Here is an 81,597-nt window from a genome sequence, read left to right as displayed (position 1 = left end):
CAGGTCCCATACTGATCGCCTGCGCGCTGCGTACCAAAACGCTGCGCAGCCACGTCAGTGAACACCTCGATGTTTTTGAGTGTGATGGGGAGGAGGTCAATCGAGCGCCGAAGCAGGCGCTTCGAGATAGTCTTGTCGCGAATGACGAAGCTGTAAATCCTCTCTCGAAGCTGGCTCCATGTCGCGTCGCCATCTTTCTTGTTCTTCACTTCCCCGCGCAAAGTCAGCACCGCCAGGCGGTCGATATCGGCCTTATTCTTGGTCGCGACCTGAATCGACGCCAAGCAGAACATACTGCGGATGTTGAAGCGCATCCCCTTGCCATCGGAGGTGCCCAGAAATGTGATCGCTCCCGACTCCGAAGACGCCTGACGGATCAGCGACAGAAGCTTCTGTATGCGCTGAACGTCGTATTCCTCCTTGGATTCCGACTCATCCATCAACACGGGCCTGGCGTCGCCCCCTAGCGCTTGGCGGATACCCGGCTCAGAGGAGTTACCTTGGGCATACACAGCGGTCTCGAAAAGCAGCCGGTTGGCGATGTTCGCCAGCGTCGTCTTGCCGGGCCCCGCGGAGCCGGTGATCCAGATGTGCGGCCGCCACGGCAATGCACCGCACACCGTCGCCAGGGCAAGCCAGCCGCCGAATAGCAGTGCCGATCCCGGCATGCCCCATCGAAACTGCTGCAGTAGCTCTAGCAACTCGGCGCCTTCGGCAGCACTCAACCCGGTCTCATGCGGCTCTGGCAGTGAATGCGCCCGCTCGTAAACGTAGCGAGACGAAATTTGGGTGACGTCGAGTCGGGTGCTGTCAACGGTCAGGTAGGCGCCGTGATGGAAGACGACGCGGCCATCGTCGACCCAGGCACCGCGGCCGCGCACCTTATTGGGGTCATAGATGCCGCGCCTTTCGGCCGTGCGAATGAGGAACTCAGCGGCGGCTTGCTTGTCGATACCAAGATTCCTTCTGTGGGGAAAGTTCGTTTCCCACCAGTTCAGCGGCGCCAGCTCGATCAATCCAGCATCTGACATGTCGGACTTGGTGATGTCCGACACCTGCCCGGTGTTGTGTAGGAAGAGGTAGTACGTGCCGCGGTTGTGGCCCAAGATCGTGAAGTAGTTATTGCGTGCGAGTCCGGCATCGCCATGGTCACCGGTACGCACACTTACCGTGCTGTCGCATTCGACCGCGCCCGCCAGCTGGCCGTTTTTCGCCCGAGCCATCGTTTGGCCGACGAGTTCGCGTGTGCTTGGATCTTCGCCCGCAACAGCGTCGATGTAGTCGAACATCATGTCAAGAAAATGCTCGCCCCAGCCGCGCCAATCATCAGCACTTGACGGCATCTCTGCACTGGCGCCGTACATAGCAGCCACGCGCTGCACCTCAGCATCTTGACTTGGTGCGGCCATGATGTTGATCACCGCCTCCGGATAGGCACAGCGCGCTATCGCTGCGACGTGTTCCAAGCTGTCATCGGCGGCCAGAACAATCGTGTCGTTCTCTATAAGTGGAGCACCGCCAAGGCCCGCGACTGTTTTCGACAGCCGCACAAGACACTCATGTGCATACGCTACGCCCTCTGCTTCGAATTCGGTCGGCACCACTACTACGCGTGCTGGGCGAGCGCCATCTTCAAGCGCAGCCTCAATGACATCGCGTACGACGTTGAGACTGAATAGCTGATGAAGGTCATTGAAGTCTGTTGGACCGCTGAGCTTGCCGGTGCTGCCTGGCTTACCTTCGCTGCGCGCAAACGGAGGAGTGACGACCAGGCCGCCAACGGCCTCGGCCGCTTTATGCGCCTTTGTCAGGCCTGGATTCTTGGGCACGTGCGGGTTCTCGTGCGTCGGCCCTGTCCATTGGTCGTTGTCGGCCAGCAGCACGAACAGGGCGTCGGGGAACTTCTTGTGCAGGGCCTTGGCCACCGGCACCAGGTTCCCGGCGTCGAACGCCACGATGCCGGCGTGGCCCGTCGCCTCGTGCGCGCTCGCCACGGTGGCGTAGCCCTCGCCGATCATGATCACCATGCGCTGCCGGCCGACATGCTCGACGGTCACAGGCTTGCCCATGGCGAAGAAGCAGCCGTCTTTGACGCCGTCCTTGAGGTAGTCCTTGTCGCGGTCGCCCCAGATCTTGGCCGGGAAGATGGCCTGCATGCTGCGCAGCGCCTTACCGGTGTCTCGAATCGGGATCAGCAGCGCGCGCTCGGCGACCACGTCGACGCTGCCGGTGTCGTGGTCGATTTTCTCCCACGGGCCGACGCGCAGACCATGGGAGCGCACGCCCTTGCGCTTGAGGTACGGATGGTCGTCGCCATCCAGCGGCTGCGCCTGATCCCACATGAACTGAGCGTGCTGGGCCGCGGCTTCCTGCAGACGAAGTTTCTCGGCATCGCGCGCCGCGCGCTGGGCTTCCATTCGCCGGCAGAACGCCAGCCGCTCCTCGGTCGTCAGTGGCTTGATGCCCTTACCGGACCATGTGAACTTTGCCTCGTTGCCGTACCTCTTGTTGCATCCGAACGCGCCGGACGGCAGGCCGTCGAGGTGCAGAACGTACCAGCCGTTGCGCGACAACTTGCGGTCGCCCACCACGTGCATGCGGTGGAACTTGCCGTCAGCGATTAGGGCGTCATCGGTCCTGATGTCGTGTTCCGCCATTGCGCGACGGAATTGATCGATGATTTCTGCCTCGGTCATCGCGGCGTACATGCTTCAACTCCGAGGGCGGCTCGAATGCCAGCCACCGGCCAGCCTAGGCGGCCATTGATCCGAACCGGACGTAGGCCTTCGGGAAAGGTCTCAGCGCAAGCCCAACCGCGTAATGTTTGTGGGCGGCGCATAAGATAGTGCGCAGCCTGTTCAGTCGGTATGGTGGGGCGGGTTACTTTCTCCAGCGGAGGAAACTGCCTTGGATCAGAAACAGCACTCTGGGCTGCGGCGCCTTGGTGTTTTTCATCGCGAACGACTGGCATATCGATTGTTCCCAAGCCTTGCGGCCTCGTTGATATGCATCGATCATCGTGTCACGACCAACCCTCGTGTAAACCATCCCTCGTCCCTCAGCATGAGGGAGGGGTCATTCCTCTTCGTGGACGTACTTGATTTCTCTTCCCTTTCTAAGCCGTTCCCAAGCAAGTTCAAATACTTTCTCGCTTTGGAAAAGATCGTGTCGCTCACCAAGAAGTGCCTTGCGCAAGTCAGCCTTGACTCCCGCATGACCTTTCGGACTTTTCGGCAGGCGAGTTGGGTCTAGTTCACGGGCACTGAGCGCGGCACGAATGGCCGACTCTTGAGCCCTTTGACGGGGCATTGCGACAGGTGCAACGTTAGAGGCCTGATTGTCTGTTTCCTGCTGTGCTGAGGTGACTTGAACGTTATACCCAAGCTCTGCCGCAAATGACCGCAAGTCGCTCAGTGAGACCACGGCCGAGAGTACTTTGACGCTTGGCGCGTCTGGTCTTATCGGTGTTCGGGTTTGGGGATCACGCACACAAAGCCGACCTTGTCGTACCGCTTCCAAGAGTCCGGTTCCAAGTGCGCAATCATGCTGCATGCGCTCGGTCAGACTGTTTTCATCAGGGAACTCAGCCACCGCCAGCAAGAAACCAACCCCTCCATAACCGTCAAACGGCACGAACTCGCAACCGGCTGGCAATCGGATTGATTTCACAGATCCTCCAGAAATCTCTCCCGTGCATCGAGCCCTGGCATGCCAGTGGGAGGCCTGGCTTTTAGCAGGATTTTGGTCCTGTGTATCTGGACAAAAAATTTTCAAGCGTGCCCCGAGCACACCAATGCAAGGAAGGCGGTAGTCTAAAAAAAAGGTCTAGCGGGGTGGGGCGTGAATCTTCTTCACGAACGCCTGCATGGCCAACCTTCTATTGCGATATTCATGCTGCCACAACTTGAAGCTTTTCCGGCTGGGCTCTGGGGTCGAACTTGATGCCTGCCTGCTCCAGAGTCCACGCCTCCAGTCGCTCATGGTGAACGCGAAGCAGGTCCAACGGGCGCACGCGATAGTGTTTCTCGGCGGTCGCGCTGGGTTTGTGGCCCTGAATCTGCGCCACTACGCCCGCTGGCAGTTCCAGCCATTCCGACAGAGTACCGAAGCTGCGACGCAAGCCGTGCAGGGTCAACTCCGCGATGCCAGCTACTGCGCAGGCATCAGCCAATCTACGATGTGGGCGGCTGATAGGCTGGGACTTAGTGTCGCTGGAAAATACCCACTCATTGCGCCGTGGCAGGCTGGCCAGTAGGTACCACACGTAGGGCGTCATGGGAATTCGCCGGGTGCCATCTTGTCCGCCCTTGCTGGCGTCCTTGTCGCGAATGGTGAGTCCCCGCCATTGGGTGTTGACGTCATCCCAGCGCAGCGCCAGTAGTTCGCCTGGGCGTGCGCCCGTCAGTAGCAGCGTTTGCAGGTAGGCAGATACAGCTGGGCTTCGCAGTCCCTGTACGGCGGCAAACCAGGCAGGTAGCTGTTCTTTCAGTAGGGCATCCCGCTTTGCCTTGGGTTTGCCAAGTGCCTCACGGGCTCGACGATTGCGGGCGGGGTTCTTCTCGGGTATCAGGGCGGCATATTCTGGGTGCTCTGTGCACCAACAAAGAAACGCATGAAACAGGTGCAGCCCAAGCCGTGCACGTGTCGGGCGGGAGTGGGCTTCGCGAGCGGCCCATGCCTGCACAGTGTCAGCAGTCAGGTCTACCAAGCGCAGAGAAGCAAAGTGGTGCAGCGGCCCGGGCTCGGTGGTGCCCTTTCCGCGCTTTTTAGGCTCGCCACCAGGAGCCATCATGCTCACGTTATCGCGCAAGTGCAGATCGCCCCAGTGTGAGCGGCGAGCGTCCAGATACACGGCCCATGCCTCGCCCACGGTCGCGGCCTGCGCGATGGTGGCAGCCTTCTCCGCGGCCACTGCGGCCTGCTTTTGGCGCTCGATCTCTCGGGGGTCTTGCCCAGCATCTAGCACCACGGCAAGTCGGCGAGCTTCTGCACGGGCCTGCTCGATTGACCAGGTGCGCACGTCGCCAATGGTGAGCCTGATGGTTCTACTAGCTAACTTACGCTCAAAAACGAAAGACTTGCTCCCAGTGTTGGTCACTCGCACACGCAACCCTGGGGCCTTGGTGTCTCTAAGGAATGCCTGAGCCTTTGTGTCGGAGCGACAGCTTAGTCGCGCTATGGCGCCAGCGGTCAGTTCGATGGCCTGGGCAGTGTCCGGTAAGTCAGTTTTCTTCGGTCTAGCCATGTGTCGGTGCTCCGGTCAAGTGGCTACACGTTTGATCTGTGTAGCCACTGTGTAGCCAAAAAACCCAAATATTGGGAAATTTTGATCAACACAAGGCTCAAGTGATTTACTCAAAAATGAGCATAAGCTGTTGATTTTTATAAATTGTATCTACAGTGATCAACAAGGGCAAATCATTGAAATTAAGGATTGTGATTCCTGTTGTCGTGGGTTCGAGTCCCATCAGCCACCCCAGAAATACATGAACAAAGCCCGGCGTTTGCCGGGCTTTTTCGTTTCTGGCTCCTGGTGGAATCTGCTGGTCAGTTCACCAGCACCAGCTTTCCCTTGACCGAACGCGAACCCATGATGGAGTAGGCCTTGGGCAGGTCCTTCATCGGCAGTGTCTGGTCGATCACCGGCTTGATCTGGCCCTTCATGTACATCGCGGCCAGTGTCTGCATCATCTGGGCGTTGGCCTTGGGTTCGCGTTTGGCAAAGTCGCCCCAGAACACACCCACGATGCTCGCGCCCTTGAGCAGCGACAGGTTCAGCGGCAGGCTGGGGATCGGGCCGCTGGCAAAGCCCACCACCAGATAGCGGCCGCGCCAGGCGATGGAGCGGAAGGCCGGCTCGGCGAAGTCTCCGCCGACGGGGTCGTAGATCACGTCGGGTCCTTTGCCCCCGGTCAGCCGCTTGATTTCGTCGCGCAGCGTGGTCTGCGGTGTATGCACGCTGTAGTTGATGGTTTCGTCGGCACCCAGCTGCCTGCAAAGGGCGCATTTGTCGTCGCTCGAAGCGGCGGCAATCACCCTTGCGCCGGCGGCCTTAGCCAGCTGGATCGCGGCTGTGCCGACGCCACCAGCGGCGCCCAGCACCAGCACGGTTTCACCGGCCTTGAGCTGGGCGCGGTCCACCAGCGCGTGCTGCGAGGTGGCGTAGATCATGATGAAGGCGGCCGCATCCACCGGCGGGAAGCCTGGTGGCAGAGGCATGCACAGCGCTGCGGGCGCTAGCGTGTGGGTGCCGAAACCGCCGGTGCCACTCAGGCAGGCGACGCTCTGGCCCACCTGCAGATGCGTCACGCCTTCACCGACCGCGCGAACCATTCCGGCGTACTCTGACCCAGGCACGAAGGGCAGTGGTGGCTTCATCTGGTACTTGTTCTGCACGATCAGCAGATCAGGAAAATTCAGGCTCGCCGCCTGGATCTCAATCAGCACCTCGCCCGCTCCGGGTTCGGGCGTGGGCAGTTCTTTCCAGGTCAGGGCGTCCACGCCCACGGGGTTTTCGCAAAGCCAGGCTTGCATCGGTCGTCTCCGGTGTTGTCAGGATCGACGCATGATAGGCAGGGCCGCACTCGAGGGGCGTCACCTGTGCGGCCCCATGTCCCGGGCGTGACCCGGGGCGGGCCGCCTAAAATCCTGCCAATGAAAATTCTCATCTCCAACGACGATGGTTACCAGGCGCCCGGCATCGTGGCCCTGTACGAGGCGCTCAAGGGCCTGGCCGACGTGGAGGTGGTGGCGCCCGAGCACAACAACAGTGCCAAGTCCAACGCGCTGACCCTGCACTCGCCGCTGTATGTGCACCGCGCATCCAATGGTTTCCGCTATGTGAACGGCACCCCGGCCGACTGCGTGCACATCGCGCTGACCGGGCTGCTGGGCTACCGGCCCGATCTTGTGGTGTCTGGCATCAACAACGGTGCCAACATGGGGGACGACACCATTTACTCCGGCACCGTCGGAGCGGCCATGGAAGGCTACCTGTTCGGCATCCCTGCCATTGCGTTCTCCCAGACGGAGCGGGGCTGGGCGCACCTGGACGTGGCCGGACAGAAGGCCGCCGAGCTGGTCAGACACCTGCTGCCGACGCTGTCGTCGGGGGACGACGCGGGTCGGCGACCGGCTCCGTGGCTGCTGAACGTCAACATTCCTTGCCGCCCGGCCGAGCAGATCCGGGGCTTCAAGGTGGCCCGCCTCGGGCGCCGCCACGCGGCCGAACAGGTGATCACGCAGACCAATCCCCGCGGTGAAACCATGTACTGGATCGGCAGCGCCGGTCCGGCCAAGGACGATGCTGAAGGCACCGACTTTCATGCCACGGCGCAGGGCTTCGCCAGCATCACGCCGCTGCAGGTGGACCTGACCGACCATGAGCGGCTCGCTTACTGGGTTCCGACGGCCGCCGCCATGGGCGCCGGGACGCCATGAAGCGGACAAACCCCGCTTCGCCACCGGCCAGGAACGCTTCCGCTGCCCCCGCCTCCGGCAAGCCGCGGCCGGCATTCCCGGCCCGCCTGGACACAGGTGCGGCGGCGCCGGTCAACCGGCCTGGCGTCGCACCGGCGGTGCAGGGCCGCAGCACGGCACCCATCGCTGCGAACACAGCCCCTCGCGGGGTCGGCATGGATTCAGTCGCGGTTCGGCATGCCATGGTGCGCAAGCTGCAGGCCCAGGGCGTTTCCCACCCGGGAGTGCTGGCGGCCATGCAGGCGGTGGAGCGGCACCGCTTCGTGGACACCGCGCTGGCCAACCAGGCCTATGAAGACACCAGCCTGCCGATCGGCCTGGGTCAGACCATCTCCAAGCCCAGCGTGGTGGCGCGCATGCTGGAGTTGCTGTGCCAGGGCAGGGAGGGCCGCATTGGCCGGGTGCTGGACATCGGTACCGGGTGTGGCTACCAGGCTGCGGTGCTGAGCCATCTGGTGCAGGAGGTCTACAGCATCGAGCGGCTGCGGGCGCTGCACGAGAAGGCGCGCGACAACCTGCGGGCCTTCCGGCTGGCCAATGTCCACCTCCTGTTTGGCGACGGCATGCCGGGCTATCCGCAAGGCGCGCCTTACGCCGGCATCGTGGCCGCCGCGGGCGGGAACGATGTGCCGCAGGCCTGGATCGAACAGCTTGCGGTGGGAGGGCGCCTGGTGGCTCCGGCAGTGACCGACTCGGGCCAGCAGCACCTGATCGTCATTGAGCGCCATGCTCACGGATTCACACGTTCTGTATTGGAACCGGTGCTCTTCGTGCCCCTAAAATCAGGCGTTTCGTGAAACCTTTCGGCCGACACGTGGCTGGCAAGTGTTTCGTAGAGGCAGTGCCCGGGTGGAAACGGGCCTGACATCAGGCAGGAAACAGGAATGAACAAGCGGGATTTTGATAGACAGCCAGTGCGCACGCGGCGCATCTCATGGCGCGGTGTGGCCCTGTGGACCCTGCTGGGGGGACTGGTGCTGACGGCCGGATGCTCCACACGGCGACTGAGCCAGCCCGCACCGGTCGAAGACCGTTCCGGCGCGGCGCGGCCATCCGACGGCAAGCCTTTGCCCGGAGCGGAGAACGCTGGCAAACCGGGTTACTACACCGTGCGCCCCGGTGACACGCTGTACCGGATCGCGCTGGAGGCCGGCCAGGCACCGCGCGACGTGCAGGCCTGGAATAACCTGACCAACCCCAACCTGATCGAAGTCGGTCAGGTCCTACGGGTGGCGCCGCCCGTATCGGGCACAGCCGCCACAGCGACGGGGGTGACCGCTGCACCGGTGGCCACGCCGGGCGTGGTGGCGCGGCCCCTGAACGCGCCCCCTGCACCGGGCACGCCGGGTGCAACGGTCACGGCGCCAACCGCTGCCACACCTGCGCCTGCCACGGAGCCCGTTTCCGCCGGGGCCGACGACGTGGCATTTGTGTGGCCTGCCCAGGGCGCCGTGGTGGCATCTTTCGATGAAGGCAAGAACAAGGGCGTGTCCATCAGCGGCCGCCTGGGCGATCCGGTGCTCGCCGCCGCCGACGGGCGCGTGGTGTATGCCGGCGCCGGTCTGCGCGGCTATGGCAACCTGATCATCCTCAAGCACAACAACACCTTCCTCACGGCCTACGCCCACAACCAGGCCCTGCTGGTGCGCGAAGACCAGACCGTGAAGCAGGGACAGCGCATCGCCGAGATGGGGAGCAGCGACGCCGACCGAGTCAAGCTGCACTTCGAGGTGCGCCGCAACGGTAAGCCGGTCGATCCGGTGGCCTATCTGCCCAAGCGCTGAACAGGCCGGCGCATGGCCTGGCCGGTGCTGGTTTTTGACATCGAGTCGATTCCGGATGTTGACGGCCTGCGCACGTTGCGGGGTGCGCCCGCCGATGCCACGGATGCCCAGGTCTACGAGGCCTGGCTGAACGAGCGCAAGGACAAGGGCCAGAGCGATTTCGCACCGCTGCACCTGCAGCGTGTGCTGGTCATCAGTGTGGTGTTCCGCAGCGCCGAAGGCCTGCGCGTGCACTCCTTCGTCGACCGCGACGGCCAGAGCGAAGGCCGGGTCATCCAGACCTTCTTCAACAGCATCGAAAAGCACCAGCCGCAGCTGGTGAGCTGGAACGGCGGCGGCTTCGACCTGCCCGTGCTGCACTACCGCGGATTGCGCCACGGCGTCGAAGCAAGCAAGTACTGGGACCTGGGCGAGGACGACCGCGAGTACAAGTGGAACAACTACATCAGCCGCTACCACATGCGCCATCTGGACCTGATGGACCTGCTGGCGATGTACAGCCCCAAGAACAACGCGCCGCTGGACGCGCTGGCCAAGCTGTGCGGCTTTCCCGGCAAGCTGGGCATGGACGGCTCGCAGGTCTATCCGCAGTACCTCGACGGCCGACTGGAGGACATCCGCCGCTACTGCGAGACGGACGTGATGAACACCTATCTGGTGTACTGCCGCTTCCAGAAGATGCGTGGTGGTCTCACAGAGGCCGAGTACGAGCAGGAAATCGCGTTCGTGAAAGAGACGCTGGGTCAGCTGGCGCCCGCTGAGAGTCACTGGCAGGAGTACCTCGCCGCCTGGGCCTGAGACAATTGGGGCATGAGCCAAGACAGCCCCACACAACAAGATCCCCTCACCCCCGCGTCACCTTCCGCCGGCTTGCCTGAAGGCCAGCTGTTTGTCGAATCGCTCGACATCGAGGCGCAGGGCATCGCCCACCGGCCCGATGGCAAGGTCGTGTTCATCGATGGCGCGTTGCCGTTCGAGATCGTCAGCGCCAAGGTCCATCGCAAGAAGAACAACTGGGAAGCCGCGACGCTGACCGAGATCCACCGCGGGTCGCCGCAGCGTGTCACGCCCGGCTGCCCGCACTTCGGACTGCACGAAGGCGCGTGCGGTGGCTGCAAGATGCAGCACCTGCATGCCAGCTCGCAGGTGGCGATCAAGCAGCGCGTGCTGGAGGACAACCTCTGGCATCTGGCCAAGGTCAAGGCCGAGATGCTGCTGCGTCCGATTGAGGGGCCGGCCTGGGGCTACCGCTACCGCGCGCGCCTGTCGGTGCGCTTCGTGCACAAGAAGGGCGTGGTGCTGATCGGCTTTCACGAGCGCAAGAGCCGCTACGTGGCCGACATGCAGGTCTGCCGTGTGCTGCCGCCCCATGTGAGCAACCTGCTCATGCCCTTGCGCGAGCTGATCTACGGCATGGACGCGCGCGAGACCTGCCCGCAGATCGAACTGGCCTGCGGCGACGACGTGACCGCCCTGGTGCTCCGGCATCTGGAGCCCCTGAGTGATGACGATCTGGCCCGGCTGCGCGCTTTCGGTCAGCAGAACGGCGTGCAATGGTGGTTGCAGCCCAAGGGTCCGGACACGGTCCGGCTGCTGGACGAGGGCGGGGCGCAGCTGAGCTACCGCCTGCCCGAGTTCGGCATCACCATGCCCTTCAAGCCGACCGACTTCACGCAGGTCAATCCGCACATCAACCGGGTGCTGGTGGCGCGTGCGCTGCGCCTGCTGGACGCTCAGAAGAGCGAACGGGTGATCGACTGGTTCTGCGGTCTGGGCAACTTCACCCTGCCAATTGCCACGGGCGCCGGCGAGGTGCTGGGTATCGAGGGCAGCGAGTCACTGGTGGCGCGCTCGCGTGAGAACCTCGCGTTCAACCAGCAGGGGCGCCCGTCACCGTTGGCGCCCACGAGCTTCGTGGCGCGCAACCTGTTCGAGATGACGCCCGAGATGCTGGTGGCCGACGGTGTGGCGGACAAATGGCTGGTGGACCCGCCTCGGGAGGGGGCGTTTGCGCTGTCCAAGGCGCTGGCCGACCTGCACCAGCAGCCTGAGCTGCGCGCAGGCTGGACGCCGCCCAGGCGAATTGTCTACGTGAGCTGCAACCCGGCCACGCTGGCGCGCGACGCCGGCCTGCTGGTGCACCAGGCGGGGTACCGCTGCACGGCGGCGGGGGTGGTCAACATGTTCCCGCACACCGCACACGTCGAAAGCATGGCGGTGTTCGAACTGCCCTGAGGCTCAGCCGGCCTCGGTGTGGGCCCGGGGCGTCAGGATCTTTGGGTCTTGGCGTCGCCGGACGACCTGGTGGTCGGGGTCTTGTCGGCTGCCTTCTTCCCGGAGGATGACTTCGCATCACTCGAAGTGTGTTCGTCCTGGGCCGCTGTGTCCTCTTGTTCGACCAGCTCTTCACCAGAGGGCGACTCGATGGCGGACGGCATGCCGACAATCTGGTTGTCGCGCATGTACTGGTCCATCTCCTTCCAGCCAGCGAACACGGAGGCCTTGCCGGCCTTGGGGTTGGTCTTGAAGCAGTCCTCGATGCTGCGGATCGCGTGGCGGCAGGCGCTGCCGATGGCATGCGCCTCGGCCTGCTTGCGCTCCGCCACCTGGGTGGCGCTTTCGATGCCCAGTGCGTCGCAGCCGGCCAGCAGGGCGGCGCAGAGGCAGAGGGGCAGGGCAAGGTGTCGCATGGTGCTTGAACGAGGTTTGTCTCTGTTTTCGGCGGGGCGGACGAGAACTTGAGCGCGTGCAGGCATGAAAAAGGGGACCCGGAGGTCCCCTTGTGTCGTCCGTGCAGTCCGACGGATCAGTCGTCGCCGCCCATGATGCCGAACAGCGCCAGCAGGTTCTGGAACACCGCGAAGATGTCGATGAACAGCTGGGTGGCGGCCACGATGTAGTTGGTCTCGCCGCCGTCAATGATGTTCTTCACGTCGTAGAGCATGTACAGGCTGAACACCAGCGTGCTCAGGGCGGTCAGGGCCAGCATCATGGCCGAGCTGCCGATGAAGACGTTGACTACCGCGGCGATCAGGATGGCGATCATGCCGGCGAACAGCCAGCGGCCCATGCCGCTGAGGTCGCGCTTGATCACGGTGGCCAGCGTGGCCATGGTGAAGAACACGCCGGCGGTGCTGGCGAAGGCGGCCATCACCAGCGTGGTGCCGTTGCCCATGCCCAGCACCACGCCCAGCAGGCGCGAGAGCATCAGGCCCATGAAGAAGGTGAAGGCCATCAGGATGGCCACGCCCGCACCGGAGTTGCGGAAGCGGTAGATGGCGAACTGGAAGGCCATCATGCCGCCGATGAACAGCACCATGCCGACGATGCCGCCAATGTTGCGGGTGATGCCGGTGCTCACGCCGATCCAGGCGCCCAGCACGGTCGGAAGCAGACACAGGGCCAGCAGCCAGTAGGTGTTGCGCAGCACCTTGTTGCGCTCGGCGCTGAGGGCGCCCGCAGTGCCTTGGTATTGGGTGAAGTCGGTCATGGTCTCTCCTGTTGGTCGGCGGAAGGCCGCGTGCGGCGCATTGTAGGGCGGTGCTCGCTGGCGTGTGGAAAGTGCTGCCGAGCCACCGCAGGGTGAGAACAGTTTTGATCGCCAGTTCTGCAATGAACGCGTTATCGTTCGCCTTTCATTCCATTTTCTGCAGGATTGCTTCCATGAAAACCAAAGCCGTGCTCGAACTCGCCGACGTCAAGGCCATTGCCGCCGCCGCCGAAGCCGAAGCCATGAAAAACCAGTGGGCCGTCACCATCGCCATCGTGGACGACGGCGGTCATCTGCTCTGGCTGCAGCGCCTGGACGGCGCGCCGGCGATGTCCTCGCACATCGCGCCGGCCAAGGCCCACACGGCTGCGCTCAGCCGCAAGGAGAGCAAGGTCTATGAGGATGTCATCAACCAGGGCCGCACCTCGTTCCTGAGCGCACCGACGGTGCAGGGCCTGCTCGAAGGCGGCGTGCCGGTGATCAAGGACGGCCAGTGCATCGGCGCGGTGGGCGTCAGCGGCGTGAAGTCCAGCGAGGACGCCCAGATCGCCAAGGCGGGCATCGCGGCGATCGGTCTGTGATCTGAAAAAACGCCTGGCTAACGGGGCCTTCGGCCCCCTGGCTGGCGAAAAACGACGCTCGGGGAATTGCTCATACCCCGGGTCGCCCCACGATTGAAAAAAGTGTCCTGGTCGGGTGGCTCACTTGGTCAGGATGAGCTTGCCCTGGCGGGTGGTTTGCAGGCGGTAGACCGCGCCGTTGTGTTCGATGGCCACCTGCGACCGGCCCTGCAGCACCGACTGGCTGCTGAGCACGGGCGCAGCGGCCGAGGCGGACGCCGTTGCGGGGGCCGTGACCGGGCTGGTCGCCACGGGAGTGGAGGTGGTCGGACGGGTCATGGCTGTGCGGGCTCCGTGATGAAACCGATCTTGCGCACGCCCGCGCGCTGGGCGCTGGCCATGGCCAGTGCCACGCGTTCGTAGCGCACGTCCTTGTCGCCGCGCATGTGCAGCTCGGGCTGTGGCTCCATGGCCGCGATCTGCGACAGGCGGGTGGTCAGCTCGGCGTCGGCGATGGGCGTTTCGTTCCAGTAGTAGGCGCCCGAGGCGTCGACCGACAGGCGGACGTTTTCCGGCTTGTCGACCAGCTTTTCATTGCTGGCGCGGGGCAGGTCGACCTTGACCGCGTGCTTGATGACCGGCACGGTGATGATGAAGATGATGAGCAGCACCAGCATGACGTCGATGAACGGGATCATGTTGATCTCCGCCATCATTTCGTCGCTGTCGTCCTGGGTTCCGATGGCCATGGGGACTCCTTGATCAGGCCTTCTTCATCGGCAGCACCTTGGCGTCGGCGCCGGAGCTGACGCGGGCGCCGGTGACGAAGTAGGCGTGCAGGTCGTGGGCAAAGCGGTTGAGCCGGTGCAGGATGGCCTTGTTGCCGCGCACCAGGGCGTTGTAGCCCAGCACCGCGGGGATGGCGACCAGCAGGCCGAGCGCGGTCATGATCAGCGCCTCGCCGATGGGGCCGGCCACCTGGTCGATGCTGACCTGGCCGGCGGCGCCAATACCCAGCAGGGCGTGGTAGATGCCCCAGACGGTGCCGAACAGGCCCACGAAGGGCGCGGTGGACGCGATGGAGGCGAGCACGGTCAGGCCGCTCTGGGCCTTGGCGATGTGGTCGTCCAGCGTGCGGCGCAGGCAGCGCTCGATCCAGTCGCTCACGTCCAGGCTGTCGTGCAGCTGCGGGGCCTGCCGGCCGTCCTTGTGAAGGATGTGGCGCTGGGCTTCACGGCCTTCGACCGCCAGGGCACGGAAGGGGTTGTTGTCGGCGGCGCCGAGCTTGTCCAGCCCCTCGGCGAAATCGGCGCTGTGCCAGAAGCCTTCGCTGGCCTTGGCCTGCTGGCGCTGGGCGCGCTGGTCCAGCACCTTCCAGAGAATGATGATCCAGGTGGCCAGCGACATGACCAGCAGCACCAGGGCGACGGTGCGGGTGACGGCGTCGCCTTGAGACCAGACGTGGGCCAGGCCCGAGCTTGCGAGAGGAGTGTCCATGGGAAGAAAGGGTCGAAAAGTGAAGAGCAAAAGGCGCCACCGCGTCAGTCGAGCACAAAGGTGACGGGCACGACGTACCACATGGCTTCGGGCACACCGGCCCGTTTGCCAGGCACATAGCGCCAGCGGAGCACGGTCTGGACCGCGGTTTCGTCCAGACGAGGGAAACCGCTGGATTTTTGGACTTCGGCACGGGTGGCAAGACCGTCCGTGCTGATATGCACCCGGACCATGACGCGACCTTGTTCGCCGAGTCGCTTTGACAGTGGAGGGTAGGGTGGCTGAGGGTTGTTCAGGTAGCTGGCGTCGCTGGAGGGCAGTTCCACCTTGGGTGGCGCGAGCGGTGCCGGCGCCGCCACCGGAGCAGCCGCGACCGGTTCGGTGACCGCCGGCTGTGGCTCGGGGGGCGCACTGACCACGCCGGTGGGCGCTTCGGGGGCCGGGGTCGGGTCCGGAATGGCCAGAGGCATCGGTGCCTGCTTCACCACGCGCTGCACAGGCGCTACCGGCTTGGGGGCCGGCTGTGGCTTGGGCGGGGTGGGCTCTGGCGTGACCTGGGGCTGTGGCGGCTCGATCAGTTCGGCCATCACCGCCACGGGCACCACCAGTTCCACGGCGCGCCGCAGCAGGCCGGTCTGCAGGGCCCAGAGGCCCAGCACGTGAAAGCCGATGACGGCGGCCACGATGAACAATCGGCGGTCCATGGGAGCTGGGTTGGAACGTGCCTCGCGTGCTTTGCCGGCAGACGGTGCCGGAGGGACGGTAAGGCCAAGAGCGGCGGAACTCATAGTGTAGGTGTCGTCGGAACGGAGCCGGTCCTTGTCAGGGGCGGAACACCCACCACAGAGCGCCCAGCAGCAGGGCAAGGCTGACGAAGAGGGTGGTCAGGGTTCCGGTCATTGTGAGCTCTCTGGTGAACGCGTTGGGCCGAAAAACGATGTGTTGATTATAAATGAGAATGGTTCGTATTCTGTGGATTGGGCAAAAATTTTCTGCTCAGGGGCGAGGCTGCAGAAGCGCAGGCCCCAGGTCTTCAAGCGTGCGGCAGCCGCACAGTGCCATGGCGATCTCCAGCTCGTCGCAGATCAGACGCAGCACCTGGGCGACGCCGGTCGCGCCGGCGTTCGCCAGCCCGTGCAGCACCGGCCGGCCGACCAGCACCGCGCTGGCGCCCAGCGCCAGGGCCTTGAGGACGTCGGTGCCGCGGCGCACGCCGCCATCGACCAGCACGGGCACGCGACCCGCCACCGCGGCTACGACCTCGGGCAGCAGGGCGGCGGTGGCGGGCAGGGTGTCCAGGGTGCGGCCGCCGTGGTTGGAGACGATCACGCCGCTCGCGCCGTGTTCGACCGCCAGATGGGCGTCGTCCGGGTGGGTGATGCCTTTGAGCAGGATGGGCAGCCGAGTGACCGAGCGCAGCCAGGCCAGGTCCTCCCAGGTCGGGGCGTGTTCCGCCAGGCCGCCGCACAGGCCAGGGCCGCCAGCCGCCATGGCAACGCCATCCGGCAGGTTGACCGCCGCCACCCCGGGGGGCAGCTGGAAACCGGTGCGGCGCTCCTGGTCGCGGCTGCCCTGCACGGGGGCGTCCACCGTGAGCACCAGGGCCTCGTAGCCCGCAGCCTCGGCGCGCGCCACCAGCGACCGCGTCAGACCGCGGTCGGGCTGCAGGTAGAGCTGGAACCACAGCGGTCCTCGGGCGGCCTCGCCTTGAGCGAGGCGGGCCACTTCCTCCAGCGGTACCGAGGCCTGCGTGCTCAGCACATAGCCCAGCCCCATCACCGCCGCCGCCAGCGCGCTGGCCCGTTCACCCTGGGGGTACGCCAGCCGCTGGTAGGCCATGGGGGCGACCAGCAGCGGATGCGCCAGTTCCCGGCCGAGCAGCGTGCGGCGGGTGTGGCCGCCAGAAAGTGGCCGCATCACCCGGGGGCGCAGCTGCAGGCGCTGCCAGGCGGTGCAGTTGTCACGCAGCGTGATTTCGTCGGCGGCGCCCCCAAACAGGTAGGCCCAGGCGCCGGCGTCCATGCGCTCCTGCGCCAGGCGTTCGTGGTCGGCGAGCGTGACCGGTTCTGTCATGTTTCGGCCCACATGCGCAGAAGGTTGTGGTACGTACCGGTCAGGCCCGTCGTTTCGGTGGTCTCGCCGTGGCGCTGGCGCAGCGCCAGCAGGTTCATGTCGAGTTCGTAGAGCAGGCGGCGCTGCTCGTCGCTGCGCACCATGCTCTGCACCCAGAGGAAGCAGGCCAGGCGCTCGCCGCGCGTGACCGGTGTGACCTGGTGCAGGCTGGTGCCGGGGTAAAGCACGGCGTGGCCGGCGGGCAGCTTGACGCCACGGGTGCCGTAGGTGTCGCTGACCGTGAGCTCGCCGCCGTCGTACTCGCCGGGGTCGTTCAGGAACACGGTGCAGGAGACGTCGGTGCGCACGTACTCGGTGCCGGCGGCCGTGGCCTTGAGGCGCACGGCGTTGTCGATGTGGTTGCCGTAGGTGTTGTGCTCGCCGCCGTAGCGGTTGATGCGCGGAGTGAAGATGCGCAGCGGCAGCGCGGCGCTGAAGAACAGGGCGGAGCGGTTCAGGCCGTCCAGCACCATCTGCCGGACGCGGGTCGCGGCTTCGCAGTCGTGCGGCAGCTGCTGGTTGTTTTTGACGGTGAGCGCCTGCGGGCCGGCGCTGTCGCGGCCATCGGCCCAGGGGGCGCTGCGCAGCAGGTCGCGCGCGGTGCGGATGTCGTCGGGCGACAGGATGTCGGGCAGGGTCAGCAGCATCGTGGGATCGGGCCGGTATGTGTCCGGGTCTTGCAGTGGAGGCTTTCAGTGGAAAAGCCGCCCGGCTTGCGCGGGGCGGCTGTGAGGGCCTGGGTTTGAAATCAGAACTTCAGGCTGGCGGTCACCTGCAGCGTGCGACCGGCACCCGGGATGTAGTGCGCCGGGTAGAGCTGGTCCGCGTAGAGCTTGTCGGTGGCGTTGGCCAGGTAGGCCTTGATCGAGAGGCGTTCGAAGTCGAACGTGTACTCGGCCATCAGGTCGACGGTGGTGTAGGACGGCACCTTGAAGGCGACGCGGGTCGGGCTCTGCGAGCTGCGGAAGTTCAGGCCGGCGCCCATGCGCAGGCGGGGCGTGACCTGGTAGGTGCTCCACACGGTGCCGCTGTGTTCGGGCGTGAGGGCCGGGCGGTCGCCGGGGCGCTCGCCGATGGCCGACTGCGCGCAGGCGCCGGTGGCCGGGCAGGGGGCGGCCTTGTCGACGCGCGCCACTGGCAGCCACATGTAGGAGCCGTAGACCTCCCACTGCGGGGTCAGGCGGCCGGTGATGTCGGCCTCAAAACCCGCCACATGGCGCTTGCCGCTGAGCACCGTGACCGGCAGGTCCGGGTCGGTGTTGCGCTCGTTGGTCTTGGTCGAGCGGAAGATAGCCAGGCGGGTGGAGAAACGCTTGTCCGTCGAGTCGAGCTTGGCGCCGAGTTCGAGGTTGACGCTCTTTTCCGGATCGGTGTCGGCGTTGGAGGCGCTCAGCGAGTAGGCGTCGCCCGAGGTGTTGAACGACGAACCGGCCGACACGTGGAAGGAGTGCAGCGGGGTCGGCTGGAACAGCGCGCCGATGCGCGGGCTGAACTCGGAGACGTGCATGCGGTACTTGGTGGCCGTGACCGGGCCGGGGGCGGCGTCCGGGATGGCGTTGATGTCGTAGTCGCCGTTGAGGTTGTCGTAGCGCACGCCGCCGACGACCTTCCAGGCCGGAGCGACCTGGATCACGTCCTGCACGTAGGCGCCGACGCCGGTGGCCACATAGGCGTTGTTCACGCGCAGCACGCGGCTGGCTTCGTTCACCGAGGCGCCGTCTTCCGGGGTGCCGACGGTGGTGGTGGGCTTGGTGATGGTGACGCCACCCTGTGCGGCCGAGCGCGCGGCGTAGACCGTGCGTTCCTCGCGGGAGACATCGACACCGGCGATCAGCTCGTGCTTCACGCCCAGGGCGTCGAACTTGGTGCTGAAGTCCGACTGCGCCTGCACCGAGTCGAGCTTCTGGATCTTCAGGTGGGTGCCGCGGGTGAGCACGGTGCCGGGGCCGAAGTTGTCCAGGCTGACCGAGGTCGGGCAGTTCGGGTTGGTGATGGCACCGGTCTGCTGGTTCACGCCCTGCGTGCAGAAGCGGATCGCGCCCGAGCGCAGGTCGCGGTCGAACTTGCCCACGCGCACCTGGGTCTTGAGTTCGCTGTCGCGGCTGAAGCGGTGGGTGTGGGCCAGGCCGGCGATGGTGGCGCTGGAGTCGTTGTAGTCGCTGGCCAGGCCGTAGTTGGTGTCGGGGTCGACCGGGAGCAGCGTGCGGTCGTTGGAACCGCGGGCCGGGGCAATGAACGGCATGCCGTAGTTGACGCCGTTGTTGTTGTCCAGGTAGTAGAGGCTGGCGAGGAATTCGTCGCGCTCGCCGATGCCGGTGCGGTAGGCCACCGCCATGCCGCGTTTGTCCAGGCTGGCGCCGCTGCCGTTGTTGTCGGCCTTGGTGGCCATGGCGTTCAGGCGCAGCGCGGAGCTTTCGCCGGTCTTGATGTTGAAGTCACCGGTGGCGCGCACGTACTTGTGGTTGCCCAGGGTGAGGTCGACCTGGTGCTCGTCGATCAGCCGGGGCACCTTGGACACCTGGTTGACGGCGCCTCCGGTGGAGCCACGGCCGAACAGCATCGAGGCCGAGCCGCGCAGCACTTCCATGCGGTCCATGGCGAAGGTGTCGCGGTCGTAGATGGCCGGGTCGCGCATGCCGTCGATGAACAGGTCGCCGGTGGCCTGCAGGGCGAAGCCGCGCAGGCGGATGTCTTCCTCGCCACCCTCGGCGGCCAGGAAGGTGATGCCGGCGGTGTTCTTGAGCGCTTCCTTGACGGTGTCGAGGTTGCGGTCGTCGATCAGGCGTTCGGTCACGACGGTGACCGACTGCGGGATGTCGCGCAGTTGCTGCTTGCCCTTGCCGATGGTGGTTTCGGTGGCCTGCAGTGCGTCCTTGCCTTCGGGGGCCAGGGCCTTCTCTCGCACGACCACAGTGGGCAGCTGTTTGTCTTCGCTGGCGGGGGCGGTCTGGGCCAGGGCGCCAAAGGAGCTGGCCAGCAGCATGGCGCCCAGGGGCAGCATCACGCTGGATGCGGCGGGCAGGTGGGAAGAGGGAGTGGGGTTGGGGCGGCCGGCACGGGCGCGCAGGTTCTTGCGACGTTGGGACATGGAAGCTCGGGTCGAACAGGTTGTCGGCTGGCTTCAACGCAAGGCGCTGTGGCTGGCTGGATTCTCAATGATATTGCAAACAAAAACGATTCTCAATAAAGTATTTACCGGGCAGACATTTTTTTGCGCTATTTGTAGCAAGCAGTCCACACCAGCCAAGCCTGTCGCCGGGATTGGAGATTGCTGCATAGCAGCACAGGCTATCGGCCCGATGTAAACTATCAATGCTGAAAATTGATAGATGTCGACTATGATTCACCCCGTCGCGATATCCATCGCTTCCCGTTTCCGATTCCCTTCAACCTCTTCACAGGAAAGACCATGTCCATGATCAACGCGCTGTCCATCATCAACACGCAAGTGCAGCCCTTCAAGACCACCGCCTTCGTCAACCGCACCGGCAAGGGCGAGTTCATCGAAGTGACCGAGAAGAGCCTGCAGGGCAAGTGGTCCGTGCTGATCTTCATGCCGGCCGCCTTCACCTTCAACTGCCCGACCGAGATCGAGGACGCCGCCGACAACTACGCCGAGTTCCAGAAGGCCGGCGCCGAGGTCTACATCGTCACGACAGACACCCACTTCTCGCACAAGGTGTGGCACGAGACCAGCCCCGCCGTGGGCAAGGCCAAGTTCCCCCTGGTCGGCGACCCGACGCACCAGCTGACCCGCGCCTTCGGCGTGCACATCGAAGAAGAAGGCCTGGCCCTGCGCGGCACCTTCGTGATCAGCCCCGAAGGCGTGATCAAGACGATGGAAGTGCATTCCAACGAAATCGCCCGCGACGTCAAGGAAACCGTGCGCAAGCTCAAGGCCGCCCAGTACACCGCGGCCAACCCCGGTCAGGTGTGCCCCGCCAAGTGGAACGAAGGCGCCAAGACCCTGGCCCCCTCGCTGGACCTGGTCGGCAAGATCTGATCCCCGCTGAGTGTTGAGCGTCGGGCGTTCGGCGGCCATTCGCCGAGCGCCCTTCCCCCAACGCTTCGCGCGCCGCGCACCGCATTCAAGGAGTTCCCCATGCTCGACGACACCCTCAAAGCCCAGTTACAGCAATACCTCGGCATGCTGCGTCAGCCCATCACGCTGATCGCGTCTCTGGACGAGAGCAGCACCGGCGCCGAGATGCGCGAGCTGCTGCAGACCATCGCCGGTCTGTCGGACAAGGTGAGCCTGGACACCTCGGGCAACGACGCCCGCAAGCCGTCCTTCGTGATCGCCCGCGCCGGCGAAACCACCGGCGTGCGCTTTGCTGGCCTGCCGCTGGGCCACGAGTTCACCTCGCTGGTGCTGGCACTGCTGTGGACCGGTGGCCACCCGCCCAAGGTCGAGCAGGACGTGATCGACTCGATCAAGGCACTCGACGGCGAGTACAGCTTCGAGGTCTACATGTCCCTGACCTGCCACAACTGCCCGGACGTGGTGCAGGCGCTGTCGCTCATGGCCATCGTCAACCCGAAGATCAAGACCGTGTTGATCGAGGGCGGCGCCTTCCAGCAGGAAGTGACCGAGCGCGAGATCATGGCCGTGCCCATGGTGTTCATGAACGGCCAGGTGTTCGCCTCGGGCCGCATGAGCGTCGAAGAGATCGTCGCCAAGCTCGACACGAAATCGGGTGAGCGCGAAGCCGCCAAGCTCAACGCCAAGGACGCCTACGACGTGCTGATCGTCGGTGGTGGCCCTGCCGGTGCCGCGGCGGCCGTGTACGCGGCGCGCAAGGGCATCCGTGTGGGCATCGCGGCCGAGCGCATGGGTGGACAGGTGAACGACACCATGGCCATCGAGAACTACATCTCGGTGCTGGAAACCGACGGCCCGAAGTTCGCCGCAGCACTCGAAGCCCAGGTGCGCCACTACGAGGTGGACGTGATGAACCTGCAGCGCGCCGAGAAGTTGATCCCAGCCAGCGAGCCGGGTGGTCTGGTGCAGGTGCAGATGGAGAACGGCGGCGTGCTCAAGGCGCGCAGCGTGATCCTGTCGACTGGCGCGCGCTGGCGCAACGTCAACGTGCCGGGCGAGCAGGAGTACAAGAACAAGGGCGTGGCCTACTGCCCGCACTGCGACGGCCCGCTGTTCAAGGGCAAGCGCACGGCGGTGATTGGTGGCGGCAACTCGGGCGTGGAAGCGGCCATCGACCTGGCCGGCATCGTGCAGCACGTGACCCTGATCGAGTTCGCCGACCAGCTCAAGGCCGACGCGGTGCTGGTGAGCAAGCTCAAGAGCCTGCCCAACGTCACCATCCATGTGAACGCGCAGACCACCGAGATCACCGGCGACGGCAGCAAGGTCAACGGCCTGAAGTACAAGGACCGCGTGAGCGGTGAGGAACACCTCGTCGCGCTGGAAGGCGTGTTCGTGCAGATCGGTCTGGTGCCCAACACCGAGTTTCTCAAGGGTACGGTCGAGCTCAGCCGCTTCGGCGAAATCGTGGTGGACGCCAAGGGCCACACCAACGTGGAAGGCGTGTTCGCCGCGGGCGACTGCACCACGGTGCCGTACAAGCAGATCGTGATCGCCGCGGGCGAGGGCGCCAAGGCCGCGCTCAGCGCGTTCGACCACCTGATCCGTCAGCCTGCGGCTGCGCCAGCCCCTGCTGCCGTGGCAGCCTGAACCCCACAACAAAGGCGTCGTCGGGAAAAAGAAAAGGGCCACCGTGTGAACGGTGGCCCTTTCTCATGGCAAGGTCAGAAACTCAGTGACCCGATGCGCCCGAGGCACCGATGCCGGTTTCGGAGCGGACCTGCTGGGCCAGGAAGCCCGCGCGGTCCTGCTTGGCACGGGCGCTGTTGTCCAGGATGGAGAACAGCCAGATGCCGACGAAACCGATGGTCATGGAGAACAGGGCCGGCGAGGTGTAGGGGAACAGCGCCGAGCCCTTGGGGTTGCCCAGCGTGGCTTCCCACACCGAGGGCGACACGACGGTCAGTGCGACCGACGAGATCAGTCCCAGGAAGCCACCGATCACCGCGCCCTTGGTGGTGCAGTCCTTCCACAGCACGCTCATGAAGAGCACCGGGAAGTTGGCCGAGGCCGCAATCGCGAAGGCCAGCGACACCATGAATGCGATGTTCTGCTTCTCGAAGGCAATACCCAGCACCACAGCGATGATGCCCAGGCAGATCGTGGTGATCTTGGAGACGCGCAGTTCGTCGGCGCTGTTGGCCTTGCCCTTCTTGATCACGGTGCCGTAGATGTCGTGCGACACGGCCGAGGCGCCCGAGAGCGTCAGGCCGGCCACCACGGCCAGGATGGTCGCGAAGGCCACGGCCGAGATGAAGCCCAGGAACACGTTGCCGCCCACGGCGTTGGCCAGGTGCACCGCCGCCATGTTGTTGCCGCCCATCAGGCCGCCTTTGGCGTCCAGGAAGTCGGGGGTGGTCAGCACGAAGGTGATGGCGCCGAAGCCGATGATGAAGGTCAGCAGGTAGAAGTAGCCGATCCAGCCGGTGGCCCACATCACGGACTTGCGCGCTTCCTTGGCTGAAGGCACGGTGAAGAAGCGCATCAGGATGTGCGGCAGGCCGGCGGTGCCGAACATCAGCGCCATGCCGAAGCTGATGGCGGAGATCGGGTCCTTCACGAAGTTGCCTGGGCCCATGATGGACTGGCCTGCGGCGGTGGCGGCCTCGGCGACCTTGCCGTCCTTGAGCGCCAGATCGGTCTTGATCTGCACCGCGCCGGCAAACATCGCCTCGGGGCTGAAGCCGAAGTGCCACAGCACCATGAAGGCCATGAACGAGGCGCCGCCCAGCAGCAGGCAGGCCTTGATGATCTGCACCCAGGTGGTGGCCGTCATGCCGCCGAACAGCACGTAGACCATCATCAGCGCGCCGACGATGATCACGGCGATGTAGTACTCCAGGCCGAACAGCAGCTTGATCAGCTGGCCCGCGCCCACCATCTGGGCGATCAGGTAGAAGGCCACCACGACCAGCGTGCCCGAGGCCGCGAAGATGCGGATCGGCTTCTGCTCGAAGCGGAAGGCCGCCACATCGGCGAAGGTGAACTTGCCCAGGTTGCGCAGGCGCTCAGCCATCAGGAAGGTGATGACGGGCCAGCCGACCAGGAAGCCGATGGAGTAGATCAGGCCGTCAAAACCCGAGGCCATCACCGCGGCAGAGATGCCGAGGAACGAAGCCGCGGACATGTAGTCGCCGGCGATCGCCAGGCCGTTCTGGAAGCCGGTGATGCCGCCACCGGCGGTGTAGAAGTCGGCCGCGCTCTTGGTCTTGGCGGCTGCCCACTTGGTGATGAACAGCGTGAACACCACGAACAGCGCGAACATCGTGATCGCGGTCCAGTTGGTGGCCTGCTTCTCGGCCTGGCCCAGGTCGGCGCCGGCGGCCAGAGCCGCGGCAGAAACGGCGAACAGCGAGGCGAGGGTCAGGGCGGGGCGCAGCAAGGTGCGGGCGTTCATTTGTGCACCTCGGTGATGATGGCGTGGGAGAGGTCGTCGAACTCGCTGTTGGCGCGGCGGACGTAGATCGCAGTGATCACGATGGTGAACAGGATCACCCCGAAACCGACAGGGATACCCACCGTCATGACGCCTTCGCCCAGGCGCTGCGACAGCCACTCCTTGTTGAAGGCCACCAGCAGGATGAAACCGTAGTAGACGATCATCATGGCGGCGGTCAGCCACCAGCCGAAGCTGGAACGCTTGCGCCTGAGTTGCTGGTATTTGGGGTTGTCCAGGATGCGCTGGACCATCTTGTCTTCCATGGAGTCCTCCTTTGGATGGAAACGCCCCGGAGGCTATGTGGGCCCTCTTGCCTAGGACTTACCCTTGGATTACCGCAGCTGACGGGTCGCAGCAATTTAGCTGTAAGGAAGCGCAACCAAAGTCCGCCACGTAGTACCTGGGAATCTGGTTTCCAGGTGCGCACATCGTGGCGGTTCACCCCCGCCGGAACGGCAAGTGCATCACGTAGAGGAGATGACTTTCATGACAAGCGACAACAATGCAAAGGCCTACTGGAGCGCCACACTGGGTCTGCTGACCAAGGTACTGGTGATCTGGTTCCTGGTCTCTTATGGCGCTGGCATCCTGTTCGCGCCGATGCTCAACGGTATCAAGCTGGGCGGGTATCCCGTCGGGTTCTGGTTTGCCCAACAAGGCTCGATCTATGTGTTCATCGCGCTGATCTTCTGGTACGCCAAGAAGATGGGCGAGATCGACCGCAAGTTCGGCATGCAAGAAGACTAAAAGGAAGACCACCATGGATCTCCAAACCACTACCTATCTCTTCGTCGGATTGAGCTTCGCGCTGTACCTTGGCATCGCCTTCTGGGCACGCGCTGGCAGCGTCTCCGAGTTCTACGTGGCCGGCGGCGGCGTGCACCCCATCACCAACGGCATGGCCACGGCTGCCGACTGGATGTCGGCCGCTTCGTTCATCTCGATGGCCGGTCTGATCTCCAACATGGGCTACGGCGGCGCCGTGTTCCTTATGGGCTGGACCGGTGGCTACGTGCTGCTGGCCTGCCTGCTGGCACCGTACCTGCGCAAGTTCGGCAAGTTCACCGTGCCCCAGTTCATCGGTGACCGCTACTACTCGCAGATGGCCCGCACCACCGCAGTGGTGTGCCTGCTGGTCGCTTCCACCACCTACATCATCGGCCAGATGACCGGTGTGGGCGTGACCTTCTCTCGTTTCCTGGGTGTGTCCAGCGAAACCGGCATCTACATCGGCCAGGCCATCGTGTTCTTCTACGCGGTGTTCGGCGGCATGAAGGGCATCACCTACACCCAGGTGGCCCAGTACATTGTGCTGATCCTGGCGTATGTGGTCCCGGCGTTGTTCATCTCCCTGAACCTGACCGGCAACTTCCTGCCGCAGCTGGGCCTGGGTTCCTCCCTGGCCGGTACCGACGTGTCCCTGCTGGCCAAACTGGACCAGGTGGTGACCGATCTGGGCTTCACTCAGTACACCACCAGCTCGGCCGGTTCGATGCTGAACATGTTCTTCTACACCGTGTCGCTGATGATCGGTACCGCGGGTCTGCCGCACGTGATCGTTCGCTTCTTCACGGTGCCGAAGGTGGCCGATGCCCGCGCCTCTGCCGGCTGGGCCCTGGTCTTCATCGCGCTGCTGTACACCACCGCTCCTGCGGTGGGCGCCATGGCCCGCCTGAACCTGTTCGGCACCACCAACACCGCCGTGGGCATCGGCACCAATGCCGAAGGCCAGATGGCTGTGAAGGCTGATGTGGTCAAGGCCAACGGCGACCTGTTCGCTGCCGAAGCCAGCCTGAAGTACGACGAGCGTCCGGAGTGGATGAAGCGCTGGGAAAAGACCGGTCTGCTGAAGTTCGAGGACAAGAACGGCGACGGCCGCATCCAGTTCTACAACGATGCGACCAAGAACGACGCCGTCAAGGCCAAGGCCGAAGCCGCTGGCTGGAAGGGGAATGAGCTGACCGTGAACGCCGACATCATCGTGCTGGCCAACCCGGAAATCGCTCAACTGCCCAACTGGGTGATCGCGCTGGTCGCCGCCGGTGGTCTGGCCGCGGCGCTGTCCACCGCGGCCGGCCTGCTGATGGCCATCTCTTCGGCTGTGTCTCACGACCTGATCAAGGGTGTGTTCAACCCGAACATCTCCGAGAAGGGCGAGCTGCTGGCTGGCAAGGTCGCCATGGCCGTGGCCATCGTGATCTCCGGCTGGCTGGGTCTGAACCCGCCGAGCTTCGCGGCCGGCACCGTGGCCCTGGCGTTCGGTATCGCCGCCTCGACGATCTTCCCCGCCATCATGATGGGCATCTTCAGCAAGACCATCAACGACAAGGGCGCTACCGCCGGCATGATCGCTGGCCTGTTGGTCACGCTGTTCTATGTGTTCGCACACAAGGGCATCTTCTTTATCAAGGGCACCGAGTTTGTCGACATGATCGGCGGAGCGAACAGCTTCTTCACGATCACGCCGGAAGCCTTCGGTACCGTGGGTGCCATCGTGAACTTCGCTGTGGCCTACTTGGTCAGCAAGGTGAGCAAGCCGGTCCCGGCCCACATCGCAGCGCTGGTCGAGTCGGTGCGCGTGCCCAAGGGCGCCGGCGGTGCCGTGGCCCACTGACGCCAGGCCTGAGCGCGAGGGCTACCCCTCCCTGACAGAACCCCGTTGGCTTGCCAACGGGGTTTTTTATTGAGGCGATACGATCCGACCCTGTTGGTCTACAACACTTTTACACAATGAGCGTCTTCATCCTCAACTGGATCTTCCTTCTGGTCCTTTTTCCCGTGGCCTTCTTCTGGCTGCGGCGGGCTTGGAGGATATTTTTCAACCGGGATTTTTCAGAGGTTGCGCTGAAGAAGGGCTTGCCGGCGCCCGATGCCGAGAAGTACGCGCCCTACGAGATGGTCATAAACCTGCTGGGCGGGATCGTGCTGGTGGCGGTGCTGGTGGCTGTGCTGGGTTTCCAGGCCCTGGAGCGGCAGGACTGGATCGCGATCGCCGGTTCCACTTTGTGGATGAAGCTGTTTGCCTCTTTTGCTCTGGGCCGCCACGCCCATGGCGGATTCGATGCCCTTGCAGCCAAAAGCAAAAAAAAATGAGGCGGGCGGGCAGAGCACCATCCTCGACCGGAGAGGCCGGTACGCTACAACTGGCGAGCCGAGCTTGAACGCTTACCGCAGACAGTAACCGCGACTGGCATAGGTCCTTTTCGCTGGGCCTGCGCGAGTGGCGCATCGCCGCCAGCTCGGTAGCCGAGCCTCAGTACGCCAGCCGCTCCGGGCGGATTTCCTGCAGGATGGTGGTGGCGATTTCTTCGATCGACTTGGTCGTGGTCGAGAGCCAGCGGATGCCTTCGCGCCGCATCATGGCCTCGGCCTCGTTCACCTCGGCCCGGCAGTTCTCCAGGCTGGCGTAGCGCGAATTGGGTCGGCGCTCGTTGCGGATCTCCGAGAGCCGCTCGGGGGCAATGGTCAGGCCGAAGATCTTCTTGCGATGGGGCATCAGCGCCGGCGGCAGTTTGCGGCGTTCGAAGTCTTCCGGAATCAGCGGGTAGTTGGACGCCTTCAGGCCATGCTGCATGGCCAGGTAGAGCGAAGTCGGTGTCTTGCCGCTTCGGCTGACGCCCACCAGGATCACGTCCGAGCCCTCCAGGTCCTTGTGGCTCTGGCCGTCGTCGTGCATGAGCGCGAAGTTGATCGCCTCGATGCGGTCGTTGTATTCCTTGCTCTTGGATGCGTCCGAGAAGCGGCCGACCCGGTGGTTGGACTTGATGCCCAGTTCCTCTTCCAGCGGTTCGACGAAGGTGCCGAACATGTCCAGCATCATGCCGTGGCAGTGCTCCTTGACCACCGCCAGCACCTCCATGTTGACCACGGTGGCGAACACCAGGGGACGCCGGCCCTCGACCTCGGCGGTGTGGTTAATCTGGCGCACGGCCTGGTGGGCCTTGTCCACGCTGTCCAGGAACGGCAGGCGCACCCGGCGGACCGTGGTCTCGAACTGGGCCAGGATGGCGTTGCCAAAGGTCTCGGCGGTGATGCCGGTGCCATCGGAGATGAAAAAGACGGTGCGGTTGGGCATGGCAGGGCTCGCTGGGGGTTCAAGAAATTTCAGGGGCACCCGGCGCTGATTTCACAGGGAAGGGCGGCGCGGGGTGATCCGGGGCTGGCGGCACCATCCTACAATCACGGGCGCCCAGATTGCTTGCCCCCTGCCCGGTGCACGACCCATAACAGAACCACAGGTCACCCGCTGGCGCATGGAGCCCCCCGGTTTTTCAACCTTAGGAGTCTTCCATGTCCAACCTGTTCGAGCCGACCGCCCTGGTCGTGCCTTTCGAAAAACTGCGAATGAACGATGTCGAGATCGTTGGCGGCAAAAACGCCAGCCTCGGCGAGATGATTTCGCAACTGCCGCAAGGCGTGAAGGTGCCCACGGGCTTCGCCACCACAGCCCATGCCTTCCGCGAGTTCCTCAAGTTCGATGGTCTGACCGACCGCATCAACGCCCGCCTGGACGCGCTCGACACCGAGGACGTGCGCGCCCTGGCCGAGGCCGGTGCCGAGATCCGCGCCATGGTCGAGAACCAGCCCTTCCCGGCCGATCTGGAAAAGGCCATCCGCGAGGAATTTGCCCGCCTGTCCGCCGGCAACCCCGATGCCTCGTTCGCGGTGCGTTCGTCTGCCACGGCCGAAGACCTGCCCGACGCCTCGTTCGCCGGTCAGCAGGAAACCTTCCTGAACGTGCACGGCATCGAGGATGTGCTGCACAAGATGAAGGAGGTGTTTGCCTCCCTGTACAACGACCGCGCCATCAGTTACCGCGTGCACAAGGGCTTCGCCCACGCCGACGTGGCCCTGTCGGCCGGTGTGCAGCGCATGGTGCGTTCCGACCTCGGCGCCGCCGGTGTGATGTTCACCATCGACACCGAGTCGGGCTTCGAGGACGTGGTCTTCATCACCTCCAGCTACGGTCTGGGTGAGACGGTGGTGCAGGGCGCCGTGAACCCCGACGAGTTCTATGTGCACAAGCCCATGCTCAAGGCCGGCAAGAAGGCCGTGATCCGCCGCAACCTGGGCAGCAAGTTGATCGAGATGGTGTTCTCCACGCCCGAGGAAAAAGCCGCGACGAAGAAGCTGGTCAAGACCTTGGACGTGCCGGTCGAGCTGCGCAACCGCTACAGCCTGACCAACGCCGAGGTCGAGCAACTGGCGCACTACGCGCTGGTGATCGAGCAGCACTACGGCCGTCCGATGGACATCGAGTGGGGCAAGGACGGCACCGACGGCCAGCTCTACATCCTGCAGGCCCGCCCCGAGACGGTGAAGAGCCAGTCGGCCGGCAAGACCGAAGTCCGCTACAAGCTCAAGGGCAAGGGCGCCGTGCTGGCCAGTGGCCGCGCCATCGGCCAGAAGGTGGGCACCGGCCCCGTGCGACTGGTGCACAACATCAGCGAGATGGACAAGGTGCAACCCGGCGACGTGCTGGTGACCGACATGACCGACCCGAACTGGGAACCGGTGATGAAGCGCGCCAGCGCCATCGTCACCAACCGCGGCGGCCGCACCTGCCACGCGGCCATCATCGCGCGCGAGCTGGGCATCCCGGCTGTGGTCGGCTGCGGCAACGCCACCGACCATCTCAAGGACGGCACGCTGGTGACGGTGAGCTGCGCCGAAGGCGACACCGGCCACATCTACGACGGCCTGCTGGAAACCGAAATCACCGAAGTCCAGCGCGGCACCATGCCCGAGGTCGACGTGAAGATCATGATGAACGTGGGCAACCCGCAGCTCGCCTTCGACTTTGCCCAGGTGCCCAACGGCGGCGTCGGCCTGGCGCGGCTGGAGTTCATCATCAACAACAACATCGGGGTGCACCCCAAGGCCATCCTAGACTACCCGGCCGTCGATGCCGACCTGAAGAAGGCGGTCGAGTCGGTGGCCCGTGGCCACGCCTCGCCGCGCGCCTTCTACGTCGACAAGGTGGCCGAGGGCGTGGCGACGATTGCCGCCGCGTTCTGGCCCAAGCCCGTCATCGTGCGCCTGTCGGATTTCAAGTCCAACGAGTACCGCAAGCTGGTCGGTGGCAGCCGCTACGAGCCGGACGAGGAGAACCCGATGCTGGGCTTCCGCGGCGCGGCACGCTACATCAGTGCGGACTTTGCCGAAGCCTTTGCCATGGAGTGCGAAGCCCTCAAGCGCGTGCGCGAGGACATGGGCCTGACCAACGTGCAGGTGATGGTGCCCTTCGTGCGCACGCTGGAGCAGGCGCGCAAGGTGACCGAGCTGCTGGCGGCCAAGGGTCTGAAGCGCGGCGAGCACGAGCTCAAGCTGATCATGATGTGCGAGATTCCGAGCAACGCGGTGCTGGCCAAGGACTTCCTGCAGTACTTCGACGGCTTCTCCATCGGCTCCAACGATCTGACCCAGCTCACCCTGGGTCTGGACCGCGACTCGGGCCTGGAACTGCTGGCTCACGACTTCGACGAGCGCGATCCAGCCGTCAAGGCGCTGCTCAAGCTGGCCATCGGCGCCTGCAGGGCCGAGGGCAAGTACGTGGGCATCTGCGGCCAGGGCCCCAGCGACCACCCGGACTTCGCGCAGTGGCTGCGCGACGAGGGCATCAGCTCGATCTCGCTGAACCCGGACTCGGTGGTCGACACCTGGCAGTTGCTGGCGTCTTCCGCCAAGTGACCGCCGGTCCTTGACCTCCGAAACGGCCGGGCTCTGCCCGGCCGTTTTGCTTTGTGCTCCAGCGTAAGGCCGGGGTCAGTGCCTGGCGCACAATCAGGCACAAAGGCGACCCCACGAGGTCGTCGCCGACCGAGGAGACGCGCATGTTTCGAGGACTGGACGCCCAACGCCTGGTGGCCCTGTTCGTGGCCGGTCTGTTGCTGTTCAACTTTCCGCTGCTCGCGCTCTGGGACCATGACATCCGCGTGCTGGGGCTGCCCCTGTTCCCGGCGGCGCTGTTCCTGATCTGGGCACTGCTCATCGGCGCGCTGGCCTGGATCGTCGAGCGTTCGCCGGACGCCGCGCCCGGCGGTGACCGCAACTGAACCATGCTGTCTGCCCCGCTGGTCATCGGTGTTTCCTTTGCCTACCTGCTGCTGCTGTTTGCGGTGGCCTACTGGGGCGACTGCCGCGCGCAGGCGGGGCGCTCGGTCATCGGCAACGCCTGGGTCTATGCGTTGTCCATGGCCGTCTATTGCACGGCCTGGACCTACTTCGGCAGCGTCGGCCGCGCCGCCAGTTCGGGCGTGTGGTTCCTGCCGATCTACCTGGGGCCCATGCTGGCCATGGTCCTGGCCTGGATGGTGGTGCGCAAGATGATCCGCATCGCGCGCACCTACCGCATCACCTCCATCGCCGACTTCATCGCCAGCCGCTACGGCAAGAGCCCGCTGCTGGCCGGGCTGGTGACGCTGATCACGCTGGTGGGCATCGTTCCCTACATCGCGCTGCAGCTCAAGGCGATTGCCAGCGGTTACGCGGTGCTCACCTCGCCGCTGGGCGAGGCGGCGGCGCCGCCGCAGCAGTGGTGGCGCGACAGCACGCTCTATGTGGCGCTGGCGCTGGCGGGGTTCACCATGGTGTTCGGCGCACGGCACCTGGACAGCACCGAACGCCACGAAGGCATGGTGGCGGCGATCGCCTTCGAGTCGGTGGTCAAGCTGGTGGCGTTTCTCGCGGTGGGGCTGTTCGTCGCCTACGGGCTGTACGACGGGCTGGGTGACCTGTTTGAAAAGGCGCGGGCGCAGGAGTCCATGCATCGGCTGCTGCAGTTTGACCAGGGCCAGCCCTTCGCCTACGCCCAGTGGACCGGGCAGACCCTGCTGGCCATGCTGTCGGTGCTCTTCCTGCCGCGCCAGTTCCAGGTCATGGTGGTGGAGAACGTTCGCGAGCAGCACCTGCGCCGCGCGGTCTGGGTGTTCCCGCTGTACCTGTTGCTGATCAACCTGTTCGTGTTGCCCATTGCCATCGGCGGCCTGATGCATTTCGGCCCGGAGCGCATGGACCCGGAAACCTTCGTGCTGTCGCTGCCTTTGTCCGAAGGCTTGAATGGTCTGGCGCTGCTGGCCTTCGTTGGTGGGCTGTCGGCCGCCACGGGCATGGTGATCGTCGAGGCCATCGCGGTGTCGACCATGCTGTGCAACGACCTGGTGATGCCGCTGCTGCTGCGCAGCCACCGCGTCGGCATGCGCTCGGCCTCCGACCTCACCGGGCTGCTGCTGCTGATCCGGCGGCTGGCCATCCTGCTGATCCTGCTGCTGGGGTACCTGTATTTCCACCTGGCGGGCGAGGCCTACGCGCTGGTGAGCATCGGCCTGATCAGCTTTGCCGCGGTGGCGCAGTTTGCACCCGCGATGCTGGGCGGCATGTACTGGAAGGGGGGGACGCAGCGCGGCGCGCTGGCAGGTCTGGTGCTGGGCTTCGGCTTCTGGGCCTACACGCTGATGCTGCCCTCGCTGGCGAAGTCGGGCTGGCTGCCAGGCGGATTTCTGGAGCATGGTCTGTTCGGTTGGACATGGATCAAACCCGAGGCCTTTCTGGGTCTGAGCGGACTCGACAACCTGACCCACTCGCTGTTCTGGAGCCTGCTGGCCAACGTCGGGGGCTATGTGGCGGTGTCGCTCTGGCGGGCACCGTCGGCGGCGGAGACCAGCCAGGCGCTGCTGTTCGTGGACGTGTTCCACCGCACCGAGGGCGCACGCCCGGTGTTCTGGCAGGGGCGCGCTCAGGTGTCCGAGCTGCAGGCCCTGATGGTGCGGTTCCTGGGAGCGGCCCGGGCCGCCCAGCTGCTTCAGGCGCATGCGCGCGACCGCGGCGTGGGGCAGGTGGCCGACATCCCGGCCGACGCGCGGCTGGTGCAATTTGTGGAAACGCAGCTGGCGGGCGCTATCGGCAGCGCATCGGCCCGGGTGATGGTGGCCTCCGTGGCCGAGGAGGAGCAGCTCGACCTCGACGACGTCATGCGCATCCTGGACGAGGCCTCGCAGCTGCGGGCCTACTCGACGGCGCTGGAGGAGAAATCGCAGTCCCTGGAGCGCGCCACCACCGAGCTGCGAGAGGCGAACGAGAAGCTGCAGAGCCTGGACCGTCTCAAGGACGACTTCATGTCGTCGGTGACACACGAGCTGCGCACGCCCTTGACATCGATCAGGGCGCTGTCGGAACTCATGAGGGACGATGACGCCATGGAGCTGGCGCAGCGGCAGCAGTTCCTGGGCATCATCGTGACCGAAGCCGAGCGCCTGAGCCGCCTGGTCAACCAGGTGCTGGACATGGCCAAGATCGAGGCCGGGCATGCGGAGTGGATCGTGGACGGGGTGGATCTGCGCGAGGTGGCCGAGCAGGCGGCCGACAGCATGGCCGAGATGTACCGGGAGCGAGGCGTGGCGCTGCAGCGGGAACTGGCCGGGCATGTGCCTCTGGTGGAGGCGGATGCCGACCGCCTGACCCAGGTGGTGCTGAACCTGCTGTCGAACGCGCTGAAGTACGCGCCGCGCGAGAACGGACAGGTGGTGTTGCGCCTGGACTGCGATGGTGGCAGCGTGCGCATCGAGGTGCAGGACAACGGCCCCGGCATTCCGCTGGACCAGCAGGCCATGGTGTTCGAGAAGTTCCGGCAGGTGGCCGGCGACGCACATTACCGGCCTGGTGGCACCGGGCTGGGGCTGCCGATCAGCCGCCAGATCGTCGAGCACTTCGGCGGTCGGATGTGGCTGCGGTCGGAACCGGGGCAGGGCGCCTGCTTCGGGTTCTCGCTGCCGTTGGCGGCCTGGCATGGACAGACAGAATCACCGAGGAGACAAGACACATGAGCACCAAGATCCTGATCGCCGACGACGAACCGAACATCCTGATCTCGCTGGAGTTCCTGATGAAGCGAGAGGGCTACGAGGTGGTGCTGGCGCGCGACGGCCAGGAGGCCATGGACGCCATCGTGCGCGAGCGCCCGGCGCTGGTGCTGCTGGACGTGATGATGCCCATCAAGACCGGCTTCGACGTCTGCTGCGAGGTGCGCGCCAACGAAGCGGTGCGCGACACGCTGATCGTCATGCTCACGGCCAAGGGGCGCGACACCGACGTGGCCAAGGGCCTCGCGCTGGGCGCCAACGCCTACATGACCAAACCGTTCTCGACCAAGGAGCTGGTGCAGAAAGTGCGGGAGCTGCTGGGGGGCGGCGCGTGAGTCTTCAGAAGAAGACCGACCCGCGCCTGTGGTGGCTGCTGGGCGCCGCCGCAGTGGCCTCCCTGCTGTGGCTGGGGGCGACCTTCGGCCTCATCGGCTCGGCCATGGAGGCGCAGGAGCGCCAGGCGGTGCTGCAGACCGTGGGAGACCGCCTGGTGCTGATCGTGCTGACCTGGGCGGCCGGCATGGGGGTGATCGGCTGGGGCCTCAAGCGCTGGTTCGACCTGTGGGTGACGCCCTCGGTGCAGCTGGCCGAAGAGGCCCAGGTGCTGCTCAGGACCGATGTGGTGCGTGAACTCACACCCAAGGGCAACGCCGAGACCCAGGTGCTGGTGGGCCTGTTCAACCAGCTGGTGACGCAGCGGGAAGACCTGCGCCGCGAGATGGACCACAAGGTGCACGAGGCGGCGCGCGGCATCGAGCAGGAGAAAAGCCGGCTGGCGGCGCTGATGTCGGAGCTCACCCAGAGCGTGGTGGTGTGCAATCTGGACGGGCGCATCCTGCTCTACAACAACCGGGCGCGCATGCAGTTCCGCGCACTGTCGCAGGCGCCCGGCGTGGCCGGCGGGGCCGAACTGATCGGGCTGGGCCGTTCGATCTACAGCGTGTTCGACCGCAAGCTGGTGGCGCATGCGCTCGAGAACATCCAGCAGCGCATGGCGCGCGGCGCCGCTCAGCCCTCGGCCCAGTTCGTCACCACCACACCGGCCGGGCAGCTGCTGCGGGTGCAGATGGCGCCGGTGCGTGCGCCGTCTGGCGAGGGCGCCGATGGGTCGGGTTCTGCGTTGACCGGATTTGTGCTCATGCTGGACAACATCACACGCGAGTTCGAGGTCGAGGCGGCCAAGGACCAGGTGCTGCACACGCTCACCGAGCGCAGCCGGGCGGCGCTGGCCAATATGCAGGCGGCGCTGGACATGCTCGACTACCCCGACCTGGACGCGGCCATGCGCGAGCGCTTCCTCGGGGTGATCCGCGACGAGACCGGCGCCCTGAGCCGGCGCATCGGCGACCTGGAGGCTGGCTCGGCCGACAGCCTCAAGACCCGCTGGCCCCTGGAGGACATGCTGGGCGCCGACTTCGTGACGGCGGCGCTCAGGCGCATCGAGGTGGCGACCTCTGTGCCAATGTCGGCCGCCGAGGTGGACGGCGCGCTGTGGTTGCGAATCGAGAGCTTCTCGCTGATCCAATCCCTGGTGTACTTGGCGGGGCGCCTGTCCGACGAGTTCGAGGTGCGCTTTGTGCAGCTGCGCCTGCAGCCGGCTTCCGGCTCGGCGGGCAAGGCCTGGCTGGACCTGATCTGGAGCGGTCAGGCCATGAGCACCGAGACCGTGATGAGCTGGGAGCTGGACCCGATGAAGGTCGGCGGCGAAACCCTGCGGCTGACGGTGCGCGACGTGGTCGAGCGGCACAACGGTGCCTTCTGGTTCGAGCGCGAGCGCATCCGCCACCAGGCCTTTTTTCGCTTCCTGCTGCCGCTTGCCCGCCCGCAGGAGCAGGTGGATGCCGCCACCTTCGTGCGCAGCGACAGCCGCCCGGAGTACTACGACTTCGACCTGTTCAAGACGACCGAGCAGACACGCTCGATGGACGACCGCCTGCTGACCGAGCTGACCTACACCGTGTTCGACACCGAAACCACGGGGCTGAACCCATCGCAGGGCGACGAGATCATCCAGATCGGCGCTGCTCGCCTGGTGAACAACAAGCTGCTGCGCCAGGAGTGCTTCGAGCAGCTGGTGGACCCGAAGCGCCCGATCCCGCCGGCCACCATCCCGATCCACGGCATCCAGCCCGAGATGGTGGTGGGCCAGCCGACCATCGACCAGGTGCTTCCGGCCTTCCACGCGTTCGCGCAGGACACGGTGCTGGTGGCGCACAACGCGGCGTTCGACATGCGCTTCCTGCAGCTCAAGGAAGGGCAGACCGGCGTGGTGTTCGACCAGCCCGTGCTGGACACGCTGCTGCTGTCGGCGGTCATCCACCCGAGCCAGGACTCCCACCGGCTGGAGGCGATTGCGGAGCGCTTCAACGTCACCGTCATCGGGCGCCACACCGCGATGGGCGACGCCATGGTGACGGCCGAGGTGTTCCTCAAGCTGATCCCGCTGCTGGCCGAAAAAGGCATCCACACCCTGGGCCAGGCGCGCGAGGCCGCGCAGCAGACGTACTACGCCCGGCTGAAGTACTGACCGCCCGCCGCGCGCGGGGTCACATCCTGTACCGCTGGGCCAGCACGCCCTGCAGCGAGGCCACCACGGCGAACGCGTCCTTGAGCTGGGTGCGCTCGAAATTGGAGATCTCGTCGGGGTTGAGGAAGTTGTCGGGGTTCTGGCCTGCGGTGATCTGGCGCGCCTGGTGCTGGATGCGCAGAAAGGCCAGGAACTCCAGGGCATCGCGCAGGTCGCGGGCACTCTGCTCGCTGATGGCGCCTCCCGTGGCAGCGCCGAGCAGGCGATCGTGCGTGTTCACCGCGCTGTCGCCGCCCGCGAGCGCATAGACACGGGCCAGGTCGACGATGGGCACGATGCCGCTGTGCTTGAGGTCGATCGTTCCCTTGTGCTCACCGCTGCGGATGGTGGTGAGCCCCTTGAACATGCCCAGTGGCGGCTGGTGCTGGAGCGCGTTGCCGACCATGTAGGCCAGAAAGATGCTGTTGCCCTGGGTGCGCTGCAGGACGTCCCGCCGCAGCTTGTCGAGCATCTCCAAGTTGCCGTGGATGCCCCGCAGGTCGAAGAACACGCAGGTCAGCATCAGCGACTTCGGATCGGGCTGGCCGGTCCAGCGCGCGAAGTACTCCATCCACTTGCGCCGCGGCTGCCGCCACTCGTCCGTCATCGCCATCATCTCGCCCGGGCAGTGGACGTAGCCACAGGCATCAAGCCCGTCGCAGACGAAGGTCGACAGCGCCTTGAAGTAGGCCCCGTGCCGCGCCTCGTCGTAGGCATCGTCGAGCACCATGCAGTTGTCCTGGTCGGACTTGGCGGTTTGCTCGTTGCGGGCCTGCGAACCTGCTGCCACCCACACATAGTCGACCGGGGCCGGTCCGAGCTGTGCTTCGCCCAGCTGCAGCAGCCGGCTGGTGATCGCGTCGGTGATGGCGGTGACGATATGACCGGTGCTGTGGGCTGAGGCCTCCGCCGCGGCCAGGTTCTGCTGCAGGCGCCGGACCTTGCCGGCCACCGCCTGCAGGCCTTCGAGCGTGGTCTGCTTGTAGATGTCGCCCGCCAGGTAGACGGCCGAGGTGCTGTGCTGCTCGGTCAGGTCGGTGGCGGTGATCATGCCCACGATGCGCTGGCCGTCGAGCACCGGCACATGGTGGATGTTGTGGCGAGCCATCAGCAGCAGGGCGTCGAACGCCGGGCTGTGCACGTCGATGCTCATGGGCGCAAGGGTGGCGATGTCGGCAATGGGGCGCGAGGTGTCGAGCCCGGCTGCGATCACGCGGTTGCGCAGGTCGCGGTCGGTGATGAGGCCGAACAGCAGGCCTTGCTCGACGATCAGCACCGAAGACACGCGCCGGTCGCTCATCACCAGGGCCGCTTCGCGGATGCTGGTCTGAGGCGACAGCGTGACCGGCTCGCGCTTGATCAGGGCGCGCACCGGTGTGGTCATGAGGTTGAGGGCGCGGTCGCTCGACCCGCCTCCAACAACCCTGGCGCCGGGTGCCAGCCTGGAGGTGTCGGGGACGGGGCCGAGGAAATAGGCCAGTCCCGGTGTTTCGCGGCACAGGGTCTGCACCGTGAGTGCGTCCAGCCGGGCGCAGGTCACGGCTGTTGTGGCCCTGGCACCAGTGATACCCAGCGCATCGCCGAGGCCAAGGCCGAACAGGTCACCGGCCTGCAGACCCAGTACGCCGTCGCCATCTGCATCGATCAGATCCGCCTGGCCTTCGAGCAGCCAGTACAGGTGGTCTGCGAACCGTTCGCCTCCGGTCAGCCGTTCGCCGGCCGACACCTGTACCGTGACCAGGGCCTTTGCGAGGGACGCCCTCGTCGGTGGCGCCAGCATGCCCAGAACCCGGTGGTTCTCCAGCGCGCGGGCCAGCAAGCTGGAAGAGGAGGATGCGTGGTCCATGGCGCAACGATTGTGTGACGGGGTGAACCGATCCTACATCCGGGCCAAGGCAGGGCAGGGTAAACCCTCTCGGTGTTTGACCGGGGGCAGTACTTGTCGGACAAGTTTGTAAGGAGTTGGTAAGTTACCAAATCAGAATGGGCCCACCGTTACACGATCCTTACATGCTCACGCTCATCCTCGCCATCAAACTGATTGCCGAAATCGCCCTCATGGCGCTGTTCGGGCAATGGGTGCTCGGGCTGCTTGCGGGGGAGCGCAAGTCGACCAACCTGTTCTATCAGGTGCTTGAACAGATCGGGCGGCCCTTTGTGCTGCTGGCCCGCTTCATCACGCCACGTTTCGTGCTGGAACGCCACCACCCTCTGGTGGCGTTTCTGCTGTTGGGGCTGGTCTGGGTGGGCGCCACTGTGGCCAAGATCTCCCATTGCGTGAAGATCGGAGTGCAGCTGTGCTGATGAAGAATGCCCTCGAAGACTGGTATGTGCGCTGGCAGGTCCGCCTGCTGTTGCTGGCCGGACAGAAGACGCAGGCTCTGGCCCGCATCGAGCGCCATCTGGCATTGCACCCGGACAACGCCTATGCCCTGGCGACCCGGGCCCACCTGCAGGCCGAGCTGGGGGACAAGTCTGGTGCCATTGACTCGATTGAGCGGCTGGTCAAGCTGCAACCGAGGCAGGCTTCGGCCTGGTTCAACCTGGGATTTCTGCGGGAAGAGGTGGGACGGCTGGAACAGGCCGAAGAGGCCTTTCGTCGGGCCACCGACATCGACCCCCAACTGGATCGCGCCTGGTATGGCCTGGCGCTGTGCCTGATCCGCCTGCGTCGTTTCGACGACGCCGTGGTGGCTCTGCGCAAGAACACCGAATTGCAACCCATGAGTCCTTACGGCTGGTACCAACTGGCCCGGGTTCATGTCGACCGGCAAGAGCCCGAAGAGGCGGCGAAGATCATTCGTCACCTCAAGAAGTTCGAGCCGAAAGTGGCGGCACAGCTCGAACGCGAGACGGGTCTGGGCGTTGCCTCGACCTGAATGTCTGCCGGCGGCATGCCGGCGGACATTCTTCTGGCGCTGGTGCTGTGACGCGAGTTTGCTCACGCACGGGTCGGTTGCAAGCCACCGTAAGGAGACGGGTGGCGCCCGTGATCTGCCCGAAAGGGTGTTCTTGAAAAGAGGTCGATGCCATGGAATTGACTGAGAACCACCGCCGATACTGGCGGAAAAACCTGAACATCACGGCCGTATTGCTAGCAATCTGGTTCGTGGTGACCTTCGTTGTGAGCTACTTTGCCCGCGATCTGAGCTTCAACTTCTTCGGTTGGCCGTTCAGTTTCTGGATGGGGGCGCAGGGTGCGCTGGTGGTGTACTGCCTGATCATCGGGTACTACGCCTGGTACATGAACCGCCTTGACATCGAGCACGGTGTCGAAGAAACCGAGGAGTGAACCATGGCAGGCATGTTTGAAACTGCAGGCGCTGCGGGAGGCTCCAACAAGGCCTTCAAGCAGCAGCTCAACAAGGTCTACAAGTGGTACACGGGAGGCTTCTTTGTCTTCGTGATCACGCTGGCCATCCTCGAACAGATGGGGCTGTCCCGCGAGTGGATCGGCTTCATCTTCCTGCTCGCGACCATCGGTCTGTATGCCGGCATCGGCATCATGAGCCGCACGACAGACGCGGCGGAGTACTACGTGGCAGGGCGCCGGGTGCCCGCGGTCTACAACGGCATGGCGACCGGTGCCGACTGGATGTCGGCGGCGTCGTTCATCGGCATGGCCGGCACGCTCTACCTCACGGGCTACAGCGGCTTGGCCTTCATCATGGGCTGGACGGGCGGCTACTGCCTGGTGGCGCTGTTCCTGGCGCCGTACCTGCGCAAGTTCGGCCAGTTCACCATTCCCGACTTTCTGGGTGAGCGCTACGGCGGCAACCTGCCGCGTTTCATCGGCATCGTGGCGGCCATCCTCTGCTCGTTCACCTACGTGGTGGCGCAGATCTATGGCGTGGGCCTGATCACGTCGCGCCTGACCGGTGTGGCCTTCGAGCTGGGCATTTTCCTGGGACTGGGCGGCATTCTGGTCTGCTCGTTCCTGGGCGGCATGCGCGCGGTGACCTGGACCCAGGTGGCCCAATACATCATCCTGATCGTGGCCTACATGATCCCGGTGGTGTGGCTGTCGGTGAAGCAGACCAGCGTGCCCGTGCCTCAGGCGATCTACGGCTTCCAGCTGGAGAAGGTCACGGCCAAGGAAAAGCTGCTGACCAACGACGCCAAGGAACTGGAGGTGCGCGAGATCTACAAGAAGCGCGCCGCTGATCTCGACGCCAAGCTCAAGGACCCCGCCAACGCGCTGGCCGCAGACAAAGCCGCTGCCGAGGCCAAGCTGGCCGAGTTGCGCGCCGCCAACGCACCCGCTGCGGACATTGCCGCTGCCGAGAAGGCGCTGGCAGCGGTGCCCAAGGACGAGGCGGCCGCCAAGAAGGCTTGGACTGCAGCGAAGACGGCTGCTGAAAACAAGGCCAAGCCGCTCAACGGCATGCCCGCCCATGCAGCACAGTTCTCGGGCGATCCGAACGGCGACGAGAAAGCCCAGAAGACCTACAACGAGTCTCGGCGCAACTTCCTAGCCCTGATCTTCTGCCTGATGATCGGCACGGCCGCCTTGCCCCACATCCTCATGCGGTACTACACAGTGCCCAGCGTGAAGGAGGCTCGACAGTCGGTGACCTGGTCGCTGTTCTTCATCTTCCTGCTGTATTTCACGGCGCCTGCGCTGGCGGTGCTGGTCAAGTATGAGGTGTTCCACGTACTGATCGGTACGCCGTTTGACCAGTTGCCCCAGTGGGTGGCCGCGTGGAGCAAAGTGGATGCGTCGCTGCTGTCGGTCACCGACATCAACAAGGACAACATCCTGCAGCTCAACGAGATGAGCATCGGCGGCGACATCATCGTGCTGGCTACGGCCGAAATCGGTGGCCTTCCGTACGTGATCTCGGGTCTGGTGGCGGCGGGTGGTCTGGCCGCGGCACTGTCGACTGCCGACGGCCTGCTGCTGACGATCGCCAACGCGCTGTCGCACGACCTGTACTACAAGATGATCGACCCGAACGCCTCCACGGCGCGCCGGGTGACCATCTCGAAGATGCTGCTGCTGATCGTCGCACTGGCAGCGGCCTATGTCGCGGCGCAGAAACCGGCGGACATCCTGTTCCTGGTGTCGGCGGCGTTCTCTTTCGCCGCAGCGGCGTTCTTCCCGGCCCTGGTGCTCGGCATCTTCTGGAAACGCGCCACCGGTATCGCCGCCTCCCTGGGCATGGTCGCAGGTCTGGGTATTACCTTCTACTACATGGTGACTACCCAGCCCTGGCTGCGCGGCATCTTCGGTGTGACCTCGCCGATTGAGCTCTGGTATGGCATCCAGCCGATCTCGGCCGGTGTCTTCGGTGTGCCGATTGGTTTTCTGGTGATCATTGTGGTCAGCCTGATCACGCCGGCACCGAGTCGAAAGATCCAGGAGCTGGTGGAGCATGTCCGCTATCCGAACCTGAAGCTCGGCTGATCGTCATCACCAGCCCGCCGGCATGGCTGGCAGGCTGGTCCCCAGGGCGGGTCGCACTTGCGGCCCGCCTTTTTTGTTAGAATCATGGGCTTCGCCTTGCCGCACCCCGTGTTGACGCCGGAGGCGGCTGTTTTTCATCCACAAGGAGAGTCCATGCGTCATTACGAAATCGTTTTGCTGATCCACCCGGATCAAAGCGAACAAGTTCCGGCCATGCTGGAGCGCTACAAGGGCATGATCACCACCGGTGGTGGCAAGATCCATCGCGTTGAAGACTGGGGTCGCCGTCAGCTGGCCTATCAGATCAACAAGCTGTCCAAGGCCCACTACCTGTGCGTCAACATCGAAGCCGATCAGGCTGTGATGAGCGAACTGGAACACGCGTTCAAGTTCAACGACGCCGTGCTGCGCCACCTGACCGTGCAGAAGAAGAAGGCCGAAACCGGTCCTTCGAGCATGATGAAGGCGGTCGAGCGCGAGGAAGCCCGCAAGCTGGCTGCGCCCGAGCAGCGCGAAGGTCGCGAGCAGCGCGCCGAGGCCTGATTCCGGAGCGTGACGTCGCCAACGGGCATCAACCGGTTTGAACTGTCGGCCGCGGTGGTGCAGGTCCAAAGCCTGCGCTACACACCAGCTGGCATACCTGCCGTCAACCTCGTGCTGGAGCATGAGTCCACGGTGGTCGAACTGGATGTCCCGCGAAGCGTGAAGCTGCAACTCAAGGCTGTCGCATTCGGTGCGTTGGCCGAGACACTCTCAAGGCAAAGCCTGGAGATGACGGGCAGGTTTCAGGGCTTCGTGGCCAACTCGCGCAACGGCAAAGGCGTTGTGTTCCATATCCAAGATTTCAGCAAGACATAGGAAAGGCCCATCATGGCTGCACCGAAACGTTTCAACAAAGACAAGCGCCCCAAGCGCAACACCCAATCGCTGCTGTTCAAGCGCAAGCGCTTCTGCCGCTTCACCGTCGCTGGTGTGGAAGAGGTCGACTACAAGGACGTGGACGTCCTGCGCGACTTCATCTCCGAAAACGGCAAGATCATTCCTGCCCGCCTGACCGGCACCCGCGCCATCTACCAGCGCCAGGTGACCACCGCCATCAAGCGCGCCCGCTTCCTGGCCATGCTGCCGTACAGCGACCAGCATCGCGTCTGATAGGGAGATTCACATGCAAATCATTCTGCTCGACAAAGTTGTCAACCTCGGCGCCCTGGGCGATGTGGTCAAGGTCAAGGACGGCTATGCCCGCAACTTCCTGATCCCCGCCGGCCGTGCACGCCGTGCCACTCAAGCCGCCGTGGCCGAGTTCGAAGCCCGCCGCGCCGATCTGGAAAAGGCCGCTGCGGCCAAGCTCGCCGAAGCCCAAGCCCTGGGTGAGAAGATCGCCGGCGTGAACCTGAAGCTGAGCCAGAAGGCCGGTGTGGACGGTCGTCTGTTTGGTTCCGTCACCAACCACGATGTGTCCGAAGAGCTGAACAAGCAGGGCTTCGCTGTGGCAAAGTCCCAGGTGCGCATGCCCAATGGCCCGCTCAAGACCGTTGGCGAGTACACCGTCAGCGTCAACCTGCACACCGATGTCACGGTCGACTTGGCCGTCACGGTGCTGGGCGAAACCGCCTGATCTTCCGGACGGCTGCTGCCGTCCCGCAAAGGCCGCTGCCTCCGGGTCAGCGGCCTTTTTTCTTGCGCAGGGTTTTCCCGCGCCATCCCCAGACTTTGCACGCTTTGTCCACAGACTTGTCCCATGACAGTCCGCTGGGTCGGGCGTACCATTTCAGGATTCACAGGAACACCATGGCAGACGTCTTTTCCACCCCGTTTTCTTCTTTCGACGCTGGACTGGACGAGGTGGGTTTCTCCCCAGACCAGCAACTGGCCCAGTTGCGGGTACCCCCGCACTCGATTGAGGCCGAATCCAGCGTGCTGGGAGGGCTCTTGCTGGACAACGGCGCCTGGGACCGCGTGGCCGACCTGATCAACGACTCGGACTTCTACCGCTACGAGCATCGTCTGACGTTTTCGGCCATAGCGGCACTGGTCAACGCCAGCAAGCCCGCCGACGTAGTGACGGTGTACGAGCACCTGCAGAACCTGGGCAAGGCAGACGAGGCGGGGGGCCTGGCGTACCTCAACTCGCTGGCGCAGTACGTGCCCAGCGCGGCCAACATTCGTCGCTACGCCGAGATCGTCCGCGAGCGCGCCATCCTGCGCAAGCTGGTCGCAGCCAGCGATGAGATCGCCACCAACGCGTTCAACCCGCAGGGGCGGCCAGTCGCCAAGATCCTGGACGAGGCGGAGCAGAAGATTTTCAAGATTGGCGAGGAAGGCTCGCGGATGAAGGAGGGCTTCCAGGGCATGGACACCCTGGTGGTGGATCTGCTGGACCGTGTGCAGGAGATGGCAGACAACCCCAACGACATCACTGGGGTGCCCACAGGCTTCATTGACTTGGACCGCATGACCTCGGGTCTGCAGGCCGGCGATCTGGTGGTGCTGGCTGCCCGACCGTCCATGGGCAAGACTGCGTTCGCCATCAACATCGCAGAGCATGTAGCGCTCAATGAAGGGCTGCCGGTGGCGGTGTTCTCCATGGAAATGGGGGCCTCCCAGCTGGCGGTGCGTATCGTCGGCTCCATTGGCCGCATCAACCAGGGGCACCTGCGCACGGGCAAGCTGACCGACGACGAGTGGCCACGCCTGACCGAGGCGATCGAGAAGCTGCGCAACGTGTCGTTGCACATCGACGAAACCCCGGGCCTCACGCCCAGCGAGCTGCGTGCCAACGCTAGGCGCCTGGCGCGCCAATGCGGCAAGCTGGGACTGATCGTGGTCGACTATCTGCAGCTGATGAGCGGCTCCAGCACCTCGGGCGGTGACAACCGGGCGACCGAGCTGGGCGAGATTTCGCGGGGTCTGAAGATGCTGGCCAAGGAGTTGCAGTGTCCGGTGATTGCGTTGTCGCAGCTCAACCGCTCGGTGGAGCAGAGGACTGACAAACGTCCCATGATGTCCGACCTGCGTGAATCCGGTGCCATCGAGCAGGACGCGGACATCATCATGTTCATCTACCGCGACGAGTACTACAACCGCGAAACCTGCAAGGAGCCGGGTGTGGCCGAGATCATCATTGGCAAGCAGCGCAATGGTCCTACCGGGACTTGCAAGCTGGCCTTCCTAAACATGCTGACCCGCTTCGAGACACTGGCTGGTGGCGGTATGGGTGGGGACGACTACTGATAGCGAATGCCCGCACATTCGTAAAAAAGCCCGACAGAGTCGGGCTTTTTGTCGTGCGCACCGGCCTTACAAGATCTCAGAGGCAAAGTCGGCGAGTCGCGAGCGCTCGCCGCGCGCCAGGGTGATGTGCCCCCCGTGCGGCCAACCCTTGAAGCGGTCAACCGCATAGGTCAGCCCGGAGGAGCCTTCAGTGAGGTAGGGAGTATCGATCTGGGCCAGATTGCCCATGCAGATGATTTTGGTGCCCGGACCGGCGCGGGTGATCAGGGTCTTCATCTGCTTGGGCGTCAGGTTCTGCGCTTCGTCGATGATGACGTACTTGTTCATGAAGGTGCGGCCGCGCATGAAGTTCATGCTCTTGACCTTGATGCGGCTGCGGATCAGTTCGTTGGTGGCGGCTCGGCCCCATTCCCCTGCGCCTCCGGCATCGCCCTTGGCGAGAAACTCGAGGTTGTCGTCCAGGGCTCCCATCCAGGGGCCCATCTTCTCTTCCTCGGTGCCGGGCAGAAAACCGATGTCCTCGCCCACGCTGACGGTGGCGCGGGTCATGATGATTTCGGTGTAGCGGCGGTCGTCCAGCACTTGGGTCAGTCCGCTAGCCAAGGCCATCAGCGTTTTGCCGGTCCCGGCGGTGCCGGCCAGGGTGACGAAGTCGATCTCCGGGTCCATCAGCAGGTTGAGTGCGAAGTTCTGCTCGCGGTTTCGGCTGGTGACGCCCCAGATCGCGTTCTTGAGGTGGGTGTAGTCCTTGAGGGTCTTGAGAACGGCTGTCTTGTCGCGGATCTCGGTCACTCGCGCGTAGAGCGAGGGCTCGCCCGGCGCTTCAAAGTAGACGAACTGGTTGATGTGGAACTGCGTAACCGCCGGTCCGCTGACGCGGTAGAAGGTGTGGCTGCCACTCTGCCAGCTTTCGATGGTCTTGCTCTGGCGGGTCCAGAAGTCCTGCGGCAGTGCCAGGGCCCCCGAGTACAGCAGTTCGCCGTCGTCCAGTGTCTTGTCGTTCTGGTAGTCATCTGCGGCGAGACCCAGAGCACGGGCCTTGACCCGCATGTTGATGTCTTTGGACACCAGAATGACTTCCCGCTGCGGGTACTTGTCACGCAGAGCTTGCACCACACCCAGAATCTGGTTGTCCGCCTTGCCTTGGGGCAGGCTGGTCGGCAGTTGGGTGTCCAGAGGTTCTGTCTGGAAGAAGAGCAAGCCACGTGCGGATGTGTTGCCGGTGGCAGACAGCTTCAGGCCTTTGGTCATGTCACCGCCCGTCTGGGCAGCGAGCGCGTCCAGCGTGCGGCTGGTCTGACGGCCATTGCGCGCGACTTCGGTCATTCCCTTCTTGTGACCGTCGAGTTCTTCGAGCACGATCATCGGCAGGTAGATGTCGTGTTCTTCGAAGCGGAACAGGCTCATCGGGTCGTGCAGCAGCACGTTGGTGTCCAGCACAAACAGCCGGGCAGGACCATTGGTCGCTGTTGCCTTGGGCAATTTGCGACGCAACGGTTCGACCGGATTGGCGGGGGCCGTCTCGGGTAGCTTTTCCGTGCGCGTCACTGGCGCAATCGGCGCAGACGTCTCGGCCTTTTCAGAGGCCGATGTAGCGCGAGGACTGGTACTGCTGGCCGTTTTCGCCTTTTTCTTGTTCCCACTGGGAGGGACAGAGGGTGATGTGTGACGGGGCTCCTTATGCAGGGATGGCGCAGGGGCGGACGCCGGGAATTCGTCAAAGCTGTCGTCGCTGGCTTTCAGGCTGTAGGCCTCGGGAGCAAGCAGGGCGGCACGTTTGGATGGAGCGGGGGGCAGTGGCATGTGGGCGAAGGTTCAGCGCGGACCGGAAAACGAAAAAGCCGCCAGGAAAACCGGGCGGCTTTGCATGAGGCAAGGCAATCGGAGAGACGTGTGTTCAATCGGTCTGACCTGGGTCATGAACCCATTATGCACGACTGAAATGACGCTCCCGAATCGAGTTCAGGCGGCCTTCTTGAGCGTCTTGACGGCCTTCAGAACTTCTTCCACGTGGCCCGGAACCTTCAGGCCCCGCCATTCCTGTTTGAGCACGCCATCGGCTCCGATCAGGAAGGTGCTGCGCTCAATGCCCTTCACCTTCTTGCCGTACATGATCTTGTTCTTGACCACGCCGAACATGTGACACATCTTTTCTTCCGTATCGGCGATCAGCTCGAACGGCAGTTCCAGTTTGGCTTTGAAGTCGTCGTGCGACTTCATGTTGTCGCGGGAAACGCCAAAAACCTGCGCACCCGCCTTGACGAAATCCTTGTACTTGTCGCGGAACTGCATGGCTTCGGTGGTGCAGCCAGGCGTGTTGTCCTTGGGGTAAAAATACAGAACCACCGTCTGGCCCACATGCGACTGGTTGCTGACCTTGATGCCGCCGGTGGCCATGGCTTCAAATTCGGGAATGGGTTTGTTGACAACGACTGCCATGCTGCGTGGACCCCTGACGTAGGTTGGTGGAGATGCGTTGGTCTTCCCGTCGCCCTCCCTGGGCGACAGCCGCTCTCTGGCAGCTGCGGGAAAACAATCGGCTATTTTACCCCGAACGCGGGTCCGGGCGTCAGGCTTCGATCAGCAGGGCCGCCACCACGCGCCGGCCTTCGCCTGCGAGGATGTTGAAGGTTCGGCAGGCAGCTGGGGTGTCCATGGTTTCCACGCCAATGCGTTGTTCGATGAGCGGCCGCAGCAGGGCAGGGGCCACAAAACGCAGCTTGGTACCGGACCCGAACAGCACCAACTCAGGAGGAGGTCCATTGCCCCCAATGAGTTCCGAAAAATGCGCGGCAGTGAGTTCATCAAGGCGTGCCACTCCCCAAGGACGAACGGTTCCCGAAGCCAGCAGCACCACGCTGGAGCTGTGCCGCTCGCCATTGACCGCGATCCATCCGTCGCCATGGGCGGTGACGGACAGGTGGTCAGGCTTGTCTGCATGAAGTTTCATCGGGTCGGTGGCGTGTGTAGGGGCGGAGGCGCGCAGGAGAACTGTGGTCAAATTATGGGTTTTCCCCGAAGGGGCCGCGATCTTAGCGCGCGCCTGCCTGCAACCGCCCATACCTTGCCTCATCTGTCCGGAGGGACTTTGAAACCGATCCAGAAATCCGCCAAGCTGGCCAATGTGCTCTACGACGTTCGGGGCCCGATCGTCGACGCGGCCAAGCAGATGGAGGACGAGGGCCAGAAGATCATCAAGCTGAACATCGGCAATCTGGCTCCGTTCGGTTTTGACGCTCCCGAGGAAATCCAGCAGGACATGATCCGGAATCTGCCGAACTCGGCGGGTTATTCGGACAGCAAGGGTATCTTCGCCGCGCGCAAGGCGGTGATGCACTACACCCAGCAGCAAGGTGTGCAGGGTGTGACGCTGGAAGACATTTACCTGGGCAATGGCGCGAGCGAACTGATCGTGATGGCGGCCAATGCGCTGCTGGACAACGGCGACGAGTTGCTCGTTCCGTCTCCCGACTACCCCCTGTGGACGGCAGCAACCAGCCTCTCCGGAGGCACACCGGTGCACTACCGTTGCGACGAAAACAACGGCTGGCAGCCTGACCTGGCCGACATGCGCGCCAAGATCACGCCGCGCACCAAGGGCATCGTGGTCATCAATCCCAACAATCCGACCGGCGTGCTCTACAGCGACGAGCTACTCAAGGGCATCGTGGCGCTGGCCCGCGAGTTCGGCCTGGTGTTGTTGGCTGACGAGGTGTACGACAAGGTGCTGTACGAAGGTGTGAAGCACACCGCGATGGCGAGCCTGTCCAGCGATGTGCTGACCCTGACGTTCAACTCGCTGTCCAAGGCTTACCGCTCCTGCGGTTACCGTGCCGGCTGGATGGTGCTGTCGGGTCCGAAGGAGATCGCCAAGGACTTCATCGAAGGCCTGAACATGCTGGCCAACCTCAAGCTCGGTTCCAACGTGCCGGGGCAGTGGGCGATCCAGACCGCGCTGGGCGGTTACCAGAGCATCAACGACCTGGTTAGGGAAGGCGGGCGCCTGCGTCGCCAGCGCGATCTGGCCTACGAACTGATCACCGCGATCCCGGGCGTGACATGCGTCAAGCCGCAGGCGGCGCTGTACATGTTTCCCCGGCTCGATCCCAAGGTCTATCCGATCGAGGACGACCGGCAGTTTTTCATGGAAGTGCTGCGGGCGACCCGCGTGATGCTGGTGCAGGGGTCGGGCTTCAACTACCCGGACAACCAGCATTTCCGCATCGTGTTCCTGCCGCACGAAGACGATTTGCGCGAGGCCATCAACCGGCTGGCCAAGTTCCTGGAGCAGTGGCGTCATCGCCACGGCACAGGCGACTGATCATCAATGGTGCCGGGCAATGTCATCAATGCCCAGGCAACCGGCTGTCACTATCGGACAGGGCGGACAGCGCCCGAGTTTTTGTTGGAAATGAGTCAAGCATGAAACCCATCCAAGTAGGCCTGCTGGGCATCGGCACTGTGGGCAGCGGCACGTTCAACGTGCTCCGGCGCAACCAGGAAGAGATTCAGCGCCGTGCTGGTCGCGGCATTGAAATCACCATGGTGGCTGATCTGGACGTGGCGCGTGCGCAGTCCGTCGTGGGGCCGGACGTCAAGGTGGTGAGCGACGCCCGCGCCGTGATCGCCAACCCCGAGATCGACATCGTGATCGAGCTGATCGGCGGCTACGGCATCGCCAAAGCCCTGGTGCTCGAAGCGATTGCCGCCGGCAAGCATGTGGTCACAGCCAACAAGGCGCTGCTGGCCGTGCACGGCACCGAGATTTTTGCGGCTGCGTCGGCCAAGGGCGTGATGGTGGCCTTTGAGGCGGCCGTTGCAGGTGGTATCCCCATCATCAAGGCGCTGCGCGAAGGCCTGACGGCCAACCGCATCCAGTGGATCGCCGGCATCATCAACGGCACTACGAACTTCATCTTGTCCGAGATGCGCGACAAAGGCCTGGACTTTGACGTGGTGCTGAAAGAAGCCCAGCGACTGGGCTACGCCGAAGCCGACCCGACCTTCGACATCGAGGGCGTGGACGCGGCGCACAAGGCCACGCTGATGAGCGCGATCGCCTTCGGTATCCCGGTGCAGTTCGACAAGGCCTATGTGGAAGGCATCACCAAGCTGAGTGCGGTTGATATCCGTTACGCGGAGCAGCTGGGCTACCGCATCAAGTTGCTGGGCATCACCAAGCGCACGGCGCAAGGTGTGGAGCTGCGTGTGCACCCCAGCCTGGTGCCGGCCAAGCGCCTGATCGCCAACGTGGAAGGTGCGATGAACGCGGTGGTGGTGAACGGCGATGCCGTGGGCACCACTCTTTACTACGGCAAGGGTGCTGGCAGCGAACCGACCGCCTCGGCCGTGATCGCCGACCTGGTGGACATCACCCGCTTGCACACGGCCGATCCGCTCAATCGCGTGCCGCACCTGGCCTTCCAGCCCGATGCGATGAGCGATGCCGCCGTGCTGCCCATGAGCGAGGTCGTGACCAGCTACTACCTGCGTCTGCGCGTGGCCGACCAGGCTGGCGTGCTGGCCCAGGTGACCGGCCTGCTGGCGGGTGCCGGCGTGAGCATCGACGCTGTGCTGCAGCGCGAGGCCGACGAAGTGGGCGGCGAGGGCGCGACCTCGACCGACCTCATCATCCTGACGCACGACACGCGCGAAGGCACGATGAACGACGTGATCGCGCAGATGCAAGGCCTGCCGTCGGTCCTCGCCCCGATCACCCGCATCCGCAAGGAAGAGCTGAACTGAGATGCTGTACCTGTCGACCCGCGGCCACCAGGACCGCAAGCGCTTCTGCGAAATCCTGCTCGAAGGCCTGGCGCCGGACGGCGGCCTGTACCTGCCCGAGTCCTACCCGCAGGTCGACGCCGCCACACTGACCCGCTGGCGCGCCGTGCTGGTCGAGCAAGGCTATGCCGCTCTGGCCTTCGAGGTGCTGTCGCTCTACATCGACGACATTCCTGCCGCCGACCTGAAGGCGCTGTGCGCGAAGACCTACACGGCTGAGGTGTTCGGCACCAAGGAGATCGTGCCGCTGACCAAGCTGGAAGACGGCCTGCAGCTCGAAGCCCTGTCCAACGGTCCCACGCTGGCCTTCAAGGACATGGCCATGCAGCTGCTGGGCAACCTGTTCGAGTACGAACTGGCGCGCCGCGGCGAGCAGCTCAACATCCTGGGAGCGACCTCGGGCGACACCGGCAGTGCGGCTGAGTACGCGATGCGTGGCAAGCAGGGCGTGCGCGTGTTCATGCTCAGCCCGCACGGCCGCATGAGCGCCTTTCAGCAGGCGCAGATGTTCAGCCTGATGGACCCGAACATCCACAACATCGCGGTCGAAGGCGTGTTCGACGACTGCCAGGACATCGTCAAGGCCGTGTCCAACGACCTCGATTTCAAGCGCAAGTACAAGATCGGCACGGTCAATTCGATCAACTGGGCGCGCCTGCTGGCCCAGGTGGTCTATTACTTTGCCGGCTACTTCTACGCCACGAAGTCGAACGATGAAAAGGTGAGCTTCGCTGTGCCTTCGGGCAACTTCGGCAACGTCTGCGCCGGTCACGTCGCGCGCCAGATGGGTCTGCCGATCGGCCGCCTGATCGTCGCGACCAATGAAAACGACGTGCTTGACGAGTTCTTCCGCACCGGCACCTACCGCGTGCGCGGCAGCGCCGACACCTACGAGACCTCCAGCCCGTCGATGGACATTTCCAAGGCGAGCAACTTCGAGCGCTTCGTGTTCGACCTGCTGGGTCGTGACGCCGCGCGCACGAAGAACCTGTTCGACGACGAGCTGCGCCTGCACGGCCGCATCGACCTGGGCAGCGACCCGCTGTTCGCCCAGGCGGCCAGCCGCTACGGCTTTGCCAGCGGCAAGAGCACGCATGCCAACCGCCTGGCGACCATCAAGGCCACTTTCGAGCAGCACGGTGTGATGATCGACACCCACACCGCCGACGGTGTGAAGGTGGCGCGCGAATTGCGCCAGGCGGGCGAGAACGTGGTGGTGCTGGAGACGGCGCTGCCGATCAAGTTCGCCGAAACCATCCGTGAGGCCCTGGGCCGTGACCCCGAGCGGCCGGCGAAGTTCGACGGCATCGAAGCCCTGCCCAAGCGCGTGCAGCTGATGGGCGCGGACGCGGTCGCGGTCAAGCGCTACATCACCGACCACTGCCCGGTCTGACGGACCGCCCTCGCAAGATCCCATGAAGGTTGTCGGTTTCGCCGGATCGTCGGGTGCAGGCAAGACCACGCTGATCGAACGCCTGATCCCGGCCCTCAAGGGGCGGGGTCTGCGCGTGTCGGTCATGAAGCACGCGCACTGCGGGCTGGAAATCGACCAGCCCGGCAAGGACACCTGGCGCCACCGTGAGGCCGGCGCCTACGAGGTGCTGGCCGCATCGCCCGAGCGGCTGGTGCTGCAGCGCAGCTTCGAACGGCCGCAGGAGCGCTCGGTGCACGAGCTGATTCCCGCTTTGCACCCCGGTGTGGACTGGGTGCTGGTCGAAGGCTGGCGCGACAGCAACCTGCTCAAGATCGAGGTCTGGCGCGCGGCCACTGCCCAACCGGTCCGGTACCCGGACGACCCCTTCGTGGCGGCCATTGCGCTGCCTGGCGCCGATGCCTTGCCCGTGGACACCCTGCGTCCGCGGCTGGATCTGGACGACCCCGATGCGGTGACGGCCTGGCTGGTCGACAATGGGGACCGTTTCGACTACGACCCCGAAGCCTACGTTTGATCGCCACTGCGTTGGCCACATCGGCCGGGGCGGTGCCTCCAAGACCATGAACGCTCCCCAACCTGCCCGCAAACCCCTGATGGCGCTGGACGCCGCGCTGGCCGACCTGCTTGCGCGCGCGACGCCGCTCGCGGCCACCGAAACCCTGGCCACCGTGCTGGCCGACCGGCGTGTGCTGGCCGAGGATCTGGTCTCGGCGCTGCACGTGCCGCCCCAGGACAACTCGTCCATGGACGGGTATGCGGTCCGGTTGACCGATATCGCCGAGAAGGGTGTGGTGCTGCCGGTCAGCCAGCGCATCCCCGCCGGCCACGCGGCGCAGCCGCTGGAGCCCGGCACCTGCGCCCGCATCTTCACGGGTGCGCCGGTGCCCCCTGGCGCGGACGCCATCGTGATGCAGGAAGACACGCGCGAGGTTGGCGGCGATTTCCACGCAGTGCACATCGACGCCGTGCCCGAGGCCGGCCAGTGGATCCGCCGCGCGGGCGAGGACGTGACCCGGGGTTCTGTGGTGTTGCCGCGCGGCACGCGCCTGTCGGCCGCGAGCCTGGGTCTGGCGGCAGGCATCGGTGCGGCACAGCTGCGGGTGACCGCCAAGCCACGCGTGGCGCTGTTTTCGACCGGGGATGAGCTGGTCATGCCCGGTGAGGTGCCGCCCGAACAGATGAAGCCAGGCGCCATCTACAACAGCAACCGCTTCTTCCTGCGCGTGCTGCTGGAGCGCCTGGGTTGCGAGGTCAGCGACCTGGGCATCGTGCCCGACAGGCGCGAGGCCACGCTGGCCGCGCTCAAGACCGCCGCCGACCACCACGACCTGATCCTCACCAGCGGCGGCGTGTCGGTGGGCGAGGAAGACCACATCAAACCCGCCGTGCAGCAACTGGGCAGCCTGGACCTGTGGCAAATCGCCATGAAGCCGGGCAAGCCTTTCGCCTATGGCACGGTGCGCCGCGACGCAGGCGCCGGCGCAGACGCTCAAGGCCACTGCCACTTCATCGGCCTTCCCGGCAACCCGGTGTCGAGCTACGTCACCTTCCTGCTGCTGGTGCGGCCCTTCCTGCTCAAACTGCAGGGGGCCGCGGAGTCCGAATACCAGCCTCCCTTCAAGACCATGCCGGTGCGCGCCGATTTCGACCTGCCGCGCGCCGACAAGCGCCGCGAGTTCCTGCGCGTGCGCCGCAACGCCGACGGCGGCCTGGACCTGTTCCCCAACCAGAGCTCGGGGGTGCTGACCTCCACCGTGTGGGGCGACGGCTTGGTGGACAACCTGGCTGGCATCACCATCGCGCGCGGCGACCTCGTGAACTACATCGCTCTTTCGGACCTGCTCGCATGAAGATCCAGTTGCGTTATTTCGCCTCCATCCGCGAGGCCATTGGCTCCGGCAGCGAATCCGTCGAGACCGCTGCGGCCACGCTGTCCGCGCTGCGCGACGAGCTGATCGCGCGGGGTGGCGCCCACGCCGAGGCGCTGGCGCGCGGCCGTGCGGTGCGCGTGTCGGTCAACCAGACCATGGCCGACGAGTCGGCCGCCTTGACCGACGGCGCCGAGATTGCCTTTTTCCCACCCGTCACCGGAGGCTGAGCATGAACGCCCGGGTCAGCATCCAGACCGAAGACTTCGACCTGTCTGCCGAGGTCGCCCGGCTGAGGGCCGACCAGAAGGGCGTCGGTGCGGTCTGCACTTTTGTGGGCACCGTCAGGGACCGCAACGACGGCCAGAGCGTCAGCACCCTGGAGCTGGAGCACTACCCGGGCATGACCGAGAAGGCCATCGAGCAGATGATCGACGAGGCCTCCCAGCGCTTTGACATCCTGGGAGCCCGGGTCATCCACCGCGTCGGCCTGCTGCAGCCGCTGGACCAGATCGTGCTGGTGGCCGTGACCTCGGCCCACCGCGGCGAGAGCTTTCAGGCCTGTGAGTTCCTGATGGACTACCTCAAGACCCAGGCGCCATTCTGGAAGAAGGAACAGACGCCCGAAGGGGCGCGCTGGGTCGATGCGCGGGTCAGCGACGATGCGGCGCTGGCCAAGTGGGGCATCGCCTCGAACAACGCCTGAGGTTGTGGTGCTGATGGCCACCTCGCCGACCGCCGTCGACATCGAATCCATCGAACGCGCCACGCTCACCGCGGTGGCACCTGAGCAGGTCGACGCTATCGACGGCTGGCTGCTGCCCATGGACCCCGGCACGGTCGGCCGCGCCCACAGCGCCGTGCCCCTGCACCACGGGCCCCACGACCCGGCGCTGATCAGCACCATCGTGCAACGCTACCGCGATGCCGGCCGACGGCCGGTGTTGCGACTGCCCGATGTGCCGGCCTTTGAGCCTTGGTGGCCCAAGCTCCAGGCCCAAGGCTTCCGGCGCGAGCAGCCCACCCTGACCCAGACCGGATCGCTGGACGGCCTGCTGGCGCTGGCGTCTAGCGCTGACGGGGTGTCGCTGGACCCGCGTCCGGATGCGGCCTGGATGGCCATGTTTCTGGGCGAGGGGCTGGACCCGGTGGACGGCGCGAGCCGCTCGAAGGCGCTGTCCCGCGCCGAGGGCACTCTGTTTGTCAGCTTGCGGGAGGGCGGGACGACCCTGGCCTGCGGCGCCGCCTGTTTTGCCCAAGGCTGGCTGAGCATGCACGGCTTGCGCACGGCCGCCAACCAGCGGGGCAGGGGGCTGGCGGGGCGGATGATCCACGCGATGGCACTGGAAGCGCAGCGGCGAGGCATCACCCGGGCCTTTCTGCAGGTCGACGGCAGCAATGCGCCTGCGCTGGCGCTGTACCGACGAGGTGGCATGAGCACCGCGTGGTCCTACGCCTACTGGAGAGCGGGGTAAGCCACCCGCTTGCTCCGCTGCACGGAGCGCAGCGGCTTTGATGCGGGTCAAGCCCGCTGGACCCCGACTGGCGCAAGGTCTTGAAATGATGGCGGTCAGCGCCACATGCCCGTCAGTTCAAGCATTTCGGAGCATCACAACATGCGTCTCGACAAACTCACCACCAAGTTCCAGGAAGCACTGGGCGAGGCCCAGAGCCTGACCCTGGGCAAGGACAACGCCTACATCGAACCGGCCCACCTGCTGCTGGCCATGCTGCGCCAGACCGACGGGCCCAAGTCGCTGCTGCAGCGCGCGGGCGTCAATGTGCCCGGCCTCACCAAAGCCACCGAAGACGCGGTCAAGCGCCTGCCCGAGGTGCAGGGCCAGGAGCAGGTGCAGCCCGGCCCGGACCTGATCAAGCTGCTGCAGGCGACCGAGAAGGAAGCCATCAAGCGCGGCGACGCCTTCATCGCCAGCGAGCTGTTTCTGCTCGCCGTGGCCGACCAGAAGGGTGAGATCGGCCGCATCGCCAACGAGAACGGCCTTTCGCGCAAGAGTCTGGAAGCGGCCATCGAAGCCGTGCGTGGCGGCCAGAAGATGGATTCGCCCGAAGGTGAGAGCCAGCGTGAGGCGCTCAAGAAGTACACCCTGGACCTGACCGAGCGCGCCCGCCAAGGCAAGCTGGACCCGGTGATAGGCCGCGACGACGAGATCCGCCGTGCCATCCAGGTGCTGCAGCGCCGCAGCAAGAACAACCCTGTGCTGATTGGCGAGCCCGGCGTGGGCAAGACGGCCATCGTCGAAGGCCTGGCGCAGCGCATCGTCAACGGCGAGGTGCCCGAAAGTCTGCGCGAGAAGCGCGTGCTGGTGCTGGACATGGCGGGCCTGCTGGCCGGCGCCAAGTACCGCGGCGAGTTCGAGGAGCGCCTGAAGTCCGTGCTCAAGGAAGTGGCGCAGGACGAGGGCCGCATCATCCTGTTCATTGACGAAATCCACACCATGGTGGGTGCCGGCAAGGCCGAGGGCGCCATCGACGCCGGCAACATGCTCAAGCCCGCGCTGGCGCGCGGCGAGCTGCACTGCATCGGCGCGACCACGCTGGACGAGTACCGCAAGTACATCGAGAAGGACGCCGCGCTGGAGCGCCGCTTCCAGAAGGTGCTGGTCGACGAGCCGACCGTGGAGCAGACCATTGCCATCCTGCGCGGCCTGCAGGAGAAATATGAAGTCCACCATGGCGTGGACATCACCGACCCGGCCATCGTGGCCGCGGCCGAGCTGAGCCACCGCTACATCACCGACCGCTTCCTGCCGGACAAGGCCATCGACCTGATCGACGAGGCGGCGGCCAAGATCAAGATCGAGATCGACTCCAAGCCCGAGGTCATGGACAAGCTGGACCGCCGGCTGATCCAGCTCAAGATCGAGCGCGAGGCGATGAAGAAAGAGACCGACGAGGCCTCGCAGAAGCGTCTGGCGCTGATCGACGAGGAAATTGTCGAACTGCAGAAGGAAGCCGCCGACCTGGAAGAGATCTGGAAGGCCGAGAAGGCCCAGGCGCAGGGCAGCGCCCACGTGCGAGAGGAGATCGAGCGCGTCAAGCTGCAGATCGAGGAGCTCAAGCGCAAGGGCGACTTCAACAAGGTCGCCGAGCTGCAGTACGGCAAGCTGCCGGAGCTGGAGAAACAGCTCAATGAAGCGCAGGCCCAGGAGGCTGGCAAAGGTGAAGGCCAGGCGCGCCAGTTGCTGCGTACCCAGGTCGGTGCGGAAGAGATCGCCGAGGTGGTCAGCCGCGCGACCGGCATTCCGGTGTCCAAGATGATGCAGGGCGAACGCGACAAGCTGCTGCAGATGGAGACCAAGCTGCACGAGCGCGTGGTGGGCCAGGACGAGGCGATCTCGGCCGTGGCCAACGCCATCCGCCGCTCGCGCTCGGGCCTGTCCGACCCGAACCGGCCCACCGGCTCGTTCCTGTTCCTGGGCCCCACCGGCGTGGGCAAGACCGAGCTGTGCAAGGCGCTGGCGGGCTTCCTGTTCGACAGCGAGGAGCACCTGGTGCGCATCGACATGAGCGAGTTCATGGAGAAGCATTCGGTGGCCCGCCTGATCGGCGCGCCACCCGGATACGTGGGCTACGAGGAAGGCGGTTATCTGACCGAGGCCGTGCGCCGCAAGCCGTATTCCGTGCTGCTGCTCGACGAGGTGGAAAAGGCCCACCCGGACGTGTTCAACGTGCTGCTGCAGGTGCTGGACGACGGTCGCCTGACCGACGGCCAGGGCCGTACCGTGGACTTCAAGAACACGGTCATCGTGATGACCAGCAACATCGGCTCGCACCTCATCCAGGCCATGGTGGGCGAGAGCTACGAGGACGTGAAGGATGCGGTCTGGGGCGAGCTCAAGAACCACTTCCGGCCCGAGTTCCTGAACCGCATCGACGAGACCGTGGTGTTCCACGCGCTGGACGCGAAGCACATCGAGTCCATTGCGGGCATCCAGCTCAAGGCCCTGCAGGCGCGCCTGCAGAAGATGGACCTGCGGCTGGATGTGAGCCCGGCGGCGCTGGGCGAGCTGGCCAAGGTCGGCTTCGATCCGGTGTTCGGTGCCCGGCCGCTCAAGCGCGCGATCCAGCAGCGCATCGAGAACCCGCTCTCGAAGCTGTTGCTGGAGGGCAAGTACCCGCCCAAGTCGGTGATTCCGGTGGGGGTGGACCCGGTGCGCAACCCCGGGGTGTTCGAGTTCTCTGACGCGATCGCCTACGACTGAGCCTCAGGCGACAGGCGGTGCCCCGGCATGGGGCGCCACCTCTACCGCCGCCCGGGGCGCGCTCCTATCATGGCCCGATGACCCTGACGCCCCCCGACCTTCCGTTGCGCGCGCTGTTCGACGCGCAGTTCCAGGCCAGCCGCGCGCAGATCGACGTGCCGCTGGCGCTTCGCCTGGACCGCTTGCGCCGCATGCGGGCCCTGATCGACACGCACGGAGCAGCGCTGGCCGAGGCGGTGCAGGCCGATTTCGGCGTGCGCTCAACCCGGCTCACCGAAGTCGCAGACTTCTTCGTGCTGCGCTCGCTGCTGGGCGATCTGGAGCGCCACACCGGCGCCTGGATGAAGACGCGCCGCGTGCGCACACCCATCTACCTGCAGCCCGCCAGCGGACACATCCAGCGCCAGCCGCTTGGCGTGGTCGGTGTCATCGGTCCCTGGAACTACCCGCTGCAGCTGACGCTCGGGCCGACGGCCACCGCGCTGGCCGCGGGCAACCGCGTGATGCTCAAGCCCAGCGAGCTCACTCCGCACACCTCGGCGCTGCTCGCGACCCTGCTGCACCAGGCGTTTTCTGCCGACGAGGTGTGCGTGGCGCTGGGCGGGCCAGACGTGGCGCACGAGTTCGCCAGCCTGCCGTTCGACCACCTGTTCTTCACCGGCTCCACCGCCGTGGGGCGCAAGGTGGCCGCCGCCGCCGCCGCCAACCTGACGCCGACCACGCTGGAACTGGGCGGCAAGTCGCCCTGCATCGTCGACGCCTCGGCCGATCTGGATGCGGTGGCCATCAAGATCGCCCACGGCAAGCTGCTCAATGGCGGCCAGACCTGCATCGCGCCGGACTACGTGCTGCTGCCCCAGGGGCGCGAAGCCGAGTTCGAGCGCGCCTTTGCCGCCGCCGTGACGCGGCTGTTCCCCTGTGGGGCCGCACACCCCGACTACGCCAGCATCATCAGCGAGCGGCACCATGCGCGGCTGCTGGCGATGGTGAAGGAGGTGCAGTCCCAGGGCGCACGTGTGGTCGAGGTGGCCCCGCGCAGCGGGTCGGGCCATGAGCGCCAGATGACGCCGGTGCTGGTGTTCCAGCCACCCGCCGAGGCGCGCCTGATGCGCGAGGAAATCTTCGGCCCGGTGCTGCCGGTGCTCAGTTACACGGATCTGAACCAGGCCATCGCCACCGTCAACGCCGGTCCCAGGCCTCTGGCGCTCTACTGGTTCGGCCAGGACGGTGCCGCGCGCGAGCGGGTGCTGCGCGGCACGGTCAGCGGCGGGGTCACGGTGAACGACACGCTGCTGCACATCGCCCACGAAAACCTGCCGTTTGGCGGGGTGGGGGAGAGCGGCTGGGGCGCCTACCACGGTGAGACGGGCTTCCTGCGCTTCACGCAGCAGAAGCCGGTACTGGTGCAGTCGCGCTGGGCGGCGGCCAGCCTGTTCTACCCGCCCTACGGGGCCACCTTCGACCGCGTGATGGGCCTGCTCAAGCGTTGGCTTTGAGCGGCGTTGCTCAGGCGCTGTCGTTGTCGCCGTAGAGCATCAGCGGCACCGGTTGCAGGTAGCCCTGCTGCAGCAGACCCTCGGCGAGATCGCGCACGTCGCCTCCCAGCAGTGCCGACAGCTCGCGTTCGCTGCGGCGTCCGTTGGCCATGAGCAGCAGGCTGTGGGCCCTGCGTCCGACCAGGTCGGGGCGTGACAGCGCCTCCCAGGCCTTCGGTGTCTTGGCAATGCGTTGTGGTGCGTTCATCGTCTTCCCCTGCTGGCGCGTTTTGTGTGTGAGCATCCAGCAAGATACGGGCCCGAAATGACAGGGCTGTGACGCCCACAGCTGCACCGCCACCGGGCGTGAATCGGGCGTTATGCTCGCCCGCGAGACACACGGAGCACCGCCATGAAGCCTTCTTCCATCACCATCTTCCACAACCCCTAGTGCAGCACCTCGCGCAACGTACTGGCCGCGATCCGCGAGACCGGGGTCGAGCCGGTGGTGATCGACTACCTCAAGCAGCCCTACACCCGGGAGCAACTGGTCGCGCTGCTCAAGGCCATGGGCATGGGCGCCGGCGAACTGCTGCGCCGCAAGGGCGACCTCTATGCCGGGTTGGCCGACGCCAAGCCCGAACGCAGCGACGCCGAATTGCTGGACCTGATGGTGCAGCACCCGGTGCTGGTCGAGCGGCCCATCGTCGTGACACCGCGAGGCACCGTGCTCTGCCGCCCCAAAGAGCGGCTGCAAGAGGTGCTCTGATCAGGCGGGGCCCGCCCTCACCGGGCCGAAGCGCGACGGTGGCTGGCCCAGCGCGGCGCGGAACATGGCGCTGAAGGCACTGTCGCTGGCGTAGCCACTTGCAGCCGCTACCTGGCTCACCGGCGCGCCCCGGGCCAGCATCGGCAGCGCGTGCGCCAGCAGCACTTGCTGCCGCCAGCGCTGAAAGCCCATGCCCAGCTCGTCCCGAAACAGGCGGGCCAGGGTGCGCTCGCTGGCACCGCTGTGGGCGGCCCAGCCGGCCAGCGTCGCGTGCTGCGCCGGCGCATTGAGCACCGCCTCGCACAGGGCGCGCAGGCGCCGGTCGCCGCGCTGCGGGTCGGGCATGGGCACGCCCAGAGGCTGGGTGGGCGCGTTCGCCAGTTCGGCCAGCACCAGGGTGGACAGCGCGCGCTGCCGCAGCTCGTCGCCCGCGTGGTGCGGCAGTTCCATGCCCAGCACCAGCTCGCGCAGCAGCGGCGAAACCACCAGCACCCTGGAGCGGCGCCAGTCAGCAGTGACCACCGACGGATCGATGTAGAGCGTGTAGAGCTGCGAGGTTTCCAGCATGCTGACCGCGTGGCGGGCGCCCGGGGGGATCCAGACGGCGCGCGACGGCGGGACGATGGTGGTGGTTTCCAGTCCGCCGGTCTGGTTCGGCGCGGCGTCGGCCACCGTCACCTGCAGCAACCCGCTGGCGCAGTACGCCAGCTGACCCCAGGGGTGGTGGTGCGGTTCGAACTGGGTGTCGTGGCCCATGGCCCGCGCCCTGCAGCGCACCGGCCGCTCCGGCGAGGGCCGGAAGGGGTCGGTGTCACCGACGGGCACGGCGCGGCGCTCGCGTCTGTTCATGGGGGCTCCCGGATTTGGCTGAAATTCGATGATGGTTGTCTTTCTATCGCATATCGGCCGCCGCGTCAGCCCGTACCATGCCCCGCATGAACACCGCCACCCTCGACGCCATGCCTCCGCCGGCCAATCCCGTTCCCCTGAAGCAGGACGCCGCCGTCATCGGTCTGGTCGGTCTGGCACACGGCACCTCGCATTTCTCGCACCTGCTGCTGGCGCCGCTGTTCCCGATCTTCATGCGCGACTTCGGTCTGAGCTACTCCGACGTCGGCCTTCTCATGAGCATCTTCTTCGTCATCTCGGGTTCCGGCCAGGCGATGGCTGGGTTTGTGGTCGACCGCATCGGCGCGCGCCCGGTGCTGTTTGCCGCCATCGGCTGCTTCCTGCTGGCCTCGCTGGCCGCGTCCATGGTCACGGGCTACGCCGGCCTGGTGCTGGTGGCCGTGCTGGCGGGCCTGGGCAACGCTCCGTTCCACCCGGCCGACTTCACCATCCTGAACCAGCGCGTGTCGGCGCCGCGGCTGGGCTACGCCTTCAGCGCCCATGGCCTGACCGGCAACCTAGGCTGGGCGCTCGCCCCCGCTTTTCTGGTCGGCATCACGGCGCTGGCCGACTGGCGCACCGCCTACCACGCCGCCGCGCTGTTGTATGTGGCGGTGCTGTCGCTGCTGTTCTGGCAGCGCGAGAAGTTGCGCACCGAGGTGCATGTGCGCCACGCCGACGCCCCCAAGGGCTCCGACCTTGCGTTCATGAAGCTGCCCGTGGTTTGGTGGTGCTTCGCCTTCTTCCTGCTGTCGACCATGACGCTGGCGGTGGTGCAGAGCTATGCGCCGTCCATCCTAAAGCAACTGCACGGGGTCAGTGTCGAGGCGGCCACCCTCACCGTCAGCGCCTACATGCTGTGCGGCGCGCTCGGCATGTTCGTGGGTGGCTTCGTGGCCGCCACCTCGAAACACAGTGACCGCGTCGTGGCCTGGGCGATGACCGCCGGCGCCTTGCTGCTGATGGTCTGTGCCACCGGATGGCTCAACGGCACCGGCACCATGGTGGTCCTGGCGGCCACCGGTTTTGCAATCGGCGTGGGCGGCCCCAGCCGGGACATGATGATCAAGAAGGCGACGCCCAAGGGCGCGACCGGGCGCGTCTATGGCACCGTGTACTCGGGACTGGACGTTGGCTTTGCGGTCTCTCCAATGATCTTTGGCGTGTTCATGGACCGGGGCTGGTACGCGCTGACGCTGGCCGGTGCCGCGCTGGTGCTCCTGGTCTCCGTCTATGCCGCCATCGGCGTGGGCCGCCGGACAGGCCGCTGAGTCTGTGCACAATTCCGGCATGACCACACCAAAACTTGCCGGACACCTGCTCGTCGACTGCCTCATCGCCCAGGGCGTGACCCACGCGTTCGGGGTACCAGGCGAAAGTTATCTCGCCGTGCTCGACGGCTTTCACGACCGCGCCGACCGCATCCACTTCGTGATCAACCGCCAGGAGGGAGGGGCGGCGTTCATGGCCGAGGCCCAGGGCAAGCTGACCGGCCGGCCGGGCGTGTGTTTCGTGACCCGCGGGCCGGGCGCGACCAACGCCTCCATTGGCCTGCACACCGCATTCCAGGACTCAACGCCGATGGTGCTGTTCGTGGGCGACGTGGCCAGCGACGCGCGCGACCGCGAGGCCTTCCAGGAGGTGGACTACAACGCCTTCTTCGGCCCGAGCACGAAAGGCATGGCCAAGCGCGTCGAGCGCATAGACGATCCGCGCCGCATTCCCGAATACGTGGCGCGCGCTTTCGCCACCGCCATGAATGGCCGGCCGGGCCCGGTGGTCCTGGTGTTGCCCGAGGACATGCTGACGCAGCCGGTGGACGCCACCCCGCTACCGCGCGTGGAGCCGGTGCAGGCTTGGGCCGACCCGGGCGCACTGCGCGAGCTGCGCGCGCTGCTGTTGGCGTCCGAGCGTCCGCTGGTGATTGCCGGCGGCGGAGGCTGGACGCCGCAGTCCGCCGCCGCGCTGCAGCGCTTTGCCGAGAACTGGCAGCTGCCGGTGGCCAATGCCTTCCGCTTCCAGGATTGCTTCGACAACCACCACCCGCAGTACGCGGGCGATGTCGGCCTGGGCATCAACCCGGCGCTGGCCCGGCGCATCCGCGAGAGCGACCTGATCCTGGCCATCGGACCCCGATTGGGTGAGGCCACCACGGGTGGCTACACGCTGATCCAGGCGCCAGTGCCTGCGCAGAAGCTGGTGCACATCCACGCCAGCGGCGAGGAGCTGGGCCGGGTCTACCAGCCCACGCTCGCGATCCAGGCCACGATGAACGCGGCGGCGCGTTCGCTGGAGGTGCTGACCGCACCGCCCAGCCTGCCGTGGTCGGCGTGGACGGCCGCCTGCCACGCCGACTACGAGGCCAACGTGGAGGTGAGCAATGGCGGCATCGTGCTGCCCGGCAGCATCGACATGCCGGCCCTCATCCACACGCTGCAGAAGCACCTGCCGGCCGACGCTGTGCTGACCAACGGCGCGGGCAACTTCGCCAGCTGGCTGCACCGCTTCTACCGCTACCACGGCCTGGCCAAGGGGCACAAGACGCAGCTGGCACCGACCAACGGCGCCATGGGCTACGGCATGCCCGCGGGCATCGGTGCCGCCATCCTCACCGGTCGCACCGCCTTCACCATCGCGGGGGACGGAGATTTCCTCATGAATGGGCAGGAACTGGCCACGGCGGTGCAGCACGGTGCGAAGTCGGTCATCCTGCTGCTCAACAACGGCACCTACGGCACCATCCGCATGCACCAGGAGCGCGAGTACCCGGCGCGTGTGAGTGGCTCGGACCTGAGGAACCCCGACTTCTGTGCGCTTGCGCGGGCCTACGGCTACGCGGCCGAACGCATCACCCACACCGCGGAGTTTGAGCCGGCCTTGCAGCGGGCGCTGGCCGCCGACAGCGGTTCGCTGATCGAGGTCATGCTCGATCCGGAGGTCATCACCACCCGCGGAACCCTCTCGGCAATCCGGAACAAATCCCGCTGAGCGGGGTGTGTTTGTTGTCTTCTGGCAACAAACTTTGTGAATAGGTCACAGGCCGGTGGGCAATGGCACACGCCTCAAGACCCTGCCTGGTTTCTAAGCTTTCCCCATCCGCAACACACGAGGAAAGCGCCATGGAAACCACCGCCCAACGCCACCTGATGGACCGCACCACCAGCGACCTGTACTTCCACGCCGAGCGCACGCAGCCGGTGCCGGACAGCCTGGGACAGGACCTGCTGTTGCGGGTGCTGGACGAAGTCGACTACGGCCTGCTGGTGATCGACGCCCAGGGCCACATCCGCCACGCCAACCACCTGGCGCGGCACGAAATGTCGACCGGCCGGGTGATCGTCACCCATGCGCGCTCTCTGCTGGGGCGCAACACCGAGCTCACCACCCAGATCCAGAGCGCCCTGGAGCACGCGCTGCGCGGCCAGCGCCGCCTGTTGCAGCTCAAGCAAGGCGAACACGAACTGTCGCTGGCGTTTGTGCCGCTGAGCCACCCGCTGGAGTTCGACGCGCCCACCGTGCTGGTGCTGCTCTCTCGCAAGAACGCCTGCGACAACCTGGCGCTGCGCATGTTCGCCCGCTCGCAGAACCTCAGCCCCAGCGAAGAGGCGGTGCTGCTGGCCCTGTGCCGCGGCGCCTCGATTCCCGAGATCGCTGCCGACCACAAGGTGGCCGAGTCCACCGTGCGCAGCCAGATCAAGGCGTTGCGCGAAAAAACCGGCTGCGGCAGCATCCGGGCCCTGATGCAGAAGGTGCACAGCCTGCCGCCCATGGTGCCCGCCTTGCGGGTGATCTCCGCGATGCAGCACAATGCCATGGAGTTTGCCCAACCATGAGCCCGGATGTCCGCCGCCTTCCTTCCTGCCAGCACAGAGCCTTCCTCCCACATCCAGGCGCTGGCGGCACTGGGCGTGCAGCGGCGCTACCGCAACGGCGCGCTGCTGATCCAGGAAGGTGAGTCCGGGGACACGATCTACATCGTGCTGCAGGGGCGCCTGCGGGCCTTCCTCGGTGATGGCAACGGCAAGGAACTGACCCTGGGCTTCTACGGCCCTCTGGAATATGTGGGCGAAATGTCGCTCGACGGTGGCCCCCGGTCGGCCAACGTGGAGGCGGTCGATGCAACGACCTGTTCCGTCATCTCCCGTGCCGTGCTGCTGAACTACATCGCCCAGCACCCCGAGTTCGCACTGGAGCTCATGGCCCGACTGATCCGCCGCGCGCGGCTGGCGACTGAGAGCGCCGGCAATGTGGCCCTCATCGACGTGTACGGGCGCCTGGTGCGACTGCTCAACCAGTTGGCGCAGGAGCCTGAAGCCTCTGGCGAGCGCCGGCTTGCAGAGCGCCTCACCCACCAGGAACTGGCGCAGCACCTCGCGTGTTCGCGCGAAATGGTGTCACGCCTGCTCAAGGACCTGGAAACCGGCGGCTACGTCGCCGTGCGCGAGCGCTGGATCTGGCTGCTCAAGGCGCTGCCAGCGCGCTGGTGACGGCCAGACTCAGAGCCGTTTTCTGGCGATCTGAGGCGCCGCACAGCTGGTGCCATACATGCGCACCGATGCGCCGCTGCGGCTGCCAGCACCCAGCACCCCCCACAATGCCGTGCTCTCGTCGCTCACAGCCAGTTCGTCCGGCACCTTTTTGACACCGTTGCGCTGGGGCAGGCGAGTGGCGTCCGGGTCCGGTAGCCTGGGGCTGTAGCGGGCGGCCGGGTCGAAGGCGCTGCTGGCGAAGCGGATGCCGCCAACAGAGACCGATCGCTGTCCCGTCCCGATGCTGTTGAACACCCCGCTGCGCCGGATCGGCGTCGGGTTGTCGGGGTGGTCGATGAAGCTGTCGATGTTGCCGCTGGTGTCGTAGAAACTGTCCAGCATGGCGGACTGGCGGGCGCCCGTGTAGGTCCCCTGGGCCACATCGTCCCGCTCCACGTAGGCGTCCAGCACCACCGGGTTGAGCCCGCCGTTGTGAACCTTCACCTGCCAGACGCCGGCTGGGGCCAGCCGGTCCTCGGGGTGGTGCGAGGCCGTCGGGCACAGGGCGAGCAGGGCGCAGGTGCCGTGCCGGCCCAGCGCAGTCTTTCTGGGAAACACCAGCGCCAGCTGGGGCGCGGTGGTGGAGGGCCAGCAACCCGCATTGCCGACGGTCATGGGCCCGAGCACCTGCCCGCCGGGCAGCGTGACTTCGATGCGGATGTCCTGCAGCGCTTCCTCGGGCAGGTCCGGGTCGCCCAGCCACAACTCGAGAAAACTCTGGGTCCGGTCGTCGGGCTGGATATGCCAGTGCAGTTCGGCGGGCGCGCCCCCTGGCAGCAGCGTCTGGTTCACATGGGTGCGGTCCTGGTAACCGTTGCCCGCCGGAATGAAGACTTCGAGGCGCTCTGGCGTGCACAGCGCAATCAGATGATCGATGGCAGCCTCAAGCACCGAGGTTCCGTCGTGAGGACCAGCCAGCGTGCCCCAGCTGATGTTGACCACCAGCTTCGCGTCGGTGGTCACCCGGTTCAGGATGAACAGCAGCGCGTCCAGCACACTCACGTTCATCGCCCCGCCCGAGGTGTCGATCACGTTGGACCAGTCCAGCTGCACCGCGATCAGAGGCGCGCGGCTGGCCTCGTCGTGGGCCGGCGTCATGTCCGGGGTGTGGGCCGCACTGCTCATGCGGGCGGTGGCCAGCCAGGGGCCGGCGGCCAGGCTGGCCACCACGGTGCCGTGGTTGAGCGGATGCTTCAGGTCCCAGCACTGCAGGTAGTCGTACAGGTCGTCCTCGTCGACCGAACCGTCTCTCGTGAACCGGTCCATGGCGGCGCGGATGTCGGCTGCCGTCAGCTCATGGCCGTAGCCCATGACGGGCGGCGTCGGACCGGCGCGTTTCGGGTCCAGGCGGCTGCGCAGGTGGCGGCCCATGCCCGGTCCGTGCGGGCCGCCGAACTCGTCCTGTCGCCAGAAGTGGCGCACCCGCGGCTCTCCGTCGGGCTTCAGGAAGGCGGTGTTGGCCATCGCAAGACCGCCGTCGATGATGCCGATCACCTTGCCGCCCACGCGATCCGGGCAGGGGGGCACCGTGTCGCCGGGCAAAGCCGGGTCGGTCAGTGGTCCGGTGTGCTCCTCCACGGGCAGGCCGAGCTCATAGCGTCGGACGATGCCGGCCAGGTCCGAGCGCTTGCGCATCTCCTTGAAAAAGCCTTTGCGCGCGCGTGCCGTGCAGAAACGCAGCCCCGGCAGCAGCAGATAGGCCTTGGGCACCTGCAGCCACTTCACGTCGGACGCCTGCAGCAGATCCTGAATGCCGAAACCGGGATGGAGTTCGATGATGATCGGCAGCCACCTGGGCTGGGCGGCCGCGCCTTCGCCCAGACGGTAGCCTTCAAAACGATCGGCTTCTGCCCATGCGAGGTAGGGGTCGGCGCCCTCGATGCTGCTGGGCAGAGACCAGTCCGTGCCGGTGACCTCGCCTTTGGGCAGCGGCTGCCAGGGCTGGGGAGCGCGCGCCCCACTCATGACCACTCCTTCAGGGCCTCCTGCCACAGCCAGCCCAGGGTGTCGGCCTGGGGCAGCGGGATCGCCGGTCCACCCACGCTGTAGGCACCCGCGTCCATGGGGTCGCTGAGCTTGAAATCCTTGGGGGCGCCATCGGCTTCTACGAACTTGTCGCTGTCGAAGCCCCGCAAGCGGACGCTGCCAGCGGTAGCACGGGCCACGAAGAACTCGCCGAGGCTGGTGCCCAGCAGACGGCCGACGGCGCTGTCCACCGGGTAGTGGACTCCGGCCACGGTGCGATTGACCGCGATGCGTGCGGCCAGGCGCTGCAGCTGCGTGCGGCTGTTCTGGCCGTCGTTCTTGCCGGGGCGGGTCTGGTCCATGAACGCCTCCAGCAGCGTTGCCACCGCGAACGCTTCGGTGGAGTGGCCGCTGGGCCAGCTGCCGTGCCCCGGCGTGGGGATCATGGGCTGGATCTGTGGCGACAGCTCCACAGGCCGCAGGGTGGCAAAGATGTGCTTGAGGCGCATCTCGACGTGTACGCACAGACCGAGCGCGATTTCGATCAGCTGCAATGTCTTCTTGTGGCGGTGGGCCGTCAGCCCCAGCACGGCGGACCAGTAGCCGACCGGTGCGGTGAGCTGATCGAGCACCTCGGCGGCCCGGTCGCCGCGCAGATCCGCGTAGGCCGCGACCAGATCCAGCTGCTGCTTGAGCAGGTTTTTTGACGGGCCCTGCAGCTGCACCAGAGTCCGGTTCTTGATCGTGGTCGCGCCGAGGTTGGCGAACTTCAGGTCGGCCTGTTTGGTGCTGGCCGACGCGGTGATGGATAGGCCTTCGATCAGCTGTTCGAAACAGGTGGTCATCCGCGGACCGTCGGCCCAGAGGCGCAGGTTCTGGTCCTGGTTGAACCCGGGCGTGGCGGGATGGAGCACTGCTCCGGCAAACGGGCCTGCTATTGCAGATCGACTAATGGTCAGGGCATCGGCAGAGAACAGACTGGCACCCGCGACACCAGCACTGACACCCGCGCTCACACCAGCACTGACTCCCGCACTCACCCCAGCGCTCACTCCGGCACTGACTCCTGCACTCATGTCATCTCCTTATAAATTGGACTCAGGTTCTTGGAAGGCCCAGCGACTCGAGAGCGCGCACTGTGCGTTGCCGCAGCGGACTGAGACTGCCTGATGAAAGGTACTTTGACAAAGTTAGCTCGGGCTGCAGAGAGCGCAGCAGGGCTAAAGTTTCGCTCGCGTCCGAAGTTTGTCCGGATTCGAACTGGGCGGTCAGCAGGATCCGCAGGTTGGGCAGGTGATACCGGTTTTTGTTGAGCGAGCACCTGCTGTAGTGAATGGCCTGGTTCAGGTCATTTGTGGACAGGTAGCTGCCTGCCAGCATCATCTCGAAGTAGTACTTCTGCGGATCAAGCGGCGACAGTCGCAGTGCGTTTTCTGCCTGCATGATCGACTCCGCAGGAGTGCCCCACATGGTGGACCAGACGCTTCGGTAGAGCCATGCCATCGGGTCGTTGGGGTTGGCGTTCGTGGCCTCCAGCAGAATATGGTTCGATCCATCGACGTCCTTGCCCAGGTGGCACATGGCGTGCCCTTTGACTGCAAGTGCCAAGGCGCTCTCCGGGACCATGTCCAGCGCGCGGTCGGCGATGCCAATCGCGTGCTGAAACGATGCGTGTGGGTCCGCAGCCATGCCCTGTACCACCTGCATGATGTGCCACTTGGCCAGCCACGCCCACGGAGCGACGGAGCGCTTGTGGCGGTCCACCAGAGCTTCCAGCAGCTGCTGGCTGCGCTCCAGATCCCGGCGGGTGGAGCGGTGCATGAGGTTGATGGCACCCAGCATCAGGGCGCTGCTGTCCAGCCGGGGCAGGGTCTGAGTGAGGGTGCGTTGCACTTCCGAGTGGAGCAACTGGTCGGCGCAGGTCGACGCCAGCGCGTTGATCAGCTCGCTCTCCTGCTGCACCACGTCCATCACGTCGCCGGTGAGCCGGTCGGCCCAGATCACCTCGTTGCGCCGGGTGTCGCTCAACTGCGCGGTCACCAGCACACGGTCACCCAGCGAGACGTAGCTGCCCGACAGCACGAAGTGGGCGTCCAGCTGCTGGCTCGCGGTCTGGTTGACGTCGTCCCGGCCCCGGAGCACGGCGGTCGACAGCCTGGAGATGACGCGCAGGTGCTGGCTGCGCGAGAGCTGAACGATGACGCCGTCCGCCAGCAGGTCGCCGATCACGAAGTGCTCCGGCGCATTGCTCCTCGACACGAAGGGCAGCACGGCGATGGTCGCCCGGAAGTCCTCCGGTCTGGCGGCAGGAGCGGGCGGTTTGAGGGCGACGCCTGTTCCGGTGGGCGGGGAGAGCGTCCAGGTTCGGACAGGCTCCGGCCAGTGCTTGAGGTAGCACTCCCCCATGTCCTCCATGTCACCATCGACGCCGTCCACCAGGGCATCGTGCACGTTGGCCGTGATCACGGTTTCTCCGGGGCCTGCGAGCCCCGCCACCCGGGCGGCCAGGTTGACGCCATGGCCGAACACGTCGTGGTCGTCGATGTACAGGTGGGTGGCGTTCAGCCCAGCGCGGAGCCAGAACTTGTTGTCGTCATCGCGCCGACGATTGGCATCGTCGAAATAGCGGTGGAGGCGCAGCGTAGCCTTGACGGCCTGGGACGGTTCGTCGAACTCCACCAGGATGCCATCGCCCAGGCTCTTGACCAGGCGACCGCCATGTCTTGGCAGAACCTCTTCACGGGCGTGCTGGAGAAACCCGTGCCACTGGTGGACTACGGACGCTTCGTTCGATGCCATCAGCCTCACGGATTCCACCAGGTCCATCACCAGCACCACCTTGTTCTGCATCAGCGGCAGAGGCGGCACCTCTGGGGATGGAGCCGGTTCGCCGAGAGAGCCCATGGTGCTGGGGTGCGGCTGGCTTGTCATACCTCGAAAGGGGGAAGTGCCGTTTCAGTTTCTCACATCTGAAAGGTCCGGGCGCAGAAGACAAAGGCAAAAAAAAGAGCCGGCAAGGCCGGCTCTCTGCAGAGAGGAGCATCTGGTGCCCCTTCTGGACCTGATCACTTCAGGTGTTCGTTGATCATCTTGGTCATTTCGAACATCGAGGCCTGGGCCTTCTTGAAGATTTCCTTCAGCTTGGCGTCGGCGTTGATCATGCGCTTGTTGACAGCGTCCTGCAGCTTGTTCTTTTTGATGTATTCCCAGACCTTCTTGGTCACTTCCGTGCGGGGCAGCGGGCTGTTGCCAACGATGGCAGCCAGTGCGGCGCTGGGGGTCATGGCCTTCATGAAGGCAGCGTTGGGGGTGCGCTTCTTGGCAGGAGCGGCCTTCTTCGCGGGAGCTGCGGCCTTCTTGGCGGGTGCAGCCTTCTTTGCCGGAGCTGCGGCCTTCTTGGCGGGTGCAGCCTTCTTCGCCGGAGCGGCGGCCTTCTTGGCGGGCGCAGCCTTCTTTGCCGGAGCGGCGGCCTTCTTGGCCGGGGCGGCCTTCTTCGCAGGAGCTTTCTTTGCAGTTGCCATGTTGAGGATTCCTTCTAGAAGTGGTTTGACGCCAGAGGAGAACGCGCTCTCTCACTGGTGACTCGGATGCTAATGGAGATGCATGGTCCTTCCAAGGTGGAAGCACCGATTTTTTGCGCGATGTCAGAGGGAAGTCGGGGTTTTTTGGCCCCGAAAACAACACTGCGCCCGGTATCACGCGCCGCTCATGAATCCACAGTGAAGAGCGTGCTCCAATTTCTGTTCCGAAAAACCTGCTTTCCAGAGTGCCTGACCATGACCTCTCCCATCGATTTTTCGACCTGCGACTTCGGTGACGAGCACAAGGGCGACGCCAGTGGCGCGTTCCGTGTGTTACCACCTGTGTTCCGTGACTTTGGTGCCCATCGCCGCTTTGCCGGGCCGATCGTGACCGTGCAGTGCCTGGACGACAACACCCAGGTGAAGGCCCTCGTCGAAGGACCAGGGGAAGGGCGTGTGCTCGTGGTCGACGGCGGGGCCTCGCTGCGGCGCGCCTTGCTGGGTGGCAATCTGGGCGCAGCCGCCGCGCGCAACGGATGGGCGGGTGTGCTGGTGGACGGATGCGTGCGCGATGTTGCCGAGCTGGCGGTCTGCGAGACCGGGATTCGTGCGCTCGCGTCGATGCCGCTGCCGACTGAGCGGCGCAACCAGGGGGTGCGCGATGTGCCCGTGAAGATTCAGAGTGTCACCGTCCGCCCGGGCGAATGGCTGTATGCGGACGAGGACGGCATCGTGATCGCCGACCGGCCGTTGCACCGGGGCACCGCCTGACGGATTTCAGGCCGTCAGGCCTTTGTAGAGCATGTACGCCGACAGCAGGTAGAGAATCAGCGCGAAAGCCCGCTTGAGCGATTTGACCGGCAATGCGTGTGCGGCCTTCACGCCGAGCGGCGCCATCAGTACGCTGGTCATGGCGATCACCGTCAGCGCCGGCAGGTACACGTAGCCCAGCGAACCCGCTGGAAGGTCGGCCACACCCTGACCAGAGACGACGTACCCGGCGGCGTTCGCCAGCGCTATGGGGAAGCCCAGCGCTGCGCTGGTGGCCACGGCGTTGTGGATCGCGACGTTGCACCAGGTCATGAACGGGACGCTGACGAAGCCGCCACCGGCCCCCACCAGTCCCGAGAGAAAACCGATCATGCCTCCCGCACCGAGCTGACCGACCGTTCCGGGCAAGGTGCGCGAGGCCTGTGGCTTCTTGTCCAGCAGCATCTGGGTGGCGGAGAAGCCCACAAACAGCGCGAACAGCAGGGCCAGTGCCCCGCCCTTGAGGACTGCAAAGACACCCAGACTCGCGACCGCAGCACCGATGACGATCCCTGGTGCGAGGCGCCGCACGATGTCCCACCGCACGGCGCCGCGCTTGTGGTGCGCGCGAACACTGGAGATCGAGGTGAAGATGATGGTGGCCATGGAGGTGGCGATGGCCATCTTCACGGCAAGGCCGGGCGCAACGCCACGGTGGGCGAGGATGGCGCTGATGAACGGCACCATGATCATGCCGCCGCCGATGCCCAGCAGGCCGGCCAGAAATCCGGTGAACACCCCCAGAAGGGCCAGCTCGGCGATCAGCAGGGGTTCAAGGCTCATGGGGGGAAATCCGGAGGGCAGAAAAGAGTGCGGCCCCAGGAAACATCCGTGGGGCCGCAGCGAGGAGTATTAGGTGTCTGCAAGTGCCACCGGACCGTCATCCTGAACCGGGGGTTCAGGTGGGCGAGGGCAACGGGGCTTCGGGTTCATCTGACGCGAGACGCTCACACCAGCCACGTTATGTACCAAGCCCGGGCTCATGGAGCATTGGTTCAAGGAAATATAAAGCCCGGCGTGCACTGCAGACAAGGCAAATTGTAGGGGCTGTAGGCCCGGGGGATGGGCTCGCCCGTCGGAAAAGTTGAGGGCCGGGGCCTGATTCAGATCAACTGGCCGTCACTGCCCAGCGCCTGGTCGAGGCGCCGCACCAGTTCCTCGGCGCGTGCCAGCGCAGCAGCGTCGGGCAACTCGCCCTGGGAAGCAGAGTCCGGCAAGGGCGTCGGCTCTGGAGGCAGGAAGGACGAAGAAGAAAAACCCTGGGCTTCTTTCTGGGACAGTTCGAACGCCAGGTTGAGGGAGGCCAGCACGGCGATGCGGTCACGGGCCTTGACCTTGCCGGCGTCGCGGATTCGGCACATGGCGGTGTCCACACGCTCCACGGCGTCCAGCAGAGACTGCTCGCCACCCGTCGGACAGGCCAGCAGATAGCTCTGGCCCATGATCTGAACCTCGATCTGCTTGGAGGCCGGCTTGTTCATTCGGAGTCCTTGTGGGAGGGTGTCTCGGTCCCGACCGGCAACCGGTCCAGCAGCGCGTCGATGCGGGAGCGCGCAGCGTTCAGACGGGACTTGATGGAGTCGCGTTCTGCCTTGAGCGTGGCCACCTGCTCCATCAGCAGGGCGTTGGTGCGCTGCAGTTCTTCATGACGAAGGAGCAGGCGCTCCACGCGCTCGGCGATCAGGTCAATGTGCTTGGGATCGGCCATGGTGACGACTGGTGAGTAACTCATTGTAGGGTTGCCGCAAGGAGCGCGGGCTTACAATGGATTTCGTTGGTGCTCGCGGTGTGGTTCACATGCCGCAGTTCAACGGGAAGCAGGAGGGGAAGTCCACGCGGACCGACCTAACCTGCGCTGCCCCCGCAACGGTAAGCAGACGGGATTCGGGCTTTCGCCCTGTCCCTGCCTTCACCCCACAGCCACTGGACAGCCGGTTTCGATCGGTGCTCCGGGAAGGCGGTGAAGGTTGGTCTGTCAGCCCGGATACCGGCCAACACGGTGGTGACGCGTCCTGAACAGGTCCGTTGCCGTGACGCCCATGCGCTGTCGGGGAAGACGGCGAGGGCAACCATCGTTTGTTTTTCATCCATGTCTTTCCGTTCTGCTCCGGTGCGCCTGGCCGCGCTTCCCATGGCATGCGCCATCGCTTTTCCCGTTTTTGCCCAGTCCGCCCTGCCCACCGTGGTGGTGTCTGCGACCCGGTCCGAGTTGCCCATCACCGATGTGGTGGCGGATGTCACCTTGGTCGGCCGCGGCGTCATTGACCGAATGGGCGCAGCGTCGGTCTCCGACGTGCTGGAGCGCCTGCCGGGGGTGACCGTTAACCGCAATGGCGGCCCTGCGTCCACCACCAACGTGTATGTCCGCGGCGCCGAGGGCCGTTTCACGGCGGTGTTCGTCGACGGCGTGCGCATCGACTCGCAATCCACCGGTGGCGCGACATGGAATGCGATCCCGTTGTCCCAGGTGGACCGCATCGAGGTGCTGCGTGGGCCTGCGGCGGCGGTGTATGGCTCGGATGCGATGGCCGGGGTGGTTCAGATCTTTACACGCCAGGGGGAGAAAGGATTCTTCCCCTCGCTGCGCCTTGGGGTGGGATCGAACAGCACCTACGAACTGAGCGCCGCAGTGCGTGGCGGCGACGGGGTGGTTGACTACGCCTTCGGTCTGGGCACCGAACGCAGCGACGGGTTCAACGCCAAGCCCTCCGGCAATCCTGACCGCGACGGGTACCGCAACGAGTCGTTCTCAGGCAGGCTCGGATGGTCTCTTTCCGAGGGGCAGAAGATCGAGGCCACGCTGCTGGACAACCGCCAGAAGGCCGGCTACGACGGTTTCATGCCGGGGCAGGACGACCAGTCCAGTCAGCGCCTGCAGACCGTGGGATTGAACTGGAACAGCCGCTGGAGCGATTCGTGGAGCACCCGTGTGGGGCTCAGCCGCGGAAGCGACCGCTACGAGACCTCACCCTCGACCTATCTGACGGACACCACGGTCGACAGCTGGCTGCTGCGCAACGAGCTGCGCGTGGGGCCGGGCCGGCTGACGGTGGATCTGGAGCGTCGGGAGGACCAGCTGGAGAACGTCAGCACCACGCCGGTCGACACCGAGCGGCACCAGAACGCCCTCGCTCTGGGGTATGGCCTGCATGCCGGCGACCACACGCTGCAGCTCAATGCCCGGCGCGACGACGACAGTGAATTCGGTACCCACACCACCGGCTCGCTGGCCTACGGCTACGCGTTGTCCAAGACCTTGCAGCTCACCGGCTCGGTGGGCACGGCCTTCCGTGCCCCCACGCTGTTCCAGCGCTTCAGCATCTACGGCACGCCCGACCTAAAGGCCGAAACCGCGCGCAACATGGAAGCGGGGCTGCGCTGGCAAGAGGCTGCGAGTCGCGCCTCCGTGGTGGTCTACCGAAACCGCGTGAAGGACCTGATCGACTACCTGGCCGGCCCGGGCAGTTGCGTCAACGGCGTGGGCGATTTCGCCGGCTGCTATGGAAGCACCGGCCGCGCCACCTACACCGGCGTGACGCTGGCCGGTGGCACGACGCTCGGCGAAGTGGCCCTGGGTGCTTCGCTGGACCTGATGCGCCCGAAGAACGCCGAAACCGGCAAGCTGCTGGCGCGCCGCGCCGAAACGCAGGCCACGCTGACGGCGGACATGCCGGTGGGTGGCTGGCGTCTGGGCAGCGAGGTTCAGCACCTGGGCAAGCGCTACGACGACGAAGCCAACACCAAGCCCCTGCCGGCCCACACGCTGCTGAACCTGACGGCCAGCACCGACATTGCCCGCGACTGGCGGCTGCTGGCACGCGTGGACAACGCCACCGACAAGGACTACGAGTCAGTGCTGGGCTACGCCACGGCGGGCCGCAGCTTCTACCTCGGCCTGAGCTGGTCGCCACGTTGAGCGCCGGTGCGATGACGACCGCCCGCTGTCCCGCCCTGTTGATTGCCGCGCCGGCCTCCGGTCAGGGCAAGACCACGGTGACGGCCGCGCTGGCGCGTCTGCACGCGCGGGCCGGGCGGCGGGTGCGGGTGTTCAAGTGTGGTCCTGATTTCCTGGACCCGCACTGGCACCAGCTCGCCAGCGGCCACCCGGTGCACAACCTGGACCTCTGGCTCAACGGCGAGGCAGACCTGCGTGCCAGGCTGCACGAGGCCGCGGCGAACTGCGACCTGATCCTGATTGAGGGCGTGATGGGGCTGTTCGACGGCGAGCCAAGTGCGGCCGACCTGGCGGTGAAGCTGGGCATCCCGGTGCTGGCGGTGATCGATGCGGGGTCGATGGCCGGCACCTTCGGTGCGCTGGTGCACGGCCTGCGCCACTACCGACCGGGCCTGCCCTGGGCCGGGGTGCTGGCCAACCGCGTGGCCAGCGAAGGGCACGAGAAGATGCTGCAGGCGTCTGTGCGCGACGACGACCTGGGCGCTGCGCCGGGCGGCATCGACGCCGGCTGGCTGGGTGGGTTGCGGCGCGACGCCGGGTTCTCCTTGCCCGAGCGCCACCTCGGCCTGACCGTGGCGTCCGAACTGCCGGACGCGATGGCGCGGCTGGACGCGCTGGCCGACGCCATGGCAGCCACCCCGCTGGGGCAGCTCGATGTGGCCGGCTGGCAGCGCTGGGCCGTGCCCTTCGACGCGCAAGCCGAGCGTGCGGTGGCGCCGCTGCTGAGCGGGCGCACCGTGGCGGTGGCGCGCGATGCGGCCTTCTGTTTCACCTACCCGGCCAACCTCGACACACTGCGCGCGCTGGGGGCCGAGCTGGTGTTTTTCTCGCCGGTGGCCGACGAGGCGGTGCCCGACTGCGACGCGGTCTGGCTGCCCGGCGGCTACCCCGAGCTGCACGCCGACGCGCTGGTGAAGGGCACACGCTGCCGCGCCAGCCTCGCCGCGCATGTCGCCGCCGGCAAGCCGGTCTGGGCCGAGTGCGGCGGCATGATGCCGCTGTTCGACGTGCTGACATTGAGCGACGGCACGCGGGTGCCGATGTGGGGCCTGCTGCCGGGCGAGGTGGCGATGCAGGCGCGCCTGGCCGCCCTCGGCCCGCAGCGCTGGGACACGGCGCAGGGCGAGCTGCGAGGTCACACATTCCACTATTCGCTGACCACATCGCCGCTGGCGCTCGTGGCCCGCACCGTGCCGGGCAGCAAGTTCGGTCGACCCGAGGCCGTGTACGGCCAGGGCCCGGTGCGCGCAAGCTACTTCCACGCGTGGTTCGCCTCCAACCCCGAGGCCACGGCGCAACTCTTTCTGGCGGAGACCGCATGAAGACTGTGCTGCCCGGACCGCAACGCATCGTCTGCCTGACCGAAGAGACGACCGAGTGGCTGTACCTGCTGGGGCAGGAGGCGCGCATCGTCGGCATCAGCGGCTACACCGTGCGGCCGCGCCGGGCGCGTGAGGAAAAACCCAAGGTCAGCGCATTCCTGAATGCCAAGATCGACAAGATCCTCGAACTGCGGCCCGACTGCGTGTTCGGTTTCTCCGACCTGCAGGCCGACATCGCCGCCGCGCTGATCCGCGCGGGTGTGCGGGTGACGGTGTTCAATCAGCGCAGCGTGGAGGAGATTTTTTCCATGCTGTTCCAGGTCGCGGCCATGGTCGGCTGCGCCGAAGAGGGGCTGGCGCGCATCGCGGCCATGCGCCAGCGGCTGGACACGATCCGTGCCGAAGTCGCTGCGTTGGTGGCCTCTGGCAAGCGCCGTCCGCGCGTCTTTTTTGAAGAGTGGGACGAGCCGCACATCAGCGGCATCCGCTGGGTGTCGGAGCTGCTGGGCATCGCCGGTGGCGACGATGTGTTCCCCGAGCTGGCGGTGCAGTCGCTGGGCAAACACCGAATCATCGCGGACGGTATGGAGATCGTGGCGCGCGCGCCGGACATCGTCATCGGCTCCTGGTGCGGCAAGAAATTCCGGGCCGAGAAGGTGGCGGCGCGGCCGGGGTGGCAGGACCTGCCCGCCGTGAAGAACGGCCAGCTGTTCGAGATCAAGTCGGCCGACATCCTGCAGCCCGGCCCGGCGGCGCTGACCGACGGGGTGGAACAGATGCACCGCATCGTGCGCGACTGGATGGTGGCCCATGGTTGATGTGGTGCGCAGCACGTTCATCCTGGGTGGCCAGCGCAGCGGCAAGTCGCGCCGCGCCGAGATGCTCGCGCGGCAGTGGCTGGACGCGTCGCCCGCGCACCGCGCGGTGATGATCGCCACAGGCCAGGCCTGGGACGAGGAGATGCGCGAGCGCATCGCCCGCCACCAGGCCGACCGTGCGCAGCGGGTGCCGGGCATGGCGACGGTGGAGGAGCCGCTGGCGCTGGCCGGTGCGCTGCGTCGGAACAGCAGCGCCCACACGCTGATCGTGGTCGACTGCCTGACGCTGTGGCTGACCAACCTGATGATGCCTGCCGACCCGGCGCAGGCGCTCCCCGAAGCGGCTGTGATGGCGGCGGGCGAGGACCTGTGCGCGGCCATTGCCGCAGCGCCCGGCTCCGTGGTGCTGGTGGGCAACGAGATCGGGCTGGGTGTGATTCCGATGGGGCGCGAGGTGCGCGCGTTTGTGGACGCGCTGGGCCGGCTGAACCAGCAGGTGGCCGCAGCCTGCTGGCGCGTGACGCTCATGGCGGCGGGGCTGCCGCTGACTTTGAAGGACAGGACATGAACCGGATGCGCAACGCATGGCTCGCGCTGCTGGGGACCATGATGGCCCTGGTCTGCGGCTCCGCACAGGCGGCTTTGCAGATCACCGACGACAACGGCGTGGTGGTGACTTTCGAGCGCTCGCCGCAGCGCATCGTGAGCCTGCTGCCTTCGCTGGCCGAGACGGTGTGCGAGCTGGGCCAGTGCCAGCGGCTGGTGGGCGTGGACCGCTATTCCACGTTCCCCGCCAGCCTGACGAAGCTGCCCCAGGTGGGCGGCGGGCTGGACCCGAACATCGAGATGATCGTGGCGCTGCGGCCCGACGTGGTGCTGATGGCCACATCGTCCCGCGCCGGGGATCGCCTGCGCGCGCTGGGCATCAAGGTGGTGGCCCTGGAGCCCAAGACCCACGCCGACGTGCAGCGGGTGATGCTCAAGATCGGCCAGCTGCTGGAGGTGCCCGACGCGCAGCGCATCTGGCGCGCCATCGACGCCGCGGTGATGGCCGCGGCCCAGTCGTTGCCGGCCGGTGCGCGCGGCACGCGGGTGTATTTCGAGGTCAACCCCGGTCCGTACGCGGCGGGTGAGAGCTCCTTCATCGGCGAGACGCTCACACGCCTGGGCGCGAAGAACATCGTGCCGGCCTCGCTCGGTCCGTTCCCCAAGCTCAACCCCGAGTACATCGTGCGCGCCGACCCGGACCTGATCATGATCGGCCAGCGCAGCGTGGACGGCATGGCCCAGCGCCCGGGCTGGATGACCATGCGCGCGATGCGCGAGCAGCGCCTGTGCGTGTTCACCACCGACGAGTCCGACACCCTGGTGCGCCCCGGGCCGCGCATGGCCGAGGGCGCGCGGCTGATGGCGCGTTGCCTGGCCGACAAGGCGGCGAAGAAAGCGGGGGCGCGTTCGTGAACGCTCGCCGGGCGTCCTGGCTCGTCGTTGCCTTGCTGGCGGCGGCCATCGGTTTGGCCGTGCTGGGCGTATGCGTCGGAAGTGCGGGTTTCGAGAACCTGGTTGGCCCGCTGCTGGACCCGCAGGCCGACCCGGCCGCCACCGCCATGGCGCAGCAGATCGTGTGGGAGATCCGCCTGCCGCGCACCCTGGGGGCCTGGGCCGCAGGCGCATTGCTGGGCCTGGCCGGCGCGGTGGCGCAGGGCCTGTTCCGCAACCCGCTGGCCGACCCCTTCCTGCTCGGCAGCGCCTCGGGTGCGTCGCTCGGTGTGGCGCTGGCACTCGCGGCCATGGGCGGCGGCGCCGGCATGCTGGGCGGCAGCATGATGAACGGTGGCGTGGCGGTCAGCGTGTTCTCCAGCAGTGCGCTGGTGCGCCTGGGCCTGACCGGTGCGGCCTTCTGTGGTGCGGTGCTGGCGGTGCTGATCACCCTGGTGCTCTCGCGCGGTGTGCAGCACACGCTGCGCCTGCTGCTGGCCGGTGTGGTGGTGGGCGTGGTGCTGGGCGCCATGACGCACCTGGTGCTGCTGTTCTCGCCCGAATCGCTGCAGGCCATGCAGGCCTTCATGCTCGGCTCGACCAGCTTCGTGGGCTGGACCGCCTGCGTGCTGATGGCCGGTGTATGGGTGCTGTGCACGCTGGCGGCCTGGCTGCTGGCGCGTGTGCTCGACGGCCTGAGCCTGGGCGACGCCACCGCGCGCAGCCTGGGCCTGCCGCTGGGGCCCATGCGCGCCGCGCTGGTGGCTGTGCTGGCCCTGGCCACCGGCACCGCCGTGGCGCAGACCGGGCTGATTGCGTTTGTGGGCCTGGCCGCGCCGCACCTGGTGCGCTCGCTGGTCAAGACCACCAGCGCCCGCCTGATGCTGCTGGCCAGCTGCATGGGCGGCGCGCTGCTGATGGCGGCCGACACGCTGGCGCGCTGGCTGATCGCGCCGCAGGAGCTGCCGGTGGGCGTGCTCACTGCGGTGCTGGGTGGTGGTTACCTGCTGTGGCTGATGCAGCGCAACACGCGCATCTCGCGAGGAGGTGGGCTGTGAGCCTTGCCATCCAGACCTGCGACCTGAGCGCCCGCCTGGGCGACGAGCCGATCCTGCACCGCATCTCGCTGAACCTGCCGCAGGGGCGTTGGACCAGCATCGTCGGCCCCAACGGCGCGGGCAAGTCCACGCTGTTGCGGTGTCTGGCCGGCCTTCTGCCGCACAGCGGTG

At 65.6% G+C, this 81,597-nt stretch carries 77 protein-coding genes, 1 other RNA gene, 1 pseudogene and 1 riboswitch (1 of these 80 cut by a window edge); of the genes and pseudogenes, 49 read left to right on the top strand and 30 right to left on the bottom strand.

From position 1 onward, the window contains the following. From HFL01S_RS15840 to HFL01S_RS15825, 4 genes are all read right to left on the bottom strand, one after another. Window positions 1-2,708: toprim domain-containing protein (locus HFL01S_RS15840; RefSeq protein ID WP_066260416.1), on the bottom strand; the 2,708-nt coding region annotated here is incomplete at its 3' end. Between the two features lie 367 nt (window positions 2,709-3,075). Further along, complete coding sequence (locus HFL01S_RS25150) at window positions 3,076-3,669, bottom strand: hypothetical protein (protein WP_157538902.1); 594 nt, start codon at window positions 3,667-3,669, stop codon at window positions 3,076-3,078. Between the two features lie 220 nt (window positions 3,670-3,889). Beyond that, on the bottom strand, window positions 3,890-5,245 hold the full coding sequence (locus HFL01S_RS15830; protein WP_066260411.1) for a tyrosine-type recombinase/integrase: 1,356 nt from the start codon (window positions 5,243-5,245) through the stop codon (window positions 3,890-3,892). A 302-nt stretch (window positions 5,246-5,547) separates the two neighbouring features. Then, entirely contained in the window at window positions 5,548-6,534 is a 987-nt protein-coding gene (locus tag HFL01S_RS15825) for an NADPH:quinone oxidoreductase family protein (protein WP_066260409.1), read from the bottom strand. A gap of 120 nt (window positions 6,535-6,654) precedes the next feature. Here HFL01S_RS15825 and surE point away from each other — a divergent pair, with 120 nt between their 5' ends. The 5 genes from surE to rlmD all read left to right on the top strand — a co-directional run bounded on the left by surE (window position 6,655) and on the right by rlmD (window position 11,498). Beyond that, complete coding sequence (gene surE / locus HFL01S_RS15820) at window positions 6,655-7,440, top strand: 5'/3'-nucleotidase SurE (protein WP_066260403.1); 786 nt, start codon at window positions 6,655-6,657, stop codon at window positions 7,438-7,440. Then, window positions 7,437-8,276: a protein-L-isoaspartate(D-aspartate) O-methyltransferase gene (locus HFL01S_RS15815; RefSeq protein ID WP_084383370.1), complete on the top strand. Its 840-nt coding sequence runs from the start codon at window positions 7,437-7,439 to the stop codon at window positions 8,274-8,276. The genes surE and HFL01S_RS15815 overlap by 4 nt, the downstream gene beginning before the upstream one ends. Before the next feature lie 87 nt (window positions 8,277-8,363). Next, window positions 8,364-9,263, top strand: coding sequence for a peptidoglycan DD-metalloendopeptidase family protein (locus tag HFL01S_RS15810; RefSeq protein WP_084383368.1), 900 nt, complete (start codon window positions 8,364-8,366; stop codon window positions 9,261-9,263). Window positions 9,264-9,275: 12 nt separating this feature from the next. Then, window positions 9,276-10,061: a 3'-5' exonuclease gene (locus HFL01S_RS15805; protein WP_066260398.1), complete on the top strand. Its 786-nt coding sequence runs from the start codon at window positions 9,276-9,278 to the stop codon at window positions 10,059-10,061. A gap of 12 nt (window positions 10,062-10,073) precedes the next feature. Further along, window positions 10,074-11,498, top strand: coding sequence for a 23S rRNA (uracil(1939)-C(5))-methyltransferase RlmD (gene rlmD, locus HFL01S_RS15800; RefSeq protein ID WP_066260397.1), 1,425 nt, complete (start codon window positions 10,074-10,076; stop codon window positions 11,496-11,498). A gap of 32 nt (window positions 11,499-11,530) precedes the next feature. On the opposite strand, the gene HFL01S_RS25750 is transcribed toward rlmD, so the two are convergent. Together HFL01S_RS25750 and HFL01S_RS15790 are read right to left on the bottom strand one after the other, a co-directional pair. Next, a complete protein-coding gene (locus HFL01S_RS25750) occupies window positions 11,531-11,953 on the bottom strand; it encodes a hypothetical protein (protein ID WP_084383366.1) in 423 nt (140 codons plus the stop codon). 116 nt (window positions 11,954-12,069) lie between these two features. Next, the gene (locus HFL01S_RS15790) at window positions 12,070-12,753 is read right to left on the bottom strand and encodes a Bax inhibitor-1 family protein (protein ID WP_066260395.1); all 684 of its coding nucleotides are present in this window, start codon (window positions 12,751-12,753) and stop codon (window positions 12,070-12,072) included. Between the two features lie 173 nt (window positions 12,754-12,926). On the opposite strand from HFL01S_RS15790, the gene HFL01S_RS15785 reads away from it, so the two are divergent. Continuing rightward, window positions 12,927-13,334 carry a GlcG/HbpS family heme-binding protein gene (locus HFL01S_RS15785; protein ID WP_066260392.1) on the top strand — a complete coding sequence of 136 codons (408 nt, stop codon included), beginning with the start codon at window positions 12,927-12,929 and terminating at the stop codon, window positions 13,332-13,334. Window positions 13,335-13,454: 120 nt separating this feature from the next. On the opposite strand, the gene HFL01S_RS15780 is transcribed toward HFL01S_RS15785, so the two are convergent. The 7 genes from HFL01S_RS15780 to HFL01S_RS15750 form a co-directional block, all read right to left on the bottom strand. After that, window positions 13,455-13,652: a hemin uptake protein HemP gene (locus HFL01S_RS15780; protein WP_066260389.1), complete on the bottom strand. Its 198-nt coding sequence runs from the start codon at window positions 13,650-13,652 to the stop codon at window positions 13,455-13,457. After that, the gene (locus tag HFL01S_RS15775; protein WP_066260387.1) at window positions 13,649-14,062 is read right to left on the bottom strand and encodes an ExbD/TolR family protein; all 414 of its coding nucleotides are present in this window, start codon (window positions 14,060-14,062) and stop codon (window positions 13,649-13,651) included. The genes HFL01S_RS15780 and HFL01S_RS15775 overlap by 4 nt, the downstream gene beginning before the upstream one ends. Before the next feature lie 13 nt (window positions 14,063-14,075). After that, window positions 14,076-14,810: a MotA/TolQ/ExbB proton channel family protein gene (locus tag HFL01S_RS15770; RefSeq protein WP_066260381.1), complete on the bottom strand. Its 735-nt coding sequence runs from the start codon at window positions 14,808-14,810 to the stop codon at window positions 14,076-14,078. Between the two features lie 44 nt (window positions 14,811-14,854). Beyond that, window positions 14,855-15,514 (bottom strand): energy transducer TonB, encoded by a 660-nt coding sequence (locus HFL01S_RS15765; RefSeq protein ID WP_066260379.1) that lies wholly within the window; start codon window positions 15,512-15,514, stop codon window positions 14,855-14,857. 292 nt (window positions 15,515-15,806) lie between these two features. Then, window positions 15,807-16,883: an alpha-hydroxy acid oxidase gene (locus HFL01S_RS15760; RefSeq protein WP_066260375.1), complete on the bottom strand. Its 1,077-nt coding sequence runs from the start codon at window positions 16,881-16,883 to the stop codon at window positions 15,807-15,809. Beyond that, entirely contained in the window at window positions 16,880-17,569 is a 690-nt protein-coding gene (locus tag HFL01S_RS15755; protein ID WP_066260371.1) for a Fe2+-dependent dioxygenase, read from the bottom strand. The genes HFL01S_RS15760 and HFL01S_RS15755 overlap by 4 nt, the downstream gene beginning before the upstream one ends. Window positions 17,570-17,670: 101 nt before the next feature. Next, window positions 17,671-20,010, bottom strand: coding sequence for a TonB-dependent receptor (locus HFL01S_RS15750; RefSeq protein ID WP_084383365.1), 2,340 nt, complete (start codon window positions 20,008-20,010; stop codon window positions 17,671-17,673). On the opposite strand from HFL01S_RS15750, the gene HFL01S_RS25140 reads away from it, so the two are divergent. The 3 genes from HFL01S_RS25140 to ahpF all read left to right on the top strand — a co-directional run bounded on the left by HFL01S_RS25140 (window position 20,009) and on the right by ahpF (window position 22,614). Then, the gene (locus HFL01S_RS25140) at window positions 20,009-20,227 is read left to right on the top strand and encodes a hypothetical protein (protein WP_157538901.1); all 219 of its coding nucleotides are present in this window, start codon (window positions 20,009-20,011) and stop codon (window positions 20,225-20,227) included. The genes HFL01S_RS15750 and HFL01S_RS25140 overlap by 2 nt on opposite strands. A gap of 122 nt (window positions 20,228-20,349) precedes the next feature. Beyond that, the gene (gene ahpC, locus HFL01S_RS15745) at window positions 20,350-20,925 is read left to right on the top strand and encodes an alkyl hydroperoxide reductase subunit C (RefSeq protein WP_066154756.1); all 576 of its coding nucleotides are present in this window, start codon (window positions 20,350-20,352) and stop codon (window positions 20,923-20,925) included. A 99-nt stretch (window positions 20,926-21,024) separates the two neighbouring features. Then, window positions 21,025-22,614, top strand: coding sequence for an alkyl hydroperoxide reductase subunit F (ahpF, locus tag HFL01S_RS15740; protein ID WP_066260369.1), 1,590 nt, complete (start codon window positions 21,025-21,027; stop codon window positions 22,612-22,614). Between the two features lie 82 nt (window positions 22,615-22,696). Here the strand turns inward: ahpF and HFL01S_RS15735 are convergent, their stop codons facing one another. Both HFL01S_RS15735 and HFL01S_RS15730 read right to left on the bottom strand, forming a co-directional pair. Then, window positions 22,697-24,421 carry a cation acetate symporter gene (locus HFL01S_RS15735; protein ID WP_066260367.1) on the bottom strand — a complete coding sequence of 575 codons (1,725 nt, stop codon included), beginning with the start codon at window positions 24,419-24,421 and terminating at the stop codon, window positions 22,697-22,699. Next, entirely contained in the window at window positions 24,418-24,726 is a 309-nt protein-coding gene (locus tag HFL01S_RS15730) for a DUF485 domain-containing protein (protein WP_066154617.1), read from the bottom strand. Before HFL01S_RS15730 ends, HFL01S_RS15735 begins: the two co-directional genes overlap by 4 nt. A 223-nt stretch (window positions 24,727-24,949) precedes the next feature. Between HFL01S_RS15730 and HFL01S_RS15725 the strand changes: the two genes are divergently transcribed. The 3 genes from HFL01S_RS15725 to HFL01S_RS15715 all read left to right on the top strand — a co-directional run bounded on the left by HFL01S_RS15725 (window position 24,950) and on the right by HFL01S_RS15715 (window position 27,556). Next, entirely contained in the window at window positions 24,950-25,210 is a 261-nt protein-coding gene (locus HFL01S_RS15725) for a DUF4212 domain-containing protein (protein ID WP_066260363.1), read from the top strand. A gap of 13 nt (window positions 25,211-25,223) precedes the next feature. Then, window positions 25,224-27,077: a sodium:solute symporter family protein gene (locus HFL01S_RS15720; protein ID WP_066260361.1), complete on the top strand. Its 1,854-nt coding sequence runs from the start codon at window positions 25,224-25,226 to the stop codon at window positions 27,075-27,077. Window positions 27,078-27,193: 116 nt separating this feature from the next. After that, on the top strand, window positions 27,194-27,556 hold the full coding sequence (locus tag HFL01S_RS15715; RefSeq protein ID WP_066260359.1) for a hypothetical protein: 363 nt from the start codon (window positions 27,194-27,196) through the stop codon (window positions 27,554-27,556). Window positions 27,557-27,716: 160 nt separating this feature from the next. Here the strand turns inward: HFL01S_RS15715 and ppsR are convergent, their stop codons facing one another. After that, on the bottom strand, window positions 27,717-28,538 hold the full coding sequence (ppsR, locus tag HFL01S_RS15710; RefSeq protein ID WP_066260357.1) for a posphoenolpyruvate synthetase regulatory kinase/phosphorylase PpsR: 822 nt from the start codon (window positions 28,536-28,538) through the stop codon (window positions 27,717-27,719). 215 nt (window positions 28,539-28,753) lie between these two features. On the opposite strand from ppsR, the gene ppsA reads away from it, so the two are divergent. From ppsA to HFL01S_RS15685, 5 genes are all read left to right on the top strand, one after another. After that, the gene (gene ppsA, locus HFL01S_RS15705; protein WP_066260355.1) at window positions 28,754-31,153 is read left to right on the top strand and encodes a phosphoenolpyruvate synthase; all 2,400 of its coding nucleotides are present in this window, start codon (window positions 28,754-28,756) and stop codon (window positions 31,151-31,153) included. 143 nt (window positions 31,154-31,296) lie between these two features. Then, the gene (locus HFL01S_RS15700) at window positions 31,297-31,518 is read left to right on the top strand and encodes a hypothetical protein (RefSeq protein WP_066260354.1); all 222 of its coding nucleotides are present in this window, start codon (window positions 31,297-31,299) and stop codon (window positions 31,516-31,518) included. A 3-nt stretch (window positions 31,519-31,521) separates the two neighbouring features. Then, the gene (locus tag HFL01S_RS15695; protein WP_066260352.1) at window positions 31,522-34,284 is read left to right on the top strand and encodes an ATP-binding protein; all 2,763 of its coding nucleotides are present in this window, start codon (window positions 31,522-31,524) and stop codon (window positions 34,282-34,284) included. After that, window positions 34,281-34,655, top strand: a complete 375-nt coding sequence (locus tag HFL01S_RS15690; RefSeq protein ID WP_066260349.1) for a response regulator transcription factor — start codon at window positions 34,281-34,283, stop codon at window positions 34,653-34,655. The genes HFL01S_RS15695 and HFL01S_RS15690 overlap by 4 nt, the downstream gene beginning before the upstream one ends. Then, the gene (locus tag HFL01S_RS15685; RefSeq protein ID WP_066260347.1) at window positions 34,652-36,847 is read left to right on the top strand and encodes a 3'-5' exonuclease; all 2,196 of its coding nucleotides are present in this window, start codon (window positions 34,652-34,654) and stop codon (window positions 36,845-36,847) included. Before HFL01S_RS15690 ends, HFL01S_RS15685 begins: the two co-directional genes overlap by 4 nt. Window positions 36,848-36,866: 19 nt before the next feature. On the opposite strand, the gene HFL01S_RS15680 is transcribed toward HFL01S_RS15685, so the two are convergent. After that, complete coding sequence (locus HFL01S_RS15680; protein ID WP_218008637.1) at window positions 36,867-38,732, bottom strand: putative nucleotidyltransferase substrate binding domain-containing protein; 1,866 nt, start codon at window positions 38,730-38,732, stop codon at window positions 36,867-36,869. Window positions 38,733-38,896: 164 nt separating this feature from the next. On the opposite strand from HFL01S_RS15680, the gene HFL01S_RS15675 reads away from it, so the two are divergent. From HFL01S_RS15675 to dnaB, 9 genes are all read left to right on the top strand, one after another. Continuing rightward, window positions 38,897-39,190, top strand: a complete 294-nt coding sequence (locus tag HFL01S_RS15675; protein ID WP_066260346.1) for a hypothetical protein — start codon at window positions 38,897-38,899, stop codon at window positions 39,188-39,190. Next, the gene (locus HFL01S_RS15670) at window positions 39,190-39,765 is read left to right on the top strand and encodes a tetratricopeptide repeat protein (RefSeq protein ID WP_066260441.1); all 576 of its coding nucleotides are present in this window, start codon (window positions 39,190-39,192) and stop codon (window positions 39,763-39,765) included. The genes HFL01S_RS15675 and HFL01S_RS15670 overlap by 1 nt, the downstream gene beginning before the upstream one ends. Before the next feature lie 152 nt (window positions 39,766-39,917). Then, a complete protein-coding gene (locus tag HFL01S_RS15665) occupies window positions 39,918-40,178 on the top strand; it encodes a DUF4212 domain-containing protein (RefSeq protein WP_066260344.1) in 261 nt (86 codons plus the stop codon). Between the two features lie 3 nt (window positions 40,179-40,181). Continuing rightward, entirely contained in the window at window positions 40,182-42,293 is a 2,112-nt protein-coding gene (locus HFL01S_RS15660) for a sodium:solute symporter family protein (protein WP_066260340.1), read from the top strand. A gap of 153 nt (window positions 42,294-42,446) precedes the next feature. Further along, complete coding sequence (rpsF, locus tag HFL01S_RS15655; RefSeq protein WP_066154575.1) at window positions 42,447-42,836, top strand: 30S ribosomal protein S6; 390 nt, start codon at window positions 42,447-42,449, stop codon at window positions 42,834-42,836. 9 nt (window positions 42,837-42,845) lie between these two features. Then, window positions 42,846-43,151 (top strand): primosomal replication protein N, encoded by a 306-nt coding sequence (gene priB, locus HFL01S_RS15650; RefSeq protein ID WP_066260337.1) that lies wholly within the window; start codon window positions 42,846-42,848, stop codon window positions 43,149-43,151. Window positions 43,152-43,163: 12 nt separating this feature from the next. Further along, window positions 43,164-43,445 carry a 30S ribosomal protein S18 gene (rpsR, locus tag HFL01S_RS15645; protein ID WP_066154570.1) on the top strand — a complete coding sequence of 94 codons (282 nt, stop codon included), beginning with the start codon at window positions 43,164-43,166 and terminating at the stop codon, window positions 43,443-43,445. A 13-nt stretch (window positions 43,446-43,458) separates the two neighbouring features. Continuing rightward, a complete protein-coding gene (gene rplI, locus HFL01S_RS15640; protein WP_066260335.1) occupies window positions 43,459-43,911 on the top strand; it encodes a 50S ribosomal protein L9 in 453 nt (150 codons plus the stop codon). Window positions 43,912-44,084: 173 nt separating this feature from the next. Beyond that, window positions 44,085-45,527, top strand: coding sequence for a replicative DNA helicase (gene dnaB, locus HFL01S_RS15635; RefSeq protein ID WP_066260328.1), 1,443 nt, complete (start codon window positions 44,085-44,087; stop codon window positions 45,525-45,527). A 66-nt stretch (window positions 45,528-45,593) separates the two neighbouring features. On the opposite strand, the gene HFL01S_RS15630 is transcribed toward dnaB, so the two are convergent. From HFL01S_RS15630 to HFL01S_RS15620, 3 genes are all read right to left on the bottom strand, one after another. Next, the gene (locus HFL01S_RS15630) at window positions 45,594-47,330 is read right to left on the bottom strand and encodes a PhoH family protein (protein ID WP_066260324.1); all 1,737 of its coding nucleotides are present in this window, start codon (window positions 47,328-47,330) and stop codon (window positions 45,594-45,596) included. A gap of 159 nt (window positions 47,331-47,489) precedes the next feature. Then, a complete protein-coding gene (locus tag HFL01S_RS15625) occupies window positions 47,490-47,966 on the bottom strand; it encodes a peroxiredoxin (RefSeq protein ID WP_066154557.1) in 477 nt (158 codons plus the stop codon). A 130-nt stretch (window positions 47,967-48,096) separates the two neighbouring features. Continuing rightward, the gene (locus tag HFL01S_RS15620; RefSeq protein WP_066260321.1) at window positions 48,097-48,477 is read right to left on the bottom strand and encodes an Mth938-like domain-containing protein; all 381 of its coding nucleotides are present in this window, start codon (window positions 48,475-48,477) and stop codon (window positions 48,097-48,099) included. A gap of 138 nt (window positions 48,478-48,615) precedes the next feature. Here HFL01S_RS15620 and HFL01S_RS15615 point away from each other — a divergent pair, with 138 nt between their 5' ends. The 10 genes from HFL01S_RS15615 to HFL01S_RS15570 all read left to right on the top strand — a co-directional run bounded on the left by HFL01S_RS15615 (window position 48,616) and on the right by HFL01S_RS15570 (window position 60,333). Then, window positions 48,616-49,848 carry a pyridoxal phosphate-dependent aminotransferase gene (locus tag HFL01S_RS15615; protein ID WP_066260317.1) on the top strand — a complete coding sequence of 411 codons (1,233 nt, stop codon included), beginning with the start codon at window positions 48,616-48,618 and terminating at the stop codon, window positions 49,846-49,848. Between the two features lie 101 nt (window positions 49,849-49,949). Continuing rightward, the gene (locus HFL01S_RS15610) at window positions 49,950-51,272 is read left to right on the top strand and encodes a homoserine dehydrogenase (RefSeq protein WP_066260316.1); all 1,323 of its coding nucleotides are present in this window, start codon (window positions 49,950-49,952) and stop codon (window positions 51,270-51,272) included. A gap of 1 nt (window position 51,273) precedes the next feature. After that, on the top strand, window positions 51,274-52,704 hold the full coding sequence (gene thrC, locus HFL01S_RS15605; protein WP_066260313.1) for a threonine synthase: 1,431 nt from the start codon (window positions 51,274-51,276) through the stop codon (window positions 52,702-52,704). 22 nt (window positions 52,705-52,726) lie between these two features. Continuing rightward, complete coding sequence (gene mobB, locus HFL01S_RS15600; RefSeq protein ID WP_066260309.1) at window positions 52,727-53,260, top strand: molybdopterin-guanine dinucleotide biosynthesis protein B; 534 nt, start codon at window positions 52,727-52,729, stop codon at window positions 53,258-53,260. A gap of 46 nt (window positions 53,261-53,306) precedes the next feature. Further along, on the top strand, window positions 53,307-54,596 hold the full coding sequence (locus tag HFL01S_RS15595) for a molybdopterin molybdotransferase MoeA (RefSeq protein WP_066260306.1): 1,290 nt from the start codon (window positions 53,307-53,309) through the stop codon (window positions 54,594-54,596). Next, a complete protein-coding gene (moaD, locus tag HFL01S_RS15590) occupies window positions 54,593-54,844 on the top strand; it encodes a molybdopterin converting factor subunit 1 (protein ID WP_066260304.1) in 252 nt (83 codons plus the stop codon). Before HFL01S_RS15595 ends, moaD begins: the two co-directional genes overlap by 4 nt. Window positions 54,845-54,846: 2 nt before the next feature. After that, a complete protein-coding gene (gene moaE / locus HFL01S_RS15585) occupies window positions 54,847-55,320 on the top strand; it encodes a molybdopterin synthase catalytic subunit MoaE (RefSeq protein ID WP_066260300.1) in 474 nt (157 codons plus the stop codon). 13 nt (window positions 55,321-55,333) lie between these two features. After that, window positions 55,334-56,089 carry a GNAT family N-acetyltransferase gene (locus HFL01S_RS15580; protein WP_066260440.1) on the top strand — a complete coding sequence of 252 codons (756 nt, stop codon included), beginning with the start codon at window positions 55,334-55,336 and terminating at the stop codon, window positions 56,087-56,089. Window positions 56,090-56,230: 141 nt separating this feature from the next. Beyond that, complete coding sequence (gene clpB, locus HFL01S_RS15575) at window positions 56,231-58,837, top strand: ATP-dependent chaperone ClpB (RefSeq protein ID WP_066260299.1); 2,607 nt, start codon at window positions 56,231-56,233, stop codon at window positions 58,835-58,837. A gap of 83 nt (window positions 58,838-58,920) precedes the next feature. Beyond that, complete coding sequence (locus HFL01S_RS15570) at window positions 58,921-60,333, top strand: aldehyde dehydrogenase family protein (RefSeq protein WP_066260439.1); 1,413 nt, start codon at window positions 58,921-58,923, stop codon at window positions 60,331-60,333. A gap of 10 nt (window positions 60,334-60,343) precedes the next feature. On the opposite strand, the gene HFL01S_RS15565 is transcribed toward HFL01S_RS15570, so the two are convergent. Next, window positions 60,344-60,580, bottom strand: a complete 237-nt coding sequence (locus HFL01S_RS15565; protein ID WP_066260298.1) for a hypothetical protein — start codon at window positions 60,578-60,580, stop codon at window positions 60,344-60,346. A gap of 195 nt (window positions 60,581-60,775) precedes the next feature. Here HFL01S_RS15565 and HFL01S_RS15560 point away from each other — a divergent pair. After that, window positions 60,776-61,081, top strand: a pseudogene (locus HFL01S_RS15560) (ArsC/Spx/MgsR family protein); the annotation flags it as partial. On the opposite strand, the gene HFL01S_RS15555 reads toward HFL01S_RS15560, so the two are convergent. Then, window positions 61,082-61,930, bottom strand: coding sequence for an AraC family transcriptional regulator (locus tag HFL01S_RS15555; protein WP_066260295.1), 849 nt, complete (start codon window positions 61,928-61,930; stop codon window positions 61,082-61,084). A gap of 86 nt (window positions 61,931-62,016) precedes the next feature. On the opposite strand from HFL01S_RS15555, the gene HFL01S_RS15550 reads away from it, so the two are divergent. From HFL01S_RS15550 to HFL01S_RS15535, 4 genes are all read left to right on the top strand, one after another. Next, on the top strand, window positions 62,017-63,240 hold the full coding sequence (locus HFL01S_RS15550) for an MFS transporter (RefSeq protein WP_157538900.1): 1,224 nt from the start codon (window positions 62,017-62,019) through the stop codon (window positions 63,238-63,240). Between the two features lie 19 nt (window positions 63,241-63,259). After that, window positions 63,260-64,957, top strand: coding sequence for a thiamine pyrophosphate-binding protein (locus HFL01S_RS15545; protein ID WP_066260294.1), 1,698 nt, complete (start codon window positions 63,260-63,262; stop codon window positions 64,955-64,957). 131 nt (window positions 64,958-65,088) lie between these two features. Further along, window positions 65,089-65,802: a helix-turn-helix transcriptional regulator gene (locus HFL01S_RS15540; RefSeq protein WP_066260292.1), complete on the top strand. Its 714-nt coding sequence runs from the start codon at window positions 65,089-65,091 to the stop codon at window positions 65,800-65,802. Window positions 65,803-65,808: 6 nt separating this feature from the next. Then, the gene (locus HFL01S_RS15535; protein ID WP_066260286.1) at window positions 65,809-66,456 is read left to right on the top strand and encodes a Crp/Fnr family transcriptional regulator; all 648 of its coding nucleotides are present in this window, start codon (window positions 65,809-65,811) and stop codon (window positions 66,454-66,456) included. 9 nt (window positions 66,457-66,465) lie between these two features. Here the strand turns inward: HFL01S_RS15535 and HFL01S_RS15530 are convergent, their stop codons facing one another. The 4 genes from HFL01S_RS15530 to HFL01S_RS15515 all read right to left on the bottom strand — a co-directional run bounded on the left by HFL01S_RS15530 (window position 66,466) and on the right by HFL01S_RS15515 (window position 71,984). Then, window positions 66,466-68,463 carry a S8/S53 family peptidase gene (locus HFL01S_RS15530; RefSeq protein WP_066260281.1) on the bottom strand — a complete coding sequence of 666 codons (1,998 nt, stop codon included), beginning with the start codon at window positions 68,461-68,463 and terminating at the stop codon, window positions 66,466-66,468. Further along, complete coding sequence (locus tag HFL01S_RS15525) at window positions 68,460-69,377, bottom strand: phosphatase PAP2 family protein (protein WP_066260279.1); 918 nt, start codon at window positions 69,375-69,377, stop codon at window positions 68,460-68,462. The genes HFL01S_RS15530 and HFL01S_RS15525 overlap by 4 nt, the downstream gene beginning before the upstream one ends. A 184-nt stretch (window positions 69,378-69,561) precedes the next feature. Further along, window positions 69,562-71,367, bottom strand: coding sequence for an adenylate/guanylate cyclase domain-containing protein (locus HFL01S_RS15520; protein WP_169802344.1), 1,806 nt, complete (start codon window positions 71,365-71,367; stop codon window positions 69,562-69,564). A gap of 161 nt (window positions 71,368-71,528) precedes the next feature. Beyond that, window positions 71,529-71,984: an SWIB/MDM2 domain-containing protein gene (locus tag HFL01S_RS15515; protein ID WP_066260275.1), complete on the bottom strand. Its 456-nt coding sequence runs from the start codon at window positions 71,982-71,984 to the stop codon at window positions 71,529-71,531. 255 nt (window positions 71,985-72,239) lie between these two features. On the opposite strand from HFL01S_RS15515, the gene rraA reads away from it, so the two are divergent. Then, a complete protein-coding gene (rraA, locus tag HFL01S_RS15510; protein ID WP_066260435.1) occupies window positions 72,240-72,755 on the top strand; it encodes a ribonuclease E activity regulator RraA in 516 nt (171 codons plus the stop codon). A 6-nt stretch (window positions 72,756-72,761) separates the two neighbouring features. Here the strand turns inward: rraA and HFL01S_RS15505 are convergent, their stop codons facing one another. The 4 genes from HFL01S_RS15505 to HFL01S_RS15490 form a co-directional block, all read right to left on the bottom strand. Continuing rightward, window positions 72,762-73,577 carry a sulfite exporter TauE/SafE family protein gene (locus tag HFL01S_RS15505; RefSeq protein WP_066260272.1) on the bottom strand — a complete coding sequence of 272 codons (816 nt, stop codon included), beginning with the start codon at window positions 73,575-73,577 and terminating at the stop codon, window positions 72,762-72,764. 70 nt (window positions 73,578-73,647) lie between these two features. After that, window positions 73,648-73,828: non-coding RNA, 6S RNA (gene ssrS, locus HFL01S_RS15500), on the bottom strand. Window positions 73,829-73,897: 69 nt separating this feature from the next. Continuing rightward, entirely contained in the window at window positions 73,898-74,275 is a 378-nt protein-coding gene (locus HFL01S_RS15495) for a cell division protein ZapA (RefSeq protein ID WP_066260271.1), read from the bottom strand. Continuing rightward, window positions 74,272-74,502, bottom strand: a complete 231-nt coding sequence (locus tag HFL01S_RS15490) for a hypothetical protein (protein ID WP_066260270.1) — start codon at window positions 74,500-74,502, stop codon at window positions 74,272-74,274. The genes HFL01S_RS15495 and HFL01S_RS15490 overlap by 4 nt, the downstream gene beginning before the upstream one ends. Window positions 74,503-74,552: 50 nt before the next feature. After that, a riboswitch (cobalamin riboswitch) is annotated at window positions 74,553-74,804 on the top strand. Between the two features lie 79 nt (window positions 74,805-74,883). Here HFL01S_RS15490 and HFL01S_RS15485 point away from each other — a divergent pair. The 7 genes in view from HFL01S_RS15485 to HFL01S_RS15455 are tightly spaced (at most 11 nt apart) and all read left to right on the top strand, a layout consistent with a single transcriptional unit that may run on beyond the window. Next, a complete protein-coding gene (locus HFL01S_RS15485) occupies window positions 74,884-76,710 on the top strand; it encodes a TonB-dependent receptor domain-containing protein (protein WP_066260268.1) in 1,827 nt (608 codons plus the stop codon). Between the two features lie 11 nt (window positions 76,711-76,721). Then, window positions 76,722-78,071 carry a cobyrinic acid a,c-diamide synthase CobB gene (locus HFL01S_RS15480; protein WP_066260266.1) on the top strand — a complete coding sequence of 450 codons (1,350 nt, stop codon included), beginning with the start codon at window positions 76,722-76,724 and terminating at the stop codon, window positions 78,069-78,071. Beyond that, window positions 78,068-78,889, top strand: coding sequence for a cobalamin-binding protein (locus HFL01S_RS15475; RefSeq protein WP_066260263.1), 822 nt, complete (start codon window positions 78,068-78,070; stop codon window positions 78,887-78,889). Before HFL01S_RS15480 ends, HFL01S_RS15475 begins: the two co-directional genes overlap by 4 nt. Further along, window positions 78,882-79,457: a bifunctional adenosylcobinamide kinase/adenosylcobinamide-phosphate guanylyltransferase gene (cobU, locus tag HFL01S_RS15470; RefSeq protein ID WP_066260260.1), complete on the top strand. Its 576-nt coding sequence runs from the start codon at window positions 78,882-78,884 to the stop codon at window positions 79,455-79,457. Before HFL01S_RS15475 ends, cobU begins: the two co-directional genes overlap by 8 nt. 5 nt (window positions 79,458-79,462) lie before the next feature. Further along, window positions 79,463-80,350 carry an ABC transporter substrate-binding protein gene (locus tag HFL01S_RS15465; protein WP_084383375.1) on the top strand — a complete coding sequence of 296 codons (888 nt, stop codon included), beginning with the start codon at window positions 79,463-79,465 and terminating at the stop codon, window positions 80,348-80,350. Continuing rightward, window positions 80,347-81,426, top strand: coding sequence for a FecCD family ABC transporter permease (locus tag HFL01S_RS15460; RefSeq protein ID WP_066260256.1), 1,080 nt, complete (start codon window positions 80,347-80,349; stop codon window positions 81,424-81,426). The genes HFL01S_RS15465 and HFL01S_RS15460 overlap by 4 nt, the downstream gene beginning before the upstream one ends. Then, window positions 81,423-81,597, top strand: partial view of an ABC transporter ATP-binding protein gene (locus HFL01S_RS15455; RefSeq protein ID WP_066260255.1) — the start only. The gene runs 620 nt beyond the window's last position; only the first 175 of its 795 coding nucleotides appear in the window; its start codon is at window positions 81,423-81,425; the stop codon falls past the right edge of the window. The genes HFL01S_RS15460 and HFL01S_RS15455 overlap by 4 nt, the downstream gene beginning before the upstream one ends.

Origin of the sequence: Hydrogenophaga flava NBRC 102514 (genome assembly GCF_001571145.1) — a bacterium.
GTDB classification, from domain to species: Bacteria; Pseudomonadota; Gammaproteobacteria; order Burkholderiales; family Burkholderiaceae_C; genus Hydrogenophaga; species Hydrogenophaga flava.
The sequence above is the reverse complement of the archived record's forward strand: the minus strand, read 5'-3'. Positions and strand labels throughout refer to the sequence as shown.

Bases quoted from the DNA above. Each gene is read 5' to 3' on its own strand.
- HFL01S_RS15830 (WP_066260411.1), bottom strand. From the start codon at position 5,245: ATGGCTAGACCGAAGAAAACTGACTTACCGGACACTGCCCAGGCCATC.
- HFL01S_RS15825 (WP_066260409.1), bottom strand. From the start codon at position 6,534: ATGCAAGCCTGGCTTTGCGAAAACCCCGTGGGCGTGGACGCCCTGACC.
- surE (WP_066260403.1), top strand. From the start codon at position 6,655: ATGAAAATTCTCATCTCCAACGACGATGGTTACCAGGCGCCCGGCATC.
- HFL01S_RS15815 (WP_084383370.1), top strand. From the start codon at position 7,437: ATGAAGCGGACAAACCCCGCTTCGCCACCGGCCAGGAACGCTTCCGCT.
- HFL01S_RS15810 (WP_084383368.1), top strand. From the start codon at position 8,364: ATGAACAAGCGGGATTTTGATAGACAGCCAGTGCGCACGCGGCGCATC.
- HFL01S_RS15805 (WP_066260398.1), top strand. From the start codon at position 9,276: ATGGCCTGGCCGGTGCTGGTTTTTGACATCGAGTCGATTCCGGATGTT.
- rlmD (WP_066260397.1), top strand. From the start codon at position 10,074: ATGAGCCAAGACAGCCCCACACAACAAGATCCCCTCACCCCCGCGTCA.
- HFL01S_RS25750 (WP_084383366.1), bottom strand. From the start codon at position 11,953: ATGCGACACCTTGCCCTGCCCCTCTGCCTCTGCGCCGCCCTGCTGGCC.
- HFL01S_RS15790 (WP_066260395.1), bottom strand. From the start codon at position 12,753: ATGACCGACTTCACCCAATACCAAGGCACTGCGGGCGCCCTCAGCGCC.
- HFL01S_RS15785 (WP_066260392.1), top strand. From the start codon at position 12,927: ATGAAAACCAAAGCCGTGCTCGAACTCGCCGACGTCAAGGCCATTGCC.
- HFL01S_RS15780 (WP_066260389.1), bottom strand. From the start codon at position 13,652: ATGACCCGTCCGACCACCTCCACTCCCGTGGCGACCAGCCCGGTCACG.
- HFL01S_RS15775 (WP_066260387.1), bottom strand. From the start codon at position 14,062: ATGGCCATCGGAACCCAGGACGACAGCGACGAAATGATGGCGGAGATC.
- HFL01S_RS15770 (WP_066260381.1), bottom strand. From the start codon at position 14,810: ATGGACACTCCTCTCGCAAGCTCGGGCCTGGCCCACGTCTGGTCTCAA.
- HFL01S_RS15765 (WP_066260379.1), bottom strand. From the start codon at position 15,514: ATGGACCGCCGATTGTTCATCGTGGCCGCCGTCATCGGCTTTCACGTG.
- HFL01S_RS15760 (WP_066260375.1), bottom strand. From the start codon at position 16,883: ATGACAGAACCGGTCACGCTCGCCGACCACGAACGCCTGGCGCAGGAG.
- HFL01S_RS15755 (WP_066260371.1), bottom strand. From the start codon at position 17,569: ATGCTGCTGACCCTGCCCGACATCCTGTCGCCCGACGACATCCGCACC.
- HFL01S_RS25140 (WP_157538901.1), top strand. From the start codon at position 20,009: ATGGAAGCTCGGGTCGAACAGGTTGTCGGCTGGCTTCAACGCAAGGCG.
- HFL01S_RS15750 (WP_084383365.1), bottom strand. From the start codon at position 20,010: ATGTCCCAACGTCGCAAGAACCTGCGCGCCCGTGCCGGCCGCCCCAAC.
- ahpF (WP_066260369.1), top strand. From the start codon at position 21,025: ATGCTCGACGACACCCTCAAAGCCCAGTTACAGCAATACCTCGGCATG.
- HFL01S_RS15735 (WP_066260367.1), bottom strand. From the start codon at position 24,421: ATGAACGCCCGCACCTTGCTGCGCCCCGCCCTGACCCTCGCCTCGCTG.
- HFL01S_RS15730 (WP_066154617.1), bottom strand. From the start codon at position 24,726: ATGGAAGACAAGATGGTCCAGCGCATCCTGGACAACCCCAAATACCAG.
- HFL01S_RS15725 (WP_066260363.1), top strand. From the start codon at position 24,950: ATGACAAGCGACAACAATGCAAAGGCCTACTGGAGCGCCACACTGGGT.
- HFL01S_RS15720 (WP_066260361.1), top strand. From the start codon at position 25,224: ATGGATCTCCAAACCACTACCTATCTCTTCGTCGGATTGAGCTTCGCG.
- HFL01S_RS15715 (WP_066260359.1), top strand. From the start codon at position 27,194: ATGAGCGTCTTCATCCTCAACTGGATCTTCCTTCTGGTCCTTTTTCCC.
- ppsR (WP_066260357.1), bottom strand. From the start codon at position 28,538: ATGCCCAACCGCACCGTCTTTTTCATCTCCGATGGCACCGGCATCACC.
- ppsA (WP_066260355.1), top strand. From the start codon at position 28,754: ATGTCCAACCTGTTCGAGCCGACCGCCCTGGTCGTGCCTTTCGAAAAA.
- HFL01S_RS15700 (WP_066260354.1), top strand. From the start codon at position 31,297: ATGTTTCGAGGACTGGACGCCCAACGCCTGGTGGCCCTGTTCGTGGCC.
- HFL01S_RS15695 (WP_066260352.1), top strand. From the start codon at position 31,522: ATGCTGTCTGCCCCGCTGGTCATCGGTGTTTCCTTTGCCTACCTGCTG.
- HFL01S_RS15690 (WP_066260349.1), top strand. From the start codon at position 34,281: ATGAGCACCAAGATCCTGATCGCCGACGACGAACCGAACATCCTGATC.
- HFL01S_RS15680 (WP_218008637.1), bottom strand. From the start codon at position 38,732: ATGGACCACGCATCCTCCTCTTCCAGCTTGCTGGCCCGCGCGCTGGAG.
- HFL01S_RS15675 (WP_066260346.1), top strand. From the start codon at position 38,897: ATGCTCACGCTCATCCTCGCCATCAAACTGATTGCCGAAATCGCCCTC.
- HFL01S_RS15670 (WP_066260441.1), top strand. From the start codon at position 39,190: ATGAAGAATGCCCTCGAAGACTGGTATGTGCGCTGGCAGGTCCGCCTG.
- HFL01S_RS15665 (WP_066260344.1), top strand. From the start codon at position 39,918: ATGGAATTGACTGAGAACCACCGCCGATACTGGCGGAAAAACCTGAAC.
- HFL01S_RS15660 (WP_066260340.1), top strand. From the start codon at position 40,182: ATGGCAGGCATGTTTGAAACTGCAGGCGCTGCGGGAGGCTCCAACAAG.
- rpsF (WP_066154575.1), top strand. From the start codon at position 42,447: ATGCGTCATTACGAAATCGTTTTGCTGATCCACCCGGATCAAAGCGAA.
- rpsR (WP_066154570.1), top strand. From the start codon at position 43,164: ATGGCTGCACCGAAACGTTTCAACAAAGACAAGCGCCCCAAGCGCAAC.
- rplI (WP_066260335.1), top strand. From the start codon at position 43,459: ATGCAAATCATTCTGCTCGACAAAGTTGTCAACCTCGGCGCCCTGGGC.
- dnaB (WP_066260328.1), top strand. From the start codon at position 44,085: ATGGCAGACGTCTTTTCCACCCCGTTTTCTTCTTTCGACGCTGGACTG.
- HFL01S_RS15630 (WP_066260324.1), bottom strand. From the start codon at position 47,330: ATGCCACTGCCCCCCGCTCCATCCAAACGTGCCGCCCTGCTTGCTCCC.
- HFL01S_RS15625 (WP_066154557.1), bottom strand. From the start codon at position 47,966: ATGGCAGTCGTTGTCAACAAACCCATTCCCGAATTTGAAGCCATGGCC.
- HFL01S_RS15620 (WP_066260321.1), bottom strand. From the start codon at position 48,477: ATGAAACTTCATGCAGACAAGCCTGACCACCTGTCCGTCACCGCCCAT.
- HFL01S_RS15610 (WP_066260316.1), top strand. From the start codon at position 49,950: ATGAAACCCATCCAAGTAGGCCTGCTGGGCATCGGCACTGTGGGCAGC.
- thrC (WP_066260313.1), top strand. From the start codon at position 51,274: ATGCTGTACCTGTCGACCCGCGGCCACCAGGACCGCAAGCGCTTCTGC.
- mobB (WP_066260309.1), top strand. From the start codon at position 52,727: ATGAAGGTTGTCGGTTTCGCCGGATCGTCGGGTGCAGGCAAGACCACG.
- HFL01S_RS15595 (WP_066260306.1), top strand. From the start codon at position 53,307: ATGAACGCTCCCCAACCTGCCCGCAAACCCCTGATGGCGCTGGACGCC.
- moaD (WP_066260304.1), top strand. From the start codon at position 54,593: ATGAAGATCCAGTTGCGTTATTTCGCCTCCATCCGCGAGGCCATTGGC.
- moaE (WP_066260300.1), top strand. From the start codon at position 54,847: ATGAACGCCCGGGTCAGCATCCAGACCGAAGACTTCGACCTGTCTGCC.
- HFL01S_RS15580 (WP_066260440.1), top strand. From the start codon at position 55,334: ATGGCCACCTCGCCGACCGCCGTCGACATCGAATCCATCGAACGCGCC.
- clpB (WP_066260299.1), top strand. From the start codon at position 56,231: ATGCGTCTCGACAAACTCACCACCAAGTTCCAGGAAGCACTGGGCGAG.
- HFL01S_RS15565 (WP_066260298.1), bottom strand. From the start codon at position 60,580: ATGAACGCACCACAACGCATTGCCAAGACACCGAAGGCCTGGGAGGCG.
- HFL01S_RS15555 (WP_066260295.1), bottom strand. From the start codon at position 61,930: ATGAACAGACGCGAGCGCCGCGCCGTGCCCGTCGGTGACACCGACCCC.
- HFL01S_RS15550 (WP_157538900.1), top strand. From the start codon at position 62,017: ATGAACACCGCCACCCTCGACGCCATGCCTCCGCCGGCCAATCCCGTT.
- HFL01S_RS15545 (WP_066260294.1), top strand. From the start codon at position 63,260: ATGACCACACCAAAACTTGCCGGACACCTGCTCGTCGACTGCCTCATC.
- HFL01S_RS15540 (WP_066260292.1), top strand. From the start codon at position 65,089: ATGGAAACCACCGCCCAACGCCACCTGATGGACCGCACCACCAGCGAC.
- HFL01S_RS15535 (WP_066260286.1), top strand. From the start codon at position 65,809: ATGTCCGCCGCCTTCCTTCCTGCCAGCACAGAGCCTTCCTCCCACATC.
- HFL01S_RS15530 (WP_066260281.1), bottom strand. From the start codon at position 68,463: ATGAGTGGGGCGCGCGCTCCCCAGCCCTGGCAGCCGCTGCCCAAAGGC.
- HFL01S_RS15520 (WP_169802344.1), bottom strand. From the start codon at position 71,367: ATGGGCTCTCTCGGCGAACCGGCTCCATCCCCAGAGGTGCCGCCTCTG.
- HFL01S_RS15515 (WP_066260275.1), bottom strand. From the start codon at position 71,984: ATGGCAACTGCAAAGAAAGCTCCTGCGAAGAAGGCCGCCCCGGCCAAG.
- rraA (WP_066260435.1), top strand. From the start codon at position 72,240: ATGACCTCTCCCATCGATTTTTCGACCTGCGACTTCGGTGACGAGCAC.
- HFL01S_RS15505 (WP_066260272.1), bottom strand. From the start codon at position 73,577: ATGAGCCTTGAACCCCTGCTGATCGCCGAGCTGGCCCTTCTGGGGGTG.
- HFL01S_RS15495 (WP_066260271.1), bottom strand. From the start codon at position 74,275: ATGAACAAGCCGGCCTCCAAGCAGATCGAGGTTCAGATCATGGGCCAG.
- HFL01S_RS15490 (WP_066260270.1), bottom strand. From the start codon at position 74,502: ATGGCCGATCCCAAGCACATTGACCTGATCGCCGAGCGCGTGGAGCGC.
- HFL01S_RS15485 (WP_066260268.1), top strand. From the start codon at position 74,884: ATGTCTTTCCGTTCTGCTCCGGTGCGCCTGGCCGCGCTTCCCATGGCA.
- HFL01S_RS15480 (WP_066260266.1), top strand. From the start codon at position 76,722: ATGACGACCGCCCGCTGTCCCGCCCTGTTGATTGCCGCGCCGGCCTCC.
- HFL01S_RS15475 (WP_066260263.1), top strand. From the start codon at position 78,068: ATGAAGACTGTGCTGCCCGGACCGCAACGCATCGTCTGCCTGACCGAA.
- cobU (WP_066260260.1), top strand. From the start codon at position 78,882: ATGGTTGATGTGGTGCGCAGCACGTTCATCCTGGGTGGCCAGCGCAGC.
- HFL01S_RS15465 (WP_084383375.1), top strand. From the start codon at position 79,463: ATGCGCAACGCATGGCTCGCGCTGCTGGGGACCATGATGGCCCTGGTC.